Annotated in this window: 79 protein-coding genes, 1 tRNA gene and 2 pseudogenes; 30 read left to right on the top strand and 52 right to left on the bottom strand. The window is 64.9% G+C overall.

Annotated features, from left to right (window positions below):
* Positions 1-227 precede the first annotated feature (227 nt).
* Genes ABIB91_RS32045 through ABIB91_RS32030 form a run of 4 tightly spaced genes read left to right on the top strand, consistent with a single transcriptional unit; the run spans position 228 to position 3,835 of the window.
* A complete protein-coding gene (locus ABIB91_RS32045) occupies positions 228-713 on the top strand; it encodes a GNAT family N-acetyltransferase (protein ID WP_354170366.1) in 486 nt (161 codons plus the stop codon).
* Positions 710-1,327, top strand: a complete 618-nt coding sequence (locus tag ABIB91_RS32040) for a DUF2585 domain-containing protein (protein ID WP_354170368.1) — start codon at positions 710-712, stop codon at positions 1,325-1,327. The genes ABIB91_RS32045 and ABIB91_RS32040 overlap by 4 nt, the downstream gene beginning before the upstream one ends.
* A 50-nt stretch (positions 1,328-1,377) precedes the next feature.
* Entirely contained in the window at positions 1,378-2,682 is a 1,305-nt protein-coding gene (gene hslU, locus ABIB91_RS32035) for an ATP-dependent protease ATPase subunit HslU (protein WP_354170370.1), read from the top strand.
* Between the two features lie 28 nt (positions 2,683-2,710).
* Positions 2,711-3,835, top strand: coding sequence for a hypothetical protein (locus tag ABIB91_RS32030; RefSeq protein ID WP_354170372.1), 1,125 nt, complete (start codon positions 2,711-2,713; stop codon positions 3,833-3,835).
* Between the two features lie 27 nt (positions 3,836-3,862).
* On the opposite strand, the gene ABIB91_RS32025 is transcribed toward ABIB91_RS32030, so the two are convergent.
* Positions 3,863-5,080 (bottom strand): CaiB/BaiF CoA transferase family protein, encoded by a 1,218-nt coding sequence (locus tag ABIB91_RS32025; RefSeq protein WP_354170374.1) that lies wholly within the window; start codon positions 5,078-5,080, stop codon positions 3,863-3,865.
* A gap of 174 nt (positions 5,081-5,254) precedes the next feature.
* Complete coding sequence (locus tag ABIB91_RS32020) at positions 5,255-5,680, bottom strand: organic hydroperoxide resistance protein (protein ID WP_007598424.1); 426 nt, start codon at positions 5,678-5,680, stop codon at positions 5,255-5,257.
* 154 nt (positions 5,681-5,834) lie between these two features.
* Between ABIB91_RS32020 and ABIB91_RS32015 the strand changes: the two genes are divergently transcribed.
* Complete coding sequence (locus ABIB91_RS32015) at positions 5,835-6,296, top strand: MarR family winged helix-turn-helix transcriptional regulator (protein WP_354170376.1); 462 nt, start codon at positions 5,835-5,837, stop codon at positions 6,294-6,296.
* Between the two features lie 16 nt (positions 6,297-6,312).
* Here the strand turns inward: ABIB91_RS32015 and ABIB91_RS32010 are convergent.
* The 3 genes and pseudogenes from ABIB91_RS32010 to ABIB91_RS32000 form a co-directional block, all read right to left on the bottom strand.
* Positions 6,313-6,554 (bottom strand): annotated as a pseudogene (locus ABIB91_RS32010) (GIY-YIG nuclease family protein).
* Positions 6,555-6,789: 235 nt separating this feature from the next.
* A tRNA-Ala gene (locus tag ABIB91_RS32005) sits at positions 6,790-6,865 on the bottom strand.
* Between the two features lie 66 nt (positions 6,866-6,931).
* Entirely contained in the window at positions 6,932-7,342 is a 411-nt protein-coding gene (locus ABIB91_RS32000) for a TIGR02300 family protein (RefSeq protein ID WP_007598417.1), read from the bottom strand.
* Between the two features lie 172 nt (positions 7,343-7,514).
* Here ABIB91_RS32000 and aroA point away from each other — a divergent pair, with 172 nt between their 5' ends.
* The 12 genes from aroA to ABIB91_RS31940 all read left to right on the top strand — a co-directional run bounded on the left by aroA (position 7,515) and on the right by ABIB91_RS31940 (position 19,750).
* Positions 7,515-8,852: a 3-phosphoshikimate 1-carboxyvinyltransferase gene (gene aroA, locus ABIB91_RS31995; RefSeq protein ID WP_354170378.1), complete on the top strand. Its 1,338-nt coding sequence runs from the start codon at positions 7,515-7,517 to the stop codon at positions 8,850-8,852.
* Entirely contained in the window at positions 8,849-9,487 is a 639-nt protein-coding gene (gene cmk / locus ABIB91_RS31990; protein WP_007598415.1) for a (d)CMP kinase, read from the top strand. The genes aroA and cmk overlap by 4 nt, the downstream gene beginning before the upstream one ends.
* A gap of 267 nt (positions 9,488-9,754) precedes the next feature.
* Positions 9,755-11,461 (top strand): 30S ribosomal protein S1, encoded by a 1,707-nt coding sequence (gene rpsA, locus ABIB91_RS31985; RefSeq protein ID WP_007598413.1) that lies wholly within the window; start codon positions 9,755-9,757, stop codon positions 11,459-11,461.
* Positions 11,462-11,726: 265 nt separating this feature from the next.
* A complete protein-coding gene (gene sppA / locus ABIB91_RS31980; protein ID WP_354170381.1) occupies positions 11,727-12,707 on the top strand; it encodes a signal peptide peptidase SppA in 981 nt (326 codons plus the stop codon).
* A gap of 171 nt (positions 12,708-12,878) precedes the next feature.
* A complete protein-coding gene (locus ABIB91_RS31975; RefSeq protein ID WP_007598410.1) occupies positions 12,879-13,184 on the top strand; it encodes an integration host factor subunit beta in 306 nt (101 codons plus the stop codon).
* Positions 13,185-13,255: 71 nt separating this feature from the next.
* The gene (locus tag ABIB91_RS31970; protein ID WP_354170383.1) at positions 13,256-13,648 is read left to right on the top strand and encodes a lipopolysaccharide assembly protein LapA domain-containing protein; all 393 of its coding nucleotides are present in this window, start codon (positions 13,256-13,258) and stop codon (positions 13,646-13,648) included.
* 81 nt (positions 13,649-13,729) lie between these two features.
* Positions 13,730-14,401 carry a phosphoribosylanthranilate isomerase gene (locus ABIB91_RS31965; protein ID WP_354170385.1) on the top strand — a complete coding sequence of 224 codons (672 nt, stop codon included), beginning with the start codon at positions 13,730-13,732 and terminating at the stop codon, positions 14,399-14,401.
* Entirely contained in the window at positions 14,398-15,615 is a 1,218-nt protein-coding gene (gene trpB, locus ABIB91_RS31960) for a tryptophan synthase subunit beta (RefSeq protein ID WP_063992182.1), read from the top strand. Before ABIB91_RS31965 ends, trpB begins: the two co-directional genes overlap by 4 nt.
* Positions 15,612-16,448 carry a tryptophan synthase subunit alpha gene (gene trpA / locus ABIB91_RS31955; protein WP_354170388.1) on the top strand — a complete coding sequence of 279 codons (837 nt, stop codon included), beginning with the start codon at positions 15,612-15,614 and terminating at the stop codon, positions 16,446-16,448. The genes trpB and trpA overlap by 4 nt, the downstream gene beginning before the upstream one ends.
* Before the next feature lie 137 nt (positions 16,449-16,585).
* Entirely contained in the window at positions 16,586-17,527 is a 942-nt protein-coding gene (accD, locus tag ABIB91_RS31950) for an acetyl-CoA carboxylase, carboxyltransferase subunit beta (RefSeq protein ID WP_007598402.1), read from the top strand.
* On the top strand, positions 17,524-18,867 hold the full coding sequence (locus ABIB91_RS31945; RefSeq protein WP_354170390.1) for a bifunctional folylpolyglutamate synthase/dihydrofolate synthase: 1,344 nt from the start codon (positions 17,524-17,526) through the stop codon (positions 18,865-18,867). Before accD ends, ABIB91_RS31945 begins: the two co-directional genes overlap by 4 nt.
* Before the next feature lie 142 nt (positions 18,868-19,009).
* Positions 19,010-19,750, top strand: coding sequence for a metallophosphoesterase family protein (locus ABIB91_RS31940; RefSeq protein WP_354170392.1), 741 nt, complete (start codon positions 19,010-19,012; stop codon positions 19,748-19,750).
* Positions 19,751-19,851: 101 nt separating this feature from the next.
* On the opposite strand, the gene ABIB91_RS31935 is transcribed toward ABIB91_RS31940, so the two are convergent.
* The 12 genes from ABIB91_RS31935 to ubiE all read right to left on the bottom strand — a co-directional run bounded on the left by ABIB91_RS31935 (position 19,852) and on the right by ubiE (position 38,268).
* Complete coding sequence (locus ABIB91_RS31935) at positions 19,852-20,865, bottom strand: ATP-dependent DNA ligase (RefSeq protein WP_354170470.1); 1,014 nt, start codon at positions 20,863-20,865, stop codon at positions 19,852-19,854.
* Between the two features lie 145 nt (positions 20,866-21,010).
* Positions 21,011-21,331: a thioredoxin gene (gene trxA, locus ABIB91_RS31930; protein WP_007598398.1), complete on the bottom strand. Its 321-nt coding sequence runs from the start codon at positions 21,329-21,331 to the stop codon at positions 21,011-21,013.
* A gap of 63 nt (positions 21,332-21,394) precedes the next feature.
* Positions 21,395-24,904 carry a double-strand break repair helicase AddA gene (addA, locus tag ABIB91_RS31925; RefSeq protein WP_354170394.1) on the bottom strand — a complete coding sequence of 1,170 codons (3,510 nt, stop codon included), beginning with the start codon at positions 24,902-24,904 and terminating at the stop codon, positions 21,395-21,397.
* Entirely contained in the window at positions 24,898-28,044 is a 3,147-nt protein-coding gene (addB, locus tag ABIB91_RS31920; protein ID WP_354170396.1) for a double-strand break repair protein AddB, read from the bottom strand. Before addB ends, addA begins: the two co-directional genes overlap by 7 nt.
* 226 nt (positions 28,045-28,270) lie before the next feature.
* Positions 28,271-28,993 (bottom strand): nucleotidyltransferase family protein, encoded by a 723-nt coding sequence (locus tag ABIB91_RS31915; RefSeq protein WP_007598395.1) that lies wholly within the window; start codon positions 28,991-28,993, stop codon positions 28,271-28,273.
* Between the two features lie 124 nt (positions 28,994-29,117).
* Positions 29,118-29,435 carry a PilZ domain-containing protein gene (locus ABIB91_RS31910; RefSeq protein ID WP_007598394.1) on the bottom strand — a complete coding sequence of 106 codons (318 nt, stop codon included), beginning with the start codon at positions 29,433-29,435 and terminating at the stop codon, positions 29,118-29,120.
* Between the two features lie 129 nt (positions 29,436-29,564).
* A complete protein-coding gene (gene tsaE, locus ABIB91_RS31905) occupies positions 29,565-31,097 on the bottom strand; it encodes a tRNA (adenosine(37)-N6)-threonylcarbamoyltransferase complex ATPase subunit type 1 TsaE (protein ID WP_354170399.1) in 1,533 nt (510 codons plus the stop codon).
* Entirely contained in the window at positions 31,094-33,598 is a 2,505-nt protein-coding gene (locus tag ABIB91_RS31900) for a sensor histidine kinase (protein WP_354170401.1), read from the bottom strand. The genes tsaE and ABIB91_RS31900 overlap by 4 nt, the downstream gene beginning before the upstream one ends.
* A gap of 374 nt (positions 33,599-33,972) precedes the next feature.
* Positions 33,973-34,431: a dUTP diphosphatase gene (gene dut, locus ABIB91_RS31895; RefSeq protein ID WP_354170403.1), complete on the bottom strand. Its 459-nt coding sequence runs from the start codon at positions 34,429-34,431 to the stop codon at positions 33,973-33,975.
* Positions 34,428-35,879: a bifunctional phosphopantothenoylcysteine decarboxylase/phosphopantothenate--cysteine ligase CoaBC gene (gene coaBC / locus ABIB91_RS31890; protein WP_354170405.1), complete on the bottom strand. Its 1,452-nt coding sequence runs from the start codon at positions 35,877-35,879 to the stop codon at positions 34,428-34,430. Before coaBC ends, dut begins: the two co-directional genes overlap by 4 nt.
* 56 nt (positions 35,880-35,935) lie before the next feature.
* Complete coding sequence (gene ubiB / locus ABIB91_RS31885; protein ID WP_007598375.1) at positions 35,936-37,510, bottom strand: 2-polyprenylphenol 6-hydroxylase; 1,575 nt, start codon at positions 37,508-37,510, stop codon at positions 35,936-35,938.
* Entirely contained in the window at positions 37,507-38,268 is a 762-nt protein-coding gene (ubiE, locus tag ABIB91_RS31880) for a bifunctional demethylmenaquinone methyltransferase/2-methoxy-6-polyprenyl-1,4-benzoquinol methylase UbiE (RefSeq protein WP_007598374.1), read from the bottom strand. The genes ubiB and ubiE overlap by 4 nt, the downstream gene beginning before the upstream one ends.
* Positions 38,269-38,349: 81 nt before the next feature.
* Here ubiE and mutM point away from each other — a divergent pair, with 81 nt between their 5' ends.
* Both mutM and ABIB91_RS31870 read left to right on the top strand, forming a co-directional pair.
* Positions 38,350-39,231: a bifunctional DNA-formamidopyrimidine glycosylase/DNA-(apurinic or apyrimidinic site) lyase gene (gene mutM, locus ABIB91_RS31875; protein WP_007598373.1), complete on the top strand. Its 882-nt coding sequence runs from the start codon at positions 38,350-38,352 to the stop codon at positions 39,229-39,231.
* Positions 39,232-39,237: 6 nt separating this feature from the next.
* A complete protein-coding gene (locus ABIB91_RS31870; protein WP_354170408.1) occupies positions 39,238-39,807 on the top strand; it encodes a GNAT family N-acetyltransferase in 570 nt (189 codons plus the stop codon).
* A 190-nt stretch (positions 39,808-39,997) separates the two neighbouring features.
* Here the strand turns inward: ABIB91_RS31870 and ABIB91_RS31865 are convergent, their stop codons facing one another.
* Positions 39,998-40,741, bottom strand: a complete 744-nt coding sequence (locus ABIB91_RS31865; RefSeq protein ID WP_354170410.1) for a nucleotide-binding protein — start codon at positions 40,739-40,741, stop codon at positions 39,998-40,000.
* A gap of 280 nt (positions 40,742-41,021) precedes the next feature.
* On the bottom strand, positions 41,022-42,380 hold the full coding sequence (locus tag ABIB91_RS31860) for a serine protease (protein WP_354170412.1): 1,359 nt from the start codon (positions 42,378-42,380) through the stop codon (positions 41,022-41,024).
* A 250-nt stretch (positions 42,381-42,630) separates the two neighbouring features.
* Between ABIB91_RS31860 and ABIB91_RS31855 the strand changes: the two genes are divergently transcribed.
* Positions 42,631-43,434 (top strand): HesA/MoeB/ThiF family protein, encoded by an 804-nt coding sequence (locus ABIB91_RS31855; protein WP_354170414.1) that lies wholly within the window; start codon positions 42,631-42,633, stop codon positions 43,432-43,434.
* Between the two features lie 9 nt (positions 43,435-43,443).
* Here ABIB91_RS31855 and ABIB91_RS31850 read toward each other — a convergent pair whose 3' ends face one another.
* Positions 43,444-44,451 carry an aldo/keto reductase gene (locus tag ABIB91_RS31850; protein WP_354170416.1) on the bottom strand — a complete coding sequence of 336 codons (1,008 nt, stop codon included), beginning with the start codon at positions 44,449-44,451 and terminating at the stop codon, positions 43,444-43,446.
* A 115-nt stretch (positions 44,452-44,566) separates the two neighbouring features.
* Here ABIB91_RS31850 and ABIB91_RS31845 point away from each other — a divergent pair, with 115 nt between their 5' ends.
* On the top strand, positions 44,567-45,475 hold the full coding sequence (locus ABIB91_RS31845; protein ID WP_354170418.1) for a LysR family transcriptional regulator: 909 nt from the start codon (positions 44,567-44,569) through the stop codon (positions 45,473-45,475).
* A gap of 140 nt (positions 45,476-45,615) precedes the next feature.
* On the opposite strand, the gene ABIB91_RS31840 is transcribed toward ABIB91_RS31845, so the two are convergent.
* Positions 45,616-46,617, bottom strand: coding sequence for a 2-hydroxyacid dehydrogenase (locus ABIB91_RS31840; protein ID WP_018455785.1), 1,002 nt, complete (start codon positions 46,615-46,617; stop codon positions 45,616-45,618).
* Positions 46,618-46,945: 328 nt separating this feature from the next.
* Here ABIB91_RS31840 and ABIB91_RS31835 point away from each other — a divergent pair, with 328 nt between their 5' ends.
* A complete protein-coding gene (locus ABIB91_RS31835; protein WP_007598358.1) occupies positions 46,946-47,476 on the top strand; it encodes an SH3 domain-containing protein in 531 nt (176 codons plus the stop codon).
* A gap of 152 nt (positions 47,477-47,628) precedes the next feature.
* Here the strand turns inward: ABIB91_RS31835 and irrA are convergent, their stop codons facing one another.
* The gene (gene irrA / locus ABIB91_RS31830) at positions 47,629-48,120 is read right to left on the bottom strand and encodes an iron response transcriptional regulator IrrA (RefSeq protein WP_007598357.1); all 492 of its coding nucleotides are present in this window, start codon (positions 48,118-48,120) and stop codon (positions 47,629-47,631) included.
* 354 nt (positions 48,121-48,474) lie between these two features.
* Between irrA and fabA the strand changes: the two genes are divergently transcribed.
* The 3 genes from fabA (at position 48,475) to fabI (ending at position 51,198) form a co-directional block, all read left to right on the top strand.
* Positions 48,475-48,996 (top strand): bifunctional 3-hydroxydecanoyl-ACP dehydratase/trans-2-decenoyl-ACP isomerase, encoded by a 522-nt coding sequence (gene fabA, locus ABIB91_RS31825; protein ID WP_007598355.1) that lies wholly within the window; start codon positions 48,475-48,477, stop codon positions 48,994-48,996.
* Positions 48,997-49,035: 39 nt separating this feature from the next.
* Entirely contained in the window at positions 49,036-50,259 is a 1,224-nt protein-coding gene (fabB, locus tag ABIB91_RS31820; RefSeq protein ID WP_354170421.1) for a beta-ketoacyl-ACP synthase I, read from the top strand.
* Between the two features lie 138 nt (positions 50,260-50,397).
* Entirely contained in the window at positions 50,398-51,198 is an 801-nt protein-coding gene (gene fabI, locus ABIB91_RS31815; RefSeq protein ID WP_354170423.1) for an enoyl-ACP reductase FabI, read from the top strand.
* A 26-nt stretch (positions 51,199-51,224) separates the two neighbouring features.
* Here the strand turns inward: fabI and ABIB91_RS31810 are convergent.
* The 3 genes and pseudogenes from ABIB91_RS31810 to ABIB91_RS31800 all read right to left on the bottom strand — a co-directional run.
* Positions 51,225-51,437, bottom strand: a pseudogene (locus tag ABIB91_RS31810) (glutathione S-transferase N-terminal domain-containing protein); the annotation flags it as partial.
* Entirely contained in the window at positions 51,434-51,898 is a 465-nt protein-coding gene (locus tag ABIB91_RS31805; protein WP_354170425.1) for a GNAT family N-acetyltransferase, read from the bottom strand. The pseudogene ABIB91_RS31810 and the gene ABIB91_RS31805, both read right to left, overlap by 4 nt.
* Positions 51,899-51,905: 7 nt before the next feature.
* Positions 51,906-52,832 (bottom strand): hydrogen peroxide-inducible genes activator, encoded by a 927-nt coding sequence (locus ABIB91_RS31800; RefSeq protein WP_027514694.1) that lies wholly within the window; start codon positions 52,830-52,832, stop codon positions 51,906-51,908.
* A 114-nt stretch (positions 52,833-52,946) separates the two neighbouring features.
* Here ABIB91_RS31800 and katG point away from each other — a divergent pair, with 114 nt between their 5' ends.
* Complete coding sequence (gene katG, locus ABIB91_RS31795; RefSeq protein ID WP_354170427.1) at positions 52,947-55,115, top strand: catalase/peroxidase HPI; 2,169 nt, start codon at positions 52,947-52,949, stop codon at positions 55,113-55,115.
* A gap of 76 nt (positions 55,116-55,191) precedes the next feature.
* On the opposite strand, the gene pnp is transcribed toward katG, so the two are convergent.
* The 8 genes from pnp to rimP all read right to left on the bottom strand — a co-directional run bounded on the left by pnp (position 55,192) and on the right by rimP (position 65,571).
* Positions 55,192-57,345, bottom strand: coding sequence for a polyribonucleotide nucleotidyltransferase (pnp, locus tag ABIB91_RS31790; protein WP_007598347.1), 2,154 nt, complete (start codon positions 57,343-57,345; stop codon positions 55,192-55,194).
* 376 nt (positions 57,346-57,721) lie between these two features.
* Positions 57,722-57,991 carry a 30S ribosomal protein S15 gene (gene rpsO / locus ABIB91_RS31785; RefSeq protein ID WP_007598346.1) on the bottom strand — a complete coding sequence of 90 codons (270 nt, stop codon included), beginning with the start codon at positions 57,989-57,991 and terminating at the stop codon, positions 57,722-57,724.
* A 3-nt stretch (positions 57,992-57,994) separates the two neighbouring features.
* A complete protein-coding gene (gene truB, locus ABIB91_RS31780) occupies positions 57,995-59,113 on the bottom strand; it encodes a tRNA pseudouridine(55) synthase TruB (protein WP_354170430.1) in 1,119 nt (372 codons plus the stop codon).
* Positions 59,110-59,541, bottom strand: coding sequence for a 30S ribosome-binding factor RbfA (gene rbfA, locus ABIB91_RS31775; protein WP_354170431.1), 432 nt, complete (start codon positions 59,539-59,541; stop codon positions 59,110-59,112). The genes truB and rbfA overlap by 4 nt, the downstream gene beginning before the upstream one ends.
* Before the next feature lie 155 nt (positions 59,542-59,696).
* On the bottom strand, positions 59,697-62,402 hold the full coding sequence (infB, locus tag ABIB91_RS31770) for a translation initiation factor IF-2 (RefSeq protein WP_219678861.1): 2,706 nt from the start codon (positions 62,400-62,402) through the stop codon (positions 59,697-59,699).
* A gap of 70 nt (positions 62,403-62,472) precedes the next feature.
* Entirely contained in the window at positions 62,473-63,156 is a 684-nt protein-coding gene (locus ABIB91_RS31765; RefSeq protein ID WP_354170434.1) for an RNA-binding protein, read from the bottom strand.
* A gap of 22 nt (positions 63,157-63,178) precedes the next feature.
* The gene (nusA, locus tag ABIB91_RS31760; RefSeq protein WP_007598336.1) at positions 63,179-64,789 is read right to left on the bottom strand and encodes a transcription termination factor NusA; all 1,611 of its coding nucleotides are present in this window, start codon (positions 64,787-64,789) and stop codon (positions 63,179-63,181) included.
* Between the two features lie 2 nt (positions 64,790-64,791).
* Positions 64,792-65,571 (bottom strand): ribosome maturation factor RimP, encoded by a 780-nt coding sequence (gene rimP / locus ABIB91_RS31755; RefSeq protein WP_354170472.1) that lies wholly within the window; start codon positions 65,569-65,571, stop codon positions 64,792-64,794.
* 363 nt (positions 65,572-65,934) lie between these two features.
* Between rimP and ABIB91_RS31750 the strand changes: the two genes are divergently transcribed.
* A complete protein-coding gene (locus tag ABIB91_RS31750; RefSeq protein WP_007598332.1) occupies positions 65,935-67,017 on the top strand; it encodes a DUF2336 domain-containing protein in 1,083 nt (360 codons plus the stop codon).
* On the opposite strand, the gene trmB is transcribed toward ABIB91_RS31750, so the two are convergent.
* The 16 genes from trmB to murJ form a co-directional block, all read right to left on the bottom strand.
* Positions 67,014-67,724, bottom strand: coding sequence for a tRNA (guanosine(46)-N7)-methyltransferase TrmB (gene trmB, locus ABIB91_RS31745; protein ID WP_354170437.1), 711 nt, complete (start codon positions 67,722-67,724; stop codon positions 67,014-67,016). The two genes, ABIB91_RS31750 and trmB, sit on opposite strands and share 4 nt — an antisense overlap.
* Positions 67,721-68,878: a M20 family metallopeptidase gene (locus ABIB91_RS31740; RefSeq protein WP_354170439.1), complete on the bottom strand. Its 1,158-nt coding sequence runs from the start codon at positions 68,876-68,878 to the stop codon at positions 67,721-67,723. Before ABIB91_RS31740 ends, trmB begins: the two co-directional genes overlap by 4 nt.
* A gap of 85 nt (positions 68,879-68,963) precedes the next feature.
* Positions 68,964-69,377: a helix-turn-helix domain-containing protein gene (locus ABIB91_RS31735; protein ID WP_007598327.1), complete on the bottom strand. Its 414-nt coding sequence runs from the start codon at positions 69,375-69,377 to the stop codon at positions 68,964-68,966.
* A gap of 210 nt (positions 69,378-69,587) precedes the next feature.
* On the bottom strand, positions 69,588-71,201 hold the full coding sequence (lnt, locus tag ABIB91_RS31730; protein ID WP_354170441.1) for an apolipoprotein N-acyltransferase: 1,614 nt from the start codon (positions 71,199-71,201) through the stop codon (positions 69,588-69,590).
* The gene (locus ABIB91_RS31725; protein WP_007598324.1) at positions 71,198-72,316 is read right to left on the bottom strand and encodes a hemolysin family protein; all 1,119 of its coding nucleotides are present in this window, start codon (positions 72,314-72,316) and stop codon (positions 71,198-71,200) included. Before ABIB91_RS31725 ends, lnt begins: the two co-directional genes overlap by 4 nt.
* 1 nt (position 72,317) lies before the next feature.
* Positions 72,318-72,827 (bottom strand): rRNA maturation RNase YbeY, encoded by a 510-nt coding sequence (gene ybeY / locus ABIB91_RS31720; RefSeq protein WP_354170443.1) that lies wholly within the window; start codon positions 72,825-72,827, stop codon positions 72,318-72,320.
* A 61-nt stretch (positions 72,828-72,888) separates the two neighbouring features.
* Positions 72,889-73,947, bottom strand: coding sequence for a PhoH family protein (locus ABIB91_RS31715; protein ID WP_219678884.1), 1,059 nt, complete (start codon positions 73,945-73,947; stop codon positions 72,889-72,891).
* A 4-nt stretch (positions 73,948-73,951) separates the two neighbouring features.
* Positions 73,952-75,340, bottom strand: a complete 1,389-nt coding sequence (gene miaB, locus ABIB91_RS31710) for a tRNA (N6-isopentenyl adenosine(37)-C2)-methylthiotransferase MiaB (protein WP_354170445.1) — start codon at positions 75,338-75,340, stop codon at positions 73,952-73,954.
* 191 nt (positions 75,341-75,531) lie between these two features.
* Positions 75,532-76,212 carry an HAD family hydrolase gene (locus ABIB91_RS31705; protein WP_354170447.1) on the bottom strand — a complete coding sequence of 227 codons (681 nt, stop codon included), beginning with the start codon at positions 76,210-76,212 and terminating at the stop codon, positions 75,532-75,534.
* The gene (locus ABIB91_RS31700) at positions 76,213-76,668 is read right to left on the bottom strand and encodes a Fur family transcriptional regulator (RefSeq protein ID WP_354170449.1); all 456 of its coding nucleotides are present in this window, start codon (positions 76,666-76,668) and stop codon (positions 76,213-76,215) included.
* Positions 76,669-76,706: 38 nt separating this feature from the next.
* Positions 76,707-77,192 (bottom strand): ribosomal protein S18-alanine N-acetyltransferase, encoded by a 486-nt coding sequence (rimI, locus tag ABIB91_RS31695; protein ID WP_354170451.1) that lies wholly within the window; start codon positions 77,190-77,192, stop codon positions 76,707-76,709.
* On the bottom strand, positions 77,189-77,884 hold the full coding sequence (gene tsaB, locus ABIB91_RS31690) for a tRNA (adenosine(37)-N6)-threonylcarbamoyltransferase complex dimerization subunit type 1 TsaB (protein WP_354170453.1): 696 nt from the start codon (positions 77,882-77,884) through the stop codon (positions 77,189-77,191). Before tsaB ends, rimI begins: the two co-directional genes overlap by 4 nt.
* A gap of 72 nt (positions 77,885-77,956) precedes the next feature.
* On the bottom strand, positions 77,957-78,526 hold the full coding sequence (locus tag ABIB91_RS31685; RefSeq protein WP_354170455.1) for a NifU family protein: 570 nt from the start codon (positions 78,524-78,526) through the stop codon (positions 77,957-77,959).
* Between the two features lie 172 nt (positions 78,527-78,698).
* Positions 78,699-79,193: a universal stress protein gene (locus tag ABIB91_RS31680; protein ID WP_007598307.1), complete on the bottom strand. Its 495-nt coding sequence runs from the start codon at positions 79,191-79,193 to the stop codon at positions 78,699-78,701.
* 107 nt (positions 79,194-79,300) lie between these two features.
* Positions 79,301-80,353, bottom strand: coding sequence for a tryptophan--tRNA ligase (gene trpS / locus ABIB91_RS31675; protein WP_354170458.1), 1,053 nt, complete (start codon positions 80,351-80,353; stop codon positions 79,301-79,303).
* Between the two features lie 73 nt (positions 80,354-80,426).
* On the bottom strand, positions 80,427-81,977 hold the full coding sequence (gene murJ, locus ABIB91_RS31670) for a murein biosynthesis integral membrane protein MurJ (RefSeq protein WP_354170460.1): 1,551 nt from the start codon (positions 81,975-81,977) through the stop codon (positions 80,427-80,429).
* Between the two features lie 125 nt (positions 81,978-82,102).
* Between murJ and ABIB91_RS31665 the strand changes: the two genes are divergently transcribed.
* Complete coding sequence (locus ABIB91_RS31665) at positions 82,103-83,104, top strand: adenosine kinase (RefSeq protein WP_354170462.1); 1,002 nt, start codon at positions 82,103-82,105, stop codon at positions 83,102-83,104.
* Between the two features lie 122 nt (positions 83,105-83,226).
* On the opposite strand, the gene ABIB91_RS31660 is transcribed toward ABIB91_RS31665, so the two are convergent.
* Together ABIB91_RS31660 and ABIB91_RS31655 are read right to left on the bottom strand one after the other, a co-directional pair.
* A complete protein-coding gene (locus tag ABIB91_RS31660) occupies positions 83,227-84,921 on the bottom strand; it encodes an AMP-binding protein (protein WP_354170463.1) in 1,695 nt (564 codons plus the stop codon).
* A 78-nt stretch (positions 84,922-84,999) separates the two neighbouring features.
* Positions 85,000-86,193, bottom strand: coding sequence for a serine hydrolase domain-containing protein (locus ABIB91_RS31655; RefSeq protein WP_354170465.1), 1,194 nt, complete (start codon positions 86,191-86,193; stop codon positions 85,000-85,002).
* A 348-nt stretch (positions 86,194-86,541) separates the two neighbouring features.
* Between ABIB91_RS31655 and ABIB91_RS31650 the strand changes: the two genes are divergently transcribed.
* Both ABIB91_RS31650 and ABIB91_RS31645 read left to right on the top strand, forming a co-directional pair.
* Positions 86,542-86,862 (top strand): hypothetical protein, encoded by a 321-nt coding sequence (locus tag ABIB91_RS31650; protein WP_007598300.1) that lies wholly within the window; start codon positions 86,542-86,544, stop codon positions 86,860-86,862.
* 124 nt (positions 86,863-86,986) lie between these two features.
* Positions 86,987-88,480, top strand: a complete 1,494-nt coding sequence (locus ABIB91_RS31645; protein WP_007598299.1) for an NAD-dependent succinate-semialdehyde dehydrogenase — start codon at positions 86,987-86,989, stop codon at positions 88,478-88,480.
* Positions 88,481-88,602: 122 nt separating this feature from the next.
* Here ABIB91_RS31645 and ABIB91_RS31640 read toward each other — a convergent pair whose 3' ends face one another.
* The gene (locus ABIB91_RS31640) at positions 88,603-90,819 is read right to left on the bottom strand and encodes an SLC26A/SulP transporter family protein (RefSeq protein ID WP_354170468.1); all 2,217 of its coding nucleotides are present in this window, start codon (positions 90,817-90,819) and stop codon (positions 88,603-88,605) included.
* Between the last annotated feature and the right edge of the window lie 227 nt (positions 90,820-91,046).

Here is a 91,046-nt window from a genome sequence, read left to right as displayed (position 1 = left end):
AGACCGTCTGCGTTCGCGCGCCATCCGAGGCCGCACAAAAAAATACCCCATATCGAGCCTCACTCCCGCTCGGCCAATTAAGCAAAGCCCTCGCAGGCGGGCGAGGTCGCGCCGAAGGCGCGGGTGAGGGTTCTGTCCTCTTGGGGGCTGTCCCATCGCGGAAACACCCTCTCCCCAACCCTCTCCCGCAGGCGGGAGAGGGAGCGCCGCACCGCCCTGGCCGCTAGATGACCCCCGCCCACACCTTCCGCCCGATGACCGCGGCTGACCTGCCGCTGATCCGGCGATGGCTGCGCGAAGCACATGTCCGGGAATGGTGGGGCGATCCGGACGAGCAGTTCGCCCTCGTGAGCGGCGATCTCGATGAGCCCGCAATGGACCAGTTCATCGTGTTGGCCGGCGACAAGCCGTTCGGCTATCTTCAATGCTACCGCCTGACCGCCTGGAATACGGGTCTTGGGCCGCAACCGGAGGGCACCCGTGGCATCGACCAGTTCATCGGCGAAAGCGACATGATCGGGCGCGGGCACGGTTCGGCATTCATCCGCCAGTTCGCCGAGGAGCAGTTGCGGCAAGGGCTGCCCCGCATCGTCACTGATCCTGATCCGCTCAACGCGCGCGCCGTGCGTGCCTATGAGAAGGCCGGCTTTGTCCCCGACCGCATGGTCGAGACGCCCGACGGGCCGGCGCTCCTGATGGTGCGCGAGCCATGACCCTTGCAACCACGCATGAGAGCAGGGCCGCGTTTCCACCGCTCGCGTGGGTCGGCATCGCGCTGCTGCTGCTGGCGATGCAGGCCTCGATCCTGCTCGCGATGGGCCGGGTGCCGATCTGCACCTGCGGCTATGTCAAGCTGTGGCATGGCGTGGTGAACAGCTCCGAAAATTCGCAACACATCGCCGACTGGTACAGTTTCTCGCACATCCTGCACGGCTTCCTGTTCTATGGCCTGACCTGGCTGCTGTTCGCGCGCCTGCCATTCGTGTCTCTGTCCTGGCCCGCGCGCCTGATCGTCGCGATGCTGATCGAGGGTGCCTGGGAGATCGTCGAGAACTCGCCTTTCATCATCGAACGCTACCGCGCCGGCACGATCTCGCTGGATTATTTCGGCGACAGCATCGTCAATTCGGTTTCTGACAATCTGTCCATGATGCTGGGCTTCCTCGCCGCGCGCCTGCTGCCTGTATCGGTGACCATCCTGCTCGGGCTCGCCTTCGAAATCATGCTGGCGCTCCATATTCGCGACAATCTGACGCTCAATATCCTGATGCTGATCCATCCGATCGAGGCCGTGAAACAATGGCAATCGGGCCCGCCGATCATCTGACGCAAAAAAGCGGCTTGTCCCACCCCGCATCTGTCCCTAGCTAAGGTCCCATGACAGACTTTTCTCCCCGCGAAATCGTTTCCGAACTCGACCGTTTCATCGTCGGCCAGGCCGATGCCAAGCGCGCCGTCTCGATCGCGCTGCGCAACCGCTGGCGGCGGCAGCAGCTCGAAGGCTCCTTGCGCGAAGAGGTGCTGCCGAAGAACATTTTGATGATCGGCCCCACCGGCGTCGGCAAGACCGAGATCGCGCGGCGGCTCGCCAAGCTTGCCAACGCGCCGTTCCTGAAGGTCGAGGCGACGAAATTCACCGAGGTCGGCTATGTCGGCCGCGACGTCGAGCAGATCGTGCGCGATCTCGTCGAGGTCGCGATTGCCCAGGTCCGCGAGCGCAAGCGCAAAGACGTGCAGGCACGTGCGCAGCTCGCCGCCGAGGAGCGTGTGCTCGACGCCCTGGTCGGCGCCAATTCCAGCGCGGCAACGCGGGACTCCTTCCGCAAGAAGCTGCGCGCGGGCGAGCTCAACGACAAGGAAATCGAGGTCGAGACGCAAGGCGGCGGCAGCGGCTTTCCGATGTTCGAGATCCCGGGCATGCCTGGGGCGCAGATGGGCGCAGTCTCGATCGGCGACATCTTCGGCAAGCTCGGCGGACGCAGCAAGACGCGGCGGCTGACGGTGGAGAGCTCGCACGAGATCCTCATCAACGAGGAATCCGACAAGCTGCTCGACAGCGATCAGTTGACGATGGAGGCGATCAGCGCGGTCGAGAACAACGGCATCGTGTTCCTGGACGAGATCGACAAGATCTGCGCCCGCGAAGGCCGCGCCGGCGGCGACGTCTCGCGCGAGGGCGTGCAGCGCGACTTGCTGCCGCTGATCGAGGGCACCACGGTCTCGACCAAGCACGGCGCGGTGAAGACCGACCACATCCTGTTCATTGCCTCCGGCGCCTTCCACGTCGCAAAGCCGTCCGACCTGTTGCCGGAACTGCAGGGCCGCCTGCCGATCCGCGTCGAGCTGCAGGCGCTGACCCGCGACGACATGCGTCGCATCCTGACCGAGCCAGAGGCTTCGCTGATCAAGCAATATGTCGCGCTGATGCAGACCGAGGGCGTCACGCTCGACATCACCGACAACGCCATCGACGCACTTGCGGACGTCGCGGTCGCCGTGAATTCCACCGTCGAGAACATCGGCGCGCGACGGCTGCAGACCGTCATGGAGCGGGTGCTGGACGAGATCTCTTTCACCGCCCCCGACCGCAGCGGCGAGACCGTCAGGGTCGACGCCGATTTCGTCCAGAAGCACGTCGGCGACCTCGCCAAGAACGCGGATTTGAGCCGGTTCATTTTGTAATTCCGGGCGGCCGCGCTATGGATGCGGCGTGACCGCACGCATCCTGCAAAACCCCTGGCGCGTCCTGCTCGCGATCAACGCGGCGGTCATCGTCGGCGTCTTTGTTCACAAGATCCAGCTGCCGCCTTACGTCCCCTACATCCACCTCCTCGTCGACTACCATTTCGGCTTCATCAAGCGCGCGCTGATCGGGGCGATCGTCGCGCTGTTCATCGACAAGGTGCCGGTATGGCTGGTGTTCGCGCTCGGCGGCGCGACATGGCTGGTGACGCTGGGACTGTACGCAAGACTATTTCAGAAGACGTTCGGCTTCACCACGAAGACATTGCCGCTGTTCGTCTTCATCGCGGGCTCGCCGTTCTTCCTCAAGAACTTCATGCACACGCTCGGCCATTTCGACATCTATGGCTGCGCGCTGGCGATCATCCTGCTGCTGGTGCCCGCCGGCTCGCTGCTGTTCGTGGCGCTAGCTGCGCTGTTCTCGATCGCTCTCGTCCTGATCCACCACATCCATCTCCTGATGTATGTGCCGACCATCATCACCATCGTCGTGATCAGGCACTATCTGACGCAGGGCTGCGATCGCACCAACGTCGCGTTCGGCGTCGTTGCCCTGCTTGCCGTCTCCACGCTGTTCTTCGTCGCGCAATTTTGGGGAACGATGCCGATCCCGGAGGCGGATTTCGCCGCCTATCTGAAGAGCCGGATGGCCGATCCCGCGCGGGCCGACCTGCTGCAGTTTGCCTACATCTGGTATCAGCCGCTGGCGAAGGAGATTTCCGACACCTGGGGCCGCCTGCCCCACAACATCCTCGGCGTGCCCGTGTTCGCGCTGCTGATCTGGCTGCACACACCGCTGTGGCGTTATTTTGCAAACCTTATCGGCGCGCTGGCAAACGACACGCATCGGCGTCTGGTGATCGCGGCGCTTGCCGGCGTCAGCCTCGCCTGCCTCGTGATGTTCGCGATGGTGTTCGACTATTCGCGCTGGATCTCGAACTGGGCGGTCTGCATGTTCCTGATCCTGCACGCGGTGAAGATGCTGCCCGCCGCACGCGAGACGCCGCTGATTCGGGCGGAGGATCAGAAGACGAATATCTTCGGCCTGATCCTTACGCTGATCCCGCGCGTCGGAATCGTCCGGCCGTTTTAGACGGTGAAGCTCGATCTTCGCCTTATCTCAGCGCTTGCGCTCGGGTCCGCAGACCGTGCCCTGCTCGACCATCGCGTCGATCTCGGACCTGGAGTAGCCGAACTCGCCCAGCACCTCGGCGGCGTGCTGGCTGAATTTCGGCGGCAGGCGACGCAGGCTTGGCTTGCTGCGATCGAGCCGGATCGGGGATGCCACGCCCTTGTACCAATCCTTCTCGATGATATCGCCGCGCGCGATCGTGTGCGGGTTGGTCAACGCTTGGTCGATCTTCTGCACGGGGCCTGCGGGCAGGCCCGCAGCGAGCAGGCGATTGCACAGCGGCTCGGCCTCGTGCTGGCTGAACACGGCGGCGAGCTCGGCCCGCAGCGCCTCGCGATTGGCGATGCGGTCCTTGTTGCGCGCAAAGCGCGGATCGCTGCCGAGCTCGGGCTTGCCGATCTCCTTGGCGAGCTTGCGGAAGGTGCCGTCATTACCGACGCCGATGAAGATGTTGTCGGTCTTGGTCGGGAAGATCGCATAGGGCACGAGGTTGGGATGCTCGTTGCCGGTGAGCGCCGGCGGCTTGCCATGCATGAAATAATTCGCGGTGTGCGGATGCATGATGGCAAGGCCGGTCTCGTACAGCGTGGTCTCCAGGAACTGGCCCTGGCCCGAGCGCTGCCGCTCCGACAACGCCATCAAGATGCCGATCGCCGCATAGAGGCCGGTGCCGATGTCGACCAGCGGCACGCCGATCCGCATCGGCCCGCTCTCGGGCGAGCCGGTCGCCGCGATCATGCCGGTCATGGCCTGGATGATGGCGTCATAGCCGGGATTGCCGCCGCGGGGACCGTCGGCGCCGAAGCCGCAGATCCGGCAATGCACGAGGCGCGGAAATTTTTCGCGCAGCACCTCGTTGCCGATGCCCCATTTCTCCAGCGTGCCCGGCTTGAAATTCTCGATCAGGACGTCGGCGCTCTCCAGCATCTTGAGCAGCACGGTCCGGCCGCCCTCGGAGGCGAGATCGAGGCCGATCGAGCGCTTGTTGCGGTTGATGCCGATGAAATAGGCTGCGTCTTCGTCGTGGAAGGGAGGGCCCCAGTCGCGCACCTCGTCGCCTGCGGGCGGCTCGACCTTGATCACGTCGGCGCCATGGTCGGCGAGGATCTGGGTGCAATAGGGCCCGCCGAGCACGCGCGTGAGATCGATGACGCGCAGGCCGCTCATTGCGCCCGTGGCGGCTCCAGAACTGGCGGCTTCAGTCATGCCTTCGCGTCCCCTGTGTCGATGTGATCACAGGCCTAACGAGGTTCGTCCGAGCCGGCAATGGCTTCCCGCGTAGGGCGTCATGCAGGCGGTCGCCGCAATCCCGCGGGATGGCAAATCAAGGGAAGCGGCTGGCCCGAGAGGGATCCCGGGCCAGCCGCTTCACCGAACCGATCAGACGACCGTCAGGCGAACGTCGACATTGCCGCGCGTCGCGTTGGAATACGGGCACACCTGGTGCGCCTTCTCGACCAGCGCCTCGGCTTCCGCGCGGGCGAGGCCCGGCAACGAGACGGCAAGGTCGATGTCGAGACCGAAGCCGCCGGCCGCGCGCGGACCGATGCCGACGGTCGAGGTCACGGAGGCGTCGGCCGGAACCTTGGGGCCGCCCTGCGAGGACACGAACTTCATCGCGCCGATGAAGCAGGCGGCATAGCCGGCCGCAAACAGCTGCTCGGGATTGTTGCCCGCGCCGCCTCCGCCGCCGAGCTCCTTCGGCGTGGTGAGCTTGACGTCGAGCGCGCCGTCGAGGGTCGCAGCATGGCCGTCGCGGCCGCCGGTGGCCTTTGCGCTGGTCTTGTAGAGGACGTTCACTGACATTTTCGTCTCCCTGTGTGTTCGGGTGGGGTGCGATCCTTATTGCAAACAATTATATTGCGCGCAATTGAAATTATGGCGCCTCACATTTAATTGTTCGCAATTGAATGTGGCGACGGCCGGCCCCAGAATGGAAGCAAGTCCTGTGAGATTCTCCATGCCCCGGAAACATTCGGCAGCGGACGCGCCGCTGCGCCTCGACAACCAGATCTGCTTCGCGGTCTATTCGGCCGCGCACGCCTTCAACCGCGTCTACAAGCCGCTGCTGGACCGGCTCGGCCTGACCTATCCGCAATATCTGGTGATGCTGGTGCTGTGGGAGCGCGACGACGTGCCGGTCAAGGACATCGGCGAAAAGCTGCACCTGGATTCGGGCACGCTGACGCCGCTGCTCAAGCGGCTCGAGGCGGCCCACCTCGTCAAGCGCACCCGATCGAGCGAAGACGAACGTCAGGTGCTGATCGCGTTGACGGCGCAGGGCCAGGCCCTGAAGGACAAGGCGCGCGCCGTGCCGCAATCGATCCTGGCGGCGTCGGACTGCTCGGTCTCGGAACTGGTCGCGATGAAGGATGAGATTGTGGCGCTGAGGGACCGGTTGAATGCGGTGATCGGGGAGTAGGGGAAGAGGTGCGCTCTTAGGACAGCCGCTTCTTTGTGAAGGCCCGGCCGGAGTGAGACTTCAGGTACGCTTCAAAAGCGAGCGCTTTGTACTTGTCACGGAAGGCGCAGTACCAGATCAGCTTCCAAGGCTTGAACTTGGCGTGTGGGTGGATTTGCCAGCATTGTGCTCTGGAATCCGGCGCTTCAGATTTTCCGTGGCCCCAACGTATTCCTGCTCGGGAAATTCGATGCTGCGGAGGATGTAGACGTACCACATTGACGATTATCGCCTGGGCAGCCGCTGCGTGGGAATCTCACCAGCCCGTCTTCGCCCTTCGGGCTTCGCCGGACACCACGCTTCGCCCTTCGCGCTGTGCGCGGCTGCGCCACGCGTAGCCTTAAGGCGTAGGAATCTCACCAGTCCGTCTTCGCCCTTCGGGCTTCGCCGGACACCACGCTTCGCCCTTCGGGCTGTGCGCGGCTGCGCCACGCGTAGCCCGAAGGGCGAAGCGTGGTGGAGCCAGGCGGGATCGAACCGCCGACCTCTTGCATGCCATGCAAGCGCTCTCCCAGCTGAGCTATGGCCCCTTAACCGTCCGACGCGCCTTGGGCGACGCATCGGGAAAGACCCAGAACCACAGTTCTGGAATTATCTCAAGTCTCTTCGTCACCGCCGACATCACCAATGATGTCGGTGACGTCCTCATCGCCCTCTTCGTCGTCGGCGATAAAGGTCGAATCATCGTCGTCATCGTCCTCGATGGTCTCATCGACTTCGATGTCGTCCTCGGATTCGGGCACGACGGCCTTGACCTTGCCGGTGTTCTCCTCGGCATCGGCCTCCTCGAGCGAGACCTCCTCGACCTCCGCCGGCTCCGGCGTGGCGTCGGCGGCAGCGGCTGCGTGGCGGGCTTCGGCGCCGCGGGGCGCGCGCGCCGGCGCGATTGGCGCGATCGGCACGACTTCTCCGGTATAGGGCGAGATCACCGGATTCTTGTTGAGGTCATAGAACTTTTTGCCCGTGGTCGGGCAAATACGTTTAGTTCCGAGTTCGGACTTGGCCACGGCAGAGGAATCCTGGAAATGTCTGAAAAGCGGTGCTTCACTTGGCTAGTTGGCGGCCCGCTGTCAATAGCGCATTACGGGAGAACGACATGCCCGTGACGGCGGGGAGACCGTGTGGTACCTGCCCCGCGAGTCCCGCAGGGACGTTTCGGGCCTATCCAAGGACACAAACTTGACCGATTCCGACAAGCCGACGCCGCTCCAGTCGCGCGCCAGCGGTCCCCTGACCGGGAAAGTACGGGTGCCCGGAGACAAGTCGATCTCCCACCGTGCCCTCATCCTCGGCGCGCTCGCGGTCGGAGAGACACGGATTTCGGGCCTCCTGGAGGGCGAGGACGTCCTTAACACCGCCAAATCCATGCAGGCGCTTGGCGCCAGGGTCGAGCGCACCGGAGATTTCGCCTGGAAAGTCGACGGCGTGGGTGTCGCAGGCTTCGCGGAGCCCAAAGCGCCGCTGGATTTCGGCAACTCCGGCACCGGCTGCCGGCTCGTCATGGGCGCCGTCGCCGGCTGCCCGATCTCTGCGATTTTCGACGGCGATGCCTCGCTGCGCACCCGGCCCATGCGCCGGATTCTGGACCCGCTGGAAAAGATGGGCGCGAAGGTCGTCGCCGGCGGCGAGGGCGGCCGTCTGCCGCTGACGGTCCAGGGTGCGCGCGATCCGCTGCCGATCACCTACAAGACCCCGGTCGCCTCGGCGCAGATCAAATCCGCCGTGCTGCTCGCGGGCCTGGCCGCGCCCGGCATCACCACGGTCATCGAGACCGAGGCCAGCCGCGACCACACCGAGCTTATGCTCAAGCATTTCGGCGCCGAGATCACCTCGGTGCGGGAAGGTCAGCACGGCCGCCGTGTCACGCTCTTGGGGCAGCCGGAGTTGCATGGCGCCAATGTCGTCGTGCCCGCCGATCCCTCATCGGCGGCGTTCCCCATCGTTGCCGCGCTGATCGTCGAAGGCTCCGAAATCATCCTGTCTGATGTCATGACCAATCCGCTGCGGACCGGTCTTTTCACCACGCTGCGCGAAATGGGTGCCTCGATCGAGGAAAGTGAAGTTCGCGGCGACGCCGGCGAGCCGATGGCGAAGCTGCGCGTACGCGCCTCGAAATTGCGCGGTGTGGAGGTGCCGCCGGAGCGCGCACCGTCGATGATCGACGAATATTTGGTGCTGGCGGTGGCGGCCGCCTTCGCCGAGGGCACGACCATCATGCGCGGCCTCCAGGAGCTGCGCGTCAAGGAATCCGACCGTCTCGAAGCCACCGCCGCCATGCTCCGCGTCAACGGCGTCAAGGTCGAGGTCTCCGGCGACGATTTGATCGTCGAAGGCCGCGGCCACGTTCCCGGCGGCGGCGTTGTGGCCACCCACATGGACCATCGCATCGCGATGTCCGCGCTGGTGATGGGCTGCGCCTCCGACCAGCCGGTGACCGTCGATGACACCGCCTTCATCGCCACCAGTTTTCCGGATTTCATTCCGATGATGCGTTCGCTTGGGGCCGATTTTTCATGATCATCGCCATCGACGGGCCCGCGGCGTCGGGCAAGGGCACGCTCGGCAAGCGCCTCGCTCACCATTACGGCTACCGTCATCTTGATACCGGCGTGATCTATCGCGCGGTGGCCTATTCCCTGATGCAGTCGGGTCATGATCTCCGGGACGAGGCGGCGGCGGTCGCTGCGGCGCTGGAACTCGATCCCGAAAAGTTCGGCAATCCCGCCCTGAAGACCCAGAAGGCCGGCGAGGGCGCCTCCATCGTCTCGGCGATCCCAAGGGTGCGCGAAGCCCTGATCAGTTTTCAGCGGCAATTCGCCGCCGATCCGCCGGGCGCCGTGCTCGATGGGCGGGATATTGGAACCGTGATCTGCCCCCATGCCGACGTGAAGATCTTCGTCGTCGCCGATCCCAAAGTCCGCGCCCGCCGCCGGACCATGGAGGCCAAGGCGAGGGGTGAGGAGGCCGATGAGGCCGCCGTACTCGCCGACATCATCCAGCGCGACGAACGCGACAAGAACCGGGCGATCGCGCCCCTGAAGCCGGCCGCGGATGCTTACTTGCTAGATAACTCCCAACTGGATATAGAAGGCGGCGTCCGGGCCGCCATCGACATTATCGAGGCCGTCCGAGCGGGCCGGTCGCGGGGTTAAGCCGCTGCCGTCATTGGAGGAAGCGCCCGCTCCCGCTCTTTGAGGTCGATACTCTCGGTCCCTGCTTGGGGCCGACGCGATCCAGGCTCCGGACAAAAGATTTCCACGTATCGTACGCGCGGGCCTCAGCCGGCCCGCTTCCGCTGTTCCGCCCTCCAGGTCGGAGCAGCGAGCGGTCGCTCGAAGGTTCTGCGGACCTTCCGACACTGCGCGTACGATGCGCCCAAGAACCCAACGGCCGGCATGACATCCGCAACTGGAGAACAAATGGCTTCGACTTCTGCTGATACCTATAGCCCGTCGCGCGACGATTTCGCCGCGATGCTCGACGAGTCCTTCGCAGGCGGCAACCTGCAGGAAAGCTCAGTCATCAAGGGCAAGGTTGTTGCAATCGAAAAGGACATGGCCGTCATCGACGTCGGCCTGAAGACCGAGGGCCGCGTTGCCCTCCGCGAATTTTCCGGCCCCGGCCGTGACAGCGAGCTCAAGGTCGGCGACGAGGTGGAAGTGTTCCTCGACCGGATCGAGAACGCCCTCGGCGAAGCCGTGCTGTCGCGCGACAAGGCGCGCCGCGAAGAGAGCTGGGGCAAGCTCGAGAAGGCCTTCCAGAACAACGAGAAGGTCAACGGCGTCATCTTCAACCAGGTCAAGGGCGGCTTCACCGTCGACCTCGACGGTGCCGTGGCCTTCCTGCCGCGTTCGCAGGTCGACATCCGTCCGATCCGCGACGTTGCGCCGCTGATGAACAACTCGCAGCCGTTCCAGATCCTCAAGATGGACCGCCGCCGCGGCAACATCGTCGTGTCCCGCCGCACGGTTCTCGAAGAGACCCGCGCCGAGCAGCGCCAGGAGCTGGTGCAGAACCTCGAAGAGGGTCAGGTCATCGACGGCGTGGTCAAGAACATCACCGACTACGGTGCGTTCGTTGATCTCGGCGGCATCGACGGTCTGCTGCACGTCACCGATATCGCGTGGCGCCGCGTCAACCATCCGACCGAGGTGCTCTCGATCGGCCAGACCGTGAAGGTCAAGATCATCAAGATCAACCACGAGACGCACCGCATCTCGCTGGGCATGAAGCAGCTGTTGGACGATCCGTGGCAGGGCATCGAAGCCAAGTACCCGCTGGGTGCCCGCTTCACCGGTCGCGTCACCAACATCACCGACTACGGCGCGTTCGTCGAGCTCGAGCCGGGCATCGAAGGCCTGATCCACGTCTCCGAGATGTCGTGGACCAAGAAGAACATGCACCCCGGCAAGATCGTTTCGACCTCGCAGGAAGTCGAAGTGCAGGTGCTCGAAGTCGATTCCGTCAAGCGCCGCATCTCGCTCGGCCTCAAGCAGACCATGCGTAACCCGTGGGAGGTCTTCGTCGAAGGTCACCCGACCGGTTCGACGGTCGAGGGCGAGGTCAAGAACAAGACCGAGTTCGGTCTGTTCCTGGGCCTCGAGGGCGACGTCGACGGCATGGTCCATCTCTCCGACCTCGACTGGAAGCAGCCGGGCGAGCAGGTGATCGACAACTACAAGAAGGGCGACATGGTGAAGGCCGTGGTGCTCGATGTGGACGTCGAGAAGGAGCGCATCTCGCTTGGTATCAAGCAGCTCGAAGGCGACCCCTTCGCCGAGCCGGGCGATGTCAAGAAGGGCGCTGTCGTGACCTGCGAAGTGATCGACGTGAAGGAGAGCGGCATCGAGGTGAAGATCACCGGTACCGATTTCACCACGTTCGTGAAGCGCTCGGAGCTCGCCCGTGACCGCAACGATCAGCGCGCCGAACGCTTTGCCGTCGGCGAGAAGGTCGATGCCCGCGTGATCCAGTTCGACAAGAAGGCCCGCAAGGTCCAGGTGTCGATCAAGGCCCTCGAAGTCGCCGAAGAGAAGGAAGCCATCGCGCAGTATGGCTCCTCCGATTCGGGGGCGACGCTTGGCGACATTCTCGGCACCGCGCTCAAGAACCGCGACACTAAGTAAGCGAAACGCAGGTTTCGCTGCATCAAAGCCCCGGCGCGAGCCGGGGCTTTTTTGTTGTTGAGGTCGTAGCCCGGATGGAGCGAAGCGCAATCCGGGAAAGCCTCTCCGTGAGGCGAGAACCCCGGATTACGCTTGCGCTCCATCCGGGCTACGCCGCTACCGGCCTTGTTTTCTTCTAATTGCGCCGCAATTGATGTATCCAGATAAGCCAATGGTGACGCTGCGACGGCACAACGCGCCTAACCTTTCATCTGGAGATATTGAGATGTCGCTCGATTCGGACATCATCGTCGATCGCCGCAGGATCCGCCGCAAGCTGACGTTCTGGCGCGTCTTGGCCGCGCTGATCGCGATCGCGGCGATCGCAGGCTTCGCGCTGGTTGCGACGCCGGGCGCGCGCGGCACGTTCGCCTCCGCCGGCTCGATCGCGCGGGTCCAGATCGAGGGCCTGATCCGCAGCGATTCCGATCGCACGCAGGCGCTCGAGCGGCTGGAGAATTCGCAGGCTGCCGCCGTCATCGTCCACATCAACTCGCCGGGCGGCACCACCGCCGGCTCCGAGCAGCTTTACGATTCGCTTGTGAGTCTGAAGGCGAAGAAGCCTCTCGTCGTGGTCGTCGAAGGCCTCGCCGCCTCCGGCGGCTACATCACCGCGATCGCCAGCGATCACATCATCGCCCAGCAGAGCTCGCTGGTCGGCTCGATCGGCGTGCTGTTCCAGTTTCCGAACGTCTCGGAGCTGTTGAAGACCGTCGGCGTCAAGGTCGAGGAGGTGAAGTCCACGCCGCTGAAGGCCGCGCCCAACGGTTTCGAGCCAACCAGCCCCGAGGCGCGGGCCGCGCTCGATGCGCTGGTGAAGGATTCCTATGCCTGGTTCAAGGGATTGGTGAAGGACCGGCGTGGCATGGATGACACGCAGCTCGAGAAAGTGGTTGATGGCCGTGTCTTCACCGGACGCCAGGCGATCGATCTCAAGCTGATCGACCAGATCGGCGACGAGAAGACCGCCGTGACCTGGCTGGTCGAGCAGAAGGGCGTCAAGAAGGGGCTCTCCGTGCGCGATTACAAGCTGCAGCCGCGCTTCAGCGATCTGCCGTTCCTCAAGACGGCGGCCGCAGTGACGCTGGAAGCACTGGGTTTAGGCTCGATTGCGCATCAAATCGGACAAACCGGCGTCGCACAGGCGGTCGATCGGCTCGGAATGGATGGAATGCTCGCCTTGTGGCAGCCGGCGGCGTCGAACTGACGGAACCGGGCGAGCCCCGGAGGTTTTTCCCGTTCGGCGCGTGCAGGGCCAGCCTGCTTTTTTGGCATTTGTCACGTATTTTCACGACGCTCAACCTTCATTTAGCGTCTTGACAGATCACGGTATTTTCACGGAAATGGTCGTCCGCACGCTCCCGGGTCCTATCTCTCGATGATCAAATCCGAACTTGTTCAGCGTATCGCCGAGCACAACCCGCATCTGTACCAGCGGGATGTCGAGAACATTGTGAATGCGATTCTCGAAGAGATCGTAGCGGCTCTCGCGCGCGGTGACCGCGTCGAGTTGCGCGGCTTCGGTGCCTTCTCGGTCAAGCATCGCCCTGCACGCGCAGGGCGCAATCCGCGCACCGGCGCCCATGTGCCTGTCGATCAGAAGAGCGTTCCGTTCTTCAAGACCGGCAAGGAAATGCGCGAACGGCTGAATCGCGACCATCCGGATCCAGGCGCGCCAGACTGAGGTCCACCTCAGGGTTTCCGGCGGTCGCCACCGATGCGGCCGCAACTTTGATTCAAGGCGAGCGAGCCGAGATGCGAAAATTCCTGACCGCGCTGGTCGTGATTCCGCTGGGCCTGATCCTGATGATCTTTGCCGTCGCCAACCGGCATTTCGTCACGGTCTCGTTCGATCCCTTCGTTTCCAACGACCCGTCATTCTCGGTCACGCTGCCGCTGTTCCTGCTCCTGATCGTGGTGGCCGCGCTCGGGGTCCTCGCGGGCGGCTGTGCCGTCTGGTTCGGCCAGCGGCACTGGCGGCGTGCGGCGCGCCGGCATGACGCGGATGCCCGGGCCGCGCGAGGCGAGCTGGCCGATCTGCGGGCCCAGGCGGCCGCAGCAAGGCCCGAGTCCCAGCGCCTCTCCGTTCCCTCCGGGGTGGGGCTTTACGGGCCCGTCGGGCGAGACAAGCAGCGCGCGACGTTGTAGAAGCGGCCGCAACCGAAAAGCCCGTTTTCCGGCCGCGGACCTGCGGCCTCCATTTGCCTTGAGCCCATATCCGTCGAGAACATGTCCCTGCTCGTCAAAATCTGCGGCCTGTCCACGCCCGAGACGCTCGAAACGGCGCTCGAGGCGGGTGCCGACATGGTGGGCTTCGTGTTCTTCCCGCCGTCGCCGCGGCATTTGTCGCTGGAAGCCGGCCGGGGGCTCGGCCGGCAGGTGAAGCGGCGCGCGCTCAAGGTCGCCCTCACCGTCGATGCCGACGACGCCACGCTCGACAACATCATGGACGCGCTGTCGCCGGACATTTTCCAGCTTCATGGGACGGAGAGCGTGGCGCGGCTGCGCGACATCAAGCAGCGGTTCGGTCGCCCGGTGATGAAGGTCGTGCCGGTCGCAACGTCAGCCGATCTCGCCGTGCTGCCCGGCTACGCAGAGGTTGCCGAACGCATCCTGTTCGACGCGCGCGCACCGAAGGACGCGACGCGGCCGGGCGGCCTCGGTGAACCGTTCGATTGGCATCTGCTCGGAAACCTGGAGCTCGCGTTGCCGTATATGGTCTCGGGCGGCCTCAGCGCCGACAACGTGGCCGAAGCCGTTCGCGTCACCCGAGCCGGTGGTGTCGACGTCTCCTCCGGTGTCGAGAGCGCCCCGGGCGTGAAGGACCCCGAGATGATCAAGGCCTTCATTCGCGCCGCGCGCGCAAGCCAAGATGCAAGTCAAGAGTTGAGCGTCCGATGAATGTTGTAAAACCCAATTCCTATCGCAGCGGTCCCGACGAGCGCGGCCATTTCGGTATTTTCGGCGGACGCTTCGTCGCCGAAACCCTGATGCCGCTGATCCTCGATCTGGAGAAAGCCTACACCGAGGCCAAGGCCGATCCGGCCTTCCAGATCGAGATGAACGGCTATCTCAAGAATTATGTCGGCCGGCCCTCGCCGCTCTATTTTGCCGAGCGTCTCACCGAGCATCTCGGCGGCGCCAAAATCTATCTCAAGCGTGAAGAACTCAACCACACCGGCTCGCACAAGGTGAACAACGTGCTCGGCCAGATCATGCTGGCGCGGCGGATGGGCAAGAAGCGCATCATCGCCGAGACCGGTGCCGGCCAGCACGGTGTCGCCACCGCGACGCTGTGTGCGCGCTTCGGCTTGGAATGCATCGTCTATATGGGCGCCGTCGACGTCGAGCGGCAGCAGCCCAACGTCATCCGCATGGAGATGCTGGGCGCAACGGTGGTCCCGGTGCAGTCGGGCACGCGCACGCTGAAGGACGCCATGAACGAGGCGCTGCGCGACTGGGTCACCAACGTGCACAACACCTTCTACTGCATCGGCACGGTCGCCGGTCCGCATCCCTATCCGACGCTGGTGCGCGACTTCCAGTCGATCATCGGCAACGAGACCAAGGCGCAGATGCAGGAGATCGAAGGCCGGCTGCCGGACTCGCTGGTCGCCTGCATCGGCGGCGGCTCCAACGCGATGGGCCTGTTTCATCCGTTTCTCGACGATTCCACCGTCGAGATCTTCGGCGTCGAAGCTGCGGGCCACGGGCTGACGCAACTGCATGCGGCATCGATCGCGGGCGGCCGTCCCGGCGTGCTGCACGGCAACCGCACCTATCTCCTGATGGACGCGGACGGCCAGATCCAGGACGCGCATTCGATCTCCGCCGGCCTCGACTATCCCGGCATCGGCCCCGAGCACTCCTGGCTGCACGAGATCGGCCGCGTGAACTATCTCTCCGCGACCGACGACGAGGCGCTCGCAGCGTTCCAGCTGCTGTCAAAGCTGGAAGGCATCATCCCCGCGCTCGAACCGGCACATGCCATCGCCAAGGTGATGGAGCTGGCGCCGAAGCGGACAAAAGATCACCTGATGGTCGTCAACCTCTCCGGCCGCGGCGACAAGGACGTCCCGCAGGTCGGCGACATCCTGAGGGGCAAGAGCAAGTGACCACGCGTATCGACACCCGTTTCGCCGAGCTGAAGAAAGCCGGCCGCGCGGCCTTCGTCACCTTCGTGATGGCCGGCGATCCCGATCCGGCGACCTCGCTCGAGATCATCAAGGCGCTGCCGAAGGCGGGCGCCGACGTGATCGAGCTCGGCATGCCCTTCACCGACCCGATGGCCGACGGCCCGTCGATCCAGGCGGCAGGTCTGCGCGCGCTCAAGGCCGGCATGACGCTGAAGAAGACGCTCGATCTCGTGCGCGGCTTCCGCAAGGACGACAACACGACGCCGATCGTGCTGATGGGCTACTACAACCCGATCTACATCTACGGCGTCGACAAATTCCTGGTCGATGCGAAAGCCGCCGGCATCGACGGCCTCATCATCGTCGATTTGCCGCCGGAAGAGGACGACGAGCTCTGCCTGCCCGCGATGAAGGCCGGCCTTAATTTCATCCGCCTGGCGACGCCGACCACCGACGACAAGCGCCTGCCGGCCGTGCTCGCCAACACCTCGGGCTTTGTCTACTACGTCGCGATTACCGGCATCACCGGTGCGGCGGCTGCGGACGCCTCCGCCGTCGGCGAGGCCGTTATCCGCATCAAGCGGCACACCGAGCTGCCGGTCTGCGTCGGCTTCGGTATCCGCACGCCGGAGAATGCCCGCGCAATCGCCTCGCATGCCAATGGCGCCGTGGTCGGTACCGCGCTGGTCGACGCCCTCAAGAACAGCCTCGATGCGGACGGGCGCGCCACCGGCAAGACCGTCAACGCCGTCGCGGAGCTGACGGCGGCACTCGCCCAGGGCGTCAAAGGCGCGCAACAGGCGGCGGAATAGGCCACAATTCCGCTGCCAAGTCCGGCGAGCAAGTCCGACGAGCAAGGCCGACGATACGGCGGCTTGCCGGGCCGGGTCCCGGCCGCCATATATCTCTTCAGGCGGTCCCCAGGCGGGATCGCACATCGGAGCAAACCATGAACTGGCTTACCAATGTGGTCCGGCCGAAGATCCGCAACATGCTGCGGCGGGAGACGCCGGAGAATCTGTGGATCAAGTGCCCGGATTCCGGACAGCTCGTGTTCTACAAGGACGTCGAGGCCAACCAGTTCGTCATCCCCGGCTCGAACTATCATATGCGCATGAACGCGGTGGCGCGTCTGAAGTCGATTTTCGACAACGAGACCTGGTACGACGTCGCGCTGCCTGACGTCACGCCCGATCCGCTCAAGTTCCGTGACGAGAAGAAGTACGTGGATCGCATCAAGGATGCGCGCGCGCGAACCAACCTCAACGACGCGATCAAGGTCGGCTACGGCAAACTCGAAGGTGCCGCCGTCGTCGTCGCCGTGCAGGATTTCGACTTCATGGGCGGCTCGCTCGGCATGGCCGCGGGCGAAGCCATCGTGCGCGGGCTCGAGCTTGCGGTCGAGAAGAAGTCACCCTTCATCGTGTTCGCCGCCAGTGGTGGCGCGCGCATGCAGGAAGGCATCCTGTCACTGATGCAGATGCCGCGAACCACGGTCGCGGTGCAGATGCTGCGTGAAGCAAAACAGCCCTACATCGTCGTGCTGACCAACCCGACCACCGGCGGCGTCACCGCGTCCTATGCGATGCTCGGCGACGTGCAGATCGCCGAGCCCGGTGCACTGATCGGTTTTGCCGGCGCGCGCGTGATCGAGCAGACCATTCGCGAAAAACTCCCCGAGGGTTTTCAGCGCGCCGAATATCTCAAGGAGCACGGCATGGTCGACATGGTCGTGCATCGCCACGAATTGCGCCCGACCCTGGCGCGGCTCTGCCGTCTGTTGACCAGGGCGCCGGCGCTGGAGAGTGGATCCAAACCGGTGCAGCCGGTCGTGAGCCCGGCGCAGATCGTATCGGCTCCCGAAACGGCGCCGGCCGCGCCGCACGCGTGAACGCTTCCTCTGACAGCGCAAAGCCGCCGCTCGGCGAATTGATCGGGCGGCTGTCGGCCCTGCACCAGAAACGCATCGATCTCGGGCTGGATCGGATGCACCGCCTGCTCGAGCGGCTCGGTCACCCCGAGCGCAAGCTGCCGCCGGTGATCCACATCGCCGGTACCAACGGCAAGGGCTCGACGCTGGCTTATCTGCGCGCGACGCTGGAAGCCGCTGGCCTGCGCGTCCACGCTTACACTTCGCCCTATCTCGTTCGCATCAACGAATGTTTCCGGCTCGGCCGCGTCGGTGGCGGCGTGCTGGTCGGTGACGACGAGTTGCGCGCGGCGCTGGAAGAGGTCGAGCGTGTCAATGCCGGCGAGCCGGCCACACTGTTCGAGCTCAAGACGGCGGCTGCATTTCATCTGTTCGCGCAGAACCCGGCCGATGTGGTTCTGCTGGAGGTCGGCCTTGGCGGCCGGCTGGATTCAACCAACGTGGTCGATACGCCGGCGGCCTGCGTGATCACGCCTATCAGCATGGACCACATGGATTTCCTCGGCGATACTTTGACGTCGATCGCCGGCGAAAAGGCTGCAATCATCAAGCAGGGCGTGCCCGTGGTGTGCGCCGAGCAGCCGGCTGAGGCGATGGCCGTGATCGAGGCGCAGGCCAAGCGCATGCGCGCCCCGTTGTTTGCCGCGGGCGAGAGCTGGCAGGTCAATGTCGAGCACGGGCGGCTGGTTTATTCCGACGAGCGCGGCTTGATGGATCTCACGGCGCCTCGCCTGTTCGGCCGCCACCAGTTCGACAATGCCGGTCTCGCCATCGCGACGTTGCGGGCCACCAACGCTTTCAAGATCAACCAGGCGGCGTTCGAGGGCGGCATCGTCGGTGCGGAATGGCCGGCGCGGATGCAGCGCATCGCTTCGGGTGAGCTGCTCGCTCTCGGCCCGCAGGGCTCGGAGATCTGGCTCGACGGCGGCCACAATGCGGAAGGCGGCCGCGTCGCGGCGGCTGCGCTCGGTGATCTCGAAGAGCGGGTATCGCGGCCGCTGGTCGTGATCGCGGGCATGATGGCCAACAAGGACGCGCAGGGTTTTCTCGCCAATTTCGCCGGTCTGACCCGCCACATCATCGCGGTGCCGATTCCCGACACCGACAACGCCATGCCGGTCGACCGCCTCACGGACGCCGCCCGCAGCCTCGGCATGCGCGTCGAGCCCGCGCCCGGCATCGAAGCCGCACTGCGCGCCTTGGCGAAGCTTGCCTACGAAGTGCCGCCGCGCATCCTGATCACCGGCTCGCTCTATCTCGCCGGCCACGTGCTCGCCATCAACGGCACGCCTCCTGCATGATTTCTCTTGTCCCGGACGCGGTGCAGCGTGCAACGCTGCTCCGCAGAGCCGGGACCCAGAATGCCGCAACATGGGCCCCGGCTCAGCAGCGCACCGTTTCACGCTGCGCTGCGTCCGGGGCACGACAGAGTGAGAAATACCCATGCGTTTTGCAGCGATTGCCGACGTCCACGGAAATTACCTCGCGCTGGAAGCTGTGCTCGCCGACATCCGCGCGCAAGGCGTCTCCGACATCGTCAATCTCGGCGACATGCTGAGCGGGCCGCTCGATGCGCGCCGCACCGTCGAGGTCATGATGCGACTCGATGCCGTGCACGTGCTCGGTAATCACGATCGCTATCTGCTCGATCGTCCGCCGGAGAAGATGGGCTCGTGGGATCGTCCGGCCCATGCAGCGCTCGACGCCGCGCAACTCGACTGGCTGCGTGCCCAGCCGATGACGCGCGTCTTTCGCGAGCAGGTGTTCCTCTGCCACGCGACGCCCGACAGTGACGAAGTCTATTGGCTCGATACCGTGCATCCCGACGGCGCGGTGGCGCTGTCGCCGCTCGATCGCATCGAGCAATTTGCGCAAGGCATCACGCAATCGCTGATCCTGTGCGCCCACACCCATCTCGCCCGTGCCGTGCGACTTCGAGATGGAAGGCTGATCGTCAATCCCGGCAGCGTCGGCAGCCCCGGCTATCGCGACAAGCATCCGTTCCCGCATGTCGTCGAAGCCGGCACCCCGCACGCGCGCTATGCGATTCTCGAGCTAACCGATGGTGCCTGGCAGCTCACGTTCCGCCAAGTCGTCTACGATCACGAGACGATGGCCGCGCTCGCTCGCCGCAACGGCCAGCCGGAGTTGGCGAACGCGCTGGCGACGGGATGGATTGCCTAGCGCCGTCGCTTCGTAGCCTGGATGGAGCGCAGCGCAATCCAGGAATCGTGCCACAAATGACGACGGCCCCGGATTGCGCTACGCTCCATCCGGGCTACCGGTTACGGCTGCTTTAGCAGCTTCATCGGATCGGCCACCTTCTGCTTCAGCTGCTCGAAGCTGCATTGCCGCGGGGCCTTGTCGGGGCGCCAGCGCAGGATCGAGGTGCCGTGGCGAAAGCGCTCGCCGCTGAAATGGTCGTAGCAGACCTCGATCACGAGCTTCGGCCTGAGCGGACACCACTTGGCCGAGCGCTCGGTGGACCAGCGGCTCGGGCCGCCCGGCGCGTTGCCGGTGAAGCCCGGCTCGCCGATCAGCGCTTCTAGTCGGTCGGTCAGGTCAGGCTTTTCCGTCGCCTTGATCGCCGAAGTGAAGCCGACATGGTGCAGCAGGCCATCATCGTCGTAGAGCCCGAGCAGCAGCGATCCCACCACCTTGCGGCCGGCGATCTTGTTGGTGGCATAGCGGAAGCCGCCGACCACGCAATCGGCACTGCGGAATTTCTTGATCTTCTGCATGCCATCGCGATTTCCCGCCTGATAGGGCAGGTCGATGCGTTTGGCGATGACGCCGTCCGAGCCGCCGCCGGATTGCGACAGCCATTTTTTTGCAATGGCGTAGCTCGTCGTCGCCGGTGAGACGCGGAAGATGCTGCTTTTCAGATTGGCCTTGGCAAACGCTTCCAGCGCCGGTCGTCGTTCGCTCAGTGGCTGCTCGGCAAGTTGTTTCTCCCCGGCCGTCGCAAGCAGATCGAAGGTGAGATAGAGCGCCGGTGTTTCCTCCGAGAGTTTCTTCACGCGGCTTGACGCGGGATGAATGCGCTGCAGCAGCGCGTCGAAAGAAAAGCCTTTGCCCTGCGGCACGACGATCTCGCCGTCGAGTGTGAAGCGATCCGCCTTCAGCTTCAGTGCGGCGGCGACGATCTCGGGGAAATAACGCGCGAGGTCTTCACCGGATTTCGAGCGCAGATCAATGCTGCCGCCGTTGCGCGACAGCAGGCAACGGAAGCCATCCCATTTCGGCTCGTATTGCCACTCCTTGCCGCGCGGGATCGTGTCGACCGAGCGCGCCTCCATCGCCACGAGGGATGTCGATTTTCGCGCGCGTTTTGCGGGAGGAGGAGGCAACAGGCGGGACTCATCATACGCTGGACACATCCCATCAACGCAAAACGGCCGGCTTTCGCCGGCCGTTTCCAAAAATATTCTTGCGCGAGGCGGATCAGACCGCGGAGGTGATCCACTGCTGCAGCTTCGCCTTCGGCGCCGCGCCGACCTGCCGGGAGGCCATCTCGCCGCCCTTGAAGATCATCAGGGTCGGGATCGACATCACGCCGTATTTCGACGCCGTCTTCGGGCTCTCGTCGACATTGAGCTTCACGATCTTGACCTTGTCGCCCATCGCGCCGGCGATCTCGTCGAGCGCGGGTGCAATCATGCGGCAGGGGCCGCACCATTCGGCCCAGAAATCGACGACCACGGGGCCGTTTGCCTTGAGCACTTCGGCTTCGAAATCGGTGTCAGAAACCTTACCAACGGCCATGGGAGTACCTCGTACCTGAGAGAAGGGCGCGACGGGAATCGCGCCCGAGATCATGGCGTCAACCTATGAATGGCTCCTTGCCGGGTCAAGGACGCTCACACCGAGATGAAGAGATGCCAGCGCCGCGTCCAGCGCGGGAGCCGAAATCTCCATATATTCAAGGGCCTCGGTCCAGAGCAGGACGGCGCGGACCGGCTTTTGGGGATACAGCCGCGAAAGCACCGCCCGGTATAGCGCCAGCTGGCGGGCATAGGCGGCAGGCGCCGCATCGGCGCTCCTGGGAGCCGCCTGATTGGTCTTGAAATCGACGATCAGAACCTCATCCGGCCGAACGACCAGCCGGTCGATCTGCCCGGACACCAGCGCCGGGGTGCGGCCCGGCCGTTCCAGCCGGCCGACGATCGCGACCTCCGCCCGGCTGCCGGCGGCAAACACCGGCGCAAACCGTGGCTCGGCGATCAAGGCGAGCACCTTGTCGGCCAGCGCGGCGCGGTCAGCCTCCGCCCAGTCCGCGGCGTTGCGTGCCATGAAGCCGAGCGCCGCCTCGCGCCGGCGCTCGATGGCGATGTCGGGGAGCGATTGCAGCAGCCGGTGCACCAGCGTGCCGCGTTGCAGCGCGAGCGCGCGGGACTGCACTGATTCGCCCGACAGCACGGTGCGGCCTTCCCCGGACGGCTGGCCGGAGGGGCGCACCGGATCGTCTTCGATGGTCTCGGGCGGTACCGGCGTCCGCAGCCAGACCGGGAGCGCGGTCGTCTGGTCCAACGAGATCGCGGGCGTGCCCAGCGCCACGACATCCTCCGGTCGGGAGAAGCGCGTTACCTTTCCCAGCGGCGTCTCGATCGTCTCTTTCGCCAGGCCCGAGCCGGCGAGCCCGGTGTCGACCAGATCGTACCAACTCAGCTTGCGGACCGTCTTCATGTTGCCGGGCATGCAGCCGCCGACGATGAGCCGGTCGGCGGCGCGCGTCATCGCGACGTAGAGCAGGCGGCGGTATTCGTCCTCGGTCTCCTCGAGCATCGCCTTGCGGGCGTCGGCGACGGGCTTGGGATCGTCCGCCTTGCGTCCGGCCCAGACCACCACCTCGCCGCCATTGCCGCGCGGGACCTGGATCAGCCGGAGCCGCTGCGAATCCGCGGGCGACGATGTGGTGTCGACCATGAACACGACCGAGGCCTCCAGGCCCTTGGCGCCGTGCACGGTCATCACCCGCACCTCGTCGCGCGAGATCTCCATGTCGCGCTTCACCTCGGTATCGGCCGAGCGCAGCCAGGCCATGAAACCCTGCAGCGAGGCCGGGGCCTTGCGCTCGTAATTCAGCGCCAGCTCCAGGAACTCGTCGAGCGCGTCATTGGCCTCATGACCGAGCCGGCGCAGCATGCGCGCGCGTCCGCCGTCGCCCCCGAGCAGCCAGGCGTAGAAGGCGAACGGCGTCTCCTCGCGGGCTCGGGTTTCGCAGGCTTCGAGGCGTCGCAACGCCGCAGTGAATGTCTCGCTTGTCGGGGCATGTTCGCCGAGCGCGCGGCGAAGCGATCCCTTGCGGTCATGGGCCAGCTGGAACAGATCGTCGTCATCGAGCCCGAACAGCGGGCTCTTCAGCGCCACCGCGAGCGCGAGATCGTCCTGCGGCAGCAGCAGCGCGTCCGCAAGATTCATTAGGTCGATGATTCCGATGTGCTCAGTGAGCTTGAGCCGATCGGCGCCGGCGACCGGAACGTTGGCGTGCTTCAGCGCCTGGATCACGGCGTCGAACGCGTTGCCGCGGCGGCGCACCAGGATCAGCATGTCGCCATAACGCAGGGGACGCCGCTCGCCCTCGTGGCCCGTCAGCGTGCCGCTCTCGACCAGCCGCTTGATCTCGGTCTGGATCCGGCGCGCGAGCTTCACCTCGGGGCTGGTGGCGGCGACGCCGTCGAACGGCGCGCGCCAGCCCTCGATCTCCTGCCTGTCGTCGGCTTCCGCAAGGTCCCAGAGCTCGATCACGCTGGGACCTGCATCGCCGAGAGCGTTGTGCAGGGGATGACCGGTCTCGAGCGAATGGATGCTCTTGTAGATCGCGGGCTCGCGGAAGACGTGGTCCACCGAATGCAGGATCGCGGCGCCGGAGCGGAACGAATAGGTGAAGGCGACCGGATCGAATTTCAGTCCGGCCGCCGTGAACTTGCGGTGCAGCTCGCGTCGGCGTGCGTCGAACTCCCGGGGCTGAGCACCCTGAAAGGAGAAAATCGACTGCTTCTCGTCGCCGACAGCGAAGACGGTGCGATTCAGGCCTTCGCGCGCACCTTCGCCGGCGGTGAATTCCGAGATGATGTGCGCGACGATGTCCCATTGCCGCGGGCTGGTGTCCTGGGCTTCGTCGATCAGCACGTGATCGACGCCGCGGTCGAGCTTGTAATGCACCCAGCCCGAGGAAACGCGGTCGAGCATCGCCAGCGTCTTGTCGATCAAATCGTCATAGTCGAGCAGGCCGCGCTCCTGCTTCTCGCGACGGTAGTTTGCGGCGGCGGCGGTTGCGATATGCAGCAGGGCCGCGCTGCGGTCGCGCATGGTCACCGCGCGGCGCTTCTCGATCAATCCTGCCAGGCGTTGCGCCTCGTTCTCGAACAGGCGGGCGACGGATGGTTTCTGCTCGCCGAACTTCTTGGTCAGCACCGCCTTGCGCGGCAGCTTTTCGTCGGTCAGGAAGACGCAGAGATAGGCATCGACCTGCGCGGCACCGGAAAACGCCTTTGCTTCGCGGAGCCGGCTGGCCTGGTCGTTGTCGGACTTGCTGCCGTCTTCCAGCGCGAAGGCGATGTCGTCCCAGCGCGATCGCGGCAGATACGGGCCGTCGAGAATCTCCGTCTCGACATCCTCGATGCGGTCGTTTGCGTCCACGCCCAGCACGGCCGCCATCTGCGCAGCAGCGGCCTCGGCGTTGCCGGCCTCATCGGTCCAGGCCATGAAGTGGTCGCGGCTGAGACATGCCTCGCGCACGACCTCCTTGAAGGTGACGTCGGCGGCGCTCGCCATCGCGGTCTGCAGCGCGCGGCCGGTGATGCTTTCAGGGTCGCGCGCGGCCTCCAGCAGCACCTTCAGATTGGCGCGCTCCATCATGTCGGTCTGGTCGCGCTCGTCGATCACGGCAAAGCGCGCGGGGACATTGGCCTCGAACGGAAACTGCTGGAGCAGGCGCGTGCACAGCGCGTGGATGGTCTGCACCTTCAACCCGCCCGGCGTCTCCAGCGCGCAGGCGAACAGCTTGCGCGCTTCGCGCCGCAGTTTTCGGTCCGGATGGGGAACGCCGACGTCACGGATCGCCGCATCGAGCGCGGTGTCGTCGAGCGTCACCCAATGCCCGAGCGTGGTGAACACGCGCTCGGCCATATTGGCGGCGGCCGCCTTGGTGAAGGTGATGCAGAGGATCTTTTCCGGCGGCACGCCCGAGAGCAGCAGGCGGATCACGCGCTGCACCAGCACATGCGTTTTGCCCGAGCCGGCATTGGCCGACACGAAGGCCGACGCGGTCGGATCCGATGCGCGCGCCTGTCGCGCGCGCACCTCATCCGGGATGGGGCGCGGTGCCTTCACCATTCCTCGATCCCCAATCCACCGGCCGCGGACCATTCCTTGATCCGGGCGAGATCGTCATAGGCGCCGTAGCGGTTGGTCCACATCGGCAGGTTCAAGGAGGTATAGGGCTGGTTCTCGTCGTCGAAGGCGCGAATCAGCGCCTCGAGCTTGGCCCTGGCCTCAGCAGCCGCGGTGTCCGGCGGCTGCGGCTCGTCGCCTTGCCTATACTTGAGCTCGAGAACGCGCTCCTCGCCCGGCGGATTGTTGCCGCTCAGGCGAACATAGACGAGCTGGCTCACGGATGCGCCGGCGTCGATGTCGGGAAAACCGCCCTCGCGCAGGATCGCGGCTTCCAGCGTGAGCTGCGGCGACAGGCCCATGCGGACCTGCTTGCCGGTCGGTGGCTGGCCGGTCTTGTAGTCGAGGATAGCGTAGCCGCCGCCCTGGCGCCGTTCGATGCGGTCGGCGCGAGCGGAGAGACGGAAGCTGCGCCCATGGTCGAGCGGGATCGAGATTTCGCCGCGGGTTTCCGCGGCGATCGTCTCGATCGCGCCGCGCCGCGCCGTCTCCCATTCGCCGAACCAGCGCGCGATGCGCTGGAAGCGCGGCCACCACAGCGCCCGCGCCTCGGGTCGCTCCATCAGCGGCGCAAAGTGTTTTTCGCCGATCGCGCGCAGCACGCGTGAGGGATCATCTGGCAGATCGGTGGCGTAGCGTTCCGTGAACTCGCCGAGCGCATCATGGATTGCCGAGCCGCGGTCGGCGGCCGACAGCGGCATGTCGACGGGATCGAGCGCGTCGAGCCGCAAAATGTGTTTTGCGTAGATCGTATAGGGATCGCGCAGCCAGTCCTCGATCCCGGTCACAGACATCCTGAGCGGCCGGGTCGCGCGGGGCGGTCGCGGCTCGGGCTGCTTGATCGGCCTCACCTGGTCGGGCTGGTCCAGCGCGGCTGCGAACCGCACGTATTTCTCGCCCGCGCGAATCGCGGCCTTCCAGTGCGCATCGCCCGCGACCGCCTCCAACCGATGCAGGAAGCGCGAGGCGACCGCCGGCGCGCCGCCAGCCTTGGCGGAGTGGGTGAGGATGACCTCGTCGCCGCCGAGCAATTGCGCAAAATCATGCGCGGAGAGGCCGATGCGGCGTTCCGGCAGATCGAGGCCCAGCTGGTGCCGCATCGGCCGGCTCAGCCACGGATCGATGCGCGGCGCCGGTGGCCAGACCCCCTCGATCAGGCCGCCAACGATGACGCGGTCGGCCTGCATCAGGCGCGATTCCAGCGGGCCGTAGATCTGGAGCCGCGCGCCCGGCCTGTCCCGCCGGCGCACCGCGCGATCGCTGAACGCGGTCTGGAAGACGTCTGCGTAGTCGGGCAGCGTGACCATCAATCCGCTGGTCGTGCCGCCGCGCAGGAGATCGTCGAAGGCGCTCGCGAGCGCGAGGCCTTCGCGCTCCTCGAACGCCAGCGGGATGCCCTGCTCGTCGCGCGACAGCTCGATCATGATCTCGCGATGCCGATGCGCGAGTTCGGCGAAGTCATACGGTCTTGATGACGCAAGACTCTCGATCGGCGCCAAGGCTTGTCGCAAGCCATCAATCAGCACCTGAATGCGATCGAGGTCTTCCGCCTTGAGACGTGCACGCGGCTCGGCCTTATGCAGGGCGGAGACCTCGCTGCGCCACAGCTTTGCCAGCTCCTCGCGAAAGCGATTGAATTCGCGCAACAGGCCGGCGGTGCCCGGGGGCGGGCGCGTGCCGCGCAACAAAGCGAGCTCCAGGTCTTCGATCGCCGCCTTCCATGCACCAGACGCCCGGCCGATCCGGCATAGCGGATGCTTCAGCATCGCCAGCAGCGTCGGTGGCTCCAATCCCTTGGTCGCAGCCTCCGCCGTCAGTCGGGCAAAGACGCCGGCGGAGGTTTCCATCAAGACGTCGCCGCCGGAATCGTCGAAAGCGAGATCCCACCGGGTCAGCGCAGCCATCACCCGCCGCGCCAGCGCGCGATCGGGCGTGACAAGCGCCGCGGATTTGTCGAGATGCCGCGCCTCGCGCATCGCGATGGCGATGGCGAGCGCTTCCATTTCAGGGTTGGGAGCTTCGACAACCGCGAGGTTCTTCATGCCGCCGGTGATCTTCGCGGCCACATCCGGCTGCTTCAGCCGGTCGTGCCATATCTCGGTCTTGGCCGAGGGCCGCATCGATTCCGACGCCAGCAGATCGCGACCGCCTTCCGCCGGTGGCTGGAGACTATCGACGTCGCTGCGCTTGATGCCAAACCGATCCAGCAGCGCGTGCATGGCATATTGCGGATGGTTCGAGACCGGGTGCTCAGCGAACTTGCCGAGCGAATCGCGTACGCCGCCGATGCTGCGCCATGCATCGTCGTCGAGATCAGTGTCGAGGCCGGGCAGCACCACGGCGCCATGCGGCAGCGAGGCGACTGCATGGAGAAATCTTGCCGTGGCCGGCATCGAGCCGGTCGAACCGGCCGCGATCACGGGGCCTTGGTGATGCGCGGTCAGCCGCTTGGCTTCGGCATCGATCAGGAGGTCGCGGCGGGCAGCGGGCTCGATGCGTTTGATTTCGGCGAGATGACCCGGCCATGCGATGCGCGCGATACGCAAAAATTCAAGCGAGTGCTGCCAGTACCGGTCGAGCATATCAGGTACGAGGCCATCGAGCGCGCTCCAGTCGACGCCGCGCGTGACCATGTCGTCGATCAGACGCGCGAGATCGGAAGCCAGCGCCAGCGTCGAGGCGGGGCCCCCGACGACCAGCGGAGACAGCACCGGGCCCTTGGCCCAGGCCGCGACGAGCTGCGCCAGTGTCAGCCGCCGTTCGAGCTCGCCGAGCCGCGGCGGAATGTCGAGCGGCGTTGCGCCGGAAAACTGTTCGCCCTCATCGGCGAAAGCGAGCTCATCCTCGTCGATGTCGCCGAGCGCGACGATGCGCGGCAGCACGACGGCGTCCGCCTTCATCTCGTCGAGGAAGATCTCGCGGACGATTCGCATGGCGCGCCGTGTCGGCAGGTACAGCGTCGCATCCGCCAGCCGTGCCGGCTCCTTGCGCGCCTCAAAGCCGTCGACCAGCCGGCCATCGAGCAGGCTTGCGACGACGGTGCGCAGGAACGGAACTGAGATGGGAACGCTGAAAACGCGCATGAGCTGCCTGTTTCGGGAATCAGGCGCCAATATAGGGAGGCGGACTCAAATGGATATGGGTGGAGGGAGATAGTCCCCGCTGTTCGCCGGACCAGAACAGGTGCCGTAGGGTGGGCAAAGGCGCAACGCGCCGTGCCCACCATGTTTCCGCGAATTTCAGCTTAGATGGTGGGCACGCTTCGCTTTGCCCACCCTACGGAACCACGTCCGGGACACGAGAGCAGCCCTACGCCACGCTCTCCAGAAACGCCTCTTCCGCCGCGTGGACGGCATCAGGCGTGCCGACATGCATCCAGACGCCGTCGAGGCGAAGGCCGAACAGCCGCTCCTGCTCGTTGGCACGATCAAACATCTTGGTCAGCGAGAACTCGCCCGTCGGGGCGTCGGCGAAAATCGACGGCGACAGGATCGCCGCGCCGGCATAGACGAACGGAACGACCTCTTTTTCCTTGCGCTTGCGCAGGGCGCCGTCGGCCAGCATGCCGTAATCGCCGCGGCCGCTATAGCCGATGCTGGTCGCCGTCGGCGCCATCAGCAGCAAAATGTCCATGCGCTCAGGGTCGAAGTTTTCGGCGAGCCGCGTCAGGTTCGAGCGCACGCCGTCGATCCACAGCGTGTCGGAATTGACGTGAAAGAACGGTGCGTCCCCGAGCAGCGGCAGTGCCTTGACCACGCCGCCGCCGGTGCCGAGCACCTGGTTGCGCTCGTCCGAGATGGTCACGCGCGGATGCTGGCGGGATGCGGTGTGATCGATGATCTGGTCTGGCAGGTAGTGCACGTTGACCACCGCCTCGCTCACTCCGGCGTGGGCGAGCTTGTCGAGCACGTGGTCGAGCAGCGGCTGGCCGGCCACCGGAACCATCGGTTTCGGCATCTTGTCCGTCAACGGACGCATGCGCAGGCCGAACCCTGCGGCGAGCACCATGGCTTTGGTCGGTTTGACGGACATCCTTCGCTTTCTCAGACCTACTGATTTCGCGTTCGCAGCAATCCTAACACGAGGTTCGACTGACCGCACCGCGTCTTAATCGCCTTAACCACCTGCCGTGACGCTTGTACGACGGGTGTTGCCGTTACGCCCCGATGGATGTGGAACGCGTCTTTTTCTTCTTGTCGCCGAGCTTGAGAAAGTTGACGCCGATCTGGTCGCCATTGACCCAGGCGAGCTCGCAGCGTCGGTACGCAAGTCCGGTGGACGACAGCAGCAGAAAAAACTCCTTCAGATGCAGGCCTTCGACCGAGCCGTCGATGGTCAGCTTGGCGCCGCTGTCGGACACGTCCTCCATGGTGCAGTCGCGGCGCCAGGTGCCGTCGATACCCATCATCTGGGCCGCGATCCCGCGTTCGAAAACAACCCGGCTGTTGCCGCGCTGGTCCGTCTTCACCGCCATCTGCCCTGCTCCAGCCCCGTAATCATCCGGCTGCCTCGCCGCTAGATTACCGGTGTCTTGGCTAACAGCCGGTAAATCGGGCCCCGAACCAGCCTTTTCCGCCCCTGCTAGCCTTTTCAGCCTTGGGCCTCAGCCTTGGGCCGGCCTTTGGGGTGGCGGGACATTGGCGAGATACCAGTCGCGCAGATGGGCGAGCGCGGGATGCGCCAGCGAGCGCTGGAGATAGGTCCAGATCCGCGGCTGGTGACGCAGATAATGCGGCTTGCCGTCGCGGCGGTTGAGGCGGGCGAAGGTGCCGAGCAGACGCGTGTTCCGCTGCGCCGACATGATGGCGTAGAGCTCCGCGAAGCCGGCCGCGTCGAAGCTCGCGGCGCTGGCGCGGCGCGCCTTGATGTAGCGCGACAGCAGCGTCAGTTCGATCGCCTCGGGCACATCGATGCGGGCGTCCTGGAGCAGCGATACCACGTCGTAGGATTGCGGCCCCAGCACGGTGTCCTGGAAATCGATCACGCCGACGCGTTCGATGCCGGTGCGATTCCCGAGCCAGATCAGGTTCGGCGAGTGATAGTCGCGGATGATCCACGTCTTCGGCGAGGACTGCGGCTTCTGCAGCAGCTCGCGCCACATCGCGAAAAATTCGGCGCGCTTCCCGTCGTCCAGCGGCGCGTTGCGATCGGGCAGGTACCATTCCGGCATCAACCCAATTTCGGTCATCAGTGCCTCGGTATCGAAGACGGGAATGGCGTAGGTCTGTCCCCCGAGCGGCAGCGTCTCCGGCAGCGTCTTGCCGTGCAGCACGGCTAGCAAATCGACGGCGGCTTCGTAGCGTTCGGTGATCGGGCGGGGCGGATCGCCCTCAATCACGCCTTCGCTGCCGAAGTCTTCGCTGATCAGGAATCCGTGGTCGAGGTCGGAATGATGGATCGCGGGCGCGGAGATTCCCTGCGCGCGCAGGCCCTCGTCGATGGCGACGAAGGGTTTGATGTTTTCGGCGAGATGCACCGCGGCGCTGTAGGATTTTCCGTTGTACATCGCAGCGCCATCCGGGCGCTGCGGCGAGTTCATGAGGATGACGATCTCGTCGTCGCGCAGCAGCCGCGCATAGGAGCGCGTCGAGGCGTCGCCTGCCATCCGCTTGCGCGTTGCTTCCATGTAGCCGGATGCATCGAGGAATTCTCGCAGCGCCTTTAGCCGCGCGACGATGGCGGCAGCCTTGCCATTGCCGGTGATGTCGGCGGCGCGTGCGTTCGAGCCCAGTGCCGGCCGGTGCGTCAGCGCGATGTCGATGCGGTCTTGAGGCATCGCCGAGGGCGCGCGCTCCGGCCATTCGATCAGGACGAGGGTTGCTTCCGGCAGCGGCGACAGCCCGATCTCTTCGAGCTCGCTCTCGTCCTCGACGCGGTAGAGGTCGGCATGCATCACCGGGAATGGCGGCAGCTCGTAGCCCTGCACCAACGTGAAGGTCGGGCTCGGCACTTCCAGTGCATCGTCGCCGGCGAGGTAGCGGATCATGGCCCGCGCCGCCGCGGTCTTGCCGGCCCCGAGATCGCCGGTGAGCGTGATGACGTCGCCGGGGCCGACCAGCAGCGCGAGGTCGGCCATCAGTTGCGCAGTGGCCGTCTCGTTGTGGAGCGCGACGGAGAATGTGGCTGGCGCAGTCATTCGGCGGCGTCGCGATGCGCCGCCTGGTCGGTCGGGAAATCACAGATCACGACCGTGCCCCTGCCCACGATCGAATCGACCCGGATGTTGCCGCCATGCAGCTCGACGAAGGAGCGCACCAGCGACAGGCCGAGCCCGGCGCCGCGATGACGCGAGCCCTGCGAGCGGCTCTCGAACCAGTTGAACACCTTGTCCTTCATGTCGGCAGGTATTCCAGGCCCGGAATCTGTCACCGTGAAGACCACACTGCGTTCGGTGCGGCGGGCGCTGATGCCGACGGTGGAATCCGGTGGAGAAAACCCGACGGCATTGGCAAGGAGGTTATAGAGCACCTGCACCACGCGCTTCTCGTCGCCGGTGAAGCTGCCGACATCGGGCGCGATCTCGACCTTGAGGCGGATGCGGTCGGTGGCGAGCCGGTCCTGGAGACCCTCGGCGGCGAGCTCGATGGTCTTGCTGACGTCGACCGGGCCGAGTTCCAGCTTCATGGCGCCGGCGTCGATGGTGGCGAGATCCAGGATGTTGTTGGTCAGCGCCAGCAGCGCATTGGTCGATTTGGTGACGTAGTCGAGATATTCGGCCTGTTTCGGCGTCAGCGGCCCGGTCGAGGGATCGCTGAGGAAATGCGCGAAGCCGATGATGGTGGTGAGCGGCGAGCGCAGCTCGTAGGAGACGTGGTGGACGAAATCCACCTTCATCTGGTCGGCGGCCTCCAGCGCCTCGTTGCGCTCGCGCAGCGCGCGCTCGACGTTCTCGGTGTCGGTGATGTCCTGGAACGTCAGCATCGTGGCGCCGTCGTGCAGGGGCCTGATCATGCCGTCGAGCACGCTGCCGTCCTTGCGCTCCAGCTTCAGCGGAACGTCGGCGCGGCTCTCGATCGAGGTGACGGCCTCGCGGATCTGCCGCCAGACGATCGCGTCGTCGAACAGCTGATGGCACCAGCCCTCGACGGTCTGGATGTGCGGCTCGTCGCGCATGGCGTCAGCGGACAGCTTCCACATCCGGACGAAGGCCGGGTTGAACAGCTGCGCCTTGCCGTTGCTGCCGAACACCGCGACGCCCTCGGCGAGGCTGTCCAGCGTCTCGCGCTGGACCCGGATCATGCCGTCGAAGCGGCGGGCAAGCTCGAGGCTCTCGGTGACGTCGTCGAACAGATAAGTGACGCCGCCTTCGGGATTCGGCGTGGTGACGACGGAGAGCGCGCGCCCATCGGGCAGGTACCAGGTGTCCTTGGCAGCCTCGACCGCGCGATAGGCCTCGTGCAGCTTCGCCTTCCAGGCGCGGAAGTCCGGCTGTTCCGGCAATTTGCGCGCGGCGCGGAGCTTGTCGAGCACGCTGGAATCATCAGGGTTGGCGTCGAGGAAGGTGCGGTCGAGGTCCCACAGCTGGCGGTAGGAATCATTGTAGAAGGCAAGCCGGCGCTGGCCGTCGAACACGGCAACGCCGGAGGAGAGCTGGTCGAGCGTGCGGCGATGCGCCTCCGCCATGCGTACCAGCGCCGAGCTCAACGCATCCGCCTCGCTGGCATCGATGGCGACGCCGACATTGCCGCCGCCGACATTGACGGCGCGCACGTCATAGATGCGCCGCTCGCCGCCGATCACGATCGGCAGGCGCGAGGTGAAATTGGCCGCTTCCTTTAGCCCCCGCTCCATCGCGGTCCGGTCGGCGCTGTCGAGCAGTTCGAGCTTGCGCTCCTGGGCGTCGGTGATGCTGGCCGCCTCGGTCGCACGGACATAGGCGGGGTTGGCGTAAGCCAGCGCGCCGTTCTCGCCCTTGGCCCAGATCGGCCAGGGTGCGGCGGTCGCGAAGCCGCGCAGCATTTCCGTCTCGTCGGAAAGGGCCTTGTAACGCAGATTGGTCTCGGCCAGATCGCGGCGGAGCCCTGAGAGCTCGCGAATCCTGACGATGGCCTGGCCGCCGATGGCGCGGCCGATAGCCTCCAGCGTGTGGCCATGCGCGGTGGTGAGCGTCAGCTGGAACCCGTCGCCGCGGTCGCGCAGCGCATCGACGGCGTGATCCATCCGGAGCGCCGGTTCCGGCGGCAACCAGGTTCCAAACGCGAGCACGCGCTGTGGAGAGGAGTCGCGCGGCAGCACCATGGAGATGTCACCGGAGATCTGCGCGCGATTGTCGCCGGCCGGCCAGGAGATCAGGATCTGCGGCTCGGCGAACAGCAGTGCGCCGAAGCGGTCGGCCTGGAGCTGGAGTTCCCCGATCCGGGCGCGCAGCCGCGCCTCGTTCCTCGCCGTGCGCACGCGCGTGCGCATCAGGAGGATCGCGGCGACCACCGAGAAGCCGAGCAAGGCCAGCGCGGTGGCCAGCACCGCGAGCTCCTGCCGGTTGAAATCCAGCAATGCTGAGAGTGTGTCGACGAGGTCGGCGGCCTCAGCCGGCGCAGCCGGCAGCAGCGCTGCGAGAGCGCTTCCCAACAAGCCGTTGCGCACGAGCGATGTGCACGACAGCAGCGTCCGACGCATCGACACGATCACGCCTGACATAGTTGCCCCAAGATCGCACGAATTTGCGCGCGGCGACCCCCGTCGCGCGCGAATCAAACGACAATACCCTCACCGTGACTCCACCGGTAAGAGTCCAGACCGTGAACGCAACGGCGACCCCAAAAAAATGCGGGGCGCGGTGTTCCAATTCACGTAGTTCCTCGGGTGATTCGAGTGGAATTGCCGTGTGATCGCGCGTCATGCGGAGCTTACCGCGAAGCCGGTGCGCTCCCTCCCCCGCTCGCGGGGGAGGGTTGGGGAGAGGGTATCTCGGCAACGGGACAATCCCCCAGAGGATAGAACCCTCACCCGCGCCTTCGGCGCGACCTCTCCCGCAAGCAAGCGGGAGAGGTGCACCCAACACTCACCCCGTCTTAGCGGCCGGTCGAGCCGAATCCGCCGGCACCGCGGTCGGTCGCGGACAGGGTCGCCACGGGAACCAGCGCGGCCTGCACCATTGGCGCGATCACCATCTGCGCGATGCGCTCGCCGCGCTTGACCACGAAGGCGGTCTGGCCGTGGTTGATCAGGATCACCTTGATCTCGCCGCGATAGTCCGCGTCGATCGTGCCCGGTGAGTTCAGCACGGTGACGCCGTGCTTGGCGGCAAGGCCGGAACGCGGCCGCACCTGCGCCTCGTACCCGGGCGGCAACGCTATCGCGAGGCCCGTCGGCACCAGCGCGTATTGGCCGGGCGCGAGCGTCAGCGGCTCGTTCTCGGGCACCGCCGCCATGAGGTCGAGACCGGCGGCATCATTGGTCTGGTAGGCCGGCAGCGGCAGCCCTTCCGCATGGGGCAGGCGCTGCAGTTCGACGGTGACTTTGGTGCTCAAGATGCGGGCTCCCGGGATTTGCCGGTCACGCTCTTTGCGATATGCGCGACCAGTTCAATGGCGACCTGTTCCTTGGTCATCGCCGGCCAGGAATCAACTGCAATCTCGCCGTTATCGGCACCATTGTTGCGGCTGATGAGGTGCACGGTGTTGCGGTCCCCGCCCATCACGCCGGTTGCGGGAGAGACGTCGTTGGCGACAATCCAATCGCAGCCCTTGCGGGCAAGCTTCGACTTCGCGTTGTCGATGAGGTGCTCGGTCTCGGCGGCAAAGCCGATCACCAGTGGCGGACGCTTGTCGGTCAGTTTCGAGATCGTCGCGAGGATATCGGGGTTCTCGACCAGCTGGAGCGGCGGCATGCCGGCCGAGGTCTTCTTCAGCTTCTGCTCGCCTTCATTGACGACCCGCCAGTCGGCGACGGCGGCGGCGAAGATCGCGATGTCAGCGGGCAGCGCGGCCTGCACCTGCTCCAGCATCTGCCGTGCCGATTCCACATGCTTGATCGTCACGCCCTGGAGATCGCGAAGCTCGACCGGGCCGCTGACCAGGATCACCTCGGCGCCCGCAGCCTGTGCGGCAGCAGCGATCGCAAAGCCCTGCTTGCCGGAGGATCGGTTCGCGATGTAGCGCACCGGATCGATCGGCTCGTGCGTCGGACCTGCAGTGATCAGCACGCGCTTGCCGGCGAGTGGGCGCGGCACCGGCGGCCGCAGCAGCCGCTCGGCGGCAGTCGCGATCTCGATCGCCTCGGACATGCGGCCAACGCCGGCTTCACCCGCTTCGGCCATCTCTCCGGAATTCGGCCCGATCAACATGATGCCGTCACGTTGAAGCTGCGCGACATTGCGCCGCGTCGCCGCGTTGTTCCACATCAGCGGATTCATGGCCGGCGCGAGCAGGACCTTGCGGTTGGTCGCGAGCAGGATGGCGCTGGCGAGATCGTCGGCATGGCCGTTGGCCATCTTGGCCATCAAATCCGCGGTCGCAGGCGCCACCACGATCAGGTCGCACTCCCGCGCCAGCCGGATATGACCGGCGTCGAACTCGCTCTGGGGATCGAACAGGTCGGTGTAGACGCGCTCATGCGAGAGCGCGCTCACGGCCAGCGCCGTGACGAATTGCTGCGCCGCCTTGGTCAGCACGCAGCGGACCTCGATCCGCCGCTCCTTGAGCCTTCGGATCAGGTCGAGCGATTTGTACGCCGCGATCCCGCCGCCGATGATCAGGGTGACGCTGGCTTCTGGAACGGCGCCGGTGCGTTGAGGAATCGGGGTGGTGAAGGCCGCAGGCGGCGCCGTGAACGGCGTCAGGGGCTCCTCACGGCCTTCGATCAGCTCCCCAAGGATGACCCGGACCTCTTCCTCGACCGACCTGCGGTTCTTGGCCGAGCGCAGCCTGAGGTAAGTTTTGATGCCTTCATCGAGCTTGCGAATGGTCAGGCTCGCCATGACGCCCCTCCAGCACAAATGATAGCGATGCTATCATTTATGTGATTGCACTGCAATCAAAGATTCCGGACGGCGATCAGGATGCCGATGAAGGTCGCGGCAATGATCCAGAGCGCCACGGTGCGCCAACGGTTCTTGCGGCCCTCGCTGCGGCCCATCGCCGCGATGCTCTCCGGCGACAGCCGGATGCCCTCCCGGGTCATGGTCTCCAGCTGTTCGAGCACCGCAACCGAGCGCTCGGCGATGTCAGGCAGACGCATCAGGATGCGCGCGAGATCGCCGGTCCCGGAGATCGCGCCCTGGACCCGGCCGATCGGGCCGAGATTGCGCTCGATCCATTCCCGCACCACGGGGTCGGCGACCTTCCAGATGTCGAGCTTGGGATCGAAGCCGCGTGCCACGCCCTCGACCACCACCATGGTTTTCTGGAGCAGGATCAGCTCGGGCCGCGTGGTCATGTCGAACAGGCCGGTGACCTCGAGCAGCAGCGTCAGCAGCCGCGCCATCGAGATCTCTTCCGCCGTGCGGTTGTGAATGGGCTCGCCGATGGCGCGGATCGCTTGCGCGAAGTTCTCGACCGAGTGATGCGCGGGCACATAGCCGGCCTCGAAATGCACTTCCGCGACGCGGCGATAGTCGCGGGTGATGAAGCCGAGCAGGATTTCGGCGAGGAAGCGCCGCTCCTTCATGCCGAGCCGGCCCATGATGCCGAAATCAACCGCGACGAGGCGACCCGCGTCATCCAGGAACAGATTGCCCGGGTGCATGTCGGCATGGAAGAAGCCGTCGCGCAGCGCGTGGCGCAGGAAGCTCTGAATCACCTTGCGGCCGAGATCGGGCAAGTCGACCTGCGATTCTGCCAGGCGCTTGTGATCGTTCAGCGCGATGCCGTCGATCCATTCCATCGTCAGCACGTTATGCGTGGTACGGTCCCAATCGACGGTCGGTACGCGGAAATCAGGATCGTCGCGCGTGTTCTCCGCCATCTCCGACAGCGCCGCGGCCTCGAGGCGCAGGTCCATCTCCATCGCGACCGAACGCGACATGGTGTTGATGACTTCGATGAGGCGCAGGCGCCGCGCCTCGGACGAATAGGATTCGGCCTTGTATGCGACGAAGAAGAAGTCGGAGAGGTCGCGGCGGAAGCGTGCGGCCACGTTGGGCCGCAGCACTTTCACGGCGACCGCCTTGCGGATGCCGTCGCGCAGGACTTCTCCGCGATGCACCTGTGCGATCGAGGCGGCTGCGACCGGCGCACTGAGGCTCGCGAACACATCGGTCAGCGGCCGTTCCAGCGAGGTCGCGATCACAGCTTCCGCTTCGGCTTGCGAGAACGGCGGCAGGCGGTCCTGAAGGCTTTCGAGGTCGCGCGCCATGATGACGCCGACGACGTCGGGGCGGGTCGCCAGAAATTGCCCAAGCTTGAGATAGGCCGGGCCCATCCGGGTCAGCGCGCGCGACAGCCGCGGGCCGTGCTTCGGGCCGCGCCGCTCGATGATGCGTGCAAGCTTCAGCGCGAGCTGCCCGGGCGGCGGCACCAGGCTCGGATCGACGGCGCCGAACACGCCCTCGCGCGCAAAGACGAACGCGGCGCGCATCAGGCGCGCACTATGGGTTATGGCAGAGATCACAAACGCCAGCCCGAATGCAGTGCGACGATGCCGCCGGACAATATCTGCCAGTTCACGCGGGCGAAGCCGGCGTCACGGATCATGTCGGCGAAGGCGTTGGGTCTTGGAAACTTGCGGATCGACTCGACCAGATATTGGTAGGACTCGGCGTCACCCGTGATCATGCGCCCGAGCGGCGGGATCACCTTGAACGAGAACAGGTCATAAAGGCGATCCAGCCCGGGCATCTCGACGGTGGAGAATTCCAGGCAGAGGAAGCGGCTGCCTGGCTTGAGCACGCGATAGGCTTCGGCCAACGCGAGATCGATCCGCGGCACATTGCGAATGCCGAAAGCGATCGTATATGCGTCGAAGCTGCGGTCGGCGAAAGCGAGCGCTTCGGCATTGCCTTCGACGAAATCGACCTGGGTCTCGAGATGCCGCTTGGCGGCGCGCTCGCGGCCTACCTCCAGCATCCCGGAATTGATGTCGCAGACGGTGGCATGGAAGCCGGGGCCTGCGGCGTTGGCGGCGCGGAAGGAGATGTCGCCGGTGCCGCCGGCGACGTCGAGCAGCGCGAACGGCCGGTCGCCTCGCGGCGGGTCGAGCGCGGTGATCATGATGTCCTTCCAGACCCGATGCAGGCCGCCGGACATCAAATCGTTCATCAAATCATAGCGCGACGCCACGCTGTGAAACACGTCGTTCACCAGCGTCTGCTTGTCGCCCAGGGGCACGTCCCTGAAGCCAAAATGCGTGGTTTCGCCCGGCCGATCCATTACTCTACTCCACGAGGCGGACCATAGCGCGCCCGCCGCAATGGCGCTATCACACCGCCCTCATAAGGTGAATGCCTGACCATGCCCGAATTGCCCGAGGTCGAGACCGTCCGCCGCGGCCTTCAGCCTGTCATGGAGGGCGCAAAAATCCTGGTCGCGGAGGCCCGCAGGCCCGATTTGCGCTTTCCCTTCCAGCCGGATTTCGTGGCCCGACTGAAGGGGCAGGTCGTCACGGGGCTCGGCCGCCGTGCAAAATATCTCATGGCCGATCTCGCCTCCGGCGACGTGCTGTTGATGCATCTGGGCATGTCGGGCTCGTTTCGCGTCATCAAGCCGGACAACGAGGTAGCGCCCGGCGAGTTTCACTATCCGCGAGCCAAGGACTCCACGCACGATCACGTGCTGTTTCGGATGTCCTCCGGCGCCGACATCATCTTCAACGATCCGCGCCGCTTCGGTTACATGAAAGTGATCGCGCGCAGTGCGCTCGACGACGAGCCACTGCTGCGCGGGCTCGGCCCCGAGCCGCTCGGCAACGAATTCGACGCTGCGATGCTGGCGCGATCCTGCGCAGGCAAGACCACGAGCCTGAAAGCCGCGTTGCTCGATCAGCGCGTGGTCGCCGGGCTCGGTAATATCTATGTCTGCGAAGCCCTGCATCGCTCGCATCTGTCGCCGCGCCGGATCGCGGCGACACTCTCGACCAAGAAGGGCGAGACGACGGACCACGCAAAGCGATTGGTCGGCGCGATCCACACCGTGCTGAACGATGCGATCAAAGCCGGCGGATCGTCATTGCGCGACCACCGCCAGACCTCGGGCGAGCTCGGCTATTTCCAGCACTCGTTCAAGGTCTATGACCGCGAGGGCGAGAAATGCACCACGCCGCGATGCGGCGGCATCGTCAAGCGTTTCACGCAGAACGGCCGGTCGACCTTCTGGTGTCCGAAATGTCAGAAATAGCTGCTCATGCAGACGCCGCAACTTGAAACCGAACGGCTGATCCTGCGTCCGCTCGCGCTATCCGACGCGCCGGCGATCCAGCGCCATTTCGACAACTGGAATATCATTCGGCATCTCTCCACCGTCGTACCCTGGCCGTATCCAGCCGATGGCGCAGAAGCTTTCGTCCAGCTGCAGTTCGACAAGGTCTCAGCCGGAGAGGAGATTTATCTCTGGGTGCTGGTGCTGAAGGGCGGCGATGATGAGGCGATTGGAAACATTCATTTCCGGCCCCGTGCCGAAGGCCTGAAAGGCCATCGCGGCTTTTGGCTGGCCGAGCCTTACTGGCGCCGCGGGTTGATGACGGAAGCGGTCGCCGCGGTGAACGACTTCGCCTTCGTTACACTGGGCCTCGATCATTTCTACGTCTGCAACGCGGCCACCAACGAGGCCTCGCGCCGGGTCAAGCAGAAGACCGGTGCAGAGTTCGTCGGCTTCGTCGAGCTCGCGCATCACGGCGGACAGTCGAAAGCAGAGAAATGGATCATGCGGCGTGAAGCCTGGCTGCGCGATAAAGGCAATGTGCGGTTGGATTGAGCCAGAGGGGCGCGATGGTGCGATCCATCCAGGCTACGGAAGCGAATTCGTTGCGCTGACAATACCGATGGATGGAGTCCTCTCAAAAACGCGAAGCGAAGCAATCCGGCCGGGCTGGTGGCCGGATTGCTTCGTCGCTAAGACCCTTCCGGATGGTGAAGGGCCGGCTGCGTCTGAGCGATTGCCCCGCTCAGGACGCCAGTGTCGTGGTCTCGTCGGCCGCTAGCTCGGCGGCCACGTGCAACATTCCGTCCGCGGCCGCGATAACTTGGTCGATCAGGACATTGGTGGTGGCGGCGAGCTCGAGCCGGGTCTCGATCCAATGCCAGAGGCCGCGGATCTCCTCGGTCGACTTGCCGTTCGGCGCGAATTCACTCACCGCAAGGCCGCTCGCGAGCGAGTCCTGGTGGTCGTTGCGCATCCCGATCAGCGGCCGCGCGAGCACCTCGGCGAGATCGAGGGCTGCTTCCTCGGCGAGACTGTTGGCGGCATTGTCGATACGTTGGCCGCGGATCGGCGTTTGGTTCAGCACGAAGCTGTAAGGCCGCTTCCAGGCACGCGCGACGCTCAGCGTCGAAACGGTCGCCTCGATGTCGGCGACGCTCGGGCGGGCCGGGATCAGGCAGAGATCAGAATGGCGGATCGCGGCGGTGGTCGCGGCGCTGAGGCCGGCGGCGGTATCGACGATCGCGAGTTGGAGGCCGCTGTCGGCCAGCATCTTCAGGCGCGGCTCGATGTCGGCGGCGTGATAGATCGGCTCGACGACGAGATCGTCGGTGGTGCGGCGGCGCTGCCAGTTGGACAGTGTGCCCTGCGGGTCGGTTTCGATGAGGCGAACGGTGAAGCCGGCCTGCTTGGCTGCCAGCGCGAGGCCGATGGCGAGCGTGCTCTTGCCGCTGCCGCCCTTTTGGGTGGCCAGTACGATCGTGTGCATTGAAGGTCCTTTGGAGTGCTCGGGTCAGGGAAACGCCACGCGAACGTGCATCGATCTCGATGCTGAGCTCTTCTCGCTCAGGACGTGCCGGCCCGATCCAAAGGGGATCGCGGAGGTCCGAATCAGCAGTCACGATGATGGCGGAATCGGGAATTCCAGCGAATCCGTACCATTACTGGACCCGTACTCGTACGCGTGCTGTGTGCGCTGACGAGTTGATCGCGTGCCCCGGACACAGCGCAGCGGCATCTTATGCCGCACCGCGCCCGTGACACGAGAGTTACTTGCGCACGCAGATCACGCGCACAACGGCGGCTGTCGCATCTGTGGACGTGCCGTTCGCCGCGACACCATTCGCTTTCAGGAAATCACGCACCGTCTCCGCCGAGACCATCATCGCCTGCGACGCCGGCACCGCTGTGGCGGGTCCTGCGACCATCGCCGGCTTCAACAGCGCGATGCCGGCGAACTTGCCGTCGCCGTCGATGGCGGGGCTGCCGGAGAAGCCAACAGCCGGCGGCGGTGATAGCGCCGAATCGCCGCCACCGACAGATGCCAGCGCAGCCTTGAGGCTCGACGCAACGGCCGCTCCGCCCTGGCTCTGCGGATCAGCGATACCGATGACATCGATACTCGTCTTTGCCGCGCCGGCGGCGAGGCTGAAGGGCTTCAGGCCGCGGGCACCGTAGATATGCAGCAGCGCGAGGTCGTGTTCCCGGTCCTCGGCGAGCCGGTCGGCGCTGCCATAGCCGGCGATCGTGATCGCGAGACAGGAATCGGTGACGAGGCGGTCGGTGACGATCGCGCCATCGTCGCTGACGACGAGACCGGTGCCATACTCGACGGTCTTGCGCGGCGGCGGCCCGGCTTGCGGCCCTGACGGAAACGCGTTGAACGCGCTCGACATCGCGATCACGACCGGCTCGACCGTGTTCTCGGTCGCCTGATCGTAGAGGATCGTCATGATGCGGACTTCATCACCCCGAGAAGTGCCGCGCATGTAAAATTTCTTCAGGCCCTGCAGACCCGACAGCACGAAGAAGTCGGGCTTCACCACGGTGTAGTCGACCTTGCGACCCGGCTCCTTCTTCTCCGCTTCGGCAAGCTTGGCTGTGGTCGGGCTCGCCTCCTTGCGGCGGCTGAGCAGCACCTGCACCGTGCCATTGGGCGACGTCCATTTCGAGCCGTTGGCGTCGGTCGCCTGCTGCGGCACCAGCTTTGAGGGAATGCCAAGCCGCGCGCCGCTGGTCATTTCCGTCACGATCTTCCAGCCGACGCTGTCCTGTTTGCGGCGCGCGGTCTCGGCGAGCGCGGCGCGTTCCTGCGGATTGAGTACGCCGGTCGGCTTGCCGCCCATGGCTTTCTGATACTCCTTGATCGCCTCGACCAGGCGCGCGCTGACGTCACCGGTGATGGCGCCGTTGTACTGGCCGACCCAGGCAAGGTCGGACTGCAGCGACAGCCGCTCCGCCTGCGCCATGGCATCGGCCGTCGCAGCCGGCGTCTGCAATGCAGGAGGCCGGATCGGAACGGTCTGGACCGGCTTCGGCTTGGTGCCGGGCATCTGCGGTGTCGTCATCTGGGCGTTCGCGCCTGTCGCAGCCGCAAACATCAGTGTTGCCGCAAGCATCGATCTCATGACAAATCCAGCCAGCCCATTGAACGCAATGCCATTGAAGCACATCTCGTTGGTCGCGAACAATGTTGCGGTGGTTCAGGCCGGCGATAGAAGCCGTGGACTCAGGCCCTCATCCTGAGGAGCGGCCTCAAGGCCGCGTCTCGAAGGATCGCCCGCGGCGATAGCAGGGCCTGCATGGTTCGAGACGCGCGTTCCGCGCTCCTCACCATGAGGATCGACAGCGAGAGCGTAGTAGGAGAGGCGTAGGACGATGCTGAGCCCGGACGAACTCGAACGTTATGCCCGCCATATCGTGCTGCGCGATGTCGGTGGCCCCGGCCAGGCTGCGCTGAAGCGGGCCTCCGTGCTGGTGATCGGCGCCGGCGGGCTCGGTGCGCCCGCGTTGATGTACCTTGCGGCCGCCGGCGTCGGTACGCTCGGCGTGGTCGATGACGATGTGGTGTCGCTGTCGAACCTCCAGCGCCAGGTCATTCACACCACGCCCGATATCGGCCGGCACAAGGTCGAGAGCGCGGCCACACGGATCACGGCGCTCAATCCGCATGTCCGCTTCGTCGGCCACGCCACCTGGCTCAATGCCGACAATGCGCTGGCGCTGATCGGCGACTATGATCTGGTGCTCGACGGCTCCGACAATTTCTCGACCCGCTATCTGGCCTCGGACGCCTGCTTCTTCGCCAAGAGGCCGCTGATCACGGCTGCGCTCGGCACCTTCGATGGCTCGCTGACTACCATCCGCGCCCATGAGAAGAACGAGCAGGGCGAATTCAATCCGACCTATCGCTGCCTGTTCCCGGAGGCGCCGCCGCCCGGGACCGTGCCGGCCTGCGCCGAAGCCGGCGTCATGGGCGCGCTGGCGGGTGTGATGGGCTCGATGATGGCGCTGGAGGCGATCCGCGAGATCGTCGGCTTTGGCGACGGCCTGGTTGGCCGTCTCCTCATGATCGATGCGCGCGCGATGCGCTTCGAGACGCTGCGTTACGCGCGCGATCCGGCCAATCCGCTCAATGGCGATGGGCCTGTGATCACCGATCTCAGCGCCCATCGCACTTGATCGCAGCCGCTACGCTGTGGCCGGCTTCTCGCTGTCGAGATGCGCCATCTGCTCGGCGGCGTAGCGCGTACCGGCGGCGACATCGGGCGGGAAGGCCGTTGCCAGCATCGCGAGATGAGCTGGCGTCAGCGTGACCTTGGCCGCACCAAGTGCCTCGCTGAGGCGGTTACGGGTGCGGGCGCCGACCAGCGGCACGATCTCCTTCCCTTGCGCCGCCACCCAGGCGATCGCGACCTGTGCCGGCGTCGCGCCAATCTCGGCGGCGATGGTGCGCAGCTGCTCCACCAGAGCCAGATTGACCTCGAGATTCGATCCCTGGAAGCGCGGCGTCATCAGCCGGTAATCCTTGCCTGCCTTGCCGGAGTCCTTCGACCAATGACCGCTGATGAGGCCGCGCGCCAGCACGCCGTAAGCCGTGATGCCGATGCCGAGCTCGCGGCAGGTCGTCAGGATGTCGCGTTCGATGCCACGCTCGATCAGCGAATATTCGATCTGGAGATCGGCGATCGGGTGCACGGCATGCGCGCGGCGGATGGTGTCGGAGCCGACCTCGGACAGGCCGATATGTTTGATGTAGCCGGCCTTCACGAGATCGGCGATGCCGCCGATGGTTTCCTCGATCGGAATGTTGGGATCGAGCCGCGCCGGACGGTAGATGTCGATGTAGTCGGTGCCGAGCCGCTGCAGTGAATAGGCCAGGAAGTTCCTCGTTGCGGCCGGCCTCGTGTCCATGCCGGTGAATTCGCCGGCAGGACCGCGCAGCGCACCGAACTTGACGCTGATCTGCACCCTGTCGCGCGGCACGTCCTTGAGCGCTTCGCGCACCAGCATTTCATTGTGGCCCATGGCGTAGAAATCGCCGGTGTCGACCAGGGTGATGCCGGCATCCAGCGCCGCGTGGATCGTGGCGATGCTCTCGCCGCGATCGGCGGGGCCGTAGACCTCGGACATGCCCATGCAGCCGAGGCCGAGGCTTGAGACGGTGGGGCCGGTTGAACCGAGTTTGCGCTGTTCCATGATGGCTCTCCTCGAAAAGGCGCTGACTGCGCCGCGTGACGAGGCCAGATATGCGCCTGATCGATTACGCCGATAAGCTGGACAATCGAGAATGGCTTGTTCACATTGGCGAACAATGGCCGAGCCCGACCTGCGTGATCTCGACGTCTTCGTGGCGGTCGCCCGCACCCGCAATTTCCGGCGTGCGGCGATCGATATTCGCGTGTCGGTGTCGAGCCTTAGCCAGCGATTGCGGGACCTGGAGGAGCGCCTCGGCGTCCGCCTGATGAACCGCACGACCCGCAGCGTCGCCCTGACCGAGGCGGGTGAGTTGCTGCTGTCGCGCGTGGCGCCGGCGCTGCGCGATGTCGGCGACGCCCTGGATCAGGTCCGGGGCCTGCGCGAGGTGGCCTCGGGCCGGCTGCGCATCAACGCGCCGCCGCCTGCGGTCGATCTCGTGCTGGCGCCGATGGTCGGGCCGTTCCTCAAGGCCTATCCGCAGGTCGACCTCGACATCGTCTCCGAGAGCGGGTTCGTCGATATCGTCAGCGCGGGCTTCGATGCCGGCGTGCGTTATGGCGAGCATCTCGCGCAGGACATGGTGGCGATCCCGCTGAGCGGCCCGCAGAGCTATGTCGTGGTCGCTTCGCCCGATTACCTCGCACGCCGCGGCAAGCCTGAGCATCCGAAGGATCTACTCGACCACGATTGCATCCGCGCCCGCTACTCAAGCGGTGTCATGCATGATCTGGAGTTCGAGAAGGCCGGTCAGCTGGTGAAAGTCGACCCGCCGGCAAAGCTGATCTCGACCAACATGGGCCTCTCCATGCGCGCGGCGCTCGACGGAGCCGGCATCTGGGCGACGCTTGATGGTTACGTCGGCGAAGCCCTGAAGTCGGGCGCGCTGGTCAGGCTGCTTGAAGACTGGTGCGAGCCGTTTTCCGGACCGTTCCTGTACTATCCAAGCCGGCGCCAGACGCCGCCGGCGCTGCGGGCCTTCATCGATTTCGTCGCCGACTGGCGCAAGCGAAACGCCCGAGGATAGCAGACCCTCATGGTGAGGAGCGCGGAACGCGCGTCTCGAACCATGAAGGCCCGGATCTCGCCTGCGGCAATCCTTCGAGACGACCGCTACGCGGTCTCCTCAGGATGAGGCAGGAGAGCTTATCGCGCAGAAAGTTGAACTCAGAGCATGCTCGGCAGCACGCGATCCGGCGGCTTGTGCGCGTCGAGGAAGGTGCGGATGTTGATGATCACCTTCTCGCCCATCTCGACGCGGCCCTCGATCGTGGCCGAGCCCATATGCGGCAGCAGCGTCACCTTGCCGGCCTTGGCGAGCCGCACCAGCTTCGGGTTCACCGCGGGCTCGTGCTCGTAGACGTCGAGGCCGGCGCCGCCGATCTCACCGCCTTCGATCAGCTTGATCAGCGTGTCCTCGTCGGTGACGCCGCCGCGCGCGGTGTTGACGATGTAGGCGTCCTTGCGGATCAGCTTCAGCCGGCGCGCCGACAGCAGATGGTAGGTCGCCGGCGTGTGCGGACAGTTCACCGAGATGATGTCCATCCGAGCCAGCATCTGGTCGAGGCTTTCCCAATAGGTCGCGCCCAGCTCTTCGGCAATCTTCGGCGCCACCGGCCGCCGGTTGTGGTAGTGGATCTGCAAGCCGAAGGCGCGGGCGCGGCGTGCGACCGCCTGGCCGATGCGGCCCATGCCGATGATGCCGAGGCGCTTTCCGCCGATGCGATGACCGAGCATCCAGGTCGGCGACCAGCCCGGCCAGGGTTTTCCTTCCGTCAGGATCGAGGCGCCTTCGATCATCCGCCTGGGCACGGCGAGGATCAGTGCCATGGTCATGTCGGCGGTGTCTTCGGTGAGAACCTTCGGCGTGTTGGTGACGGTGATGCCGCGGGCATGCGCGGCCTCGACGTCGATGTTGTCGACGCCGTTGCCGAAATTCGCGATCAGCTTCAGCCTGCAGTCGGGCTGGTTGACGATATCGGCGGAGATGTGATCGGTCACGGTTGGGACCAGCACGTCCGCGGTGCGGGCGGCTTCCGCGATCTGCTCGGGCGACATCGGCGTGTCGTCGAGATTGATCCGCGCGTCGAACAGCTCGCGCATCCGGGTCTCGATCGAGTCCGGAAGTTTGCGCGTCACCACGACGAGGGGCTTTTTCTTCACCGACATGTCCTGCCCTCATGAGGCGTTGCGAGCCGCCTCTGTCGCCAAAGGCCGGCCGTTGAGGCCTCATTAACCCGGTTGTTCGACACTGCAACTGCCGTGTCGTCCCCGGCGTTTCCTTCAAGCTCTCCCGACATTTCCGGCCGGAAAATCGGGACAAACCGGTTGTTCAGATGTCCGTCCTCTCTAGCAGAAGGCCGGGCCAAGACAAGAACCACCGGGTAAAGGGCTCGGGAACACCCGCATGGGCGGGTTACAGGGGCGGCAGCGGCCTGGTTTTGGAATTTTGGGGCGAGGGCCCGGCTCGGCCGGACCTTCGACGGGAGACGGGTTGATGGCGTTGGGGCGTTTTTGTTCGGTGATGGCGCTCGTTTGCACCTGGTTGAGCGCTTCGGTCAGTCCCGGGCATTCGGCAAAGGACAGCACACCTCAGACGGCCTCGGGCCTCCCGGTGCCGCGCTACGTCAGCCTGAAATCGGATCACGTCAACGTCCGCGCCGGCCCGACCAAGGACAACGACGTCGCCTGGGTCTACACCCGCTCCGGCCTGCCGGTCGAAATCACCGCCGAGTTCGAGAACTGGCGCAGGGTCCGCGATTCCGAGGGCGCCGAGGGCTGGGTCTATCACTCGCTGCTCTCGGGCCGCCGTACCGCCGTCGTCACCATGAAGCACAAGGACGAGCTTGCGCCGATCTATGACCGCGCCGATCCCGACAGCGCGGTGGCCGCAAAGCTCCAGGCCGGCGTCGTCACGCAGGTGAAAAAGTGCACCACAAACTGGTGCCACGTCACCGGCAACGGCTTTGACGGCTGGATCCAGCAGGAGCGCCTCTGGGGCGTCTACTCGGACGAGCAGGTGAACTGACCCAACGGGTCATCCCGGGGCGATGCACAGCATCGAACCCGGGATCTCGAGATTCCGGGCTCGGTGCTGCGTACCGCCCCGGAACGACGGCGTAAAACAATATGGCCGGGAAATCCCGGCCATGAAAATCAAATCAGTGATGTAAGACGATCTCAGCGCTTCTTGCGCAGCCGTACGACCATGTCGATGCGGGCGATCTCGTAACCCGCGGGCACCTCCGGCATCTTGGACAGCGCCAGATGCGGATCCTCGATGTCGACCAGCTCGTGGCTGTTCTCGAGATAATAGTGATGGTGGGTCGTGACGTTGGTGTCGAAATAGGTCTTGGTGCCGTCAACGCTGACCTGACGCAGCAGACCGGCGTCGGTGAGCTGGTTCAGCGTGTTGTAGACGGTGGCAAGTGAGACCGGCACCTTGGCCAGCGTCGCTTCCTCGTAAAGCATTTCAGCCGTGAGGTGTCGCGCACCCTTGCCGAACAGGAGCCAGCCGAGCGCCATACGCTGGCGCGTCGGGCGAAGCCCGGCGGATTGGAGCATTTCGTTGACGTCGTGCCACGGGCAACCGGTCAAAGCCGGCTGGCGGCCCGACATAAGAGCCGCCGCGTGAGCCTCGTCGTCGCGATGGGGCGCGTTATTTTCGTTCATTTCCAGCTTCGGGCACGCGTGAACACTGTGATCTCCAACATATATGGAGAGATAGATGCAGATGCAAGTTTCTCGCAACTAGAGTGGTTCTAATTAGCAGGGGAACCGGGCCGGCGGCCCGTCATTTTACCTTCATGAGAGCGCTTTGCTACCCGAAATGGCCTGTGTTAGAGAGCCCGCGGTTCCGCTTAACCGATTTTGGCGCGACCCGGCATTGAAGGCCGTTCGCTATCCATCCGGGGTCCTTCGTTATTCTCGTCTGACAATGGCAACAGATGTTGCTTTTCGAACAGGATGGGGCCCATTTTCGCCGGAAACGCCGCTCAGTCGGGGTTAGAACACAAAGGCTTCCGCATGCTGAACAGGCGCAACGGTTACGAATATGAAGATCTGCTGGCATGTGCCCGCGGCGAGATGTTCGGCCCTGGCAATGCGCAATTGCCGCTGCCGCCGATGCTGATGTTCGACCGCATTTCGGACATCAGCGAGACCGGCGGCGAATTCGGCAAGGGGGTGGTGCGTGCCGAACTCGACGTGAAGCCCGACCTCTGGTTCTTCGGCTGCCACTTCAAGAACGATCCGGTGATGCCCGGCTGCCTCGGCCTCGATGCGCTGTGGCAAATGGTCGGCTTTTATCTGGGCTGGAGCGGCGGTGAAGGTCGCGGTCGCGCGCTTGGCCTGAACGAGTTGAAGTTCAGCGGGCAGGTGCTGCCGGAGGCCCGCAAGGTTGTGTACAACATCGATATCAAGCGCGTGATGCGTTCAAAGCTGGTGCTCGGGATCGCCGACGGATGGCTTTCGGTCGATGACCAGATTATCTATCGCGCGAAGGATTTGAAGGTCGGCCTGTTCAAGCAGGGCACGAGCCTGGGCTGAGCGCATCACCACGAAGACAACGATTGAGGCGAGGCTGTCATGAGGCGGGTTGTGGTCACCGGGATGGGCATTGTCTCCTCCATCGGAAACAACACCCAGGAAGTGCTTGCGAGCCTTCACGAGGCGAAGTCGGGCATTTCGCGGGCTGACAAATATGCCGAGCTCGGCTTCCGCTCCCAGGTGCAGGGTGCGCCGACGCTCGATCCTTCGACGGTGGTCGACCGCCGCGCCATGCGTTTCCTCGGTCAGGGCGCGGCGTGGAATCACGTCGCGATGGAACAGGCGATCCAGGATTCCGGTCTTTCGCCTGACGAAATTTCCAATATTCGCACCGGCATCATCATGGGCTCCGGCGGCCCGTCGGCGCGCACCATCGTCGAAGCCGCCGACATCACCCGCACCAAGGGACCGAAGCGCGTCGGGCCGTTTGCAGTGCCGAAGGCGATGTCCTCCACGGCCTCCGCGACGCTTGCGACCTGGTTCAAGATCAAGGGCGTGAACTATTCGATCTCGTCGGCCTGCGCCACGTCGAACCATTGCGTCGGCAACGCCTATGAGACGATCCAGATCGGCAAGCAGGACGTCATCTTCGCCGGCGGCTGCGAGGAGCTGGACTGGTCACTGTCGGTGCTGTTCGACGCCATGGGCGCCATGTCCTCGAAGTACAACGACACACCCGCCACGGCCTCGCGTCCCTACGACGTCAACCGTGACGGCTTCGTGATTGCCGGCGGCGCCGGCGTGCTGGTGCTGGAAGAGCTCGAGCATGCCAAGGCGCGGGGCGCGCGCATTTACGGCGAGATCGTCGGCTACGGCGCGACGTCCGACGGCTACGACATGGTCGCACCATCGGGCGAGGGCGCCGAGCGCTGCATGCGCATGGCGATGTCGACCGTGAAGACCAAGGTCGACTACATCAATCCGCACGCGACATCGACGCCGGCCGGCGATCCACCGGAGATCGACGCGCTTCGCAGGGTGTTCGGAAGTGGCGAGAAGTGCCCGCCGATCTCGGCGACCAAGGCGCTGACCGGTCACTCCCTCGGCGCAACCGGCGTGCAGGAAGCGATCTATTCGCTCCTGATGATGAACAATGGTTTCATCTGCGAGAGCGCGCACATCCAGGAACTCGACCCCGTGTTCGCCGACATGCCGATCGTGCGCAAGCGCATCGACAACGTCAAAATCGGCACCGTGCTGTCGAACTCCTTCGGCTTCGGCGGCACCAACGCCACGCTGGTGTTCAGTCGGCTGGATGCGTGAAGTCCTTGCGGACGCGCTGGTAATTTTCTCGTCATGGCCGGGCTTGTCCCGGCCATCCACGTCGTGGCTACTGGTTCGGAAGAACGAGGATGCCCGGGACAAGCCCGGGCATGACGGAGAGCGGAGGGTAATTGCGAGATGGAAGGTTTGATGAAAGGCAAGCGCGGTCTGATCATGGGCATCGCCAATGATCATTCGATCGCCTGGGGCATGGCGAAGACGCTGCATGCCCATGGCGCCGAGCTCGCCTTCACCTTCCAGGGCGAGGCACTGGGCAAGCGCGTCAAGCCGCTGGCGGAGCAGCTTGGCGTCGACATGGTGCTGCCCTGCGACGTCGAGGACATCGCCAGCGTCGACGCTACATTCACGGCCTTGCGCGAAAAGTGGGGCCGGCTGGATTTCGTGATCCACGCGATCGGCTTCGCCGACAAGAACGAACTCAAGGGCCGCTACGCCGACACCAGCCGCGAGAATTTTTCCCGCACCATGGTGATCTCCTGCTTCTCCTTCACGGAAGTGGCAAAACGCGCCGCCGAACTGATGACGGAGGGCGGGAGCATGATCACGCTGACCTTCGGCGCCTCGATGCGCGCGATGCCGAACTACAACGTGATGGGCGTGGCCAAGGCGGCGCTGGAAGCCTCGGTGCGCTATCTCGCCTCGGACTTCGGGCCGCGCGGCATCCGTGTCAATGCGATCTCCGCCGGGCCCATCCGCACGCTCGCGGGCTCGGGCATCGGCGAGGCGCGCGCGATGTTCGCCTTCATGCAGAAGCATTCCCCACTCCGCCGCGGCGTCACGCTCGATGAGCTCGGCGGCTCGGCGCTGTATCTGCTGTCGGATCTCTCCGGCGGCGTGACTGGCGAGATCCACTATGTCGATTCAGGCTACAACATCGTCCTGATGCCGAGGCCGGATGATATGAAAGCGGAAGACTAGCTCGCCGCGATCTTCTCCGCGCGCTGGAACGCCGGCCGCGCCATGCAGCGCGCGAGATAGGCATCGAAGGCCGGGCGCGCCGGAACCTTGCCCATCGGATTCACCTTCAGATAGTCCGGCGCCTTCTGCGCGGCGGTCGAGATCTCGGTCAGCACGGGCTCATAGGGCAGGCCACTCTCTTCCATCAGCCAAAGCGTCGTGAACAAGCGCGAGCGGGGCGACCAGTAGAGCTTGATCATCGGGCTTTTCCTTTTTCCGTCCACCGATAATACTTCATCATGAACCCGTTCGAGGGCTCGATCTCCTGCTTCTCGAACACAAAGCCCTCGCGCTCGTACCAGCGCCAGGCTTTTTCGTTCTCGCGGACGCAGCGCAGGTACATCTCATCAGGCATTTGCGTGCGCGTGAAGGCGAGCAATTGGCGGCCGAGCGATTGGCCCTGATAGGCGGGGGCGACGAACAGCATGTCGAGATAGAGTTTTGGCAAATGCAGCGCCAGCATTGCGCCGATCGTGCCGTCGTCGTCGGCGACGAACAGGCTCCAGCCGTCCTCGATCTCGCGCCGGATGCGCGCACGCAGGTTTGCCAGCAGGAATTCACTCGTCTCGCCGAGGCCGGTCGAGACCCAGCTCTCCATCCAGACGCGGCCGATCTCGTCGTATTCGTCCGCGCGGGCCGGGCGGATGATGGGATGCGACATCGAGGCCTCAAATCGGTTTGCTGCGCACGGATGGGCGCGCGCGCACCTTGCCCGCCGACAGGCACACCACCTCGGAGATTTGCAGGAGTTGCCGCGCCAGCGGGCTGGTCTTGCGCCAGACCATGCCGATGGTGCGTGACGGCTGCGGGTCGCGGAAGCGCGCGAGCGAGACCGAGGCCGATCGCGTCTCCACCGACACGGCCATCTCTGGGATCAAGGTGACGCCGATGCCGGCGCTGACCATCTGGACCAGCGTCGACAGCGAATTGGCATCCAGCATCTCGCGCGGCGGCGCCGATTGCATGTTGCAGAATGACAGCGCCTGATCGCGGAAGCAGTGCCCCTCCTCGAGCAGCAGCAGCCGCATCTCGCGCATCATCTCCCGCGACGGTGCCGGCGTTCCCTCGTCCGCGCTCGGCCGCACCAGCAGGAATTTTTCCTCGAACAGGGCGACCTCGGTGAGCGAGGGCTCCGACACCGGGAGCGCAACGATCGCGGTATCGAGTCGGCCTTCCACCAGTTCCTGGATCAGCCGCGGCGTCATCGTCTCGCGCACGCGGATGTCGAGCTCCGGATGCATGCGCGTCAAATTCTTGGTGATCGTCGGCAGCAGATAGGGCGCGATCGTCGGAATCATGCCGATGCGCAGCCGTCCGGAGAACCGGTCCTGCGAGGCGCGGGCGAAATCGCCGAGTTCGTCGACCGAGCGCAAAATGTCGCGGACGCGCTGCGCGAGCTCCTCGCCAAATCGGGTCAGCGCCACCTGCCGAGCGCTGCGCTCCAGCAGCAGGCCGCCGAGCGCCTCCTCCAGCTCCTTGATCTGCATTGACAGGGCCGGCTGCGAGATCGAACAGGACTCAGCCGCGCGGCCGAAATGACTGTGACGCGCCAGGGCGTCAAAATACCGGAGCTGGCGCAGCGTGAGATTTAGCATCAGAAAATCTTATCGCTGCGATCATTAAAGTCAACTTCCCCTGATCGAACGTGAAGCTTAGAGTGCTTCTACCTGGTCAATGGCGCGAGTTCGACGCCACCAGAGGAGGTATTCATGGACGACACTTCAAAGTGCCCGTTTTCGGGTGGAAAACGTGTGCCGGCGAACCGCGATTGGTGGCCGACCCAGCTCAGCATCGAGATGCTGCACAAGAATTCGGCCAAGTCCGACCCGATGGACAAGGACTTCGACTACGCCAAGGAGTTCAAGTCGCTCGACCTGAACGCGGTCATAAAGGACCTGACCGCTCTGATGACCGAATCGCAGGAATGGTGGCCCGCCGACTTCGGTCACTACGGCGGCCTGATGATCCGCATGGCCTGGCACAGCGCGGGCACCTATCGCACCACCGACGGTCGCGGTGGCGCCGGCGCCGGACAGCAGCGTTTCGCGCCGCTCAACAGCTGGCCCGACAACGCCAACCTCGACAAGGCACGCCGTCTGCTCTGGCCGATCAAGCAGAAATACGGCCGCAAGATTTCCTGGGCCGATTTGATGGTGCTGGCCGGCAACGTCGCGCTGGAGTCGATGGGCTTCAAGACCTTCGGCTTCGCCGGTGGCCGCGCCGACGTGTGGGAGCCGGAAGAGCTCTATTGGGGTCCCGAAGGCACGTGGCTGGGCGATGAGCGCTACAGCGGCGAACGTCAGCTCGCCGAGCCGCTCGGCGCGGTGCAGATGGGCCTCATCTACGTCAATCCAGAAGGCCCGAACGGCAAGCCGGATCCGATCGCCGCGGCAAAGGACATCCGCGAGACGTTCGCCCGCATGGCGATGAACGACGAGGAAACCGTCGCGCTGATTGCCGGCGGCCACACCTTCGGCAAGACCCATGGTGCCGGCGATCCGTCGCTGGTCGGACCGGAGCCGGAAGCGGGCGCGCTCGAGGATCAGGGCCTCGGCTGGAAGAGCAAGCACGCTTCGGGCATTGGCGGCGATTCCATCACCAGCGGCCTCGAGGTGACCTGGACGACGACGCCGACGAAGTGGAGCAACAACTTCTTCGAGAACCTGTTCAAGTACGAATGGGAGCTGACGAAGAGCCCGGGCGGTGCGCAGCAGTGGACGGCGAAGGGCGCCGAGGCGATCATTCCCGACGCCTTCGACAAGTCCAAGAAGCATCGGCCGACGATGCTGACGACCGATCTCTCGCTGCGTATGGATCCGGCCTATGAGAAGATCTCGCGCCGCTTCCTGGAGAATCCCGATCAGTTCGCGGATGCCTTTGCCCGCGCCTGGTTCAAGCTCACCCATCGCGACATGGGCCCGATCCAACGCTATCTCGGCCCCTTGGTGCCGAAGGAAACGCTGATCTGGCAGGATCCGATCCCGGCGGTGAATCACGAGCTCGCCAGCGAGCAGGATATCGCCTCGCTGAAGACCAAGATCCTGGCTTCGGGCCTGTCGGTCTCGGAGCTGGTCTCGACCGCCTGGGCGTCGGCCTCGACGTTCCGCGGCTCGGACAAGCGTGGCGGCGCCAACGGCGCGCGCATTCGCCTCGCCCCGCAGAAGGATTGGGAGGTGAACGAGCCGGCTCAGCTCTCGAAGGTCCTGAGCAAGCTCGAAGCGATCCAGAAGGACTTCAACGCGTCGTCAGGCGCGAAGAAGGTCTCGCTCGCGGACCTCATCGTGCTCGGCGGCACTGCCGCGGTCGAGAAGGCCGCGAAGGATGCCGGCGTCGACGTCAAGGTCGGCTTCACGCCGGGCCGCATGGATGCCTCGCAGGAGCAGACCGACGCCGCTTCGTTTGCTCCGCTGGAGCCGCGGGCCGATGGCTTCCGCAACTTCATCGGCAAGCGGCAGCAGTTCATGATGCCCGAGGAAGCTCTGGTCGATCGTGCGCAGCTGCTCCGGCTTACCGGTCCGGAGATGACGGTGCTCGTCGGCGGTCTGCGCGTACTCGGTGCCAATGCGAACGGTTCGAAGAACGGCGTCCTCACCTCGAAGGTGGGAACGCTGAGCAACGACTTCTTCGTCAACCTGCTCGACATGAGCACGCAGTGGACGCCGGCCGGCACCGACGGCACCTATGAGGCCCGCGACCGCAAGACCAACGCGGTCAAGTGGACCGGCACGCGCGTCGACCTGATCTTCGGCGCACACTCGCAGCTTCGCGCATACGCGGAGGTCTATGCCACGTCGGATTCCAAGGAGCAGTTCGTCAAGGACTTCGCCAAGGCCTGGACCAAGGTGATGAACCTCGACCGCTACGACATCGCGGCTTGATTCCAAAGCTCAGCACGCGACAAACAAAAAGGGCGGCCGCGAGGCCGCCCTTCGTGTGTCTGGCAGGTAGCGAGATTTACTCGCCGGCTGCTTCGCGCGCGGGCTGCTGGCTCTCGCCCTTGCCCTCGAGGTCTTCGCCGGTCTCCTGGTCGACCACCTTCATCGACAGGCGGGTCTTGCCGCGGTCGTCGAAGCCGAGCAGCTTGACCTTGACCTTGTCGCCTTCCTTGACGACATCGGAGGTCTTCTGCACGCGCGCCGAGGCGAGCTGGCTGATGTGGACGAGACCGTCCTTGGAGCCGAAGAAGTTCACGAAAGCGCCGAACTCCATCACCTTGACGACGGTGCCGTCATAGATCTGGCCGACTTCCGGATCGGAGGCGATCGACTTGATCCACTTGATCGCGGCCTTCATGGCCTCGCCGTCGTTGGAGGCGACCTTCACGGTGCCGTCGTCCTCGATGTTGACCTTGGCGCCGGTCTTCTCGACGATCTCGCGGATCACCTTGCCGCCGGTGCCGATCACTTCGCGGATCTTGTCGGTGGCGATCTTGAAGGTCTCGATGCGCGGCGCGTATTCGCCGAGCTCGGCACGGGCGTTGGTCAGCGCCTTCGACATCTCGCCGAGGATGTAGATACGCCCATCCTTGGCCTGGCCGAGCGCGACCTTCATGATCTCCTCGGTGATGCCCTCGATCTTGATGTCCATCTGGAGCGAGGTGATGCCCTGCTCGGTACCGGCGACCTTGAAGTCCATGTCGCCGAGATGGTCCTCGTCACCGAGGATGTCCGAGAGAACCGCGAAGCGCTTGTCTTCGAGAATCAGGCCCATCGCGATGCCCGCGGTCGGCCGCTTCAACGGCACGCCGGCGTCCATCAGCGCGAGTGAGGCGCCGCAGACCGAAGCCATCGACGAGGAGCCGTTGGATTCGGTGATCTCCGATACCACGCGCGTGGTGTAGGGGAATTCGTGGTGCGGCGGCAGCACCGGGTGGATCGCGCGCCACGCGAGCTTGCCGTGGCCGATCTCGCGGCGCTTGGTGCCGCCGAGGCGGCCGGTCTCACCGACCGAGTAGGGAGGGAAGTTGTAGTGCAGCAGGAACGTCTCTTTGTACGTTCCCGACAGCGCGTCGATGTACTGCTCGTCCTCGCCGGTGCCGAGCGTGGTCACGACCAGCGCCTGGGTCTCGCCGCGGGTGAACAGGGCCGAGCCGTGGGCGCGGGGCAGCACGCCGACTTCTGCGACGATGTTGCGCACGGTCTTGGAATCGCGGCCGTCGATGCGCTTGCCGGTGTCGAGGATGTTCCAGCGAACGATCTTGGCTTCGAGCTCCTTGAACACGCCGCCGATGCGCAGCTTGTCGTATTTCGGCTCCTGGCCTTCCGGGAAGTAGTGCGCGATCACCTTTTCCTTGACCTTGCCGACCGCGGCGTAGCGATCCTGCTTGACCGGAATGGCGTAGGCGGCGCGCAGTTCCTGCTCGACCATGCCGAGCATTTCCTTTTCGAGCGCCGAATTGTCGATCGTGGTGACCTCGCGCGGCTCCTTCGCGGCCTTTTCGGCGAGCTCGATGATCGCGTTGATCACCGGCTGGAAGTGGCGGTGACCGAACATCACGGCGCCGAGCATGATCTCTTCGTTCAGCTCCTTGGCTTCCGATTCGACCATCAGCACGGCGTCTGCGGTGCCGGCGACGACGAGGTCGAGCTGGGTGTCGACCATCTCGTCGAGCGTCGGGTTGAGGATGAACTCGTCATTGGCGAAGCCGACGCGCGCGGCGCCGATCGGGCCCTTGAAGGGAGCGCCCGACAGGGTCAGCGCAGCCGACGAGGCCACCAGCGCGACGATATCGGGATCGTTCTCCATGTCGTGCGAGAGCACGGTGACGATCACCTGGGTCTCGTTGCGCCAGCCGTCGACGAACAGCGGACGGATCGGACGGTCGATCAGGCGGGAGACCAGCGTTTCCTTCTCGGTCGGACGACCCTCGCGCTTGAAATAGCCGCCGGGAATGCGGCCGGCTGCGTAGGTCTTCTCCTGGTAGTCGACGGTCAGCGGCAGGAAGTCGACGCCTTCGCGCGGCGACTTCGCGGCAACGACGGTGGCGAGCACCACGGTCTCGCCGTAGGTCGCGACGACGGCGCCGTCGGCCTGGCGGGCGATCTTGCCGGTTTCGAGCTTGAGAGGGCGTCCACCCCAGTCGATCTCGACTGAATGCTTATTGAACATAGAGGTCTTCTTTCATGGGTTCTCGAAAGAAGGACGGGTCGAAAAACAAAAACCATGCGCAAGATTGCGGGACGTTGATCGAAGCGGGCGATCAGCGTCCTGCGATCCTGCCATGGTTTTTGGATTTCGGATGGCGTCCATCCCTTCGGGTCATACGGGCGCCTTGCCCGTTGTGCCCAGCCGCCGGATTGCTGCTGGACTGTCAGTCGGCACGAACGCGAACACCGAAGCGCGGTGTTCGCCCATCATGCCCGGACGCTCGCCGTCAACGGCTCGCATCCGACGCGCACGCAGCCTCGACGAAAAACCTTTAAACAAACGCTTTCGTTCGAAATCACGCGCGAAAACGCGCGCCGGTTGGCGCGCGCAAGAACTCTTAACGACGAATGTTGTGCTTCTCGAGCAGCGCCTTGTAACGCGCCTCGTCCTTCTTCTTCACATAATCGAGGAGCGAGCGGCGGGTCGAGACCAGCTTCAAGAGGCCGCGACGCGAATGGTTATCCTTCACGTGGGTCTTGAAATGGTTGGTGAGGTTGGCGATGCGTTCCGACAGGATCGCGACCTGAACCTCTGGCGAGCCGGTATCGCCGGCCTTGTTGGCATTCGTCTTGATGACTTCCGCTTTGCGTTCTGCGGCAATCGACATCGGTCAATTTCTCTCGTTGCGATCGGCGCTGGCAGTCAGGCCGGTCAGGTTGAACACACGCTTGGGGATGATTTCGCCATTGCCGACTTCGGCAAGCGCGAGAAGCCGGCCTGCCACCGTGACATAGACTGTGCCGCTACAAGTGGGCGCATCCCGTCCGCGCAACAAAACGGCTTGGCCCCGATGGAGCCTTGCCGCATCAGCCCGAGTGACGGCCAGTGCCGGGATGTCGTCCAGCGCGGTCTCAACGGGCATAAGCGCGTCGGCGAGGCTACCCTCGCCGGACGCGGCTCTATCGCACAAAGCCTCCAACTGATCCAGCGGAATCATGTCGTTCTCGCCAAATGGGCCGACCAGGGTCCGCCGCAGCGCGCAGATATGGCCGTAAGTGCCGAGAATCCGGCCCATATCGCGGGCCAGCGCGCGGACATAGGTGCCCTTGCCGCACTCCGCCTCGAACACCGCCCGGTCGCTATCCGGTTGATCTACAAGGCTTAAGCGGTGAATTTCGACCGGCCGGGGGGCCAGTTCCACGATCTCGCCGTCGCGGGCGAGGTCGTAGGCGCGCTCGCCCTGGACCTTGATCGCGGAATAGCGCGGCGGGATCTGCTGGATCACCCCGGTGAAACGAGGCAGCAGGGCCTCGATGGCCTCCCGGGTCGGGCGCTCGTCCGAGGTTGCGGTCGCCCGGCCCTCGATGTCGTCGGTGTCGCGCTCCTCGCCCCAGCACACCGTGAACCGGTAGCGCTTGCGGCCGTCCATGACGAAGGGGACGGTCTTGGTGGCCTCGCCGAGCGCGATCGGCAGGCCGCCGGAGGCGAGCGGATCGAGCGTGCCGGCATGGCCGGCGCGTTTAGCGTTGAACAGGCGCTTGAGCACAGCAACGGCCTGCGTCGAGGTCATGCCGATCGGCTTGTCGAGCACGACCCAGCCGTGGACGTCGCGGCGGTCGCGGCGCGGCTGGTTGCCCTTCTGCTTGTTGGCGCGCGGATCGTTGTTGACGCGGCGCGGCTCCTGATGCGGCTGAGAATTGCCGCTCATGTCCGCAAAATTATTTTTCTGCACGTCGAGCTGATCGGCCTCTTCGCCGCCGATCGTGCCGTGAGCCGGGTCCATGGTCATCGTTCTTCTTCCCGATCCGAATCCGGATCCTGTTCCAGGTCCTTCTGCACCGCGGGTGTTCGCAAAAGCTTCTCGATCCGTTCCGCTTCGTCGAATCGTTCGTCGACGCGGAAGCGAAGGTCAGGTGCAAATTTCAGGTTAACGCGCCGCGCGACCTCGCCGCGCAGGAATTTCTTGTTGCGCTCGAGCGCAGTGAGAACGATCTCGGTGTCGCGGCCACCGAGCGGCATCACATAGACTGTTGCGAGCTTCAGGTCGGGCGACATCCGCACCTCCGGCACGGTGATGATGTGGCCTTCGAGGTCAGCATCATGCACGCTGCCTTGCGCCAGAATCTCGGCTATCGCATGGCGAACCTGCTCGCCGACCCGCAACTGACGTTGCGAGCCGCCGGACGCGGAACTCTTTTTCTGATGATGGCGGGGCATGGTCTGAAAATCACCTCGTCATGCCCGCTTTTGGGACACGGGCATTGTCATTTGTCTTGCTGAAACGAAGAGGGGTGGATGGCCGGAAAAAATCCGGCCATCGCACTCCCGCAATTCAGTTCAAAAAGATCCAGGCGCTTCGGTAAGATTTGGACTTACAGGGAGCGCTGGATCGTCTCCACGCGGTAACACTCGATGACGTCACCGGCGCGCATGTCGTGATAGTTCTCGAAGGCCATGCCGCATTCCTGGCCGGACTGGACTTCCTTCACTTCGTCCTTGAAGCGCTTCAGCGTCGACAGCTTGCCTTCGTGCACGACGACGTTGTCGCGGATCAGACGCACATTGGCGCCACGTTCCACGGTGCCGTCGGTGACGCGGCAGCCAGCGACCTTGCCGACCTTGGAGATGTTGAAGATCTCCAGGATCGCGGCATTGCCGAGCATGGTTTCCCGCAGGGTCGGCGCGAGCAGGCCGCTCATGGCCTTCTTCACGTCGTCCACGAGGTCGTAGATGATGTTGTAGTAGCGGATCTCGATGCCGTTGCGCTTGGCGGCCGCAGCGGCCTCCTTGTTCGCACGAACCGAGAAGCCGATGATCGCGGCGTTGAAGCCTTCCGCGAGCGTCACGTCCGATTCCGAGATGCCGCCGACACCGGCATGCAGGATACGCGCGGCGACTTCGTCGGTGCCGAGCTTCTCCAGCGAGCCGAGGATCGCTTCCAGCGAGCCCTGCACGTCGGCCTTGATGATCAGCGGGAATTCCTTGCGGCCCGCCGTCTTCAGCTGCGACATCATCTGCTCGAGCGAGCCGCGCATGCCGGAGATCGAGGCAGCCGCGTTCTCGCGCTTCTGGTGCGCGCGGTAGCTGGTGACCTGGCGGGCGCGGGCTTCGTTCTCGACCACGGCGAGACGATCGCCGGCTTCCGGCGGACCGTTGAAGCCGAGCACCTCGACCGGCACTGACGGACCTGCCTCCTGCACCGTCTCGCCCTGATCCGAGATCAGCGCGCGGACGCGGCCCATTTCAGCGCCGGCGACGATGATGTCACCGACACGGAGCGTGCCGCGCTGGACCAGAACGGTCGCGACCGGACCGCGGCCACGATCGAGCTTGGCTTCGATCACGGTGCCTTCGGCCGGACGATCCGAATTGGTCTTGAGGTCGAGGATGTCGGCCTGGAGCGCGATCATCTCGAGCAGCTTGTCGAGATTGGTCTTGTTCTTCGCCGACACTTCGACGTCGACGACTTCGCCGCCGAAGGATTCCACCTGCACCTCGTGCTGGAGCAGCTCGGTGCGCACGCGCTCGGGCTTGGCGTCGGGCTTGTCGATCTTGTTGATCGCAACAATGATCGGCACCCGCGCCGCCTTGGCGTGGTTGATGGCTTCGATCGTCTGCGGCATCACGCCGTCGTCGGCCGCAACCACCAGCACGACGATGTCGGTGACCTTGGCGCCGCGGGCGCGCATCGCGGTGAACGCGGCGTGGCCGGGCGTGTCGATGAAGGTGATCTTCTTGCCGCTTTCGGGCGACAGCACCTGATAGGCGCCGATATGCTGGGTGATGCCGCCGGCTTCGCCGGAGACGACATTGGCATGACGGAGCGCGTCGAGCAGCGAGGTCTTGCCGTGGTCGACGTGACCCATCACGGTCACCACCGGCGAGCGCGGCTCGGTGTCGGTGGAATCATCAATGGCGTCGAACAGGCCTTCTTCAACGTCGGACGCGGCAACGCGCTTGACGGTGTGACCAAGCTCCTCGGCGATCAGTTGCGCAGTGTCGGCATCGATCACGTCGGTGATCTTGTGGATCGCGCCCTGCTTCATCAGCATGCGGATGATTTCCACCGCGCGCTCCGACATGCGGTTGGCGAGCTCCTGGATGGTGATCGCTTCCGGAATGACCACCTCGCGGATGAGCTTTTCCTTCGGCTCGTTCGCGGCATGGCCCTTCAGGCGCTGGGTGCGGCGGCGGAACGAGGCGATCGAGCGCTCGCGGACGTCGTCGGCATTGAAGGCGGTGACGACCGTCAGGCGGCCGCGCTCCTTCTGCGGGCCGGGCTTGTGGGTGGGCTTGGGAGCGACCACAGGCCGCGCAGCGCCGCCGGGGCCGCGACGGATCTGGCGCGGACCCTCGTCCTCGTCCGGTCCGGCTGCGACAGCGGGGGCGCGGCCCACCGGGCCTCCCGGCCGCTGCGTGGTCGTTCCGGGCCGCGCGGTCGTTGTTCCCGGGCGTGCCGTGGTGGTTGTACCGGGGCGCGCCATCGGCGCTCCGGGCCGCGCTGCAGGAGCGGCCGAGGTCGCCGTTGCAGGGCGCGCCGCGGATTGCGGCTGCTCGCCTTCGCCAAAACGCTTCTTGGCCTCGGTTTCGGCCTTCCGCTTGGCTTCCTCTTCGTGGCGGTGACGCTCCTCCTCGGCCTTGCGGCGGGCCTCGGCGGCCTCGCGATCGGCACGCTCGGCGCTTTCGCGGACCGCGCGGCGCTGGGCCTCTTCCTCGGCATGGCGGCGCTCTTCGACTTCGCGCACCTTGGCATCGGCCAGCGCGCTGGCGCGGGCGGAACGTTCGTCCTCGGTCAGCGTGCGCAGCACCACGCCGGAGCCGGCGTTGCGCGGCGGCGCGGGGCGGGCCGGAGCAGGCTTGGGCGCGGCGGCGGCCGGCGCGGGCTTCGCCACCTCGGCCACCTGCGGCTCGGGGCTGCCGTCGACACGGCGCTTGCCACGCTTCTCGACCACGACCTGCTTGCTACGGCCATGACTGAAGCTCTGGCGCACGGTGCCCGTTTCGACGCGCGGCTTGAGCGATAGCGTCTTGCTCGGAACGCTCAGCTTCTTGTCGCCAGGGGTCTTGGTATCAACCATTAAGCAGTCCTAATCCTGATCTTGTTGTCTTGTGCGTTGCCGCACCGTGCTATCGGGTGGTCGTTGTCTCTCAGAAATCCTGGCCGGGCTTTTCGGCAGTCCTGTCAGCGTCCGCCATCCGGTATCGGACCAGCATCTGGCTACGTGACAGGAATGACTTGCTCGCCGGGCCCGCGAGCAGGGCAGCATGTATCACATTTGACCGGGTAAGTGCCAAATCCAATTCTGTCGATTTTAGTGCGGTGACGACGGGAATCGGCGGCTTGGCGCCGCGATTTCCCTCATTTTGACGCGCCAGCATGTCCAATTTGCGGATTCCGTCCGCGGCCCCGTCGCTGGCATGGATCAGGACCTCGACCGTACCTTCCCGAAGCGCGCTTTCGACCTTGCCGAAACCGGCGACGATCTGGCGCGCCTTGGCCGCAATCCCAAGGGCTTCGACCACGCTCCGGACCAGGAGCGCCTCGAGGTCGGCGGGAAGCGTCTGAGGAATGCGCAGCTCGCGCTTGAAGGCTTTCGTAAAATGGTGACGCCGAACGGCTTCCGCAACCACCTCGCGCGAGGCGGTGACCCACATGCCGCGTCCGGGCAGCTTGCGCTTGAGATCGGGAACTATGTGCCCTTGGGGCGAGACGACGAAGCGGATCAGCTCGTCGATCGGCCGGACCTCGCGGCTGACCGCACACATCCGCATGGTCGCGGACCTTTCGGTCCGCGGTCCATGGTCGAGTTCGGGGTCAGTATCGGCGAGCATCCGGGTGACATCCTCCTTCGCCCTAAGCCGGCTGATCTTCGGTCGCCTCGGCCTCTTCGGCGGGCTTGGCGAGATCGGCCTCGGTGATCCAGCCGGCCTTGACGCGGGCCTGCATGATCATCGCTTCAGCATCGTCACGGGAGATATCGAGGCCATCGAGCGCGCCCGGATATTTGGTCTGTTCGCCGCCTTCCTTGCGCTCGGTCCAGCCGACCAGATCGTCCGTGGCGCAACCGGCGAGGTCGTCGACCGTCTTGATGTCGTTCTCGCCGAACTTCACCAGCATCTTCGAGGTGACGCCGGGCACGTCCTTGACGGCGTCCTCGACGCCGAGCTCCTTGCGCCTGGCCTCGAGCTCGGCTTCCAGCTGTTCGAGATATTCACGGGCGCGGTTCTGGAGTTCCTGCGCGGTCTCCTCGTCGAAACCTTCGATGCCGGCGAGTTCCTTGACGTCCACCATCGCGAGTTCCTCGACCGACGTGAAGCCTTCCGACGCCAGCAATTGGCCGACCACTTCGTCGACATTGAGAGATTCCATGAAGACGCGGGTGGAGTTCTCGAAATCGGCCTGGCGGCGCTCCGATTCCTCCTGCTCGGTCAGGATATCGATGTCCCAGCCGGTGAGCTGCGAGGCCAGTCGCACATTCTGGCCGCGGCGGCCGATCGCCAGCGAGAGCTGGTTGTTGGTGTCGGGCACGACGACCTCGATGCGCTCGCGGTCTTCGTCGATGACGACCTTGGAGACTTCGGCCGGCGCCAGCGCGTTGACCACGAAGGTCGCGATGTCGGGCGACCAGGGGATGATGTCGATCTTCTCGCCCTGCAATTCGTTCACCACCGCCTGCACGCGCGAACCGCGCATACCGACGCAGGCGCCGACCGGATCGACCGAGGAATCACGGGAAATCACGCCGATTTTCGCGCGCGAGCCTGGATCGCGGGCAACCGCCTTGATCTCGACGATGCCGTCATAGATCTCGGGCACTTCCTGCGCGAACAGTTTTGCCATGAACTGCGGATGGGTGCGGGAGAGGAAGATCTGCGGCCCGCGGGTCTCGCGGCGGACGTCGAAGATGTAGGCGCGGACGCGGTCGCCGTTGCGGAACACTTCGCGCGGTAGCATCTCGTCGCGGCGGATGATGGCCTCGCCGCGGCCGAGATCGACGATGACGCTGCCGTATTCGACGCGCTTGACGACGCCGTTGACGATGTCGCCGATGCGGTCCTTGAATTCCATATATTGCCGGTCGCGCTCAGCTTCGCGCACCTTTTGCACGATCACCTGCTTGGCCGACTGCGCGGCGATGCGGCCATATTCCAGCGGCGGCAGGGTGTCGGCGATGGTGTCGCCGACCTGGGCACCGGGATTGGCGCGCTGCGCATCCACCAGCGAGATCTGGTTCGAATGGTTTTCGACCGTCTCGACCACCAGCATGTGGCGCGACAGCCGAAGCTCGCCCTTCTTCGGGTCGATCTCGGCGTGAACGTCGGTCTCGCTGCCGTAACGGGCCCGCGCCGCCTTGGCGATGGCATCCTCCATCGCCGCGATGACGATGCCGCGGTCGATCGATTTCTCGCGCGCAACGGCGTCGGCGATCTGAAGCAATTCAAGTCGATTGGCGCTGACTGCCATGGCTAGTCTCCTTCGTCAGGATCGATCTCGCCCCGCCGCGCGCGTTCGGCGGCCAGGCGATGTTTCTTGGTATTGGTCGGAGCCGGCTTTTTCGTCGTGGCCGGCGCCGGCTTCTTGGTCGGCTTGGTGTTCTTGGTCGTTTTTTCGCTGATGCTGGCGTGCGGCGCCGCCGGCGGCTCGAGGCCGAGATTGCGGCGCATTTCGCGTGCCTGGGCCTTGCCGCGGCGCATGGATTCAGCGATCAGCTCGTCGGTCAGCACCAGCCGCGCCTCTGCAATGTCCTCCATCGTCAGGAGAACCTCGGCAGCCTCGCCCGCCTTGACGTCGTCGCGATGCAGATGCACGCGGTCGCCTTCGACGGGGCCGATCGTGCCGCGGAACCGCTTTCGGCCCTCATGGGCGACCGCCATCTCGACCTTCACCAGATGGCCGACATAACGCTCGAAATCGGAGCGGCGCACCAGCGGGCGGTCGATCCCCGGTGAGGAGATTTCCAGCCGATAGGCGCGATCGACGGGATCGGCGACGTCGAGCACGGGCGACAGCGCCCGCGAGATCGCCTCGCAATCCTCGATCTGCATGGAACCGTCCGGCCGCTCGGCCATAACCTGCACCGTGCAGCCGGATTCCCCGGAAATACGGATCCGCACCAGGCGGTAGCCCATGCCTTCGAGCACCGGTCCGGCGACCGCGGACACCCGTGCCGCCACGCCCGGCTCGACTACGAGCCTCGGCTCGGCCAGCAATTCGGCATCCGTGGAACCAGGGTTCGGTTCGGTCATGTCAGAGGTCAAGGCGCTCGATATGGTTAAGGCTTGGTTTAAGATCTCAAAGCTCGCTTCGGAACTCTCCCGACAGATCGCCGGGCCGCACATCTTCCACCAAGCCGCGTTCAGGTAATAAAAAAGAGCGGGTCCTTTCGGGCCCACTCTCACTACGCGGATCGTATGAGAAGATGAATTGGCGCTGATATAGCCCTTTCCGTCTTCCCGGACAAGGCCCATGCAGGGCAGGCTGGGCTTTTTGCGCCCTGCCTGCGGCCCCGCGCAACGCTTCCTTCACCTCCGAGGCCTAAATTCCCTGCTTGTGGGGCGGCTTGGACCAAGGGCGCACCCGCGGCGTGCCCCGTACGAGTTTGCGTTTTCATGACCGTTGCCACGTCGCTCATTCCCGGACTGGACGATATCGTCAAACGCGGCGACCCGCGGCGTCGCGGCGAGATCGCGCACGCCATCTCCCAATTGTTCTTTCAGGACGCCGAGAACCTCCGTCCCGATGTCATCGATCTCTTCGACAATCTGCTGATCGATCTCGTCCCGCATGCCGAGCTTGCCTCGCGCGTCGATCTCGCCGAACGCTTCTCACGCCTGAGCAACGCGCCCCGGCATCTCGTGAGTCAGCTCGCGCGCGAAAACGAAATCGCGGTGGCGGGTCCCGTGCTGCGCCATTCCCCCGTGCTCGACGACGATGCTCTCGTCGAGATCGCGCGACTGAAGGGCCAGGGCCATCTGCTGGCGATGAGCGAGCGCCCCACGCTGTCGGCTGTCATCACCGACGTGCTGGTCGAGCGCGGCGATCGCGACGTGGTGCGCCGCGCCGCCGGCAATTCCGGCGCGGAGTTCTCGCCTGGCAGCTATTCCGAGTTGATCAAGCGTGCCGCGCAGGATGGCGTGCTGACCCTCAGGATCGGCCAGCGTAGCGATCTTTCGGGCGAGAACCTGAAACAGCTTCTTGACGGTACGCTCGACGTCATCCGCCGTCGCCTCTCGAGCGTGGTCAATCCCGTGCGCCAGGTCGAGATCAAGCGCGCCATGGCGGCCATCGAGGAAGCCACGCTGCCGCCGGGCCCGCGTCGCGACTTCTCGGGAGCGCAACGTACGATTCTGGCCTTGCATCGCGGGGGCCATCTTGGCGAGAGCGCGCTGTTTGGCTTCGCGAAGGCCCACAAATACGAGGAGGCGATCGCGTCGCTCTCGGCGATGTCCGGCGTCCGCCTCTCTGTCCTCGACCGCCTGATCACGGGTGACCGCTACGATCCAATTCTGGTTCTGGCACGTGTGCTGAATGTCAGCTGGCCGACGGTGCGGGAGCTGATCCTGATGTGGTACGGCCCGAATCGCACGCCAGCCGATGCCGACCTTGAGCAGGCGCGCGCGAACTTTACTCGGCTGATGCCGACGACCGCAGAGCGCGTCGTGAATTTCTGGCGCAACCGGCAGACGATCTAGACCCGCCTGAATCGCAGATACGCCACCTTGCGGCCTTCGCGCGTGGCCTTTCGGCCGTAGCGCGTCATCGTGTATCCGTCCCACGGCAGGCGAAAATCATCGGCGCGCTCCGCGAGCCAGACAAAGTCCTGCGAACGCGACAGATGCGACAGCGTCCAGGCGCAATAATCGTCGATGTCGCAGACGAAACGAAATTCGCCGCCGGCTTTCAGCACGCGCGCCATCGCGGCGATGGTCCGGTCCTGCACGAAGCGCCGCTTCCAGTGCCGCCGTTTCGGCCAGGGATCGGGATGGATCAGGTCGATCCGCGACAGCGAAGCCTTCGGCAGCCAGGCCAGGAGCTCGGCGGCATCGCCTGCGAACAGGCGGATGTTGCCGATCTCGGCGGCCTCGATCTGCGCGAGGATCTTCGCCATGCCGTTGACGTAAGGCTCGCAGCCGATGAAGCCGGTTGTGGCAAAGTTTTGCGCTTCTGCCGCAAGATGCTCGCCGCCGCCGAAGCCGATCTCAAGCCGCAAATCGTCGACGGCGGGGCCGAAGAGCTCGCGGGCATCCGCCGGTGCTTCGCGGTCGATGGCGAGCGCAAGGCGCGGCAGCAGATGATCGATCAGCTCGGCTTGGTGCTGCCTGAGCTTGTGGCCCTTGCGGCGTCCGAAGAAGGCGCGCTCGCTGTCCTCGCGATCGGGATCTGATTTGCGCTCACTCATCGTAGCGTCTGGTACAGGCGATGGAGCAGCCGCGCGCGCGGTTCGAGCGACGAGACATAGAGCTGCTCGTAATGGGTGTGCGCGCCCTTGCCGTCGACGCCGAGCCCGTCGAGCGTCGCGGTGTGGGCGGCGGTGAAATTACCGTCCGAGCCGCCGCCGGTGTGAACGTCGAGCAGCTCGAAACCGATCTCCGTGGCAACGGTCTTTGCATGTTCGTACAGCGAGGCGCCTGCATTGCTCTTCTCGTAAGGCGGACGATTGAGCCCGCCCGTGACCTTGACGGTGACGCCATCCGTCTTCGATGTCAGGGCGAGGATCTTGCCGACGAATTCATCCGCGTCCTTGAAGCTCGGCACACGCAGATCGATTTCGGCATGGGCTTCTTCCGGCGTCACGTTCGGCCGCGTGCCGCCGCGCACCACGCCGACATTGACGGTGACGCCGCGCGCCAGATCGTTCATCGCTTCCAACGCCAGGATGACGTTGGCGAGCTCGCGGATCGCGCTGCGGCCATCCTGCGGCCGCGTGCCGGCATGCGCGGGCACGCCCTTGATGAACACTTCGAATCGCCCGACGCCCTTGCGGCCGGTGACGATCTTGCCGCCCTCGCGGGCCGGCTCCGTCACCAGCACGTATTTCGCCTTGCGCCCTTCGGTCTCGATGAGTGCGCGAGAGGTGGGGCTGCCGATCTCCTCGTCGGAGGTGAACAGATGGGTGATGCCGAGCGGCGAGCGATCGGCCGTGGCGCAAAGCGCGCGAAAGGCGTGGTGGGCGATGTAGGCGCCGCCCTTCATGTCGTAGATGCCGGGACCGAACGCGCTGTCGCCTTCGACCTTGAACGGCAGGCGCTCGATGAATCCCATGGGATGAACGGTATCGAGGTGGCTCAGCACCAGGATGCCGGGCCGGTCCTGGCCCCAGGTCGAGCGCGCTACGAGATGATCGCCGCAACCATCGACGCCGGCGATGCGCTCGAGCGTAACAGGGAGATCGCGGTATTGCTCCGCGACCATCGAGACCAGCTTGTTGACCTGTTCAGGCGTGTCCGTTGGCGTCTCGACCTCCACCCAGCGGCGGATGCCATCGAGAATAGTTTGGGAATCGAACCAATTGGAGCTGACCATGAGCGCATCTGTGCCTTTGAATCGCATCATCGAGGAAGACGCGCATCAAAGCGCGGCCGCAAATGACGACATAGGCCAGATTTGACGCGGTCTCAAATCGGATTGAGATGGTGCGTCAGCGCTTGTCGGGGCCTTCGCGGGCCGCGATCTGCTCGACGAGATCGACGATCGAGCGGCGCATCTTCGAATCCGTGATTCGGGTGAACGCTTTGGTCAAAGCGAGTCCTTCGGAAGTTGCGAGGAAATCCGAGACGTAAGACGGCGATGCGCCTTCCGCGAAGCCGTCCGGCCCCGCCACGCCGCTCGGACCGCCCTCGAACAGGAAGGACACCGGCACCTGGAGAATTTCGGCAATTTGCTGGATGCGGCTCGCGCCGACCCGGTTTGTGCCCTTCTCGTATTTCTGCACTTGTTGGAAAGTCAGGCCCAAAGCTTCACCGAGCTTTTCCTGGCTCATGCCCAACATGATGCGGCGCATCCGCACGCGACTGCCGACATATTTGTCAACAGGGTTGGGCGCTTTCGACATTTCCTCAGCCCTCCAAACATCACCTTCGGCGCAATCAGGAATGCCTCAGGTGTAAGCAACGTCAAAATCAGACCCTGTTATTGGAAAACATTGCGGAGAAATTTAGCAATGCCCACTGTCTTTTGCAGCCGGTGCAGAATGAGGAGGCCGCGTGCAGTCTGTCAACCGTGGGACTACGGTTGTCAAAAGTTATCGGCCGGGGCTGCGTGATCAGGGGCGCCGCTTGGCAACACGTCGGCGGACCGCCAGAAACACGGCGAGCGCAACGAGCATGGCCGCGGGGACATCGCCCACGCGCGCATAGATGGTCGGCGGGATCGCGGCGGGCAGATTTGCATCCAAAACGCCTTCGATCCCGAGACCGAGGCTGGCGACGATGCGTCCCACCGGATCGATCACTGCGGAAACGCCGGTATTGGCGGAGCGAACCAGCGGCAATCCGAGCTCGATCGCGCGCATCCGCGCCTGTTCGAGGTGTTGGTAGGGGCCGGTCGAGATTCCGAACCAGCCGTCATTGGTGAGGTTCACGATCCAGCCCGGACGCTCATTGCGTCCAGCCACCTCGCCGGGAAAGATTGCTTCGTAGCAGATCAGCGGCAGCGCGGAGGGCGCGCCGGGTACCGCCAGCGCATGCCGCACGGTGCCGGGAATGAAGCCGCCGCGCACACGCGTGAGTTGCTCGAAACCGAGCTTCTCCATCAGACCCTGGTAGGGAAGAAACTCGCCGAACGGCACCAAATGCAGCTTGTCGTACATAGAGAGCACGCTGCCGTCGTGATCGATCACATAGATCGAATTATAGGCGCGGGTGATCGGCGTGCCCCGCGGCAGGTCGGGCGCGCGGACCGAGCCCGTGATCAGCACCGTGCCCTTGGGCAGAAGCTCCGCGATTTGCGCCATCGCATCGGCTTCGCGAGTGAGGAAGAACGGAAAGGCGGATTCCGGCCAGATCAGGATGGTGGCATCACGCACGCCGGTCGATTGCGGTCCGGAGGCGCGGTCCGACAAGGCCAGATATTTCTTCATCACCTCCGCCTTGGCGGCGTAGTTGAATTTCGCGTCCTGCTGGAGATCCGGCTGCATCAGGCGCAATTTGGTGCCGGCGACCATCGTGGTCGGATGCAGCGACAGGCGGATCGCGCCGAAGATACCCATGACAAGCAGGAGCGCCAGGGCTGCGGCCGGTGCGCGCCACGCCAGGCGGCGATCGGGCGTGCGGTCGATCAGCGCCGCAGGGCTTGCGAAGATCGCAACCGTCAGGAACGTCATGCCCCACAGGCCGATCAGCGACGCCGTTTGTGCCAGCGGCAGCGGCTCGGACAGCGCATAGCCGAACGCGTTCCAGGGAAAGCCGGTCAGGGCATGACCGCGCAGCCATTCGGTGATGGTGAGGCTTGCCGCGAGCGCAAGCACGCGCGTCGCGTTCTTGGTCCAGAGCAGGCGGGCAAGCGCAAAGCCCATTGCTGTGAAGATGGACAGATAGGCCGGCAGGCCCAGCACGGCGAACGGCGTCAGCCAGGCGAATACATCAGCGTCGACGAAGAAGGCGTAGCCGATCCAGTAGAGGCCGGGCACGAAATAGCCGAGTCCGAACCAGTAGCCGGTCAGCGCTGCGGCGGGGACGCCGCGATATCGTCCCGCGCCGGCGCCGTCGATCAGCCAGACCAGCACCGGAAAGGTGATGAAAAGCACCGGGAAGGCGTTGAACGGCGCCAGCGCCAGCACCGAGAGCGCACCGGCAGCCATCGCGACGAGCGCGCGCTTCCATCCCCAGGTCAGGATGATGGCAAGCGCGATCTGGCGAAATCGCTGGAAAGGGCTCACTGCGGACCGGTCCCGTCGCTTGGCGGCGGGGTGGGGGTGTCGCTGGCCGCCGGCTGGCTGCCATCCGGCGCGGCCTCGCGGCGCCGGCTCTCGCGCTGGGTGCGCGGTGCGGGACGCTCCTTCCGCGTCGAGATCCGCAGCCGCTTGACCCGGCGCGGATCGGCATCGAGCACCTCGATCTCGTAATGGCCGGGGCCCGAGATCACCTCGCCGCGCACCGGCAGGCGCCCGACGAAACTGACGAGATAGCCGCCCAGCGTCTCCACTTCCTCGCCGGCCTCGCCGGTGACGAAATCTTCGCCGATCACGGTGCGGACGTCGTCGAGGCTGGCGCGGGCATCCGCGATGAAGGCGTTGTCGGGCAGCCGCACGATCGAGGGCGGCTCGTCGCTGTCATGCTCGTCGTCGATCTCGCCGACGATCTGCTCGACGATGTCCTCGAGCGAGACCAGCCCGTCGCTGCCGCCATATTCGTCGACCACCAGGGCCAGATGGATGCGGGTGGCCTGCATCTGCGCGAGCAGGTCGATCGCCCGCATCGACGGCGGCACGTAGAGCAGCTTGCGGATGATGCGCGCTTCCTCGAGCGGCAGCGCGAGATCGACCGTACGCAGATCGAGCCCGGCCGGCAGCGGTTTCTTGCGTTTGGTTTTCGTGACCCCCGACACGCGCGCACGCGCGGTCATGAAGGCAAGCAGATCGCGGATATGGACGATGCCGACGGGATCGTCGAGCGTCTCGTTGTAGACCACAAGGCGCGAATGGCCGGCGCTCTCGAAGCGGTCCATCAACTCGCCGAGCGGGATGTCGCGCTTGACCGCGATGATGTCGGCGCGATGCACCATGACATCGGCGATGCGACGCTCGTGCAGGCCGAGGATGTTGCGCAGCATGGTGCGCTCGACCGTCGAGAAGCCGGTGTCGTCGGGCGTCGTGGCGTCGAGCACAACCTGGAGGTCGTCGCGTACCGAACCCGCCTTCCAGCCGAACAGGCTGCGAATGGCACGCAGCAGCCAGCCTTCCGCGGTCGGGCGCATCACCTCGCCTGAGGTCACCACGACCGGTAAATTGGCCGTGTTGCGCGGATTGTCGTGAATCGGGTCCGAATCCGGCATCTCAATGCGTCCCTGGGCGGTCGGCATAGGGATCGGGAATGCCGAGATGAGCCAGGATCTCTCGTTCGAGCGCTTCCATTTCCTCGGCGTCGTCTTCGTTTTCGTGGTCGTAGCCGACCAGATGCAGGAAACCGTGCACGGCGAGATGGCTCAAATGATGATCGAACGGTTTTTGTTCCTCGTCCGCCTCGCGCCGCATGGTCTCGTAGGCGATCGCAATGTCGCCCAGCATGCGCGGCGCATCGCCCGGTTTCCAGTCGCCTTCCGGCTGCAGCGCGGGAAACGACAGCACGTTGGTCGGCTTGTCGATGCCGCGCCAGTTGCTGTTCAGCGTGCGGATGCCGGCAGCATCGGTCAGCATTACCGCCACTTCCGCCTCCGCAACGTCTTCGTCGACATTCTCGGCGGCGGCCGCCACGGCGCGCTGGATCACGGCTTCGGATTCGGGCTCCCGCTGCCAGCAATCGGCGACGACGAGGACCTCGGTGATGGGAAGGTTGGGGTGTGACATTGTCCTTGTTCCGAACGAAGGGGCGCCGTGTCCGCGCCCATATGGTCCGGTTGCTGCCTCGTCAGGATTTACCGGCGGCCGGCCGCTGCGGCGCCCCTTCGTAGGCGGAGACGATCCGCGCCACGAGCTCGTGGCGGATCACGTCTTCGGCCTTGAAATGAACTTGCGCAATGCCTTCGACGCCGCTCAGCAGGCGCGTCGCCTCGGCGAGGCCCGAGGTCTGGCCGTTCGGCAAGTCGATCTGCGAGGGATCGCCTGTCACGATCATGCGGCTATTCTCGCCGAGGCGGGTCAAAAACATCTTCATCTGCATCGACGTGGTGTTCTGCGCCTCGTCCAGGATGATGGCCGCGTTGGTCAGCGTGCGGCCGCGCATGAAGGCGAGCGGCGCGATCTCGATCTCGCCGGTCTGCAGCGCGCGCTCGACGATGCGCGCGTCCATCAGGTCATAGAGCGCGTCGTAGATCGGGCGAAGATAAGGATCGACCTTCTCGCGGAGATCGCCGGGCAAAAAGCCGAGCCGCTCGCCGGCTTCCACCGCCGGGCGGGACAGGATGATCTTGTCGACTTCCTTGCGCTCGAACAGTTGCGCGGCATGCGCGACCGCGAGCCAGGTCTTGCCGGTGCCGGCGGGGCCGATGCCGAACACCAGCTCGTGGCGCTTCAGCGCGCGGATGTAGGAATCCTGCGCCGCCGTGCGCGCGCGCACCGGGCGCTTGCGCAAATTGATGCTGTCGAAGGTGGATTTGGCTGACTTGGCGTCGAACTCGAACAGCGAGCCCTGCGCGATCACGGCACGGATCGCGCCCTCGACCTCGCCCTGGTCGAGGTCCTGTCCCTTCACGGCCTGGGCGTAGAGCGTCTCCAGCACGCGGCGCGCGGCATCGCAGCCGTCACGCGAGCCGCCGATGGTGATGTGATTGCCCTTGGAATCGACGACGACACCGAGCCGCCGTTCGATCTGTGCCAGATGCTGGCCGTAAGGGCCGACCAACGCGGATGCGGCGCGGTTGTCGTCGAAGTCGATGACGACCTGGGTCTCGGGCGGAACCTGCATGTCGCGGTCAAATTTGCGGCTGGGAGCGATGGAAGAAGACGAATCCGATGCGCTTTTGGGCAAGGGTTCAGGCTCCAGTGGCGATGGGCGATAAAGCGGGCTCGTGCGCCATGGCGAGCTCGCCGAGGAAGCTGTAGCGTTCGAGGCTGTCGATCCGGACCGGCAGGATTTGTCCGATGATGTCGGGCGAGGCCATCACATGCGCGGGCTGGAGGAAGGCGGTCCGGCCGACGATCTGGCCATCCCTGCGGGCCGGACGCTCGAACAGCACATCGACCGTTGAGCCAATCGCAGCCTTGTTGAAGGCCGATTGCTGGCTGTCGATCAGTTCCTGGAGCCGCTCCAATCGCTGGTCCATCTCAGAGGGGGACACCGTCTCCTGCATATCCGCGGCCGGCGTTCCCGGCCGGGCGGAGTATTTGAACGAATACGCAGCAGCGTAGCCGATTTGCGTGACAAGCGCGAGGGTCGCGAGAAAATCTTGCTCGCTCTCGCCCGGGAAGCCGACGATGAAATCTGATGAGAAAGCAATGTCTTGGCGTGCGGACCGGAAACGGTCGACGACACGCCGATAATCATCGGCGGTATGTTTCCGGTTCATGGCGGCCAAAATCCGGTCCGAGCCCGACTGCACCGGCAGGTGCACGAAGGGCATCAGCGCGCCGAGATCGCGATGGGCTGCAATCAGACTGTCATCTACATCGCGGGGATGGCTGGTCGAATAGCGCAGCCGCGCGACGCCCGGAAGCGCCGCGAGGTGCTCCAGCAGCCTGCCGAGCGGCCAGCTTTTTCCGTCCGGCCCCTCGCCATGATAGGCGTTGACGTTCTGTCCGATCAGCGTGAGCTCGCGTACGCCGTTCTCAGTGAGCCGCTTTACGTCATCGACGATCTTTGCCACCGGCCGCGAGACTTCCGAGCCACGCGTGTAAGGCACGACGCAGAAGGTGCAGAACTTGTCGCAGCCTTCCTGCACCGTGACGAAAGCGGAAATGCCGCGGGCGCGGATTGCGCCGGGCTTGGGCTGGGCGAGGAAACTGAACTTGTCCTGAGCAGGGAATTCTGTCTCGATGGCGCGGCCTTCATTGCCGGCGCGCTTCAAGAGCTGCGGCAAATGATGATAGCTCTGCGGTCCCACCACGACGTCGACCGCGGGCGCACGGCGCACGATCTCCTCGCCTTCGGCCTGTGCCACGCAGCCCGCGACCGCGATCTGCATGGTGCGCCCATCGCGCGCGGCGGCGTCCTTGGCGACGCGCAGGCGGCCGAGCTCCGAATAGACCTTTTCCGAGGCCTTCTCGCGGATATGGCAGGTATTGAGGATGACGAGGTCGGCGTCATCAGCGCTGGCCGTCTCCACGAATCCTTCCGGGGCCAGCGTGTCCACCATGCGCTGGGCATCGTAGACGTTCATCTGGCAGCCATATGATTTGATGTGCAGCTTGCGCGGCGGCGTCATGGAACCCGGAAATGAGGTGGGAGGACCGCCCTCAGATATAGACTGGGGCTGCGGAAATCCAGCGATTGGGGTCTTTTTGGTCGTCATTCCGGGGCGCGGCGCAGTCGCGAACCCGGAATCCAGGGGTTTTGGCACGAGATTCCGGGTTCGATGCTGGCGCATCGCCCCGGAATGACGCCGAGAGGAGGGATTCAGCCCGCCAGAGTGTCCGCAGCGACCTGCCGGAGCAGCTCCGGCAATTGCCGCATATCGTCGAACGTCAATCCGGCCCCCGCGCTCCGTAGTCTTTCGGCGTGGCCTGGCGGGCAATGGCTGCCACCGTGAAAGCCCAGCACGGTCATCCCGGCGGCATGCGCGCCGGTCACCCCGGGGACGCTGTCCTCGATCACGAGACACCGCTCCGGCGCGACTTTCATCTGCGCGGCGGCAAACAGGAAAAGATCGGGCGCGGGCTTGCCGCGTGCGACCTGGCTCGCCGAAAAGATGTTCGGAGCGAGCAGATCGTAGAGACCTGCGCAGGTCAGGCCATGGTGGATCTTCTCCGGCGTGCCGCTCGACGCAACGCATTTAGGCAAATCGATTGCGCCGATCGCTGCGGCCACATGGGTGATCGGCTGCAAATCGCTGGCATAAAATTGCAGCGTCGCCGCATTCACCTGGCTTTCGAGATCATCGGGAAGATTGCGGCCGATCTCCTGTTCGACCATTCGCCGCGCATCTTTCTCGGATACGCCGAGAAAGCGGACCAGCACCTGCTCCGATGTGATCGGATAGCCGTGCCGGGACAGCACATCCGCATGCGCGCGACAGGAGATCACCTCGCTGTCCACGAGCACGCCGTCGCAATCGAAGATGACGAGATCGATCGCCACTTAACTTGTGGGTTTGTCGTCGTCGAGCGGGACGCAATAGAGTTCGAGCCGATGATCGACCAGCTTGTAACCGAGCTTGCGGGCGATCTCCGCCTGAAGCTTCTCGATCTCCTCGGAGGTGAACTCGATCACCTTGCCGTCGCGCAGGTTGATGAGATGGTCGTGATGGCTGTCGCGCATCTGTTCGTAGCGCGCGCGGCCTTCGCGGAAATCATGGCGCTCGATGATGCCCGCATCCTCGAACAGCTTGACGGTCCGATACACGGTCGAGATCGAGATCTTGTCGTCGACGGCGACACAGCGGCGGTACAGTTCCTCGACATCGGGATGATCGACCGCCTCCGCGAGCACGCGGGCGATGACACGGCGCTGCTCGGTCATGCGCATGCCGGTGGCGGCACAGCGCGCCTCGATGTCGGACGCCTTGGAAGCGGGGGAAGGTTTAAGACCAGTCATGTGATATCCGCCTGACGGGGCGCCTTCTGCCATCAATGTTACGACAAGTCACGTCGCATCAGAAGTGCGTTCAATTGTTCCCCGTTCGGCTGCTTATAGTAGCGTTCGCGGCGTCCGACCACCATGAATCCGGTTCGGTCGTAGAGCCGCCGCGCCGGCTGGTTGTTTTCTTCGACTTCGAGAAATATTGTGCGGACGCCGCGTCCTGCCAGGTGGCCGAGATGGGTCATCAGCAGCGTGCGAGAGAGGCCGCGGCCGCGATGGGCCTGGTCGACCGCGATCGAGAGGATCTCCGCTTCGTCTGCGCCGATCCGCGACACCGCGAAGCCCACGGTCTTGCGGCCGAGGCGCAACCGGTGCACCAGCGTATTGCGCTCGCTGAGCATGCTCTCGAACTCGCCTTCGCCCCAACCGCGCGCGAAGGAGGCGCCGTGGAGCTGCGCGAGCCGTGCAACGTCGCCCGCGACAGCCGGCTCGACGACGGGCGTCCCGCCGCGCCACCATTCCGAGAACCAGTTCATCATGAGCTTGCGGCTTGTGCTGCAAGCGGCAGTTGTGCGGGCGGCTTTGCGTCGGGCGCCCGCAGATAGAACGGCCGCGCCGGATTTGTCGCGGGATCGGCGGCGGCGCCAAGCCATGCGACCCAGCCGATGTCGGGCGCGGGCTGCGCGTCGACCGCGACCGGCTGCGGCATATCTTTCGGCCAGCGCTCGGCGAGGATCTTCGCGGCATTGCCGACCAGATGCGGCGCGCCGAATTGCGAAGCCGTGATCGCCTCATCAATGGGAGCGACGCCCGGCCGCACCAGCTGACTGCCGTCACCGGCCACGATCTGGAAATAGACGTGGTCGTGCCGCGCGTCGATCGCCGAGATCACCGGCGCCGCTCCGCTTTGGCCGACGACGGCGGCGGCATAGGCGGACAAGGTGGTCAGGCCGACGGCAGGCCGCTTCGCAGCAAGCGCAAGGCCGCGGGCCGCCGAAATGCCGACGCGCAGGCCGGTGAAACTTCCGGGGCCCATGGTGACCGCGATGCGGTCGAGCGCTGTGAAGGCGAGATTGGCTGACTGCATCACGCGCGCGATCATCGGCATCAGCGCTTCGGCGTGGCCGCGCTTCATCAGAAGCTGCTCCTGTGCTAGGAGCTGGCCGGAATCGGTGTCGAGAACGGCAACCGCGCACGCTTCCAGCGCGGTATCGATGGCAAGGATCAGCATGGAACGATCATAGCATCATCCCGGTCGTCATGGCCGGGCTTGTCCCGGCCATCCACGCCTTTGCGGACCAGCCTACATCGGTCGGACTTCGACCACGTCGGGGACGAAGTGCTTGAGCAGGTTCTGGATGCCGTGCTGGAGCGTCGCGGTCGATGACGGGCAGCCGGCGCAGGAGCCCTTCATGTTGAGATAGACGATACCGTCCTTGAAGCCGCGGAAAGTGATGTCGCCGCCGTCATTGGCGACCGCGGGGCGCACGCGGGTCTCGATCAGATCCTTGATCATGTCGACCGTCTCGGCATCGGCCTCGTCGAAGAATTCGTCCTCGTCGTCGAGATCGACATCGCTCGCGGCAGCACCGTCGGCGAGCAGCGGCGCGCCGGACATATAGTGCTCCATGATGGCGCCGAGGATCGCGGGCTTGAGCTGTTGCCATTCACCGTTCGCTTTGGTCACGGTGATGAAGTCCGATCCGTAGAACACTCCGGTCACACCGGGGACCTCGAACAGCTTTTCGGCGAGCGGCGAGCGTGCGGCCGATTCGCGGTTGGCAAATTCCATCGGTCCGCCGTCGACCACGACGCGGCCGGGAATGAACTTCAGCGTGGCGGGATTGGGAGTGGCTTCGGTTTGAATGAACATGGTTTTCTCCAGACGTCGCCGGTTCAAGGCCGGCGCGTGCCCTATCCACTAGCAGATGGCGACGGCGAACGCACGGTCAAGGGGTGGGCTGGTCGTTCACCTGTTATATCAGCGGGTTAGGGTACCCCAATCTCCCTCCGCAGACCAACGAGGCGAGGTGAAGAGCAACAGCCTAAGACAGCGAATCCACGCTCTGGTCGCTCAGCGCGCCGGAAATGACCGTCACCGGCACCGGGAACGTGCCGAGCGCGTGCGCGAGCAGCGAGACCAATGGCCCCGGGCCTTCCGCGCCCGGGTTCGCGGCGAGCACCAGCATGGCGATGTCGGGGTCCTCGTCGATCACCGCCAGCAGCTGTTCCATGGCGGCGCCTTCGCGGATCACCCGTTCCGGCGTGATCGCGGCGATGCCGTTGGCGCGGCCGGCGGCACGGTCGAGCGCGGCTTCCGCCGCCTCCTGCGCTTCGGCGCGCATGATGTCGGCGACCCCCAGCCATTCCTGGCTCTGCTGTTCGGGCTCGATGATGCGGAGCATCACCACGCCGCCGCCGGCCCGGATCGCCCAGCGGCTGGCGTAATAGACCGCGCGATCCCATTCAGCGGTGTCGTCGACGATGACGAGGCATTTGGGCTTGTGACCCGGCTCGAAGCAAAGTCGCTTGCTGGTCATGCATGTCCCGGAATGTGCACGGCTGACATGCTGCCACACTCCGTCGTGCTTGGGGAGAGCGGAAGCGGCCGGCGCCATGACGTCGGCCGCGTTTTCGCGAACGCGCTTTAGCGCCGGCGGATGAAGCCGACGATGTCCTTCGAGAGCTTCATGGTCTCGTCGGCGATCGCGCGCGCCCGGTCGGCGCCGTCGTTCAGGATCGCGTCGATATGGCCGGGGTCGGCGACGAGGCGCTTCATCTCGCCGGCGATCGGCGCGAGCTTGGTGACGCACAGCTCCACCAGCGCGTTCTTGAAGCTGGAGAACTGGCCGCCGCCGAAATCCCTGAGCACGTCGGCCTTGGAGCGGCCCGAGAGGGCTGCGTAGATGCCGACGAGATTGTCGGCCTCGGGGCGCGCTTCCAGACCCTTCTCCTCGGTTGGCAGCGGCTCCGGGTCGGTCTTGGCCTTGCGCACCTTCTGCGCGATGGTGTCGGCATCGTCGGTCAAATTGATGCGCGAATTGTCCGACGCGTCCGACTTCGACATCTTCTTGGTGCCGTCGCGCAAGCTCATCACGCGCGTCGCCGGGCCCGTGATCAAGGGCTCCGGCAGCGGGAAGAACAGGCCGTCATTGGCGCCCTGGCTGCGGATCGAGTCGGCGAAGTCGTTGTTGAACTTCTGCGCGATGTCGCGCGAGAGTTCGAGATGCTGCTTCTGGTCCTCGCCGACCGGAACGTGGGTGGCGCGGTAGAGCAGAATGTCGGCCGCCATCAGCACCGGATAGTCGAACAGCCCGACGGACGCGTTCTCGCGGTCCTTGCCGGCCTTCTCCTTGAACTGGGTCATGCGGCCCAGCCAGCCCATGCGCGCGACGCAGTTGAAGATCCAGGCGAGTTCGGCGTGGCCCGAGACCTGACTCTGGTTGAACACGATGTGCTTGCTCGGATCGATGCCGCTGGCGATGAACGCCGCGGTCACCTCGCGGGTGTTGCGTGCGAGTTCGACCGGTCCACCCCAGACGTCCACGCCCTGCGTGATCGCGTGCATATCGACGACGCAATAGATGCAGTTGTGGGTTTCCTGCATCTTCACGAAGTTGACGATCGCGCCGAGATAATTGCCGAGGTGCAGATTGCCCGTCGGCTGGACGCCCGAAAAAACCCGTTCAACGAATGGCATGGCAGCTTTCCTGCAAGATACGGGGCGTCGTTTCCAACAGCGGCGCTGCCCCGTCAAGGGGATTTCGCGAAACTCAGGCGCCAGGATCGGGCTGGGCGGGGCGCTTCAAGGCACCGGCCGCCTCGCGCCAGGACGCGACGCGGAGGATTTGCAGGAGCAAGCCATAGGCGACGATTCCCGCGGCGATCTGTGATCCCAGCGCAATGAAGCGGATGAGCCCATGGGCCTCCGAAGGCAAGAGGTCCGCCGTCAGCCACAGCAGGCCGCCCATGGCGACCGTGGCGAGCACGATTCGCGGCAGCCGTTTGCGGGCCGCGGCATCGACCGAGAAGCCGAATTCACTGTTGCCTTTCCGGAGCAGCGAGATCGCACTGCTCCAGGCGCCGGCGGCAATGCTGGCAGCGATCCCGCTCGCGCCGAAGAAATGACCGAGCAGGACCGCGAGCGCGACCGCGACCACGACCCCTTTCGCGGTCGCCAGCAGCGGCGTCATGGTGTCGCCGCGGGCAAAATAGGCTGGCGAGAGCGCCTTGATCAGCACATGCGCCGGCAGTCCCAGCGCCAGCCACATCAGTGCATGGGCCGTGGCTGCGCTGTCCTCCGCGCCAAAGGCGCCGTGTTCGAACAGCAGCCGCACGATCGGCTCCGCCAGCACAATCAGGCCGAGCGTCGCCGGCAATGCCAGCCCGGTCGCGAGTTCCAGCGCGCGCGATTCCGCATGCGCAACCGCGTCACGGTCACCGCTCCTCACCGCGCGCGTCAGCTCCGGCACCAGCACCGTACCCATGGCGACGCCGACAATGCCAAGCGGCAGCTCGATCAGGCGGTTGGCGAAATAGAGCCAGGAGACCGCGGCGGGCGTGGCGGAGGCGATGATCGCACCGGCGACCATCAGCCATTGCGGGCCGGAGCTCGCGATCATGCCCGGGATCGCCGTGGCGAAGAAGCCGCGCATGTCCTTGTCGAAGCTCACGCGCAGCGGTGTCGCCAGACGCGCACTTCGCTGCGACAGCAGCATCAGCAGCTGCAACAGACCGGCAATGCCGACGGTGGCCGCCAGCATCCAAGCGGCGACGGTCGCATCGGCGTGCCACAGCAGGAGTGCTGCGATCGCGGCGATCAAGGCGATATTGAACAGCAGCGGTGAGAACGCGGTGAGTGCGAAGCGCCCCTGCGCGTTGAGCAGGCCCATCAGCACCGTGACGGGTCCCGCGAAGGCGAGATAAGGCAGCATCAGCCGCGCATTCTGGACGGCGAGATCGAGCGATGTGCTGCCGACGAAGCCCGGCGCGATGATCATGATGATCAGCGGCATCAGCAGTGCAATCACGATTGAGATTGCGATCAGGCCCGCGCTCACGGTGCCGAGCACGCGTCCCGCGAACGCCGCCGCAGCCGCCTCGCCTTCGCTGTCACGAACGCGCAGCCAGGCCGGGATCAACGCCGCATTCAAGGCCCCCTCGCTGAGCAGGCGCCGCACCACATTGACGAGCTGAAATGCCGCCAGAAACGCGTCCGCCACGGCGCCGGTGCCGAGCAGCGCCGCGATCAGGGAATCGCGTGCAAAGCCCAGCAGCCGTGAAGCCAGTGTCCCCGTCGAGACGGTCAGGAAGGAGCGGATCATCGGAACTGCATAATACCGTTGCTTGCCCGCGAAGGGCCGGCCGTGATAGGCCGCGAGCCAGATTTCAGACCGACAGGAAGCGGATTTCCGCGGGTATCGCAATCCGCCAAACAGGATCAAGGTGAATGGCTGACGTGAAATATGACGTTCTCGGCATCGGCAACGCGCTGTTCGACGTGCTGGTCAAGACCGACGAAGCCTTTTTGGGCAAGCACGGCATGACCAAGGGCAGCATGTCCCTGATCGACGAGGCGCGGGCCGCCGCCATCTACAAGGACATGGGCCCGGCGACGGAAGTTTCCGGCGGTTCGGCTGCCAACACCATCGTCGGCATCGGCAGCCTCGGGGCGCGCGCCGCCTATGTCGGCAAGGTCAAGGACGACCAGATCGGCAAGCTCTACGTCCACGACATCCGCGCGGCCGGCGTCGCCTTCAATACGCCCGCGGCGAAGGACGGCCCTGCGACCGGCTGCTCCTACATCCTGGTGACCGATGACGGCGAGCGCACCATGAACACCTATCTCGGCGCCGCGCAGGACCTGACGCCCGCCGACATCGACCCGGCCGAGATCGCGGCGGCCGGCATCGTCTACCTAGAGGGCTATCTCTGGGACCCCAAGAACGCCAAGGACGCCTTCGTCAAGGCGGCCAAGATCGCCCATGATGCCAGGCGCAAGGTGGCGCTGACATTGTCGGATTCCTTCTGCGTCGATCGTTATCGCGACGAATTCCTGGGGCTGATGCGCAACGGCACCGTCGATATCGTGTTCGCCAACGAGTCCGAGCTGCATTCGCTCTACCAGACCTCGGATTTCGACACCGCGCTCAAGCAGCTGCGCAACGACGTCAATCTCGGCGTGGTCACCCGCAGCGAGAAAGGTTGCGTGGTGGTGACGCCAACTGACGCAGTCGCAGCGCCGGCGTCTCCGATCGCGAAACTCGTGGACACCACCGGCGCCGGCGACCTCTTCGCTGCCGGCTTCCTGTTCGGTCTGGCGCGCAACCTGCCCTACAAGCAGTGCGGCGAGCTCGGCGCGCTCGCGGCCGCCGAAGTGATTCAGCACATCGGCGCGCGTCCGCAGGTGTCGCTGAAGGAGCTGGCTGAGCAGCGCGGGTTGACGGATTAAGGTGGACTCTCTCTCTCTCACCCGTCATTGCGAGGAGCGCAGCGACGAAGCAATCCAGACTGCCTCTGCGGAAAGATTCTGGATTGCTTCGCTGCGCTCGCAATGACGATTGAGTTGGCAACCTACGCAGTCTTCGCGGCCTTCAGTCCAAGCCGTTGCTCCACCTCGTCGCGCATCAGGAATTTCTGGATCTTTCCGGTCACGGTCATCGGAAACTCGTCGACGAATTCCACGTATCGCGGAATCTTGTTGTGGGCGATCTGGCCGTCGCAGAAGGCGCGCACCTCTTCCATCGTCAGCGTCTCGCCGGACCTGACCCGGATCCAGGCGCAGAGCTCCTCGCCATAGCGGGTATCCGCAACGCCGAAGATCTGCACGTCCTGAATCTTGGGGTGCCGATAGAGAAATTCCTCAATCTCGCGAGGATAGAGGTTCTCGCCGCCGCGGATCACCATGTCCTTGATGCGGCCGACGATGTTGCAATAACCCTCGTCGTCGATGATGGCGATGTCGCCGGTATGCATCCAGCCATTGGCGTCGAGCACATCCGCGGTCTTCTCCGGCTCCTCCCAATAGCCCAGCATCACGCTGTAGCCACGGGTGCAGAGCTCGCCCCGTTCGCCGCGCTTGACGATCTTGCCGTCGAGATCGACGACCTTGACCTCGACATGCGGATGGATTCGCCCGACCGTCGAGACGCGGCGATCGAGCGGATCGTCGACGGCGCTCTGGAAGCTGACCGGGCTCGTCTCGGTCATGCCATAGGCGATCGTGACCTCGCCCATGTTCATCTCGCTATTGACGCGCTTCATCACCTCGATCGGGCAGGGTGCACCGGCCATGATGCCGGTGCGCAACGATGTCAGATTGAAGTTCGAGAATTCGCTGTGGTCGAGTTCGGCGATGAACATCGTCGGCACACCGTACAGCGCGGTGCATTTTTCCTGCTCGATCGTCCGCAGCGTCGCGAGCGGATCAAACCCCTCGCCGGGATAGACCATGGTCGCGCCGAGCGTGACGGAGGCGAGATTGCCCATCACCATGCCGAAGCAATGATAGAGCGGCACCGGAATGCAGATGCGGTCCGCTTCGGTCAGGCGCATGGCGCGGCCGACGAAATAGCCGTTGTTGAGAATGTTGTGATGGGTCAGCGTCACGCCCTTGGGCGATCCCGTCGTTCCACTGGTGAACTGGATGTTGACGGCATCGTCGAATTGCAGGGAGGCACCGAGCGCGGCGAGCTGCTCACGGTGCGGGAGTCCGGCCATGCCGGCGACCTCGTCGAACGGAATCGTGCCCGGACAGGCGGGGCCGCCGATCTGGATCACGATGCGCAAGTCCGGCAGCCGCGCGGCGCGCAATTGCCCGGGCTTGGCGGTCGCAAGCTCCGGCAACAGCGTGTTGAGCATGTCCATGTAGTTGCTGGTCTTGAACGCCGTCGCGGTGACGATGGCGCTGCATCCGACCTTGTGAAGCGCGAATTCCAGCTCGCTCAGCCGGTAGGCCGGATTGATCGTCACCAGGATAAGGCCGGCCTTGGCGGCGGCGAATTGTGTCAGCGTCCATTCCGGCCGGTTCAGCGACCAGATGCCGATCCGTTCGCCGCGTTCGAGACCGAGCGCGACAAAGCCGGCGGCGAGCGCGTCGACCCGCTCGGCAAACTCCCTCCATGTCCACCTCACGCCGTGGCTGGGCGAGACCAGCGCCTCGCGATCGCTCCAGCGTCGCGCGGCCTGGTCGAGGCTGCGCCCAATGGTGTCGCCGAGCAGCGGCGTGTCGGAGATGCCGCAAACGTAACTGTCGGCTTTGTCTGCCAAGATCATGTCCTCCAGTCAGGTGCGTTACGGCCGGGACAACAAGCCCGGCCGTGACGCGTCGTGAGAGTCAGGCGCGCCTCAGGCCGCCTTCTGCCCGCTGCCGGCATCGAGCCCGGCATAGACGCCGCGCTCGAAGCCGGCAAAAGCCTCGAGACACTTTGCGTCGGCGAACGGCAGCAGCTGCATCAGGATCACGCCGGTGACGTCGCGCGCCGGGTCGATCCAGTAATAGGTGTTGGCGAGGCCCGCCCAGGCGAGGCTGCCCGCGCTGCGGCCCTCAGCCGTTTTGGCGGTGTTGATCATGAAGCTGAGGCCCCACTTCTTCACCTGCTCCGGATAGAGGTCGACGTCGTTGGTGTACATCGGCGCCGCCGTGGTCATCTTGCCCATGGCGAGATCGCCGATGTGGTTCTGCCCCATCGTCGCGATGGTCTCGGCCTTCAGCACCTGATTGCCGTTGCCGCGGCCCTTGTTGAGGATCATCTGGGTAAACCTGATATAATCGGCCGCGGTCGAATAAAGGCCGCCGCCACCCATATGGAATTCCGGCTCCTGTTCGAGCTCGAACGGGATCGCGGCGAGCTGGCCATCCTCGCCACGCGCATGCATGCCGACCAGGCGCTTGCGCATGTCGGCGGTGATCTTGAAAGCGGTATCGCTCATGCCGAGCGGTGCGAACAGATTGTCGCGCAGATAGGCATCGAGGCGCTTGCCGCTGACGGCTTCCACCGCCTTGCCGACGAAATCGATATTGGTGCCGTATTCCCAGCGCGTGCCGGGGTCGGTCATAATAGGCGTCTTCAATGCCGCGTTCTGGCAGGTGGTGATGGCGGGGATGCCGTTCTTGTCCAGATAGACCGCGAGATCGCCGTTCCACATGTTGTAGCAGAAGCCTGCCGTGTGGGTCATGAGCTGGCGCAGCGTGATCGGCCCCTTGGCCGGCCGCAGCTTGGCCCCGCCCTTGGCGTCAAAGCCTTCGAGCACCTGCGGCTTGGCGAGATCAGGCAACACCTCGCCGATCGGCGCATCCAGCGACAGCTTGCCCTGTTCGACGAGCTGCATCGCGCCCGCTGATGTCACCGCCTTCGTCATCGATGCGATCCAGAACACGCTGTCGGCGGTCATCGCATCCGGCTTGGACAGGTCGCGTTTGCCGAACGCGCCCTGATACAGCACGTCGGTACCGCTGGCGGCAATGGCGACGACGCCGGGAATCTCTCCGGCTTCGCTCTTCTGGCGCAGAATCTGGTCGATCTCAGCTTTGCCTTGCATCCGCGTTTCCTCCGGTTTGATTATTGTTGGAAGCGATCGATTGTCCTCCCGCGTGCGCCGCGCGGCAAGCACATCCACATACCTGCCGCGGTCGCGATGTCGTGACTTGACGGTCCGTCACCCACGCAGGACGACAATAGGCCGAACCGCAACACGCAGTCACAATCTTCGGTGGATGTCTGCAACCAGCCGTGCCCTTGGATGGGCCTGGGCGAAATGTTTCGAAAGTTTTCGAGCACTTGAAACATTTTGTGAGTTGTGGCGTTCAGCACCGGGCCCAATCGCGGGCAAACGTTAAGACTTGATGCAAATTTGGCGGCCGCCCACCGGCCGCCAGGGGGACCTCAGATGATTTCGACCTGGAGCGAATGGAAGCGCTATCCCCGTGCCGGACGGGGCGAAAACCTGGAAGCGCCGATCGCGCCTGGGATCTATGAGGTCCGCATCGCCGGCACCGGTGCGCTCTATTCGTTCGGCGCGGTCGACAATCTGGCGCAGGCGCTTGCGCTGCTGCCGGTCGGCTCGAAGTCCTGGTTCGGCCGCCGCAACGCGTCCGACGTCCCCGATCTCGAATACCGGACCTGCGCGACCTCCTCCAAGGCCGACGCCAAGGCGGCCGCCGAGCGCATGATCGGGCGGCGCGAGACCTATCTGAGCGGCGCGGCGTAAGGACGCGCCGCTCCCAGCCTGGCTCCCAGCAGATGTGCGTTGCGGGACGGTGCATTGCGCGCCGCTTCTCCCTATATTCCGGCCGAACCGGAACAGCCCGCAAAAGCCCCGCAGGAGCAACGCCATGACCCCGTCCGCCGCCGCACGTGCCCAGCACGCCACGTCCAATTTGCGCGACCGGTTGAAGGACCCGTCGCTGCTGAAGGAGGCCTGCTACATCGACGGCGCCTGGGTCGGCTCGCCGGTCTTCGCGGTCAACAATCCCGCGACCGGCGTCGAGCTTGCAAAGGTTCCGCAGCTCTCCGCGGATGATGCCACCAGGGCCGTCGAAGCGGCCGAGCGCGCCTTCCCGGGCTGGGCCAAGCACACCGCCAAGCAGCGCTCCAATATCTTGCGCAAATGGTTCGAGCTGATCATCGCCAATCGCGAGGACCTCGCGCTGATCCTCACCTCTGAGCAGGGCAAGCCGCTCAGTGAAGCGCTCGGCGAGGTCGACATCGGCGGCGCCTATGTCGAATTTTTCGCCGAGGAAGCCCGCCGCGTCTATGGCGAGACCATTCCGACGCAGCGGCCGGATGCGCGCTTGCTCGCGATCAAGCAGCCGATCGGCGTCTGCGGCGCGATCACGCCGTGGAATTTCCCGAACTCGATGATCACACGAAAGGTTTCGCCGGCGCTTGCGGCCGGCTGCACCGTGGTGCTCAAGCCCGCCAATGAAACGCCGCTGTCGGCGCTGGCGCTTGCCGCGCTCGCGGAGAAAGCCGGCGTGCCCAAGGGCGTGTTCAACATCATCACCGGCGATGCCGCGCCGATCGGCAAGGTGCTGTGCGAGCATCCGGCCGTGCGTTTCGTCGGCTTCACCGGCTCGACTGCGGTCGGCAAGATTCTCTACCGGCAGGCCTCCGTCGGCGTGAAGCGGCTCGGCCTCGAGCTCGGCGGCAACGCGCCGTTCATCGTGTTCGACGACGCCGATATCGATGCGGCGGTCGAAGGCGCCATCGTCTCGAAATACCGTAACATGGGCCAGACCTGCGTCTGCGCCAACCGCATCTACGCCCAGGACAAGATCTACGACGAGTTCGTGCAGAAGCTGTCGAAGAAGGTCGCGGCGATGAAGATCGGCGACGGTACGGAAACCGGCGTCACGCAGGGCCCGCTGATCAATTTGAAAGCGGTCGACAAGGTCGAGCGCCACATTGCGGACGCCGTGAAGCGCGGCGCCAAGGTCGTCACCGGCGGCAAGCGCAGCGAGCTCGGACGCTCGTTCTTCGAGCCGACGGTGCTCTCTGACGTCAAGCCGGACTCGCTGGTGGCGCAAGAGGAAACCTTCGGCCCGCTCGCGCCGGTGATCCGCTTCAAGGACGAGGCCGACGTGATCGCGATGTGCAACGCCTCGCCGTTCGGGCTCGCCTCCTACTTCTACTCCCGCGATCTCGGCCGCGTCTGGCGCGTCGCCGAAGCGCTGGAATCGGGCATGGTCGGCGTCAACACCGGCCTGATCACCACCGAAGTCGCGCCCTTCGGCGGCGTCAAGGAAAGCGGCCTCGGCCGCGAAGGCTCGCATCACGGCATGGAAGAATATGTCGAGATCAAATACGTGATGATGGCGGGGGTGTAAGGGCTCGCCATCATTCCTCCACGTCATTGCGAGCGAAGCGAAGCAATCCAGAATCTTTCCACCGAGACAGTCTGGATTGCTTCGTCGCAAGAGCTCCTCGCAATGACGAAGCTACGCGCTAATCACCGCCTCAACACCGCGATCGTCCGGTTCGCAAAGGTCAGCCGCTCGGCCATCACCGAAACGAAATAGGTCAGCAGCTTGTGGCTGAGTGCGGGATCCTCGACCTTGATCGCGTCGAACTGGTGCGTATTCAGCACGTAGAGCACGCTGTCGACTTCGGCCTGGATGGTGGCGCTGCGCGGTGTCTGTGACACCAGCCCCATCTCGCCGATCGTTGTGTAACGGCCGAGGCTGCGCACGCGCGTGGTGCGGTCGTCGTCGGCAGGAATCATGATACCGACGCGGCCCTCGAGGATGAAATGCATGGAATCGGCGGGATCGCCGGCTTGCACGATGACCTCGCCGGCTTCGACCTCGATGCGCTGGCAGCGGCGGATCAGTTCGTCGGCGCCATCCTCGCTGCCGAGAATCGCTGTGAACCAGTCGCGCAGGCTGGCTTCTTCCTGCGCCAGCTCCTGATGCAGCGAGATGAGCTCGTTCTCGCACCATTCCAGCGCGCGATCGAGCTCGGGGATGATGGTGACACCCTCGCCGACGAAGTCGCTGGAGCGCAGCACCTTCTCGGCCGCAGCCGACAGATGCACCAGGATCAGCTCGACGCCGAGTTCGCCAGCGCTGCGCTTGATCTGGGCGAAGCTATAGGCAGCCGATGAATCGACGCCGGTGACGAGCTTGAAGTCGAACAGCAGATAGCGACATTCGGGGCGCTCCTGAAGCAGCCGCTTGACGTGCTGGTAGAGCCGGTTGGCCGAGCCGAAGAACAGATAGCTCTGGAGATTGAGGCCCTGGATCTTGCCGCCATGGGCCAGCAGCACGTCCTGATCGTCGCGCGAGCGGTCGAGCGAGGAGCGGTACTCCGAGCCGTCGAAACTGTACTTGATCGACTCCACCCGTGCGGCGCTGAACGCAAACGTCGCGCAGCCGATGATGACGCCGATCAGGATGCCCGGCACAAAACCCCAGGCGACGATGATCGCGATGATGGTGATCAGCGACAGATATTCCAGCTTCGACAGCCGCTTGCGCGACTCGACGATCCATTTGTGCAGCTGGTCGGCGCCGAGATAGAGCAACAGGCCGCCGAGCACGAATTTGGGGATGAAGCCGAGCAGCTCGGGTGCGACGGCGAGCACCAGCAGCGACAGCGCTGCGGCCGTGAGGCCGGACAGGCGCCCGCGGCCGCCGCTGGAGAAATTAAGCATCGAGCGGCTGGTCGAGCTGCAGCCGGGATAGCCGCCCAGCACGCCGGTCAGGATATTGGCGGCGCCGGTGACGTTCAGCTCAGATTCCAGATTGGCTTCGCGATGCGTGGCCACCTCGATGCCGGTGGTGTTGAACAGCGTGCTCGAGGCGGTGACGAAGATGACGGCGACGACATTGCCAAGCAGGTCCGGGATGGCAAACCAGGGATATCGGGCGAGATCGTCGCTGTGCCAGGGCAGCATGAAGACCGCTTGCGGCGGGGACTGAAAGGTCCAGCCCAACGTGCGCGCGTCGTCGAAGGAAACGCCGGTGATCCAGAATGCCAGATGCGCGGTGAGCACGCCGCCGACCAGGATGATCGGCAGTCCGAACGGGCTGCGCGAGCGGTGCCAGGTGAAATACAGCACCAGCGCCATCGCGCAGGCGGCACCGAGCTCCAGCAGGATGGTACGGTTGGCGAAGTGCGACAGTGTCGCGAATTGCAGGGGATGGTCGGTGATCACCCGGACCGCACCCATGACGATGAGAAGTCCGGTTGCGCCGAGGAAGCCGCCGACCACCGGATAAGGCACGTAGCGGATGGCGCGGCCAAGCCGGGTCAGGCCCAGTCCACACAGCACCAATCCTGTCAGCATCGTCGACAGGCCGAGCGTGATCAGGACCGGTGACAGCAACGGCGCTGACAGGTTCGCCGTCTCGATGCGTTCGACCACGGAAGCCGCCAGGATACCCGTCACCGCCGCGGTCGAGCTGTCGGGGGCTGCAATCGCGAAGGGCAGGGAGCTGCCGAGCGCGACGACGGCCGCAAGCACCGCAGAGCTGACGAAGGTTGCCGTGATGCCGTAGGACAGATAGGGCGACAACGGCCCCGCGAAGATCAGCAGCGAGTAGGACAGTCCGAATGTGACGGTCAGGACGCTGGCGGCGCTCCCGCCCAATATATCATTCAGCGCGCGCTTGAGAGCCGGATTAAGCCCGGTCGACGGAGTGAAGCCAATCGCTGGATCTGTCACGCCGTGACACTCGCTCGTGAATATTCCCCTCCGAGAGGTAGACGACTGCGAGCCTGGCGCAACAGGATTCTTGCAAGCCGGATGGAAGAAACCGAAGCGCCTACCATTCGTCGTGGGGGGGGGGGTTGGCCCCGCCCCCCCCCGGGGGGGGGCAGCCCGCGGGGGCGGTACGGGCGGGGGGGCAAAGACCCCCCCAAAAATTAGGAAAAAACCCCCCACCCCCCGGG

This window comes from Bradyrhizobium sp. JR4.3 (assembly GCF_040547695.1).
GTDB lineage: Bacteria > Pseudomonadota > Alphaproteobacteria > Rhizobiales > Xanthobacteraceae > Bradyrhizobium > Bradyrhizobium canariense.
This window is presented reverse-complemented; position numbering and strand designations above follow the sequence as displayed.

What these genes read in the sequence shown, in the direction of transcription:
- ABIB91_RS32045 (WP_354170366.1), top strand. Translation starts at nt 228, where the DNA reads ATGACCCCCGCCCACACCTTCCGCCCGATGACCGCGGCTGACCTGCCG.
- ABIB91_RS31740 (WP_354170439.1), bottom strand. Translation starts at nt 68,878, where the DNA reads ATGATGCGATTCAAAGGCACAGATGCGCTCATGGTCAGCTCCAATTGG.
- ABIB91_RS31725 (WP_007598324.1), bottom strand. Translation starts at nt 72,316, where the DNA reads ATGCCGGATTCGGACCCGATTCACGACAATCCGCGCAACACGGCCAAT.
- ABIB91_RS31935 (WP_354170470.1), bottom strand. Translation starts at nt 20,865, where the DNA reads ATGGAGGCGCGCTCGGTCGACACGATCCCGCGCGGCAAGGAGTGGCAA.
- ABIB91_RS31700 (WP_354170449.1), bottom strand. Translation starts at nt 76,668, where the DNA reads ATGACTGGTCTTAAACCTTCCCCCGCTTCCAAGGCGTCCGACATCGAG.
- ABIB91_RS32015 (WP_354170376.1), top strand. Translation starts at nt 5,835, where the DNA reads ATGCCCCGGAAACATTCGGCAGCGGACGCGCCGCTGCGCCTCGACAAC.
- fabB (WP_354170421.1), top strand. Translation starts at nt 49,036, where the DNA reads ATGAGGCGGGTTGTGGTCACCGGGATGGGCATTGTCTCCTCCATCGGA.
- rimP (WP_354170472.1), bottom strand. Translation starts at nt 65,571, where the DNA reads ATGACCGAACCGAACCCTGGTTCCACGGATGCCGAATTGCTGGCCGAG.
- pnp (WP_007598347.1), bottom strand. Translation starts at nt 57,345, where the DNA reads ATGTTCAATAAGCATTCAGTCGAGATCGACTGGGGTGGACGCCCTCTC.
- ABIB91_RS31765 (WP_354170434.1), bottom strand. Translation starts at nt 63,156, where the DNA reads ATGCTCGCCGATACTGACCCCGAACTCGACCATGGACCGCGGACCGAA.
- trpS (WP_354170458.1), bottom strand. Translation starts at nt 80,353, where the DNA reads ATGCCATTCGTTGAACGGGTTTTTTCGGGCGTCCAGCCGACGGGCAAT.
- ABIB91_RS31970 (WP_354170383.1), top strand. Translation starts at nt 13,256, where the DNA reads ATGCGAAAATTCCTGACCGCGCTGGTCGTGATTCCGCTGGGCCTGATC.
- ABIB91_RS31835 (WP_007598358.1), top strand. Translation starts at nt 46,946, where the DNA reads ATGGCGTTGGGGCGTTTTTGTTCGGTGATGGCGCTCGTTTGCACCTGG.
- ABIB91_RS31855 (WP_354170414.1), top strand. Translation starts at nt 42,631, where the DNA reads ATGCTGAGCCCGGACGAACTCGAACGTTATGCCCGCCATATCGTGCTG.
- ABIB91_RS31940 (WP_354170392.1), top strand. Translation starts at nt 19,010, where the DNA reads ATGCGTTTTGCAGCGATTGCCGACGTCCACGGAAATTACCTCGCGCTG.
- accD (WP_007598402.1), top strand. Translation starts at nt 16,586, where the DNA reads ATGAACTGGCTTACCAATGTGGTCCGGCCGAAGATCCGCAACATGCTG.
- ABIB91_RS31845 (WP_354170418.1), top strand. Translation starts at nt 44,567, where the DNA reads ATGGCCGAGCCCGACCTGCGTGATCTCGACGTCTTCGTGGCGGTCGCC.
- cmk (WP_007598415.1), top strand. Translation starts at nt 8,849, where the DNA reads ATGATCATCGCCATCGACGGGCCCGCGGCGTCGGGCAAGGGCACGCTC.
- ABIB91_RS31685 (WP_354170455.1), bottom strand. Translation starts at nt 78,526, where the DNA reads ATGTTCATTCAAACCGAAGCCACTCCCAATCCCGCCACGCTGAAGTTC.
- rpsO (WP_007598346.1), bottom strand. Translation starts at nt 57,991, where the DNA reads ATGTCGATTGCCGCAGAACGCAAAGCGGAAGTCATCAAGACGAATGCC.
- ABIB91_RS31870 (WP_354170408.1), top strand. Translation starts at nt 39,238, where the DNA reads ATGCAGACGCCGCAACTTGAAACCGAACGGCTGATCCTGCGTCCGCTC.
- trxA (WP_007598398.1), bottom strand. Translation starts at nt 21,331, where the DNA reads ATGGCCGTTGGTAAGGTTTCTGACACCGATTTCGAAGCCGAAGTGCTC.
- ABIB91_RS31850 (WP_354170416.1), bottom strand. Translation starts at nt 44,451, where the DNA reads ATGGAACAGCGCAAACTCGGTTCAACCGGCCCCACCGTCTCAAGCCTC.
- ABIB91_RS31975 (WP_007598410.1), top strand. Translation starts at nt 12,879, where the DNA reads ATGATCAAATCCGAACTTGTTCAGCGTATCGCCGAGCACAACCCGCAT.
- ABIB91_RS31680 (WP_007598307.1), bottom strand. Translation starts at nt 79,193, where the DNA reads ATGACCAGCAAGCGACTTTGCTTCGAGCCGGGTCACAAGCCCAAATGC.
- mutM (WP_007598373.1), top strand. Translation starts at nt 38,350, where the DNA reads ATGCCCGAATTGCCCGAGGTCGAGACCGTCCGCCGCGGCCTTCAGCCT.
- ABIB91_RS31645 (WP_007598299.1), top strand. Translation starts at nt 86,987, where the DNA reads ATGACCCCGTCCGCCGCCGCACGTGCCCAGCACGCCACGTCCAATTTG.
- ABIB91_RS31865 (WP_354170410.1), bottom strand. Translation starts at nt 40,741, where the DNA reads ATGCACACGATCGTACTGGCCACCCAAAAGGGCGGCAGCGGCAAGAGC.
- tsaB (WP_354170453.1), bottom strand. Translation starts at nt 77,884, where the DNA reads ATGCTGATCCTTGCCATCGATACCGCGCTGGAAGCGTGCGCGGTTGCC.
- ABIB91_RS32020 (WP_007598424.1), bottom strand. Translation starts at nt 5,680, where the DNA reads ATGTCAGTGAACGTCCTCTACAAGACCAGCGCAAAGGCCACCGGCGGC.
- rimI (WP_354170451.1), bottom strand. Translation starts at nt 77,192, where the DNA reads ATGATGAACTGGTTCTCGGAATGGTGGCGCGGCGGGACGCCCGTCGTC.
- miaB (WP_354170445.1), bottom strand. Translation starts at nt 75,340, where the DNA reads ATGACGCCGCCGCGCAAGCTGCACATCAAATCATATGGCTGCCAGATG.
- addA (WP_354170394.1), bottom strand. Translation starts at nt 24,904, where the DNA reads ATGGTGAAGGCACCGCGCCCCATCCCGGATGAGGTGCGCGCGCGACAG.
- trpB (WP_063992182.1), top strand. Translation starts at nt 14,398, where the DNA reads ATGAATGTTGTAAAACCCAATTCCTATCGCAGCGGTCCCGACGAGCGC.
- irrA (WP_007598357.1), bottom strand. Translation starts at nt 48,120, where the DNA reads ATGAACGAAAATAACGCGCCCCATCGCGACGACGAGGCTCACGCGGCG.
- ABIB91_RS31860 (WP_354170412.1), bottom strand. Translation starts at nt 42,380, where the DNA reads ATGAGATCGATGCTTGCGGCAACACTGATGTTTGCGGCTGCGACAGGC.
- rbfA (WP_354170431.1), bottom strand. Translation starts at nt 59,541, where the DNA reads ATGCCCCGCCATCATCAGAAAAAGAGTTCCGCGTCCGGCGGCTCGCAA.
- hslU (WP_354170370.1), top strand. Translation starts at nt 1,378, where the DNA reads ATGACAGACTTTTCTCCCCGCGAAATCGTTTCCGAACTCGACCGTTTC.
- ABIB91_RS31735 (WP_007598327.1), bottom strand. Translation starts at nt 69,377, where the DNA reads ATGTCGAAAGCGCCCAACCCTGTTGACAAATATGTCGGCAGTCGCGTG.
- ABIB91_RS32040 (WP_354170368.1), top strand. Translation starts at nt 710, where the DNA reads ATGACCCTTGCAACCACGCATGAGAGCAGGGCCGCGTTTCCACCGCTC.
- ABIB91_RS31915 (WP_007598395.1), bottom strand. Translation starts at nt 28,993, where the DNA reads ATGTCCGTCAAACCGACCAAAGCCATGGTGCTCGCCGCAGGGTTCGGC.
- murJ (WP_354170460.1), bottom strand. Translation starts at nt 81,977, where the DNA reads ATGATCCGCTCCTTCCTGACCGTCTCGACGGGGACACTGGCTTCACGG.
- ABIB91_RS31910 (WP_007598394.1), bottom strand. Translation starts at nt 29,435, where the DNA reads ATGGCGGTGAAGACGGACCAGCGCGGCAACAGCCGGGTTGTTTTCGAA.
- ABIB91_RS31805 (WP_354170425.1), bottom strand. Translation starts at nt 51,898, where the DNA reads ATGTCGCATCCCATCATCCGCCCGGCCCGCGCGGACGAATACGACGAG.
- ABIB91_RS31655 (WP_354170465.1), bottom strand. Translation starts at nt 86,193, where the DNA reads ATGCAAGGCAAAGCTGAGATCGACCAGATTCTGCGCCAGAAGAGCGAA.
- ABIB91_RS31665 (WP_354170462.1), top strand. Translation starts at nt 82,103, where the DNA reads ATGGCTGACGTGAAATATGACGTTCTCGGCATCGGCAACGCGCTGTTC.
- ABIB91_RS31900 (WP_354170401.1), bottom strand. Translation starts at nt 33,598, where the DNA reads ATGTCAGGCGTGATCGTGTCGATGCGTCGGACGCTGCTGTCGTGCACA.
- ABIB91_RS32025 (WP_354170374.1), bottom strand. Translation starts at nt 5,080, where the DNA reads ATGACTGAAGCCGCCAGTTCTGGAGCCGCCACGGGCGCAATGAGCGGC.
- katG (WP_354170427.1), top strand. Translation starts at nt 52,947, where the DNA reads ATGGACGACACTTCAAAGTGCCCGTTTTCGGGTGGAAAACGTGTGCCG.
- trmB (WP_354170437.1), bottom strand. Translation starts at nt 67,724, where the DNA reads ATGAGTGAGCGCAAATCAGATCCCGATCGCGAGGACAGCGAGCGCGCC.
- ubiE (WP_007598374.1), bottom strand. Translation starts at nt 38,268, where the DNA reads ATGGATCGGCCGGGCGAAACCACGCATTTTGGCTTCAGGGACGTGCCC.
- ABIB91_RS31800 (WP_027514694.1), bottom strand. Translation starts at nt 52,832, where the DNA reads ATGCTAAATCTCACGCTGCGCCAGCTCCGGTATTTTGACGCCCTGGCG.
- ABIB91_RS31650 (WP_007598300.1), top strand. Translation starts at nt 86,542, where the DNA reads ATGATTTCGACCTGGAGCGAATGGAAGCGCTATCCCCGTGCCGGACGG.
- fabA (WP_007598355.1), top strand. Translation starts at nt 48,475, where the DNA reads ATGCTGAACAGGCGCAACGGTTACGAATATGAAGATCTGCTGGCATGT.
- ABIB91_RS31840 (WP_018455785.1), bottom strand. Translation starts at nt 46,617, where the DNA reads ATGTCGGTGAAGAAAAAGCCCCTCGTCGTGGTGACGCGCAAACTTCCG.
- fabI (WP_354170423.1), top strand. Translation starts at nt 50,398, where the DNA reads ATGGAAGGTTTGATGAAAGGCAAGCGCGGTCTGATCATGGGCATCGCC.
- nusA (WP_007598336.1), bottom strand. Translation starts at nt 64,789, where the DNA reads ATGGCAGTCAGCGCCAATCGACTTGAATTGCTTCAGATCGCCGACGCC.
- infB (WP_219678861.1), bottom strand. Translation starts at nt 62,402, where the DNA reads ATGGTTGATACCAAGACCCCTGGCGACAAGAAGCTGAGCGTTCCGAGC.
- ybeY (WP_354170443.1), bottom strand. Translation starts at nt 72,827, where the DNA reads ATGTCACACCCCAACCTTCCCATCACCGAGGTCCTCGTCGTCGCCGAT.
- coaBC (WP_354170405.1), bottom strand. Translation starts at nt 35,879, where the DNA reads ATGGCGAGCCTGACCATTCGCAAGCTCGATGAAGGCATCAAAACTTAC.
- truB (WP_354170430.1), bottom strand. Translation starts at nt 59,113, where the DNA reads ATGACCATGGACCCGGCTCACGGCACGATCGGCGGCGAAGAGGCCGAT.
- ABIB91_RS31965 (WP_354170385.1), top strand. Translation starts at nt 13,730, where the DNA reads ATGTCCCTGCTCGTCAAAATCTGCGGCCTGTCCACGCCCGAGACGCTC.
- rpsA (WP_007598413.1), top strand. Translation starts at nt 9,755, where the DNA reads ATGGCTTCGACTTCTGCTGATACCTATAGCCCGTCGCGCGACGATTTC.
- addB (WP_354170396.1), bottom strand. Translation starts at nt 28,044, where the DNA reads ATGCGCGTTTTCAGCGTTCCCATCTCAGTTCCGTTCCTGCGCACCGTC.
- ABIB91_RS31750 (WP_007598332.1), top strand. Translation starts at nt 65,935, where the DNA reads ATGACCGTTGCCACGTCGCTCATTCCCGGACTGGACGATATCGTCAAA.
- sppA (WP_354170381.1), top strand. Translation starts at nt 11,727, where the DNA reads ATGTCGCTCGATTCGGACATCATCGTCGATCGCCGCAGGATCCGCCGC.
- tsaE (WP_354170399.1), bottom strand. Translation starts at nt 31,097, where the DNA reads ATGACTGCGCCAGCCACATTCTCCGTCGCGCTCCACAACGAGACGGCC.